This window comes from Mycobacterium sp. SMC-2, assembly GCF_025263485.1.
Taxonomy (GTDB): Bacteria; Actinomycetota; Actinomycetes; order Mycobacteriales; family Mycobacteriaceae; genus Mycobacterium.
Genome location: NZ_CP079863.1, coordinates 2,634,229 through 2,742,772, shown reverse-complemented (window position 1 = coordinate 2,742,772; position 108,544 = coordinate 2,634,229). Strand labels below are relative to the sequence as shown.

The following is a 108,544-nucleotide window of genomic DNA, read 5'->3' as shown; positions in this document are numbered from 1 at the left end:
CATCTACCCCAGCGTCGATTCCGCGCTGGCGTCCGCGGCCCGTTGGTGACGGGGCAACACAGGCACTGATCGGCTCTGCCCCGGTTGGATGAGCGACCCTCCCACCTTCGGCGCGGAGGAGGAATTCCTCCTCGTCGACTCGCGAACCGGTGCACCGGCTCCGCGCAACACCAATGTGGCCGCCGAGGCCGAGCGCCGCGGGGTCGAGCTGGAGCTGGAACTGAGCAGCTGCCAGGTGGAAACCACGTCCGGCGTCGTGGCGACCAGTTCGGAGCTCGGTGACGACCTGTCCCGGCTGCGGCGCACCGCGGCGCAGGCGGCTGAGGCCTTAGGGCTGCGGCTGCTCGCGGCCGGGCTTCCGCCCGCCACGCCGCACGAGTTTCCCGTCACCGACACTCCCCGCTATCGGCGGATAGGCGCCGAGTACGGGATGGTCGCGCACGAGCAAGGCATTTGCGGATGTCATGTGCACGTGCAGGTTCCGGACCGCGCGGCCGCCATCCGGGTCAGCAACTGGCTGCGGCCGTGGCTGCCGTCATTGCTTGCGCTGTCGGCGAATTCGGCGGTGTACCGCAGCGCCGACAGCGGCTACGCCAGCTGGCGCAGCATCCTGTGGCGGCGCTGGCCGGTCGCCGGACCGCCACCCTTCTTCCCCTCGCCCGACGAGTACGACCGTACGGTGCGGATGCTCATCGACGCCGAAGTCATCCTGGACCACAAGATGATCTATTGGGACGTGCGACCGTCGGAGAACTTCCCGACGATCGAGGTGCGGGTAGCCGACGTGCCCGCAACCGTTGCGGAAACGGTGCTGCTCGCCACCCTGGTCAGGGCCGCGGTGATGACGGCGCTCGAAGCAGGCGAGGACGAACCCGGGCGGCTTCCGCCGGCGGCGCTGCGCGCGGCGTACTGGAAGGCCGCCCATGACGGGCTCGCCGGGCGCACGCTCGACCTGATCCATGGCCGCGGAGCGGTGCCCGCGCGTGAGCAGCTGGACGCGCTCGTGCAACGCGTCCGGCCCGCGTTGGAGTCGCTCGGCGAATATGACCGCGTCGCAAGCGAACTCGACCGGGTCGCCGCGCAGGGCAACGGGGCGATCCGCCAGCAGCGGGCGTGGCGCAAGCGCGGTGACGTGATGGACGTCATCGAAGAAGCCGCCACCGCCACGCTGAGCTGAACTTGTTGCGGCACAGCCCTTCCGATCATGCCACGGCGACCAGTCGATACAACCCGATCAGACCCACCACCACGATCGTGGCGCGCAGCGCCTTCCCCGACAACCGGCGCCCGTAGCGGGCCCCGACCAGTCCGCCGACCAGCGAGCCCGCCGCGATCAGCCCGGCCGCCGGCCAGCTGATGCGGCCGAACGCCACCAACGTATAGGCCGCCGCGGCAACAACATTGACCACCAGCGTCAGCAGATTCTTGGCCGCGTTCATCCGCTGCACCGACTCCGGCAGCAGCGCACCCATCAGGCCGACCAACAGGATGCCCTGAGCGGCGGTGAAATAGCCGCCGTATACGGCGACGCCGAACGTGCCGAGCACCAGGACCGCCATGCGGGCCGGTGTGATGTGCTCGGGTGAGCGGCCCGCCGCCTCGGCGCGCCTGCCGGTCCACGCCTGGATCCGGGGCCCGATGACCACCAGCACCAGCGCCAGCACCAACAGCACCGGCACCACCTCGGCGAAGACCTTCTCCGGCAGGTGCAGCAGCAGGGAGGCGCCCAGTATCGAGCCGGCCAGCGATGCGGGGAGCTGCCAGCGCAAACGATTCCACTGACCGCGCAGCTCGGCGCGGTAGCCCCAGGTGCTCGACACGCTGCCGGCGACCAGACCGGTCGCGTTCGACATGGTGGCCGTGACCGGGGGGAAGCCGAGTGCGACCAGTGTGGGAAAGGTGATCAGGGTGCCGGACCCGACGAGCGCGTTGATGACGCCGGCGCCGAGCCCGGCCAGGCAGATCAGGAGCATGTGGGAAGGCGACACTGGGAAAAAGCTTAGCGTGCCACCGGTTTCGTTCCGGGCGCCGGCGGGTTCGGCTGCTCGGTCAGGCGGGCGGGGCCTCGGCCCCGCGCTCGACGCCGGCGCGGAGCTTGACCGACGCCGAATATGCGAATGTCCGGAAGTGCAGGACCGGGTCGTCGGAGGGCTCGATGCCGTCGGTCACGCGCATCGGGTCGAACACGACGATGTCGCCGCCGTGCTCGCGCTCGCTCTCCGGCCCGGTGATCTCGAGGGTGCCGACGGTCGCGATCTGATTGCTCCGCCACGGCGCCGACGGGTCGACCGTCGAGTCGGTGGGCCCGGCGATCTGCACGCGGTAGTGGAACCGCACCGGCGCGGCGCCCAGGCGCGCATTCAGCTCGTCAGTGAGAAAGTCCGGACACTTGCCGTGGGCGGCCAGCGCCGACAAGTAATTCTCCGTGGCGGCCGGAACCAGGTGATAGCGAACGAATCTGGCGCTGCCGTCGTCGGCGACCCAGCGGAAGGCGTGCAAGCCGTGGTATTCGATGGTGGCGTAGCTCGCCGGGATCCTGTTGGCGTCGCGCAGCACCGGCAGCGCGCCCAGCAGCCGCGGATGGGTGAGGAAGTGTTTGGCCATGCGCAGCGGCGTGGTCAGGCCGGGCCGCATCGCCTTGAGCAGATCGACGAATCCGTCCGGAGTGCTCGAGAGGAACAGGCGCGCGGTCTGCGTCGACACGTCGGTGGTGGAGCCGTCGGGCAGGGTGAACTTCACCGCCATCCCGCGGATCCCCGGCAGGTTGTCGCGCTGCCGGGGATCCCCGGCGCCGTTGGAGAAGCGAATCAGCGCCGGGACCGTCGAGCCATCGAGATGCTTTGCGCGCGAAAGCATGACCGCGTCGGGCGCTGCCGTGAAGGTGCCGCGGTAGAGGGTGCCTTTGGCGTGCAGCGCGCGACAGCCCGGTTGCGCGCCGCCGGTGCCCCGAATCGCCTCGATCGCCTCGTCGGGAGTGACCATGCGCGAATCCTAAGGCGTTACGAGGGAAAGCCGAAGAGTTTGACGACGCCGTGGTCGCGGCCCGCGGTGTAACCGCCGTCGACCGCGATGGCCTGGCCGCTGACGAATGAGGCGTCGGGCGACAGCAGAAACGCCGCCATGGCCGCGACCTCCTCCGGCCGGCCCAGCCGTTGCAGGGCGTGTTCTTCGGTGATGGATTCCAGCGGGCCCTCCATGCCCGGCAGACCGAAGACGCTTTGGGCCATTGGCGTTTCGATGAATCCGGGGCAGATGGCATTGGCGCGGATGCCGCTCGGTCCGTAGTCGAGCGCGATGTTCTTGGTGAGCAGGACTACGCCGCCCTTGGCCGCGTTGTACGAGCTGCCACCCGCCGTCCCTTCCAGGCCCTCGACGCTGGCGACGGTCACGAGCGAACCCCGTTCGCCGTCGACGCGGGGTTGCTCGATCATCCGGGCCAGCGCCGCCTTGGCGACCAGGAACGTGCCGGTGAGGTTGATTCCGATCACCCGGTCCCATTCGGCCCGGTCGAGCAGATGAACCGGACCGCCCCCGGCGACGCCGGCCGCGTGGAAGACCCCGTCGAGGCGGTCCGGGACGGCGGCCAGCACCTCGGCGATCGCGGCTTCGTCGGTGACGTCGGCGGTCACGAACTGGAACCGGGGCCCCAGGTCGGGCGCGGCGGCCAGGTCGGCGCCGATCACCGTGCCTCCCTCGGCCAGCAGGCGCCTGGCGGTCGCCAGGCCGATTCCGGACGCGGCGCCCGTCACGACGAAGGTGCGCGGGGCGGCGCGGTCAGGGTTCGCCACGTCTGGTCCCCTCGGCTGAAGATCCTGTTAGGCCGCAGACATGTTGACACACCGGGCGGCTCGCGGGAGCAAAATCTTACGACGGGTGCCGCCTATGCTCGTGGGCGAGAGCCATCAGCAAATTGTGGCGCGGTCGTGGACACCGCACCCGCGCGGAGAGATGGTTAGAACCAGCGGGCGAATCTCCTTCGCCCGAGGCCGGATCAGGAGCTACCGCATGTTTTCGCCGACGCCAACGCGTCCCCGGCGGGTCGCCGTCGCCGCAATGGCCGTTGCCACGGCCATGACGGCGGCCATCGTCCTGCTCGCCACCGCCGATCCGATGCCGGTGCGGCTCACCTCGGGCGAGGCCATCGACATCGCCCAGGGCGTCTCGATCGTCCCCGCACCGGGCTGGACGCTCGGGCACCGCGGCCCGAACTGGGTGGCGCTGGGCAACGCCGACGGCAGCGCGCAGCTGCGGGTCACCGTCAAACCGGCCGGCGGAACCGATGTCGTCGCCGTGCTGCAGGCGGACAAAGATCAGTTGGCCGGCGGCGCGTCGGCCATCCTGAGCAACGTGCGCGACCTGAGCGAGCCGCACACCAGGACGCTGCCGGGCCCGAAATTCCACCAGGAGGCCTCCATCGACTACACCGCCGACGTGCTGGCACCCGAGGGCGCGATCCCGGTCATCGGCACCTTCACCGAACTGCTGAACACCTCGGACCAGCGGTCGGCCTTCATCGACTACCGCCAGGAGAACAACGCGACTCCGCAGGCGGTCAGCGACGGCGGCATGATGATCGAGTCCATGTTCTGATCCGGTGGCCACGGCTTTGCGCGTGTATCCAGGGCTCTGAGCGTGTATCCAAGGCTTTGCGTGTGAGTCCACGGCGGGAAAATCGTCCATCTCGCACCCTCAGCGCACACTCAAAGCCCTCGGTGCACACTCAACAGGAACAAACTCACCTACTCGGAGGGGTTTATGCCACCGGCCGACACCACGGCGAACACGACCAAGACGCTCATCGGACTCGTCGACCGGCACGCATCGCAGCGGCCCGACGCCGTCGCGATTCGCTACGGCGAACGGCAGTGGTCCTGGGCTGACTGGGCCGCGCGGATCCGTCGCGCGGCCGGCGCGCTGCGCGCCGCCGGTGTGCGGCGGGGGCAGTGCGTGGCATTCCTGGACAAGAACCACCCCGCCTGCCTCGAGGTGCTTTTCGCCGCCGCGTCGATCGGGGCCGTGACCACCGTCGTCAACTGGCGCGCCATGGGCGACGAACTCGTGCACGTGCTCGACGACTGCGGGGCGCGGCTGCTGTTCGCCGGCGCCGAGCTGCAGGCCGCGGCCGAGGCGGCCGCCGAACGCGTGCCGGGCGTGCAGCGCATCGTCGTGGTGGGCGACGAGTACGAATCCCTGCTCGCCGCGGCCTCCCCCACGGACGGCGACGCCGACGTCGCCGAGAGCGAGACCGCGCTGGTCATTTACAGCTCGGGCACCACCGGTCGCCCGAAGGGCGTGTTGCTGAGCCAGCGCGCGCTGGTCAATCACGCGACGAACCTGGCGCCGGCCTTTCCGTTCGGGAACCAGGACGCGAACCTGGTCGCCATGCCGCTGTTTCACGTCGGCGGAATCGGCTACGCGCTCTTCGGAATTCGGGCCGGGGTGCCGACGATCATGACCCGCGAACCCGACGCCGCCGCCCTGATGGGCGCGGTGCGGGCGGGAGCCACTCACGCGTTCTTCGTGCCGCCGGTGATCGCCCGTTTCCTCGACGCCGGCGAGGCGGCCCACGCCACGATCGCGGGCCTGCGCTACATCGTGTACGGGGCCGCGCCCATGCCGTTACCCCTGCTGCATCGGGCGCTGTCCACCTGGCCCGAGACGCGTTTCGTTCAGGTGTACGGGCAGACGGAACTGTGCGGGGCGGTCACCGCGCTCAGCGACGCCGATCATCGCGATTCCACCCGCCCGCATTTGCAGCTGGCTGCCGGAAAGGCGGTGCTGGGCACCGAGATTCGCGTCGTCGATCCCCAGACGTGCTCCCCGGTGGCCGCCGGGGAGCCGGGCGAGATCTGGGTGCGCAGCAACCAGAACATGAGCGGCTACCTCAACCGGCCGGAGGCGACGGCCGAGACGATCACCGACGGCGACTGGGTGCGCACCGGTGACGTGGGCCGCCTGGACGCCGACGGCTACGTCTACATCGAGGACCGCCTGAAGGACATGATCATCACCGGCGGCGAGAACGTGTACGGCCCCGAGGTGGAAAGCGTGCTCGTCGAGCACCCCGCCATCGCCGACGCCGCGGTGATCGGCGTGCCCGACGACTTTTGGGGCGAATCCGTGAAGGCGATCGTGGTGGCCGCGGGCGAGGTCGAGCCTGGCGACGTCATCGAGTTCTGCCGGCGCCACCTGGCCGGCTACAAGTGCCCGCGCACCGTGGACTTCGTGGCGTCGCTGCCCCGCAATGCGAGCGGGAAGATCCTCAAAACCGAACTGCGCGAGCCGCATTGGCGCGACCGGGTGCGAGGGATATGAGCGCTGCGGTGGACGCGCGGCGGCGCGACTGCGCGATCAGCGTGCTGGGCGGGCCGACCACGGTGATCGACATCGCGGGGCACCGGATCGTTATGGACCCGACGTTCGATCCGCCCGGCGTGCACGCCTACCTGACCAAGCTCGCCGGGCCGGCCGTTGGTGCCGAGGCGCTCGGCTCGGTGGATGCGGTGTTGATCAGCCACGACCAGCACCCCGACAACCTCGACGACGACGGCCGCCGGATGGCCCTGGCCGCGCCGCTGGTGCTCACCCACCCCGGCGGGGCCGCCCGATTGGGGCCACCCGCGGTGGGGGTTGGGCCCTGGCAGACCTACGGGCTGTCGGACTCGCTTGTGGTGCAAGCTGTTCCGGCGGTACATGGTCCGGCGGACGGCCAGCGCGACGAAACCGGCCATGTCAACTGCGAGGTGATCGGCTTCGTGCTGTTCGGGCCCGGTCTGCCCACCGTGTACCTCAGTGGCGACAACGCCTCGATGGTGGCGGTCAAGGACGTGGCCGATCGAGTGGGTGTCATCGACGTCGCCGTGCTGTTCGCGGGGGCGGCGCGCGTGCCGACTAAGGAGCGCGGGCGTCCGCTGACGCTGACCGCGGCGCGTGCGGCCGCCGCGGCCGAGATCCTCGGTGCCGAGGTGGTGATACCGGCCCACGTCGACGGCTGGGCCCACTTCAGCGAGGGCGTCGACGAGTTCGCCGCGGCCTTCGATCAGGCCGGGATCGGCGACCGGCTGCGGGTGGCCGCGCACGGGGAATGGATCGATCTCCGGTAGTCACAGCCGCCCCTCGGCGCGCAGGTCGGGGTGCACCCAGTCGGGCGAGCGGCGCTCCTTGAATGCCCGGAAGCCTTCGCGCGCCTCGACGTCGCTTAGGCTGCTGGTCATGCCGATGCGGTCATACAGGCCCAGGTAGTTGTCGATGCTCGACTTGATGACGCCGCGGGCGCGCGGCGCGGTCCGGCAGCACTGTGCCAGCAGCTCTTTCGCGGTGTCGAGCAGCTTCTCGTGCGGCACCACGCGGGTGACCAGGCCCCAGTCCAGGGCCTCTTCGGCGGTCAGCACCCGTCCGGTGAACATCAGGTCGCGGGTGCGCACCGGCCCGATGACGCGGGCGAGCATCTGGCTGTAGTACGTGTCGGCGTAGCCGCGGAACAGCTCGGGCACCCGGAAGGTCGCCCGCTCGCTGACCACCGACAGGTCGCTGCACAGCGCAATCTGGAACCCGCCGCCCTGGCACAGCCCGTTGACCGCGGAGACGATCGGTTTGGCCGAGGTGCGCACCGTGTCGAACGGCGTGACGTCCATGCCCAGCGCGCCGCCGAAGGTGATCCAGTTATCGGTAGCTCCCCCGCCGCCCATGTCGCCGCCGGGCGCAAAGACGTCCCCGGTCCCGGTGATGAGGAGCCCGGCCAGATCCGGGTCCTCGTTGAGACGGCCCACGGCGTAACGGATTCCGAAGTACATCGCGGGGGTCAGGGCGTTACGCGCTTCCGGCCGGTCGATGGTGCACACCGCGATCGACCCATGACGCTCGAAGGTCAGGTACGGCGTGCCGAGCCAATCCCCCTCCGGCGGGCGTGGGCTGTCCTGCGGGTTCGGGGATACCTGGGCCACGGGGCTCCTCTCATGCCGGCGCCGCCTGGCGCCCTGGCTACTGTAGCTCTTACAGTAGCGCGGCCTACAGGTAGGCCAGCGTGGCCGTCCCGGTCGTCGCGGACGCGTCGGCGATCACCTCGGCCAGTTTCACCTGCAGCGTGGCGGTGGCCTCCCCCACCGGCTTCTCGCAGTATCTGCAGCTCGCCTTGAACTGCGGCTGGTCGTCTTCGTCCGGCCAGAACCGGCGCGGCCCCACCATGGCGCCGGGATCGTATTGGACGGCCTGATGCGGGGCGTCCTTGAGGATCCTGCCCACGGGATGGCCTTGCGGGCATTCCAGTTTCAGCGTGCCGATGCCCTCTTGGTTGCCTACCATCCTCCACCGTCCTTCGTCTCGTCGTGGCCGTTAACCTGATCGCCCCGAAAGAATTCGGATCGCGCGTTCTGACAGCTCGCGGGCTGCAGCGGTGGTCTCGGCGCAGGCCAGCATTTGCACGCCCCGCCCGGCCTCGATCTCGACCGGGCTGAGCAGGATGATGCCCTCCTCCTGCGTTCCCGGCCTGAAGAGTAGACCGTCGAGAAGGCGGATCGCGTCGGCGAAACGCCGCTGCGGTTGGCTCTCTCCGACACGTTGTGCCACTACGAATTTCGTCTCGGCGGGGTCCCGGCTCAATCGGTTCACGATCGTCATTGGAATGGAGACGCCGCCCCAGCGACCGTTGCACTCGATCCAGTGTAAAGCCGCGGAGTCGTAGCTCTGCCCGACCACCAGCGCATCCAAGCTGCACCGGCCAAAATATCCCAGCAGTTGCAGGACGGTGGCCAGGCGCATCGCGTCGTCGGCCAGTTGGTTTCGCCAGCGCTCCGGAAGCTCCGCCGGCACGGACCCGACGAACGCCCCCTCAGTGCCCAGCAACTGCTGCTCGAACAGGCCCTCGATCAGAGGCGGTCCGTCGCCGAGAGCCGGGATCCACAACTGCACCGAAGGACTGCTCAACGCCGGCGCCTCCCACAACCCGACGAGCAGCGGATAGACGTCATACCAGCCGAGCGCATGCAGGGCGGCGAGGATGTAGTCCTTGACGACGGACAGCGCAGCTCCGGCGACGTCGGTTGCGGCGACGCTCAGGTTCCCGGCCCCGCCCGCGCTGTAGGGCACCTTGACCACCACTCGCGCAGCCGATTGAGCGAGCGCACGAATGCGATGGGCGAGCGCGGCCGGACCATACGCGGCCAACGTCGGAGGCAGAGCATTCTCGCCAAGCACCTCGCCGATCAGTCGTGCGAACCAAAGCTTGTCGTTGACAACCCGCGTGAGCCGCGGCGGTGGGCTGGCAACGCGGACATCGAGGTTCGCTGCCTCGGCGACGGCCGCGGCGAGTTGCCACGTGCTGCCCATGCCGATATGAGGGACGATGGTCAGACTGCCCGTTCGCCTCGTCGCGTCCAGGATCCGAGAGAACGCCTCGCCATCAAGCCGACAGCGCGCCGCCAGTGGGAGCAAAGGGCTGCCGGCACCAGAGGGCAAATTCAGGCTGACGACCGGTCCGGTCCCGAGGACATGCGAGCGGTAGTGCTCGAAATCCGAGTGCGGCTCACGGCCGAAAGCAACGAGGTCGTCGCGCCGCGCGAGAAGGGACAGCCGATATTCGTAGGTAGGTGCCTTATCCGGTGTGGAAAGGGCGATTTCGCGCGTATCGCCGATGACCAGCCACAGGCCGCTCGACATACCTGGCCGCACGCGGTCCCCGAACGCATCGGTGGCCGCCAGCGCCGGATCCTCTGCAGCCAGCTTCTGGGCTACCACGTGAAGATGGCGCAGCTGGTGCTCGTCAAGCGTCGCGGAAATCCGGGGGACTACCGGAAGTAGCTGCGTGTCCATCGCCGACCCGGTGCGCTGAATCCATTGTGAGCCAGCAATTTACACTGGCTCACTGTCGAACCTGAAGTCTTCGCTCACCCGGTACACGGAGCGCTCCGGGACCTCGCGCCAATGCTCATGGCTGATCGGTTCGGAGGCGACGACGACTGCACGGTAGAGCCGGTCGGTGTCATGGCGTATGTGGGGGAAGCCGCAGATTTCGCAATCGTGCACCCCTTCGCGCTCGAGATAGTAGAGCGTGCGTCCGATGCGGCTGCCGACCATCTGTTCGCCGTCGGTCAGGATGACATTCAGACCGATGGGTGCGGTCGGCTCGATTTCGCAGCACCACTGCGTGATTTGACGGATTCCGTCCCGTAGCACCTTCAGCAACGGGCGCTCCGGCATGCGCGCTTGCAGGGTGCGCAGATAGTGGAAGACGTGTTCGCTGTCCGTGTCACCGCGGATCGCGTCGCGCCGCTCCTTTGGCATTTGCTCGAGCAACCGCGGGCGCAGCCGGTCGAAGCCGGGAACCGTGCCGTTGTGAATGAAAGCCCACGGGCCATCGACGAAGGGATGGGTGTTTTCGATTCTGGGAGCACCCACGGTTGCGCGGCGCACGTGGGCGAGCACCTGCTCTGAGAAGGTTCGCGCGGCCGCTCGCCGGAAGTGCTCCCCTTGATAGGCCGCCCAGGCCTGCCGTTCGACGTGCGGACAGTGGTCTTCATAGGTCGCAATACCCCAGCCGTGCGCATTCCCCCGGCCGCTGAGGTCCTCGCGGCTCTGCACCATCAGCGCATTTTGCGCGTAAACGAGTGTGCACTCCACCTTCGTGGGCTCGTTGGCGCGAAAACCATAGAGGCGACACATTGTTGGATTGCCTTTCTGAAGCGCAACTATACTGGCGTCAATGTCAATGGCGCCGACGAAATTTGCTCTATGACAAGCGCTTGGCGGTCATCGGACCTGGCCGAAGCGTTCAGGGAAGACCATGCTGTCCTCGGGCGCGGCCTGCATGAGGTCTCCGAACATCTCAGGGCGGGCAACGATCAGGCCGCCAAGGCCCGCGCCGAGCGCGTCGACCGCGAAGCCGGCGCGCACATCGCCTTCGAGGAGCAGTTCTTCTATCCGGCCCTGCGTCGCACGCTCGGCGATGCCGAGGTCGACGGTCTCTACGAAGAGCACGGCGAAGGCCTGTCGGTCATCAAAGCCCTCGCGCAGTTGCCGGAAGGTGCGGAGCTGACCGAAGCCGACCGTCGAACCCTGCTGCAAGCTTCGGAATTGACTGAGTCCCACGTCGCCGAATGCGGTGAATTGTTCGGCGTCATGGGCCGCATCCCGCCAGACGAGCAGCAGGCGCTCTATCGAGAGCTTCTCTCGTTGCGTGAAGAGTCACCGCGGTGGACCGAGTTCGCTGCGAGAACCAAGGAAGGGTGAACGAGGCGTCGCCCTAGCGACGGACGCTCGTCCGACAATCGGCTCGAGAAGTGGAATGCTGGGTGCCAAGGCAAAGAATTGAGGTCGACATGCCAGCCGCGATGGCGGACACCGAACTCATCAAGGACGCGGTGCGATCAGCGTGCCGCGCGCCGTCACTGCATAACAGCCAACCCTGGCAGTGGGTGGCCGGCGGCGGTCAGCTGGAGCTCTTTCTTGATCCAAGCCGTTCGATGGTTTCCGACCGGTCCGGCCGCGAAGCGCTGATCAGCTGTGGCGCTGCACTCGACCACCTTCGAGTGGCGCTCGCCGCTGCGGGGTGGCGAGCCGGAATTTCCCGTTTCCCCGATCCAGAGGATCCGAACCACCTGGCGTCCATCGACTTCACCCCGGTGGAAAACGTCACGGACGTAGAACGGCGTCGCGCCAGCGCGATCTGGACCCGCCGAACCGACCGTTTGCCATTCATAGCGCCGATGAACTGGGAAGCGTTCGAGCCGTCGCTGCGGGACGCCGTCGCCAACGATGCCGTCCATCTTGACGTGATGGCCAACGACATGCGCGAGAGGCTGGCGCGGGCATCGTCGCTGGCCGAATCGCTGCGCCTCTACGACAACGCCTACCATAAGGAACTTCAGTGGTGGACAACGCCTTTCGAGGCGTCCGAGGGCGTTCCGTACGGTGCTCTGCTCTCGCCGGCCGAAAGCCAGCGCGTCGACATCGGGCGGACGTTCCCGACGACGCATCACCGTGACCGGCGCACCGAGATCCCCGCCGACGAGTCGACCATTCTGATGCTGTCCACCGACGACGACACCCGCCTCGCCGCGTTGTTGTCCGGCGAAGCGCTCTCCGCGGTGTTACTGGAATGCACGATGGCGAACCTGGCGACGTGCCCGGTAACCCACGTCACCGAGCTCAAAACCACGCGCGAGATGATTGCGGAGCTCGTGCAGGAAGGCAGGCGGCCCCAGGTCCTGGTCCGGGTGGGTGTGGCGCCCCCCGCGGCCGAACCACCGAGGCCTACGCCGCGACGACCCCTTAGCGAAGTTTTGCGGCTGCAGGGTTAACACGGTCCCCGCCACGGCCGGCGCCCAGCGCGGGACCCCGCTCTGCCTGCATCTCTCCTTGTCGTACCGGCTCGCGTCGGTATCGCTCATCGGGCCGCTGCCGGGGTGAACAGCTCGACCGCATTGCTGGCCGGGTCATCGAACACGATCTGGCGTCCGCCCGGACCGGTGGCGATATCGCTGCGGAAGACGACTCCAGCCGCGCGCACCGCGCCACCTCGACAGCCAGATCCTCTACGAGTAGCGGACGTTGACCCTGTCGTCGTCGATGTCGGTCACGACACTCCTCCTTTCGTGGCTTCGGGGGAAATGCCAGCAACGCCGCGCCCACAGCTAGCCAAAAACTACTCTCGGCCCGGAAATATCAGGTTGAGTCGCGGGTGAGTTGGTACCACCAGAGTTCGAAATGCGCGGCGGCCCGACGAGCAACCGCCGTTTGGGAGTCGGCCGAGGTCGGCTCGGCGCAAACCACCCGCCAGCCGGTCTCGCCGAAGCGTTGGCGAACCTCGTCGAGCGTCATTCCGGCGTGCATGGGGGCCGTTGGGGGCGGCCGCTTGAAGCCCCACAGCAGCAGGGTGGCACCGGGTGCGGCGACACGGGAGATGCTGGTGACGTAGGCGCAACGGCGGTCTTCGGGCAGGGTGTGAAAGCAGCCGAAGTCCAGCAGCAGGGTGTAGCCGCCGCCTATTCCCAGGTCGTGCAGTCGGGTGACATCGCCCTGGACAAAGCGCGGCGCGACTCCCGCGGCTGCGGACTTGCGCCGCGCGGCGGCCAGCGCCTTAGGCACCATGTCGACGGCCGTGACCTGCCAGCCGTGCGTGGCCAGATAGATGGTGTCGGTGCCGGTGCCGCAGCCGATGTCGAGGGCGCGGCCCGGTTCCAGCTTTGCGGAGCCTTCAATCATGCTGACGAGCTCATCCGGCGGACCGCCCCGCTGCCAGATGATCAGGCCTAGGCGATAGGCCAGCCGGTAGACCACCTGATACCAGCGCACGCTTTCCCTCGTGCGCCGACGCAAGAGCATCATCATCGAGACTCCCCGGATTGCTATGTGGTGGTTATAAATTCGCGCATCACGGCTGTGTTCCGATGGTCGCATCGGCATCCTGACCCGCAGCCGTGACCGGCAAAAGCTCGGCGTGGCTGCGCGGCATCCGCAGCGCTGGCTGGTACCGGAAATAGTTGACTAACGCCCACACCAAGCATACGAAGATCGCTGCGAAACAGAAACCGCGCACGTAGACACCCCAAACGGTGAAGGTTTCGAAGGCATCATGCAGGGCGGCGGTATCGGTGTCGCTGAGCTGGCCCACGTGCATCATCACCGGCGCCGCGACGACGGTGGTGACAATCGCGCCAAGCGCGCCCAAGGCGGCCAGATAGATCGGCAGTCCGGCCTGCCCTGGCGCGGACCCATCCAGGCGGCAGGACAATGCCGCGGCGAAAACCAATGCCCAGCAAAGGATCGCGCCTATCGGATAGACAACAAGGCCGGCGCGCAGATCAGCGTGGCGACTGAAGTCGGCCCATGCCCGTACGCCGAGATCGCGCCACGCGGGAGTCGCAACAAGGGCCCGATCGAGGATCGAGCCAAACAAGCCGCTGACCACCGTGGCCACGATGATCAACTTGCCGGTGAGCGAGATACGGGGCGACTGTGGTGTTTTCATGCGGTGCATCTCCTTGCGGTTCTTCTCGCCGGGGCGGCGGTCTTGGGCCTGGGCCCGCCGACCGCGGGGTCCGGCGCGGCGGTCGTCAGCCCGGCCACCAGAAGGGCGATCGCGTCGTCGAGTTCGGCGGCCGGCGCAGCGGTTAGGCACCACATCAGCACGGTGAACAGCAGCGTGCGCGCCGCCGCCCGCACGTTGTGCACACGCAGCTCACCGGCTTCAATGCGGGCCTGCAGATAGCCGGCCAGCAGCGTTAGTGCCTCGTCGGTGAGCGTGTCCATCCGTTTCCGCATGTCGGGATGGGTCTGCGAGGTCGCCATCACCACCCGCACCAGATCGGTCCGTTCGGTGAGCAGGTCATACATTTGTCGCGCGATCCTCGGCAGCACCTCGACGGCCGGTTCCGTCGGCGATACAGCCAACATTCGGCGCAGTTGTGGCAGGAACCCGTGCCGCGCCACCACCGCCGCCAGCAGCGCTTCTTTGCTTTCGAAGTAGTGGTAGATCAGCGCCGGGGCCACCTCTGCGGCCCGGCCAATCTTTTTGATGCTGGCCGCGTCCACCCCTTCCCGGGCGAACACCGTCAATGCGGCATCCACCAACCGGTCCCGACGCGACACCGTCAATGGAGGAGTCATTTAACATTCCTGATTGATCGTTCAATCAATACTGTCACGACGACACGTGAGCAGACAACCCCTAGCCCTACACCGATCGGCTTGGGAATGTTGTCAGTACCGCTCGGTGATCCGCCCGGGTCTTTCCGCCGGCGCTTAAGCGGTGGTGGCTTTGTCGGCGTCTGGCCGATGTGGCCCAACTGGAACGTTGCACGACGGGTTTGGGCCAATGGGTGATGACGAACCGAGGTCTGGACTTCGCAGGAATGCTTACCTGAGCTGTACCGTCTCGAAGTGGTCCCGGCTGGGATCGAACCAGCGACCTTCCGCGTGTGAAGCGGACGCTCTCCCACTGAGCCACGGGACCGGCGCCGACAGACGAACGACGTCGAAGATTAGCACGAGCCTGGACTCGACAATACCGGCCGCCTGCGCGTCATCGGCACGCCGCGATAACCTTGACACGGTCCGTACCAAGAAATTTGTATGTGCCCGCTCACGTCGACTATCGTCGTGCTTCGCACCGGGCGACGATCTCGTCCGTGGCGCGCGGATGTAGCGCAGTTGGTAGCGCATCACCTTGCCAAGGTGAGGGTCGCGGGTTCGAATCCCGTCATCCGCTCGAAGGTGCAAGTGGCATCAATCCAGCGGTGGAGTGGCCGAGTGGTGAGGCAACGGCCTGCAAAGCCGTGCACACGGGTTCGATTCCCGTCTCCACCTCCAGCTTTTTGACCCCCGCGCGATTAGCTCAGCGGGAGAGCGCTTCCCTGACACGGAAGAGGTCACTGGTTCAATCCCAGTATCGCGCACCAGAGTTTTGCCTGCTCAATCCGGGAAAACCGTGCTGGACCGGCAATCGCGCTTCCCCGGTATGAACGATATGACCGGGCCGGCTCAATTCCCGATAGGCGGGATGGGTTTCCCGGTCACCGGAGGGTACGGACCCTCGCCGGCCTCTGGCTCGACCGGCGCACCATCCTCGGTTTTGCGCTTGTCGGCGCTGTCGTCGTCCTCACGCTGATGGGTCATCGCTGTCTCCTTCTTGACGATGCGGAACCCATACCCACCTTTAATGATCGGTACCACCCGCGAAGGCGGATGTCGTGGCGCCCGAGGAGCGCCGGTCGGGAGTACCCACGGCACGGCGCTGCGCCTGATCGGTAGCCGAGCCCTCGCCGTGTTGATGGGCTACCTCCCCGACCGGGCCTGATTCGGCGAGCGCCACATCAACCAGTGATAGACGCGAACGCAACGCCTCCCAACCGGTCTCGGCTGTCTCGACGGTGGCCCCTGCCGCTCGGCGGGCTACTTCGAGGGGGTGCGGCCTTCCTCGTAGCGGGTTGAGGCCACCAAACCCGCGCTGAGCAGAAGCAGCAATGGCACGAACACGAGTGGATAGGCGGCGACCGCGGCTATGGCGATGATTGCGCTTGGCACCGTCAACGCCATCGTGGCGGTCGGATGCCGTTCGCTTAGGGCGACGATCCTTGCCGGCGCCGCAAACGCTTCCGCGGCCTGCGGATACCAATCTGGCCGATGACCATACGAGCGATGGCTTCTCAGGCCGCAACCCATGCAGGCGCGCCCATAGGAGTAGCGGGTTTGGAGCCCGCAACCCATGCAGGTGTGGACGGTCATCCGCTCATGGTCTCATCGCGGCTTACGGCCCTCGCGGCCGACGCGTTCGACCTACCCGCTGCGTTCCCAGTCCTGGGTGACGTTCGCGGGGACGGTTTGCTGCGCGCCGGCGCGGTTGCCCGCCCTCGAGTTGATCGCGCGGCCGTTAAGCGATCTAGCGGTTCGGGACTCCACGGGGGATACTGCCAGGATGCGTTTCATCTATGTCGCTGCGCCGGTCGCCATGGCCATCGCTGTGCTGCCGGGACTGTCGCCGACTCATGCTGACACGGGCGTCAATGGTTACGTTCAGTGCTTAGGAGGCGATGCGCAGCCCCCGCCGCCGGGGGTAAGTGCAGCGAATTGGTTTCCCAGCGTTCACGTGATGACCACTGACATCGATTCTGGTGTGCCCCCTGAGCAAGTAGTTCAAAGATTGGTGGAAATGGGAGTCAAGCCGGAGGACGCCGTCAAACAAGTGCAGTGCTTTATGGCCAACAGGCCAACTTAGCGCAAATCCTCGGCGTTCAGCGCAGGTCCTTTACCTGAAATACATTATTTCCCTACGTTTTTGGTTGGAATTGCGGCCCGAAAAAAGTGCCGCGGTTCACACGCGCTCCGCCTTCATGTCCATGTCGATGGTGCCTTGGCACGCGCCGCTCAAGATGTCGGTGTGCATCACACCATCAAGCGACCCGTCGGGTTGGGGCGTGTAGCGCACCGTGGCCCGGGCCGGATTCCATTGGATCGAGGTGTCGGGCATCATGCAGTCCCATTGAAAATCGCTGGTTTGCGACCAGGACGTTCCATCCCACGTGAACTGAACCGGCTGCGGAACGGTCGGGTTACTCGGTGGAGGGCCGCTGACGATCGTGGCGACGCACTTCCCGTTCGTACATGTCGAGCGGAAACCGTAGATCTCCGTGTGCTGCCCCTCAGGATCGCCGACCGCCATGCTGGTGCCGGCCTTCGGACCAACCATGAACGTGATCGCGTACTGCCCGTTCCACGACGGATTGTCGGCGAAGGCAGTGGCGGGAAGCGACATGGCGATCGGGAGCGAGGCGGCACATAAACTGACGAAGCTTTTCAAGCGGTCCGGGGCCATCGTTTCTCCTCTGAATCCGTGACCATTCCCCCAATAGTCGTCCCCCGAGCCATCGCCGACAAGCTTGTGGCCGATTCGCCTGATCCTTGCGTTACCAACCCCACTCGTCCGGATTCAGGACATCCACGGTGAGATCGTTGTCGGCCGCGGCTTTGGTCCCATAGTAAAAGGTGAGCTCGGTGCGATTGTCGTCGAGGGATTCGGTCGCTACGACGGTGGCATGCCCGATCTTCATGCGGATCTTGTCTCCGGGTTTCAATTCGTCAACGCGTTTCAGGGGCACGCTCAACCCCTCAGCAGCAGCGAAACTGGTGATCCTGCAGACACCGTGGCCATCATCGCCATTTTCCACGGCCTGTGACACATCCACCGGCCTTGGAAGCTTGTTTGCTGAGGCATCAGTTGCGATCGCCTGGGCGCACGGAAAGCTTGTCGGCTAACGGGATTCAAAGCCTCAGTTCTGCGCCAGGTCGGGTATGGGCTCGGCATCCGTCAGCCAGTGGCGTCCGGTCCGGCGGGCCGCCTCCCACTTGGGGATGCTCACCGCATCGTCCTGCCCCAGGTCCTCGGGCGTCGGGCCGATGCGCTGGGCCAGCGCGGCGAGGGCACCCAGATCGAAGTTATATATCTCGGCCGCCGCCAAGCCCAGCATCTGCCGGGTCTCCTCGACCGGGACGTCCCAGAAGGAGCGGTGCAGCCATTCGCGGGTGTGCGGCCACGTCCCCTCCGGATGAGGAAAGTCGTTGCCCCACAACAGGTTGGATACGCCGATCTCGTAGCGCCGCGCCAGCTCCCGGCGCTCCGTGGTGGTGGCCCCGATGAAGCAGTTCCGGTCGAAGTAGGCCGAGGGCGGCATGGTCAGGTCGCCCTCCATCTGATGGCTCATCTTCTTGGCCGAGTGCTCACGCAGGTAGCGCGTATCCATCAGCCAGAGCAGGTCGTTTGCCCAGAAGGCACCGCACTCCGTGACGCCCCATCGCAGCCCGGGGAACCGCTCGAACACCCCCGACCACAGCGCGAACCACATCGGCCGGGCCCCCCACCAGCGCACCTCGGTGACGTAGATGCCCAGGTGCCCGCCGTACTCCTCCTGCGGGGCGGGACCGGAGTGGGTGTGCACCGGCATCTGCAGGTCCTGGCAGGCGGCCCAGACCTTGTCGTAGCGACGGTCGTGATACGGCGGGTAGCCGACCCAGCGCGCCGGGATCAGGATTCCGCCCCGCAGGCCGGACTCCGCCGCGCGAGTGATCTCGGCTACCGCCGCGTCGACGTCCGCCAGTATGGGCACGACCGCAACCCCGGCCCGCCGCTCGGGAGTGTGGCTGCACAGCTCGGCCAACCAGCGGTTGTGGGCCCGCGCCCCGGCCATGGCGCGCCCGGGGTCCAGGTCGCCCGACTGGCCCAGGCCGGCCCCGAACGGGGCCCCGGCGACCCCGGTCACCGCGTCGGCGTCGGGGAAGATGACCTCGCCGACCACGCCGTCGCCGTCGAGCTCCTTGTCCCGCAGGGCCACATCCCAGCCGCCGGCGATGCCCTCTCCGTTCTCGGAGAACCACTCTTGGGCGAACTGCTCGTCGATGAATCCGCCGGCCTGCGCCGCGGCGGTCTTCTCGGCCAGATAGGCCTCGAAGTCCTCCCGGTATTCGGGGTCGACGTATTCGCGGTACCGCTCGGTCGGGAGCTCGGCGTGGGTGTCTGCGGAGATGATGAGGTACGGGTCCTCGCGGTTCACGGTGCGTCCTTTCGCTACCAGGTACGGATGGGGTCGGGCTCGAAGACGGTGCTGCTCGCGTCGGCAGGCACGGCGACCAGGGGCTCGGCAACCTCGGCCACGGTCGGGCCGATTCGCTGGGTCAGCGGCGCGAGCGCCTCGAGGTCGAAGCCGTAGACCGCCGCGGCATTCCCACCGACCATGGCCGCCACCTCCGCGGGCGGGACCCCACTGAACGTGTGGCGCAGCGCTTCCCGGGTGTAGGGGAAGGTGCCCTCGTAGTGCGGGTAGTCGCTCCCCCACATGATGCGGTCGACGCCGATCCGGTGGCGCTCGGCGCACTCGACGGGACGCATGAAACTGGCACCGACGTAGCACTGGCGGGACCAGTACTGGCTGGGCTTGAGACCCAGCGAGCCCGCGGTGGGCCCGGCGAACCGGGCGATCGCCGAGCTCGCCCGCCCGTACCGCGCCGCCGCGACGTCGAGCGAGTCGAGGGTTGCCGGTATCCACCCGGCGCCCTGCTCGGTGAAGACCACGGTGAGGTCCGGATGGCGATCCAGCGCGCCACTGAAGATCAAGTGCCACAATGCCCGGTGCGCCCACCAGTGCGTCTCGTACACCCACACCGCAAACGAGCTGCCCCACCCGTCGGTCGGGCTCGGACCGGCGTTACCGCCGTGGTGGTTGACTACCAAACCCGCCTCCGCGCACGCCACCCAGAGCGGTTCCCAATGCTCGGCGTAGAGCGGGGGAAGCCCAGTGCCGGGGGCGATCCCGGGCAGCAACACACCGCCGCGCAGGCCGAGCTTGGCGATCTGCGCCACCTCCGCGATGGCCTCGTCGAGGTCGCCGAGCAGGATCTGGCCCACCCCGGCGCGCCGCTCGGGCGACAAGGAACAAAAGTCAGACAGCCAGCGGTTGTGCGCACGCAGGCCGGCCCAGCGCAACTCGAGCTCCCGGGCGGTCTCGGGGGGAGGGGCGGCCAGGCTCGCGTGAGGAAAAAACGGTGGCACGGTATTGGGGAAGATGACCTCCCCCGCGATGCCTTCGGCATCCAGCTCCGAGTTACGCCGACCGCTGTTCCAGTTGTGCTCGGCGTCGCGCTCCGTGAGATCGCCGAACGGGTTGACGTATGTCTTTGCCCAGCCGTCGAATTCGTCGCGATAGTGGGGATCGAGGTAGTCGCGGTAGTCGAGCAGATCAGCGCCGGCGTGGCAATCGGCCGAAATGACCGTGTACCGGTCCATGCGCCTACACCCGCGCCGGCTCGGGCCTGGGGGCGGCGAGCAGGGCAACATCGTCGTAGCGCTGGTGCACGTAGGGCAGCAGCCACTCCTGCGGCACGCGCGCCGCGATCCGGCCCACCTGGATGGTGCGCCGGCGACACCACGTGATCGACGTGATCTCGCGAATCACGATGTCGGCCACCGGGTCCAGGGGCGACTCTCCCAACTCGACGGTGCCGTCGATGTTCTCCAGCAGCTCGTAGTGCCGGTGGTACTCGCCGTAGACCAGATGCGGGTCGGTGATGCCGCTGCCGTCGGGGGCGCGCAGGAACTTGAAGTAGAACTCGGTGTTCACCTGGTCGGGCGGCAACTCCGCCGGGCCGGTGACCTGGCCGTCGACCTTGATGAGCTGGTAGCCCAACCGGTCAACAGCGGCGGTGACGCGATCACCGTCGCGTTCCACCTCGATGTGCGCCAATTTCTTTGGCTCGCCGAATGTTTCGCGTCCACCCGTGACCGACTGTTCGGTGGACTGGGGCATGAACAGCGGGTAGTCGCCCTCGAGGCCGCCATGCCGGGCGGTCACCGAAAACACCGCCGACCCGAAGGGCGCCCTGCCCTCTATCCGGACCCGCTGCAGCTGGATTCGCACCAGCGGTTCGGCCGCCGGCTCCAGCGGCTTAGGCAGCACGGCCGCGACAATCTCTGGGTCGGTGAGGTAGGTGACGGTCACCGCCTCGGTGGCGATGGGCGCCTTGGTCGCATCGATCTCGTGGTCGACTTGCGCCTCGGGTTCGCGCGGACCGTAACGAACTTCCTTGGTACTCAACGCTTTTCTCCTTCCGTTTTTGAGCTCTTCTCGGCGCTTCGGCCGAGGACGTCGACGAGGTAGTCGGGCGCGCCGCGAGCCAGGATGGAGGCCGCCTTGCTGCTGACGACCTGATCGGCCGGCGTGGGTGGCCCCATCATCCAGAAGCGGTCGGCCCGGATTCCGTCCACCACAAGGTCGGCGACCGTCTCGAGCGGGGTGAACTCGACATGCGCACCGGTGGCCTCGAAGCGGGCCACCACCTTTGCCAGCGTCTGCTCGGGTGTGCGGCGTTCCTGCGTCGCCGCGTAGCGCTCCGGCCGGTGCCGCCACGACTCCCAGATGCCGGTGTTCAAAAAGCCGCCAGGAAAGAGGGCGTGCGCCCGAACCCCCGTCCCTGTCATCTCCAGGTGCGTGTAGAGGCTTTCCGTCAGACACAGCACCGCGGCCTTGGTCATCGGGTAGACCGCCGTGGCGGGCCCGCCCATGGCCCCGCGGGCGATCGGCGCGAACCCGCCATTGCCGGAGCAGGTGTTGACCACGTGACCTTCGCCCTGTTCGAGCAGGTGGGGCACGAAAGCCTTGATGCCGTGGATGACGCCCAACACGTTGACGTCAATCCCCCAGCGCCAATCGGCCAGATCGTGCTCCCACATGTAGCCCTCGGAGACCCCGCCGGTGCCGGCGTTGTTGCACACCACGTGCACGGCGCCGAAGCGAGAGATTGCCTCCTTGGCGAGCGACTCGACCGAGGAGTAGTCGGTGACATCGGCTACCACGCCGGCCGCCTCGATGCCCTCGTCCGCGAGCGCCCGGGTCGCCTCGTCCAGCGGTTCGGCGAGGACGTCGGCCAGCACCACCTTCATGCCCTCTTGGCCGAAACGCCTGCCCATGGCCCGGCCGATGCCCCCGGCACCACCGGTTATGACCGCCACTTTGCCCGGAAGGTCCTTCATTGTGGCGATCGTCACACAGTCGCTTATGACATCGCAAGCGGTCGCACTATGCGACCATTGCGGCTATGGCTCCGCGGCCCTCCCCACAGACCGAGCGGGTGGTGACCCTGTTCGAGCAGCTGGCGGGTGACGCGAGCCGGGGGTTGACATTGGCCGAGGTGTCGCGCCAATTGAGCGTCCACAAGGCCAGCTGCCACTCGATGCTGTCGGAGTTGCTCCGAGCCGGCTGGCTGCTGCGCGACCCGGTTCGCAAGACCTACCACCTCGGGCCCGCTCTGGTCCGCCTCGGCCGAGAGGCGGCGGGGCGCTATCCGGCCCTGGTGCTGGCCGGGTCCGCGATGGCCGAACTGTCGGCTGCGACGGGCGCCCACTGCGTTGCCTTCTCGGTGAGCGATGACTACTCCACCGTCGTCGATCAGGTCCGAAGCCGGCACGGCGGCGGTCATCCGATGCCGATCGGCACCCAGTTCCCCCACCGCCCGCCGTATGGGGCGTCGACAGTTGCCTGGGCCGGGCCAGAGGCTCGCGAACGCTGGCTGGCCGCCCTGCCCGAGGACGTGCGCGATCGTTACCGCCGGGCCATCGCCGCCGCCCAGCAGCGTGGCTACGCGGTCGGCCTTCACCTCCTGCCCGATCTGCGCCTGCAGGAACTGGCGCTGATCGTGCGCAGCGCCGAGGTCCGTTCGACGCGGCTGAGCCAACTGGCGCAGGCACTGACCGACGAACTGATCCACCAGGAGGAGTGGTTCCCGATCAGCCTGGAGCCGGACCGCAGCTACGAGGTGAGCCACATCGACTCCCCGATCCTCGGGCCAGGTTCCCGCATCGCCCTGATCCTCAGCCTGGTCCCCAGCGCCGAGCCGATGAGCGGTGCCGCGGCCACCCGCATGGGTGCTCAGCTCGCTTCCGCGACCCGCCGGCTGAGCGCCGCCTTGGCCGAAGAGTCCAGTTAGCGTCGTTCTGGAGCCAGCCGCTTGAGCGCCAGCCCCCCTTCGAACGGTCGGTAGCCGAAAGCGGCCGGGGCGCGATAGCCCGTGTCCTCCAATGGGGTATGCACCTCGGCGACCGTGGGCCCGATCTTGGCGGCAACGGGCACCAGCGCATCGAGGTCGAACCGATACAGGCGACCAGCATTGCCGCCCAGGATCTTTCGGCAGGCGTCCTCTGGCCTGTCGTGCAGGGCCCAACGAATAGCCAACTTGGAGTGCGGCGCAAAGCCTTCCTCGTGGGGATAGTCACTGCCCCACATGATGTGGTCGGGACCCATGAAGTCGATCATCGCGCCGTCGAAAGGCATCAGCTCACTGGCCAAATAGCAGTTCCGCTGGACGTACTCGCTCGGGGTCATGCTCAACTGGTCGACCGATGATCCGCCGAACATCCCGTAGGTGCGGTTGTGGGCCTCGGACTTCATGGTGGGCACCATGGCGTCGAGGATGCCGAGTTGCGCGGGCACCCACAGCGTGCCCTGCTCGGTCGGCACGAATCGCAGCGTCGGGTAGCGCTCGAACACCCCGGCCAGGATCAGGTGACCGAGTGTGCGCTGCGCCCAGATCGCCATCTCGGTGATCAACACCGCGTTGGACGCCGGCTGGTCCATCGGCATCTCGGGGCTGCCGGCACCCGCGTGCTGCACCAGCGTCAGGTCCAAGTCGGCGCACAGCGCCCAGATCGGTTCGTAGCGCGTGTGAAAAAGCGGGGCCACCTGGGGGTCGCCGGGTGAGACCGCCGGAATGAGCACGCCACCGAAGCAGTCCTGCTCGGCGCCCCAGCGGATTTCTTCCAGCGCCAGCTCGACGTCGTTGGGAAAGATCTGGATCAACCCGCGGCGCCGGGCGGGGGCCAGTGAACAGAAATCGATCTGCCACCGGTTGTGGGCCTGCACACCGGCCCAACGCTTTTCAAATTCCTCACGTGTGCGGGGCAGGCTGATGGTGATGTTCGGGGAGGTGGGGAAGAACGGCGGAATGGTGTTGGGCAGCAGCACCTCGGCGGCCACCCCGTCGGCGTCCATCTCGGCCATCCGCAGCTCGTGGTCCCAGTTCCGGTTGGCGGTGGCGATGATCAGGTCGTCGAACGGGCTGGCGTAGGCCTCGGCCCAGGCATCGAACTCATCGTGGAGACGCGCCGGCAGATAAGGTTTGTAGTCGTAGAGATCCGCCCCGGCGTGCGTATCCGTCGAAATGACGACATAGCGATCCAACGTGTCCCAGGTTGTAGCCATCGCACCTCCAGCGGTATGTGGAGTATAGGAGAAACGGGTCGGGTCGCGAAGGGCTAATCCCTTGCGCCGCCTTACGGCGCGATCGGCCGCTTGAAGAAGCAGGCGACGGAAAAGGCTCCGCGGTGGTCGGCGTCGAGGCCGACCATTTCCCACCCCTGGCGGCCGAGCTCGTCCGCTCTCAGCCTCATCTCGTCCATCGCGGTGTCCCCCTCCCGGTAATCCCACGTGTATTCCCACTGCTGCGGATACCATTTGCCGTCTGAGGCCAGCCACCATCCGGGGCCCGGCGAAGGATTGTTCATGTGGTCGTAAGTACCACAGGTGGCGGCGGACCGGGCACCGACCGCTACGGCGCGTACGCCCACCCGAGAAAGATGTTTTGCGTGTCGTAGGGGCTCGGTCTTATTTCCCGGATGTGCGGCGGGGTGAAGTAATTTGCCGTCAGGTATTGGCCGTTGCCCTCGCTGAGCATGACGTGTCCGGTGCCATGGTCGAATCCCGGGTTGCTGGTAAAGACGAGCGCGCCTTCCGGGATGTTGTCGGGGCTGGTGTGGATCAGCCCTTTGCGGTTGAAGTCGTTGAAAGCGTCCATCGCCGAGGGGTATCGGAACGCGTGGTTGTAGGCCTGCTCGACAAACGCCTCGCATTGCACCGTGTTGTTGGGGTCCGCCGCCATTTGGTCACGCGCCCAGGCGAGCGCGTGCGCCGCCTTATCCTCGCCGGTATTGGAAGCGGGCGCTGCTGCGCCGCCACCGCCGCAATCGGGACCAAGCGCGTCGAGAGTGCGGGTGTCGATGTCGACGTCGGCCACGTAATGACCGTCAGTTGTCTTGTACCAGAGGCTGTCCCAGCCTCCGTTGGCGATCTGGTAGCTGAAGAAGCCCTTCACCGGCTCGCCCGCGGTATGACAAACGAGAGTCAGGACCTGCCCGGCGTTGTAGACGCCCTCTTGGGCTGACTTCGAGTTGGGGCCGGTCATGCGGTTGGTGGTCGGCGCTTTGACGGTGGCGGTCGTTTCGGCGTGTGCGGGCGCGGCACTGGGCAGAGCCACGGCAAAAACGGCTGCCGTCGCGGCCGCGATTGCTGCTTTCATTGCTCGGTCTTTCTGCCACGTCCCTATGAAATTGATCGGAGACGCTACACCAGCAGCAAAGGTTGTGTCTTTGAAATGCTCAATGACGCAAAAGGTAACCCCGGCCGATTGTGCTCCCATGACCACACAGCGAGGCCGTCTCCCGCGGCGAACCGAAACGCTTATTCTGGCCAGCGCCACTTCGGGCGGCGTCCTAAAGAATTCTTGCGAATGCCCCTACATTGATGGGTCGGCTTAATTACCATGCGCTTGGAAACGACCCGGTTTGAAGAGGTAAACCATGCCGAAAACCGTTCAAGAGAAATTGATCTATCAGCCCCCCGCGCAAAGGGTGGCAACGATCTTGGGCGGCTCGGCAATCGCGCTGATTGCGGTGCCATACACCTCAGTGCCGCGTCTCTCGAGGTACATCTATGGCGATCGAGCAGGGGTGCCCGGCGTCGTCGATCGGCTGCCGGCAGCGCTCTTGGCCGACCTGGGCGTCATCGCTGGCTACTTCCTGGTGCTCGGCGCGTTCGCGTGCTACTTCCGCGCTTGGGCCGTCTCCGCCACTGGTCGGCTGGTGGCGGGGTATGTCATTGCGGGCGTATGCATTACGGCTGTGGCCGACCTCGTCGAAGATATATTTCTTTACCTGACGCTGCACTTCCAAAAGTCCGACATATTGATCAATGCAACCTCTGCGGCCGCGACCGTTAAATGGAGCGCCTTGGTGGCGGCGCTCTGCGGGATACCCGCCGCGGTGGGGATTGTGTTTCGCAAGGCGGCTGCGTGGTCACGGAAACGACGAGCTGCATCCTCGAAAGGCACCAGCCCCGATTGGTGGAATCACGTGCTCATCCCCACGGAGCAAACGCGAGTGCGGGCACCGGGCTCGGCCGGGCCCACGATCACCGAAGACGAATGGAGCTGGGTCGAGGCGTACAACGTCCCCGGCGCCAACGAGGTGCTCGAAAGGCGGGGCAAAGGAGAAAAGGCGCAGTCCATTTGCCTGTCCGGCGGCGGGGTGCGGTCGGCCTGCGTAGCGATGGGCGCATTGCAGGAATTCTCCAAGGAGCCCCCGATCAAGACGTGTCCAGATCAGGAGGAGCGGTTCGGCAAGGATGTAGAACCCAAGCTGATCGATTGCGTCGACTACGTGATCTCCGTATCCGGCGGCGGCTATACCGCTGGTGCGCGGTTGCTGGCCGTCCGGCCGCTCAAGGATGACGCGGACGATTCCAACAACGTCCTGGTGTCAGAGCGATTCGAGAAAGGATCGGTCGAGTTCGATCATTTCCGAAGAGGCTCAAGCTATATCGCCGACTCCCCGGCAGACCTTGTCCGCGCGTTGGCTCAGGTGCTGAAGAACTTACTGGCCTCGATGACGATCCTGTTCACGGTTCCGGTGTTCATCGGATACGTGTTCGGGTACCTGCTGGCGCGGCCGCAGTTCTCATTCGCAGCCATTGTCCCCGTGCCAAACCCAATTGTGGATGAGGGGTTCAAGCAAGGCCACCGGGACTATTCATTGTGTCTCACGAGCCACCTCGCGTCGTGGTTTGCAGTGGCGTTCTTTGCGGTTTTGGCCGTGTCCTTGACCACCTGGGCGATTGTCGTTGAATTGTTCGGCTGGGAAGAGCGCAGCGAGGCCAAGAAGATGAAGCTCCAACGTCTCGCGGTAGGCAGTGCCGTATTCGGGTTGTTGGTGCTTGCCGTCGCCGTCGGTTTGCCTGCGCTGATGCGGCTGTGTTCGACGTTGAGTCTGCACGCCTCCGACCATCCGGGCGCGGCGGCAGCCACCTTCTCTGGCGTGATCGGCCTGAATTACCTGGCGGCGGTCGCGGCGATGGCCTGGAAGAAGCGCTCCGCCGTATCCGAAGAGGCAGCGAAACTGTCGTCGTGGAAACGGCTGCTGCCCCCCGGCGTTGTCCCGCTGGTCTTGGTGGCGCTGACCCTCGCCGTCTTGCTGGTCGCGTGGCTGGCCACCTTGGGCATCTTTGCTGCCGCCGTGTTCCGAAACGTAACGCTCGACGGGTTGGAGGGAACCTCGCGTTGGGTGCCCAATCTCTGGTTTGTGGGGGTATTGGCCGCCACCATCGTCTGGATCGGCTTTGTGGACGTCACATCGGTGAGCCTGCATCCCTTCTACCGGCAACGGTTGGCGCGCACATTCGCTGTCCGGCGCACCCGGGCACCTGGGGGTGGCTGGCAGGCGAAACGGTATGAGGAGATCGAATGGACGTGGCTGCCGCGCTACGGCCGCGTTCCGAACGGCAGAGGCCCCAGGTTCATTTTCGCCGCCGCGGCAACCATTACGGGACAAGGAAAGCCAGCACCCGGACTGAACGCCGTGTCCTATGTGTTGAGCGGCGAGTACATCGGTGGGCCGGAGCTGGGATGGTTCGACACTCAGAAACTATTCGAGGAAGCGCCGCCACGCATCAAGCGCGACCTCACCGTGGTCGCCGCGGTCGCGGTGAGTGGCGCGGCATTCGCCTCCGCGATGGGCCGTTACCAGAAGGGATTCGAGAAGCTGTTGGCCGTCTCGGGTGCCCGATTGGGCACCTGGTTACCGAACCCGAACTTCGTCGCCAAACTCAGGGACGCAGAGACCGGTGGCGACGAGGAGAACCGGAGGCCCTGGCCCCAGTCACTCCCTACCATTCGCGGAGCCGGGTACTTCTACCGCGAACTGTTCGGCTTCAACTACAACGATGCGCGATTGGTCCAGATCACCGATGGCGGACATTACGAAAATCTCGGGCTGGTTGAGGCACTGCGCCGACGCTGCCGGCTGATCTTCTGCTTCGATGGTGGTGGCGATGCTCCCCCTCTGCTCAGCGGCCTGGCTGACGCGATGCGGTTGGCCGAATACGAGTTGGGCGTGACGATCACGTTCGACTCAGCGGATTACCCGTTGAACCACCTCGCGCCCGGCTCGGGAAAGCTCCCGGATGGGCACGCGTTAAAGAGCTTGCAGAGCCGAGTCACCAAGAAAACGGTGGCGGTGGGCACCATCAAGTACCCGCCCGCCTCCGGCCTACCGGAGGATGACCGAGAAGGTGTGCTGATCTTCGCGAAAGCCGTGCTCTGGCAAGAATGTCCAGAGTGGCTGTTGACATACGCCGCATCGAATGACGCGTTTCCCCACGACCCGACGTCCGATCAATGGTTCAACGAAGGACAGTTCGCCGCCTACACGGCACTCGGGCGGATCGTCGGACGACATGCCTACGAGTGCGCGAAAGCACTTCGGGGAAAATCGATCTGAAGCCATCCCGCTCTCCGTCGACCGGACCATTCAGCAGTGCGCGGCCCAGTACCGCTGAAGCGGGCAATAGGTCGAATGCGCGAGGGTCACCATGGACTGGGCGTCTCCGAACGTAACGGCCCTGGGGTCCAACTCCGCGTGGATGTCTTGAGCGATCTGGTCGTATGTCCACCCCCACCCGAGATCGTCACAGATGAGGCGCGCCATGGCCGTCTGGGCGGCGTCGTGGCCGGGTGGCCAAAATTTCCGGCTTTGCGGGCGACTATTCTCGGGGAGCCGGATTCCGACCGTCCGTCACGGGCCGGGAGGCGGCGGTGGCGGCGGAGTCCACCGGCGGCCGTCCGTCGTCCACCCACACGGCAGCCAGTTCACCTGTGCGCCGTCGAAGGTGAGGCATTTCGGCGTGCCGGGCGGTGGCGTGGGGCCCGGCGACGGTGGGTCGGCGTGAGCGGTAGCCCCGCCGAGCATCAAAGCCCCAACGGCCACAAATATCGCTGCCGACTTCCTCATCGCGACTCCGGTGAATCGGAACTCACCAAAGCGATGGTCGCTAGCCTTCGGCCCCCGCGTTCACGGTGAAAATTTTAGTCGCCCTGGCCTCTTTAAGACCTTCGGAATTCCTGCCAATAGGCGGTACGCGCGCGCCTTCGGCGACAGATGCGGCTACCCCCAACCCGCGCCCAGGGTGAACCGTGCGAAACGGCGTCGAATAGTAAAGTTCACGGCCATGGGTGGCCGCGACGCCGCGAAACAGCGAGCGGTGCGATGCAGCTCCGGTACATAAGCGTCCCGGCGCTGATCGCCGAAGCCGGCGGTGACCCCTGGGCGATCAACCAGAGCCTGCAGGCCGGTAGCCCGTTTCAGATTTCCAGTCTGGCTGAGGCTTTCCACCAAGCGGGCCGCTGCACCCAGGAGGCGAACGAGAGTTTCGAACAAGCCCGCAAGCGCTTCGACGCCGCCTGGAATCACCAGAACGGCGATCACCCGATCAACGACTCCGCCGAGGTCCGGCGCGTCACCAGAGCCCTCGGCGCCCAGTCCCTCCAGCTGCCCAGGATCGGCGCCAACCTGGAAAACATCGCCGCCGCCCTGGCCGAGGCGCAAAAGGCCGGAGCCGGCGAGATCAGCACGCTGGAAACGCAGCTGCAACAACTCGACGCCTTGATCGGCCAGGCCGTCGAAATGGAGAAAGACACCCACCTCAGCGCGGCCGACAGGGACGCGCTCGACGCCCTCATTCACGCTTGCGAAGACGACGCCATCAGCGACACCAAGGCCGCGCTGGGCCAGCTGCGGTCGCTGCGCAACGGCTACTCGGCCACGTTGCAGAAATCGCTGGGCGATCTGCGTGCCGAGGGTTATGACCCGGAGTCGCTGCGGCAAGTCGATGCCGACACCCAGATCCCGCCGCCGGGCAGCAACGCCGAGGATGTACACCGCTGGTGGACGTCACTGACGCCCGAGCAGCGGCAGCGCTTCATCGCCGAAAACCCGGACCAGATCGGCAATCTCAACGGCGTGCCGGTCCTCGCGCGCAGTGAGGCCAACATCGCCGTCATGACGCGAGACCTCGACCGGGTGCGTGACATCGCGGGCCGCAACGGCGTATCCGTGGACGACGTGATGCGCGATCCGGCCAAATACGGCCTGTCGGCCACCGACGTCACCCGCTACCAGAACGCCAACGAGACCAAGCAAGGCCTCGACCACGACGCGGGTAACGATCCCCTACATCCCAATCCGACCTATCTGTTCGCCTATGACCCATTGGCGTTCGGGGGCAAGGGGCGCGCGGCGATCGCCATCGGCAACCCGGACACCGCGAGGAACACCGCGGTGATCGTGCCCGGCACCAGTAGCAGCGTGAAGGGCGGCTGGCTGCACGACGGCCACAACGACGCCATCAACCTCTTCGGTCAGGCCAACGCCGCCGACCCCAGCAACCCCACGGCCGTCATCGCGTGGATGGGCTACGACGCCCCCAACGACTTCTCCGACGTCCAGCGCATCTCCACGCCGGAACTCGCGCGGACCGGCAGTGCGGCGCTGGCGCAGGACGTCAACGGGTTGTGGGCGACTCACCTCGGCGGCGGCCAGCACGTCACCGTGCTGGGTCACTCATACGGTTCGACGACGGTCGCCGACGCCTTCGCCATGCACGGCATGCACGCCAACGACGCTGTGCTGCTTGGTTGTCCGGGCACCGACGCCGCCAAGAGCGCTGCGGACTTCCACCTCGACGGCGGCCACGTTTTCGTCGGGGACGCCTCGACCGACCCGGTCGGGATGCTCGGGCAGCTAAATGGCCTGAGCAAACACTTCTTCGGCGGCGATATCGTCGGGCAGGTGATGGGCACCGACCCCGGTCTCGGGGCCGACCCCGCCGTGGACGGCTTCGGATCGGTACGCTTCCACGCCGAGGTGCCCGGCTCGGACGGCATCGATCCCCAAGACCATTCGCATTACTACTATCCGGGAAGCGAGGCGCTGCACAGTATGGCGGACATCGTGTCGGGCCACGGCGACGCATTGGAAGCCGATGGCCTGACGGCCGGACACCGCTACCAGATTGGTGGCGTCCAAATCAGGATCCCCGGCCTGCCTCCGGTCACCGTGGGCCCGCACACTCCGTCGGTCTTCGACCCGGAGTGGAACCGGCCACCAGATTCTGTCACCGACAATCACTTCTTCGATGGCCAGCACCATCATTGAGCGCCGGTGGCGGCGGTCGTGGCAAGCAACGCTTGTCGCCCTGGCGGCCGTTGTCACGCTGTTGATAGGAGGATGCGGTCTCGTGTCGCCCAAACCAGATTCCACCGGTTCGTCTCATCCGGTCGATGATTCCGCGCACCCCCTGACCGACGACCAGGCCATGGCTCAGGTCGTCGATCCGGCCAAACAGATTGCCGCCGTGGCCAATTTGCAAGGGGTCAGCGGGGGCTTCTCGTTCGCCTCCTGCAACGACCAAGGAGATCCGCCCTACATGGGCACCGTCACGATGAGCTTCCTCTTGCAGGGCGACCCCGAGGCGTACTTTCAGCACGTGCGCGCCGCGATGGTGGCTCACGGATGGAACGACGGGCCCCCGCCGGGACAGCACTACTTCGGCACCACGCTGAACAAGGATGGGGTGACGGCGAATATGGGCTACGCGCCATCCGACCACAGCTACGGGCAGATCATGCTGTACGGGCAATGCCGCAACACGACCGACCACCACCACGACGGCAAGACCAACTCCACCAACATCACCAGCCAGCTGAACGCGCGATGACGTAACCCACCGGCGAAATTCGCCAAGTCTTACAAGTTATTTTGCACCGCAATGATTTTCGTCAAGGGAGTAGAGTCGCGGGCATGAACTTGGTCGAGTGGCTGCGAACCCCGCACTATCTGCGGACGCGTTTGATGATGGAACGGCAACCGATAAGAAACCTCGAGATCGAGACCGTGTTTCTCGAAATCTCCCACCGCGAGGCGCTGCTGCGGTTCCCGGTGATGTTCATGCTGCTGCCGAGGCGTTCTCGCTCGTCACGTGAAGTCACCCCGCCCCGGGATCAGGACGGCGGACAGCCGAACGTCGACTAGCTGTGATGTCCAGGGAGGTTGGTCAGTCGTGTCACGGGTGGCTGGCCTCCGATGGCGGAGTGGGCTCGGTGATGATTGTAGAAATGCAGCCAGCCGGGCAGTGCGGTGTCGCGCTGTTCGGTTGACTCGTAGAGCTGGGCGTAGGCCCAGCCGTCGGCGAGGGTGCGGTGGAATCGCTCAATCTTGCCGTTGGTCTGAGGTCGGTAGGGACGGGTCCGCTTAGGGGTGATGCGCAGTTCGGCGCAAGCGTCGCGCCATGCGCTGGACCTGTAGGCAGACCCGTTGTCGGACAGCACTCGTTCAACGGTCACGCCGCGCTCGGCGAACCAGGCCACCGCGCGCTGCAGCACGCCGATCGCGGTGGCAGCTTTCTCATTGGTGCAAATCTCGGCGTAGGCCATGCGGGAGTGGTCGTCAATGACGGTGTGTACGAATGCCGTTCCGATCCTGGGACGCCAATTCTTGGCGGAGTCGCCGCGATTACCGGTGCGGTGGGCCGTCTGTATCGCGTTGTGCTTACTTTGTTGTCGGCTCACGAACTTGTGGCCGCCGCCGTCGGGAATGTTGCCGAACTTGGTGACATCGACGTGAATCAGCGCGCCGGGATGAGCGTGCTCGTAGCGGCGCAGTGGCTCACCGGTAGCGCGATCGATGGCCGACAGGCGGTTGATCCGACAACGGGTCAGCACTGCGTGCACAGTCGATGCCGGCATGCCCAAGCGTCCGGCGATCTGCACGGGCCCGAGCCGGTGACGCCACCGCACGCCGACTATCTGTCGCACGAGCTCAGGCGCAGTGCGGGTGGGGCTGATCCGCGGCCGGGAGCTGCGGTCAATCATCCCGAGCGCACCTTCGGCGCGGAAGCGGTCGGCCCACTTCTTGGCAGTTCGCGGTGCGACCATGAACATCTTGGCGGCCTCGGCGTAGGTCCAGCCACCCTCGACGATCAGCTCAGCGAGCCTCAACCGAGCACGCGGGGTCAAAGCAGCATTAGCGTGGGACACGAAGGCCTCCTGGTTTGTGAAGCGGTTCCTAGACAGCTCCACTTCACAACGGGAGGCCTTCACCTGTCACACAGGCTCACCGATACCAAACAGGACAACGTCCCTGGACATCACAACTAGCCCGTGGCTTTGCTGAGGTATTGCGGGCAGTAAGACTGCGTCGCCGCGCCGATGAAGTAGCCGGAATTGTTGTCAGTTAATCCGAGCGCACCTTTTACGTCGGACAAGGTCTGCGGCAGGGTCGCGCCATTGGCCCAGTCTTGGCAAACGCCGTGCCCGGCATTGACGACGGTCTGGTTCGACAGGTTGGCAAAGGTGATTCCCTGCTGTCCGAGCGCCTGCAGGAAAACGTCGTCCGTCGAGTCGGCGTTCGCGATCGGGGCGGCGCCGACGGCGATGCCCGCCAAAACGGCAGCCAGCCGGCCGGTTAACCGTGCCGAGTTCTTCATGGTGACTCCTCAGTGGGATTAAGTCGCTACAAAACCGAATGGTGAGTGTGTTTCGCCGCGCCGATGAGTTAATGCTTCGGCCACTCGATACTTTTGCACACGCGCCACTTCGACGCTCAGCAATCGGCAAACTCGAAATCAATCGGAGGACGCGCGAAACTCCGACCTAATTAACGGGTGCGCCAGTTACGCCGCAGCTATTGTCCGCGCGCAGCAATAGGTGTATAGAACGACGGATCGGCGTTGGGATCGGTAGCCGTCGGCGCGTGTGGACTTACCGCGACGACGCCACCGGTGGCGGCGCCGCAAGGAAGGAGGGACGCGATGAACACGACCCGCGGCCCGAAGCGCATGCTTGCCGGCGCGCTGCTGTGCGGCGCCATCGCGATCACCGGATCGAGCCTGCCCGCAAGCACCGCCCAGGCGGACACGGACCACTGTTCGACACGAACGGGGTGCTACCACGGCCCCGGGATGCGCTGGTGCCCGGGCGATTATGTGTGGCCGGGCTTGGCGGCCACCGGGTGGGACTTGAGCGTCTGTCACGTCTACCACCTGGCCATCTTGGACAATCCGAACGCTGACCCGAACGCGGTTGCCGACGGGCCCGGTCCCCCGCCGCTACCCATTCCGACCGAGCCGCGGCAGTGCCCGCCCATCGCTTTCATGTGTCCGTAGCCAGGTGGGGTACCGGCGCCCCATCGGGCATGCTTGCCGTATGCACCTCGTGAACGGCGTCCGTGACCCGGCGGCAAGTTTCCCCCTCGACACCCTCACCGACGATGCGGCCGAGCGTCGGCAGGCCAACCGGGCCGTCGCCGTCAGCGCCATCGGACTGGCGCTGACCGGGCTCGTCGGATTAGCCATCGCGCTGCTGTCCGGTTCGGTGGCGTTGCTCGGCGACGCGTTGCACAACCTGTCGGACGTCTCCACCAGCGTCCTGGTCTTCGTCGGGTTTAGGGCGTCGCGCAAAGTCCCCACCGAGCGCTATCCCTACGGCTACGAACGCACCGAAGACCTCGCGGGAATCGGTGTGGCGCTGGTGATTTGGGGCAGCGCTGCCGTCGCCGCCTTCGAAAGCGTCGACAAGCTGCTGCGGCACGGTGGCACCGGATACGTGGGCTGGGGCATCGGCGCGGCGCTGGTGGGAATCGCCGGCAACCAGCTGGTGGCGCGCTACAAGCTGGTGGTGGGCAGGCGGATTCGCTCGGCGACCATGGTGGCCGACGCGAAACATTCCTGGCTGGACGCGTTGTCGTCCGCGGGGGCGATGCTCGGGCTGATCGGTGTGGCGCTCGGCTGGAGTTGGGCCGACGCGGTCGCCGGGATCGTCGTCACCGGATTCATCTGCCACGTCGGCTGGGAGGTGAGCGCGGACATCGCTCACCACCTACTCGACGGCGTCGACCCCGAGATCGTCACGACCGCCGAGGCCGTCGCCGGCACGGTGCCGGGCGTCACGCACGCGCACGCCCGCGCGCGGTGGACCGGCCGGACGTTGCGGGTCGAGGTGGAAGGCTTTCTCGATCCCGGCACTCCCCTGGCGGAGGCCGATCGAATCGGCCGCCTGGTTTCCGCCGCGCTGGCGCCGCGGGTCCCCGAGATGCACAACTTCACCTGGACGGCGCGGGCCGCCTAGGCCCGCGCGGTCCAGGAATGGCTCAGTTGCCGGCCGTGCCCTCGGGCTTCGGGCCGCGGTCCTCGCCGGTGACGTACTTCGGGCAGTAGTGGGCCGCCGAGAGGTACGTGAACTTGGCCGCGCTGGCCCCCTGGAATGCCGGGTTCTGGTTGCGCAGTTGCGTCACGATCTCCGCGGACGACTGTCCGTCGTCGAGCAGGTCGCACACCGACTTGGCGATGGTGATCGCGTTGCCGCCATCCTGGTAGGTGATGCCGGCGTCGCGCAGGTCGGTGAGGAAGTCCTGATCGTTGTTGACGTCGGCGTGCGCGGGCGCGGCCAGGCCGATCGCGGCGGCGACGCTCGTCAGCACCAGTAGAAATCGCATAACGCAGCGATTGTCGCAGACCTGTCGGCGAATAGCATCTCGCCGGGCAGACTATGCCGCCGGCGCCTGGGAGGAGCGCAGCGCGGGGCGGCGCAGCATCAGCGACTCGGGCAGCGCGCCGACCTGCCTGCGCTCGGCGCGTTCCCAGACGTCGCCGTCGAGGACACCGGGGAGGCCGGCCTCGCTCGCGACGAAAACCGGCGCCCTGCCTTGGACGAACTGCCGGTGGTAGTCGTGGAGCGCCGCGAACGCCCACTTGCCCAGCAGGCAGATGGTGAGCAGGTTCGCGATGGCCATCACCGCCATCGTCAAATCGGCGAGCGCCCACACCAGCGTCAGCTTGGCCAGGGCCCCGAACACGATCGACAGCAGCGTCACCACCTTGAGCACATTGGCCGCCAGGCGCCGGCCGCCCAGGTAGAACAGATTGGCCTCGGCCACCACGTAATTGCTCAGAACCGAGGCGAACGCGAAGATGAACACCACCGCGGTCATCAACACCGTGGTCCACGACCCGAGGTCGGCCGCGATCGCCGACTCCGTCAGGCTGGCCCCGGCAAGCGCTCCCAAGCGAGCCGGGTTGTAGGTTTCCGGACCCGAGAGCAGCACGATGAACGCCGTCGCCGTGCATATCACCATCGTGTCGACGAACACGGCGAGCGACTGAATCAGGCCCTGCTCCACCGGATGTGCCACCGTCGCGGCGCCCGCGATGTTGGGCGAACTGCCCATCCCGGCCTCGCAAGCGAACAGGCCCCGCTTGACACCGGTGAACATCGCGGCGAGCGCCCCGCCCGCGAAACCCCCTGCCATTTGCCGGATTCCGAACGCACCGCCGATGATCTCCCTGATCACCACGGGCAGCTCGGTGATGTTGACGGCCACAATGCCCAGCGCGACCAACGTGTACACCAGCGCCACCACCGGAAGCACCGACCCGGCGAACTGGGCGACCCGTCGCACGCCACCGAAGAGCACGGGCGCCGCCAACACCGCCAAAACGACTGTCGTCCAACCGACCCCGATGCCGTGTGATGACTTCAAGACCCCGCTGATGGCGTTGGTCTCCACCATGTTGAACGCGGTGGAGAAGGTGAACACCAGCAGCATGGCGAAGACGACGCCGCCTGCCCGCGACCGCAGCCCGCGTTGAATGTAAAACGCCGGGCCGCCGCGGAAGGCGCCGTCGTCGGAGCGGACTTTGAAGATCTGGGCCAGGGTGGCCTCGATCACCGCGGTGGCCATGCCGACCGCGGCGACCACCCACATCCAGAAGACGGCGCCGGGCCCCCCGACCGTCAGCGCGATCGCGACACCGGCGATGTTTCCGGTGCCCACGCGCGACGCCAGACCCACACAGAACGCCTGAAAGGAGGAGATCCCACCGTCGCCGCGACGGGCCCTACGGAGCTGGCCAATCATGCGCCCGAAGTAGCGGATCTGGATGAATCGGGTGCGCACCGTGAAATATATACCGCCACCGATCAGCAAATAGATCAGGACGTGTGTATTGAGGATGTTGCAAAGGGGCTCGATTAGCTGCTGCTGAAGGAAGTCCAAGCCCCTGCTTCCTTTCGACTGCGCCCGCTGTCCGTCGCCGAAATGGTATGGGGGAATTGTTGATTACAAGTTTCGTTCACCCGCCGTTAGTGGGCGGCTATGTAAAAAGCGCGTCACATTCGCCCAGCGCGGCCCACCCTAGGAGGCGGCGTTGGGCGTCGAGAGCGCTTGGGGGCAATACGAGTTGGTGGCGATTGCCGCGAATCGGGTGGGGTCGTCGGTGATATCGGCGTGCGCGGGCACGGCCAGGCCGATTCCGGCGCCAAGGCCGAGCAGAGCCAGAAAAAGCCTCGCGGCTCACCGATCGTTCCGGAGGTGCCGCTGCCCCGCATTTCCTGAAGTGAATCGGCGGGTTAGGAAGTGGCGCCCGCCGTGGTGGTCGACGCGATCGCGTCCGGGCAGTACGCGCTGGCCGCGATCGCGGTGAACTTCTCCGCCTTCTCCTCGGTCAGTGCGGCCGCCTTGGACGTCATCGCCTTCGCGATATCCGCCATCGCCGTGCCGCCCCCGGCCGCTGAGCACACGTAGTGGGCGGCCTGGATAACCTGCCCCGGATCGTTATAGGTGAAGCCCGCCGAATCCAGCGAGTTCAGGAAGGCGTCGTCGGTGTCGTCGGCGTGCGCGGGCACGGCCAGACCAATTGCGGCAGCAACGCTGCAAACTGTCAGAACAAGCTTCATAAATTGAAAATCGTCCCAGAAGCGGGACCAGACCGCAGCGCGCGCAAAGCAATCTTAACGAACGTCAACCCCTGGTTGACACGACCGAAGCGTCAACCTATCGTTGACGACATGGCCGACCCGACCCGCATCGCCTACCCCGTCCGCCTCGACGAACTGATCAACGCCATCAAATCGGTGCATACCGACGCGCTGGATCAACTGGCGGATGCCGTGCTGGCCGCCGAGCACTTGGGCGAGGTCGCCGACCACCTGATCGGGCACTTCGTGGACCAGGCGCGCCGATCCGGGGCGTCGTGGACCGACATCGGCAAGAGCATGGGCGTCACCAAACAAGCGGCCCAGAAGCGCTTCGTGCCGCGCGCCGAACCCGCCACCCTGGACCCCGAACAGGGCTTCGGCCGCTTCACCCCGCGGGCTCGGAGCGCGGTGGTGGCGGCCCAGAACGCCGCGCACCAGGCGGCAAACAACGAGATCACCCCGGATCACCTGCTGCTCGGTGTGCTCAGCGATCCGGCCGCCCTGGCGACGGTGTTGCTGCGCCTGCAAAAGGTCGACACCGAGGCGCTGCGCGCCGCCGTGGAGTTGCCCCCGCCGGGCACCGCGACGCCCGAACTCATCCCATTCAGCGGACCGGCGCGCAAAGCCCTCGAGCTGACCTTCAGGGAAGCACTTCGCCTGGGCCACAACTACATTGGGACCGAGCACCTGCTGCTGGCACTGCTCGAGCTGGAGGACGCCTCGCCCGACGAAGGACCGTTGCGGCGATGCGGCGTGGACAAGGGCCGTGTCGAGGCCGATCTGATCAAGGCGCTGCAATCGCTCGGCGGCGAGACCACCGTTCGCCCGGACGCCTGATCGGCCGTGGTCCACCCCTCCCCGCCACATCACCGCGTGTGCAATCATTCGAAGGTCCCCTTCCAGGGTGCCTAGGAGGCGAAGACATGGCGAAGACGCAGCGCTGGCTGGTCGTTTTGTCCGCGTTGTTCGTCGCCGCGGCGAGCGTCACCTCCGTCGCCGCGCTTCCCGCCCCGCGCGCCTGGGCCGGCGATGCCCCGATCGGCCACATCGGGGACACGCTGCGGGTCGACACCGGCACCTACGTCGCGGACGTGACCGTCACCGGGGTGTCGCCCTGCGACCCGCCTCCAGGGTTCGGCTACACGCGCGAAGGCACCTATAAGGGCTTTCCGGGCAGCACGGTCGAGCGTGCCGACGTGGTGGTGCGCGCCGTCCGGGTGCCCAATCCGTTCATCATGGCGACCACCTTCAGCTTCGACGGGGTGACCCCGTTCGCCGACGCCTACAAGCCGCGGGCCTCGGACGCGCCCGACGCGCTGGACAACGTGCTCACCAACGCGCCGAACGGGGCGGTCGTGCGCGGCGAAGTCTATTGGGACGCCTATCGCGATCCCGTCTCCACCGTGGTCCTGCTGGACAAGAAGACGGGCTACCACCTCGCGCAGTGGAACCTCTGACCCGAACCGTCCGCGTCGTCACGACGGATTCCGTTGAAGTTCAACAGCTTGCCGATGTTGCCGCGCGCACGTTCCCGTTGGCCTGCCCGGCCTCGGTGGCGCCCGAGAACATCGCCGCGTTCGTCGACGCCAACCTGAGTGCCGCCCGCTTCGCCGAATACCTGGCCGACCCGCAACGCGCGATCCTCACGGCGGAGCATGACGACCGAATCATCGGTTACGCCATGCTGATTCGCGAGGACGACACCGCCGAGCTGTCCAAGATCTACGTCGCGCGCGAGCACCACGGCACCGGGGTCGCGACCGCCCTGATGGACCTCGCGCTGGCCACCGCCGGCGCATGGGGCGTGGGCCGCGTGTGGCTGGGTGTCAACCAGGCGAACGAACGTGCACAACGCTTCTACGCCAAGAACGGCTTCACGGTCAGCGGCACCAGGACCTTTCAGGTGGGCGCCGGCCGCGAGAACGACTTCGTCATGAGTCGCGGGCTTCGTTAGCGCCGGCGGTCAGCGCCAGGAGCCGAGACATGGCCCGCAGGTACTTCTTTCGGTAGCCACCGGCCAGCATCTCGTCGCTGAAGATGGTGTCCAACTTCGCGCCCGAGGCGCGCCGCGCGCGCCGCCACCTCCTCGTCCGGCAGGGGCTGCGGCGCCGGCGGCAGGCCGCGGTGCCGGTAGTCGGCCCCCTCGATCCGCACGGTTGTGAAAATGCTTGCCAGCGTGTGGATCTCGCGCAGAAAATTCTGGGCGGCGAACCGGCCCTCGCCGAGCTGCTCGGGCAGCGTGTTGGACGTGGCGACCACCGACACCCCCCGCTCGACCAGCGACGAGAGGAGCCGCGAGATCAGCGTGGTGTTGCCGGGATCGTCCAGCTCGAACTCGTCGATGCAGACCGTCGTGTAGTCGGCCAGCAGATCGACGCATTGGGCGAAGCCGAACACCCCCGCCAACTGCGTAAGCTCCCCAAAGGTCGCGAACGCCTTGGGAGTTGACGACTCGGGACCGTCCCCGGGTAGCTCATAGTAGGCCGACGTCAGCAGGTGGGTCTTGCCGACGCCGAACCCGCCGTCCAGATACAACCCGACGCCGCGCAGCACCGCCCGTCGGCCCAACATCTTTCGCCGGCCCGTGCGGCGTTGCACCGCCTGGCGGCAGAAGTCTCGGCACGCCCCGACCGCGGCCTCCTGCGTCGGCTCGGCCGGATCGGGCTGATACGTCGCGAAGCTCACGTCGGCGAACGTTGGGGGCGGCCGCAATTGAGCGATCAACCGCTCGGGCGACACGGTCGGATGCCGATCTACCAGATGTGCCACTGCCCCGAAGGTGGACCCGTCCATGCCCGAACTGTAGCGACGTGCTGCAATCAACCTCATGCCCGTTCCCGAGACGCCGCTGTCGCTGCTGGGATCGGTGCGCGAACTCGGCGACGCCGAACTCCCCCGGCTCTACGCCTATCCCGACGGGACATGGGTGCGGGCCAACTTCATCACCAGCGTCGACGGCGGGGCCACCGCCGGCGGGAGCAGCGGAACGATGGGAGGCCCCGGCGACCGGCTCGTGTTCAACCTGCTGCGGGAGCTCGCCGACGTCATCGTGGTGGGCGCGGGCACCGTGCGGGTCGAGGGCTATTCCGGCGCCCAGGTGAGCGTCGCCCAGCGCCAGCGGCGGCAGACCCGTGGGCAAAGCGAAGTCCCGCAGCTGGCGATCGTGACCAAGTCGGGCCGGCTGGACCGCGACATGGGGATCTTCACCCGGACCGAGGTGCCGCCGCTGGTGCTCACCTGCTCGGCGGCGGTGGCCCCCGCCCGCCAGCTGCTCGGCGACCTGTGCGAGGTGGTCGACTGCTCCGGCGGCGACCCCGCCCAGCTCGATGAGGCCGTCATGCTGGCGATCCTCGGGGATCGCGGCATGCGCCGCATCCTGACCGAGGGCGGGCCGATGCTGCTCGATTCGCTGATCCGGCGCGACATGCTCGACGAGCTCTGCCTGACCATCGCGCCCTACATCGTCGGCGGCCTGGCCCGGCGCATCGCGACGGGCCCCAGCCAGCTGCTGACCCGGATGCGCTGTGCCCACGTTTTGACCGACGACGCCGGTTACCTGTACACCCGCTACGTCAAGGCCTAGCTACTGTGGTCGACATGAGTCGGCAGATCACGCTCGCCACGATCTTGATTGCGGCGACCACCGTGGTCGCCGGCTGCGTCCCGGGCCTGGGCGCCGACCCGCGCTTCGCCACCGACTCCGGTGCCCGGCCCCAAGGGGCGACCACCACCAAGCCACCGGCCAGCGGCCCGCCGCCGGTCGCGGCCCCCAAAAACGACCTGCCGTGGCACGACTGCACGTCGCGGGTGTTCGGCGACGCCGCGATCCCGCCCGCCGCCGGGGTCCAGCTCGATTGCGCGACCTACGACGCGGACCTGGACCCGGTCAACGGTGGGACCAGCACCGTCAGCGTCGGCGTGGTCCGCGCCCGCTCCAGCCAGACCCCCCGCGACGCCGGCCCGCTCGTCTTCACCACCGGCTCGGACCTGCCGTCCTCCGCGCAGCTGCCGGTCTGGCTGTCGCGGGGCGGCGCCGACGTGCTGCAAACCCACCCCATCGTCGCCATCGACCGTCGCGGCATGGGCATGTCGAACCCGATCGACTGCCGGGACACCGCCGACCGGCAGATCATGCGCGACCAGGCGCAGTTCGAGAGCGGCGATGACCCCGTCGCCAACCTCTCCGACGTCGCAAACACCGCCACCACCAACTGCACCGACGCCATCGCGCCGGGCGCCTCCGCCTACGACAACGCCCACGCCGCCTCGGACATCGAGCGCCTGCGCAGCCTGTGGGACGTGCCCGCGGTGGCGCTGGTCGGGATCGGCAACGGCGCCCAGGTGGCGCTGGCCTACGCCGCGGCGCGCCCCGACAAGGTCGCCCGGCTGATCCTCGACTCGCCAATTGCCTTGGGCGTCAACGCCGAAGCCGCCGCCGAGCAGCAGGTCAAGGGCCAGCAGGCCGCGCTCGACGCGTTCGCCGCCCAGTGCGTCGCGGTGAACTGCGCGCTGGGTCCCGACCCGAAGGGCGCCGTCAGCGCGTTGCTGGCCGACGCTCGCGCCGGCAAGGGGCCCGCCGGCGCGTCGGTGGCCCAGGTGGCGAACGCCATCACCGTCGCGCTGGGCTTTCCCTCCGGCGGCCGCGTCAACGCCACCACCAACCTGGCCAACGCCCTGGCGGCCGCCCGCTCGGGTGACGCCAACCAGCTGACCAGCCTCATCAACCACGCCGACGCCACCGAGGACTCCGACGGCCAGTTCGTCAACGCGTGCAGCGACGCCGTCAACCGCCCCACCCCGGACCGGGTCCGCGAACTGGTGGTGGCGTGGGCCAAGCTGTACCCCCAGTTCGGCACCGTCGCGGCGCTCAGCTTGGTCAAATGCCTGCACTGGCCCACCAGCTCGCCGCCGGCTCCGCCGAAATCGCTGAAGGTCGACGTCCTGTTGCTGGGCGTGCAGAACGACCCGATCGTCGGCACCGAAGGGGTCGCGGCGATGGCGGCCACCATCATCAACGCCAACGCCGCCAGCAAGCGGGTGATGTGGCAGGGCATCGGCCACGGCGCCAGCATCTACTCGGGCTGCGCGGTTTCCCCGCTGATCGGCTACGTCAACAGCGGCAAACTGCCCGGAACCGATACCTACTGTCCTGCCTGATTTTCCGGCACCAGCCCCGATTGCCCGCCCCCACCTCAGCCGCTATGCGGCCGCATCGTCGGCGGGCGGCCGGTGTACGGTGCGCTGGTGACGGCAGCTGAATCGACCCGAACCGGCCTGCGTGATTCGCTCCTGGCCGCCTTTCGTCCCCTTAGCGGCCCGCCCAGCACCGCGACAATCGTGCGGTCGGCGCTGTGGCCGATCGCGATCTTCTCGGTGCTGCATCGCAGCATCGTGGTCACCACCAACGGCAACATCACCGACGACTTCAAACCGGTCTACCGCGCGGTGCTCAACTTCCGGCACGGCTGGGACATCTACAACGAGCACTTCGACTACGTCGACCCGCACTACCTGTACCCGCCCGGCGGCACGCTCCTGATGGCGCCGTTCGGATACCTGCCATTCGCGCCGTCGCGGTATCTGTTCATCCTGATCAACACGGTGGCCATCCTGATCGCCTGGTACCTGTTGCTGCGGTTGTTCAACTACGCGCTGTCCTCGGTGGCCGCCCCCGCCCTGCTGCTGGCCATGTTCTGCACCGAGACCGTGACCAACACGCTGGTGTTCACCAACATCAACGGCTGCGTGCTGCTGGCGGAGGTGCTGTTTTTGCGCTGGCTGCTGGACGGCAAACGGGGCCATCAGTGGTGGGCGGGTGTGGCCATCGGGCTGACGTTGACGCTCAAACCGTTGCTCGGGCCGCTGCTGTTGCTGCCGCTGCTGAACCGCCAGTGGCGAGCGCTGGTACCCGCGTTCGTCGTCCCGGTCGTCATCAACGCGGCCGCGTGGCCGTTGGTCAGCGATCCCAAAGATTTCGTCACCCGCACGCTGCCCTACATCGGCGGCGTCCGCGACTACTTCAACAGCTCGATCGAGGGCAACGGCGTGTACTTCGGGCTGCCCACCTGGCTGATCGTATTCCTGCGAATCCTGTTCACGCTCATCGCGATCGGCGCGCTGTGGCTGCTGTACCGCTACTACCGCACCCGCGACCCGCGGTTCTGGTTCACCAACTCGGCGGGCGTGCTGCTGCTGTGGTCGTGGCTGGTGTTGCCGCTGGCCCAGGGCTACTACTCGATGATGCTGTTCCCATTCCTGATGACGGTCGTGCTGCCCAACTCGCTGATCCGCAACTGGCCGGCGTGGCTGGGCATCTACGGCTTCATGACCCTGGACCGCTGGCTGCTTTTCAACTGGATGCGCTACGGCCGCGCCCTGGAATACCTGAAGATCACCTACGGCTGGTCGCTGCTGCTGATCGTGACGTTCACCGTGCTGTACTTCCGGTATCTGGACGCCAAGGCCGAGGACCGGCTGGACGAGGGCATCGATCCCGCGTGGCTGACGGCGGGGCGTGGTGGCGCTAGCGTGGAGGCATGACTAGCCCGAAGCTGCAGCTGACCGACGACGAGTGGCGGCAAAAGCTCACGCCCGAAGAGTTCCACGTGCTGCGCCAGGCCGGCACCGAGCGGCCCTTCACCGGTGAGTACACCGATACCAAGACCGTGGGCATCTATCAGTGCCGGGCGTGCGGTGCCGAATTGTTCCGCAGCACAGAGAAATTCGAGTCGCATTGCGGCTGGCCGTCGTTCTTCGACCCGGCCAGCTCCGACGCGGTGATCCTGCGGCCCGACCACTCGATGGGCGCGACGCGCACCGAGGTCCTGTGTGCGAACTGCCACAGCCACCTGGGCCACGTGTTCAGCGGCGAGGGGTATCCGACGCCGACGGATCAGCGGTACTGCATCAACTCGATCTCGCTGCGGCTGGTGCCGGCGGGGGCATAGCCCGCTCCGGGCCCGTCCCCGGCGTCGCCTTTCGCGACACATAACCAGGCGCGGCGACTCGCCGCTGAGCGGCGCAACCGCTTATATCTCGCGGCAGCCACGGCGGACGAGCGCGCCGCGGACGCGCCGCACGACATCCTGAGGCTTGTCCTCGGCGATCACCCGGATGACGATCCAGCCGAGTTCGTCGAGCTTGCGTGAACGCCACTGGTCGCGGGCGTACTGCCGGCGGTCGGTGCGGTGGTGGTCGCCGTCGTACTCGACGGCCACCTTGTACCGCTCCCATCCCATGTCGAGCACACCCACCAAACGCCAGCCCTCGCTCACCGGGATCTGGCTCTCGGGAACCGGCATCCCGGCGTCGATCAACAGCAGACGCAGCCACGTCTCCTTGGGCGAGGCGGCTCCGGGGTCGACGAGTGGAAGCGCCGCACGCAGCCGCCGCAGCCCTCGCGCGCGGGGGTTCCGGCTGGCCAGCAGCAACACCGCCTCGACGGAATACGGCCGCGCCCGCATCAGCGCGTCGAGCCGCGCCACCGCTTGGTCCCTGGGGAGGTGCCTGGCCAGGTCGTACGCCGTCCTCGCTGCCGTGGTCACCGGCAACCCCGCCACCTTGGTGACCTCGTCCGGCTCGACCCGCCAATTCCGGGTGATCACCCCGCGGGGGGCGTGCTGATTGCGCCAGACCAGTTCGACGGGTTCGTCGTCGTCGATCCACGTCGAGCCGTGGAGGGCGGCCGCTGCAAGCCCGGCCACCACGCCGCGCCGGCCCGACCACAGCCACGCCGCGACGGTACGGGTTCTCAGCGACGGGATGGCCCCGTCACCCAGATACACGTCGGGATGAATCACCCGGAAACCGGCCCGCAGCTGATACGAGGTCAGTCGCCCCCGCCGCACGGCGTCGCTGCCTATGAAGACGTCGTCCACACAGGCAAAGACGCCGTCCGCCACGACGCGGATCCACCAGATATCAACCAGTGCGGCCCTTTTCGGCGTGTCGTCGCAGCCAGTTATGTGTCGCGGGGAAGGCCACGGGGCGAGCGGGCGCCGGGCTCAGTCCACCCGGGTGGCGTGCACTTCCCAGAACGGGGCATGCACCCGACCGCCCCGCAGCCACGGCTCCATCGCCCGGAATCGCTCCAGCAATGCCTGCGCCTGATCGGCCATGTCGGGATTGCGCGCCGCCATCATCTCGATCTGCTCGACGCTCAGGTTGATCAGGTAGGTCGTCGGCCCCAGATACGTGATCTCCCAGCCGCCGTGCGGCAGCACGTTACGAAAGTCGTTCTCGGACAAGGACCGCATCATCTTGAAGCCGTTGACGTCGTGCTCGCCGAACTCGAACATGTACAGCCGTGCCCCCGGCTTGGTGGCCCGGTGCAGCGCCCGCACGTAGGACCCCTGCAGCTCGGGATCGGTGCTGAAGGTGTGGTAGAAGGCGCAGTCGACGACGGTGTCGAACCGGCCTTCGAAACCGTCCAGCTTGGTGGCGTCGGCCAGCTCGAAGTTGACCGAAACCCCGGCCCTCCGCGCGTTCTCCCGGGCCCGCTCTAGCGCGCCCGCCGACCCGTCGATGCCGGTGGCCGCGTAACCCTTGGCGGCGTAGTAGATCGCGTGATGGCCCGGTCCGGTGCCCGGATCGAGCACCTCGCCCTTGATCGCGCCCAGCGCGACCAGCCGCTGCACCACCGGCTGCGGGCCCCCGATGTCCCATGGCGTGGCGGCGGGCAACCCGTGCGCAACCCGGTCGTCGCGGTACATCTCCTCGAAACGGGCCGGATCGGTGACGTCCGGATGACTCACGGCAGCGAATTCACCAACTGCTCGACCGGCACGCGCGGTCCGGTGAAGAACGGGGTCTCCTTGCGGGTGTGCCGGCGGGCATCGGTGGCCCGCAGGTCGCGCATCAGGTCCACGATGCGGTGCAGCTCGGGAGCCTCGAAGGCCAGGATCCATTCGTAGTCGCCGAGCGCGAACGCCGGCACCGTGTTGGCGCGGACGTCCTTGTACCCGCGGGCGGCCATGCCGTGTTCGGAGAGCATGCGGCGCCGTTCCTCGTCGGGCAGCAGGTACCACTCGTAGGACCGCACGAACGGATACACGCAGATGTAGTTGCCGGGTTCCTCGCCGGCCAAGAATGCCGGGATGTGGCTCTTGTTGAACTCGGCCGGGCGATGCAGCGCCACGCTGCTCCACACCGGCGAGCAGGCCCGCCCCAGGGTGGTGGTGCGCCGGAAGTCGGCGTAGGTGGCCTGGAGCGCTTCGATGGTTTCGGCGTGGGTCCAGATCATGAAGTCGGCGTCGGCGCGCAGGCCCGCCACGTCATAGAGGCCGCGCACCACGACGCCGCGCTCCTCCTGTTGCTTGAGGAACCGCGATGTGTCATCGATCACGGCGTCGCGCTGTTCTCCGAGCGCGCCCGGCCGCACGGAGAAGACCGAGAACATCAGGTAGCGGATCGTCGCGTTGAGGGTGTCGTAGTCGAGCTTGGCCATGGAACCTATCTTCCCACCTTCAAGTCGAGGGCCTGAACCGCCCGGCCGGCCGCCCCGACGCATGCCGGCACCCCGATGCCGTCGAGGTAGCTGCCGGCCACGGCGAGTGCCGGGGGCAGGCCCGCGCGGATCTCGGCGACCAGCTCCGCGTGGCCGGGCCCGTACTGCGGCATGGCCTCGATCCAGCGCTGCACGCGAGCGTCCACCGGGTCGACGGCCAGCCCGAACACGTCGACCAGGTCGCTCAACGCCCACCCCAGCAGTTCGTCATCCGGGATGCTGGTCGCCACGTCGTCGTCCCACCGCCCGAACGACAGCCGCAGCAGCTGCGTGTCCCCCCGGGCACCCCACTTGCGCGACGACAGCGTGATTGCCTTGCTGCGCAACCGTTCCCCGGTGGCGACCAGCACGCCGGAGCACTCGGGAAACGGGGTATCGCCCGGCGCGGCCAGTGCCACCACCACCGACGACGCGCTGGTGATGCGGCTGGCGGCGGCGGCGCTGCTCGGCGCGATGTCCGCGACCAGGCCCACCAGCCGCGGCGCCGGGATGGCCAGGATCACCGCGTCGGCGTGCCAGCGGGCGCCGGTGTCGTCCACCAGGGACCAGCCGGCCCCGGCGGGTTCCAGCCGCTGCACCGTGGCCCGAACCCAGCGGGGGCGGGCGCGCTCGACGAGCGCGTCGAGCAGCACCTGGTAGCCGCCGTCCAGCGACCCGAACACGGGCGCGCCGGTCGCCGGCGGCAGCGCCTGCCGGACCGCGTCCGTCAGGCTGGAGGCGCCGCGATCCAGGGCCGCCGCGACGCCGGGGGCCGCCGCGCGCAGGCCGATCGTCGCCGCCGAACCCGCATACACCCCGCTCAGCAGCGGATCGACCGACCGGGCCACAACCTGCTCGCCGAACCGCTCCCCCACCAGTTCGGCCGTCGCGGGATCGCTGCCGGGTTGCCAGTCCAGCGGACGGCCGGGTTCGGCTTCGATGCGCGCGAGCGTCGCGTCGTCGACCAACCCGGCCACCGAGGCGGCCGACGACGGAATGCCGATAACCGTGCCGGCGGGCAGCGGGTGCAGCTTTTGCTGGCTGTAGATCAACGGGCGGGCGCCGGTGGACACGAGTTGGCGCCCCGACAGGCCGAGCTCGGCCAGCAGCGCCGGCATCTCGGGCCGGCGCAGCACGAACGCCTCGGCGCCCAGGTCCATGGTCTGCCCGCCGACCAGCTCGGTGCGCAGGATCCCGCCCAGCCGCTCGCCGGGATGGAACAGCGTGATGGTCGCGTCGTCACCCGCCGCCGCGCGGAGCCGGTACGCCGACGTTAACCCCGAAATCCCGCCCCCGACAACGCAATACGAAGTGGCGGTCATAAGGAGTGGACCAGCGACACCAGGTCGGTCAGCACACCGGGGTCGGTGTCGGGCAGCACGCCATGGCCAAGGTTGAAGACGTGACCGGTTGCGCCCGCGTCGACGGCGTGGCGCCCGTCCTCGACGACGGCCCGGGCGGCGCGTTCCACGGCGGGCCACCCCGCCAGCAGGACCACGGGATCGAGGTTGCCCTGCAGCGCCGTGCCGGGCGCGACGCGCGCCGCCGCATCGGTGAGCGAGGTACGCCAGTCGACCCCCACCACCGTCGCGCCGACCGTCGACATGGCGCCGAGCAGTTCGGCGGTGCCCACCCCGAAGTGCGTCATTGGCACGCCGTGCTCGGCCAGCGCGCCGAAAACCCGGGCGCTGTGCGGTTCCACGTAGGTGCGGTAGTCGGCGAGCGACAGCGCACCCGCCCACGAGTCGAACACCTGAATGGCGTCCACCCCGGCCTCCACCTGCGCCCGCAGGAAGCCCACGGTGATGTCGGTCAGCTTCTCCATCAGCGCGTGCCAGCTGTCCGGTTCGGCCAGCATCATCGCCTTGGTGCGGGCGTGGTGGCGGCTCGGGCCGCCCTCGATCAAGTAGGACGCCAGGGTGAACGGCGCACCCGCGAACCCGATCAGCGGGACGTCGCCGAGCGCGGCCACCAGCAGCGTGACCGCGTCGGACACCGGCTGAATGCGTTGCCGGTCAAGGGGCTTCATGGCGTCGATGTCGCCCGCGGTGCGCACCGGCGACGCGATCACCGGCCCGACGCCGGCGACGATGTCCAGGTCGACCCCCGCGCCGAGCAGCGGCACCACGATGTCGGAGAACAATATCGCCGCGTCGACGCCATGCCGGCGCACCGGCTGCAGGGTGATCTCGCAGACCAGTTCGGCGTCGAAGCAGGCCGACAGCATGTCGGTCTGGGCGCGCAGCGCACGGTACTCGGGCAGCGAACGGCCGGCCTGCCGCATGAACCACACCGGGAGCCGGCCGGGTTTTCCGCCGGTGACGGCGGCCAGATACGGCGACTCGGGGAGGTCGCGACGGGTACTCATTGTCCTCAATGCTGCCACGACGCCGGGTCCGTCCCCGCGCTGCGTACTATCACGACCGTGCCAGTCAGCCATCCCCCTGTGAACTACGACGAGTTTCCCAGCCTGCGCTGCGAAGTGGGCGATAACGGCATCCTGACGCTGGTTCTTGATGCCCCCGGCCTCAATTCGGTCGGGCCGCAGATGCACCGCGACCTCGCGGACATCTGGCCGGCGATCGCCCGCGACCCCGCCGTGCGCGTCGTGCTGGTCCGCGGCGAAGGCAAGGCGTTCTCCTCCGGCGGCAGCTTCGACCTGATCGCCGAAACCATCGGCGACTACGAGGGCCGGATCCGCATCATGCGGGAGGCCCGCGACCTGGTGCTCAACATGGTCAACTTCGACAAGCCCGTCGTCTCGGCGATCCGGGGACCGGCCGTCGGGGCGGGCCTGGTGGTGGCCCTGCTCGCCGACGTCTCGGTGGCGGGCCGCACCGCGAAACTCATCGACGGGCACACCAAGCTTGGCGTGGCCGCCGGCGACCACGCCGCGATCTGCTGGCCGCTGCTGGTCGGCATGGCCAAGGCCAAGTACTACCTGCTCACCTGCGAGACCCTGCTGGGCGAAGAAGCCGAGCGCATCGGCCTGGTGTCCACCTGTGTCGACGACGATGACGTGCTGTCCACGGCCACGGGGATCGCCGAGGATCTGGCGCGCGGTGCGCAGAACGCCATCCGCTGGACCAAGCACAGCCTCAATCACTGGTATCGCATGTTCGCGCCAGCCTTCGACACCTCGCTCGGCCTGGAATTCCTCAGCTTCAGCGGCCCCGACGTGCAGGAAGGCCTGGCCGCGCACCGCGAGAAGCGGCCGGCCCGATTTACCGGCGAAAATGCCTCCTGAGCAGGCGCGATAGGCTCCCATGAGGCCTGGTAACGGCTTGGTCGCGGTCGGCGCGCCTGATTCCGCGTGTCGGCCGATGGGTCTACCGTCGGACCCTGTGACCCGTGCCGCGACGACGAAGGGCGGCCGGGATGAACAGGAGCGGCGCCAAGTGACCTCACCTGAACCGGAGCCATTCCGCGAGGCGGTAGCGGCGATGAACTCCACCACCGTGCGCCCGGAGATCGAGCTGGGCCCGATTCGTCCGCCGCAGCGCCTGGCCCCGTTCAGCTACGCGCTGGGGGCCGAGGTCAAGCATCCCGACCGTGAGATTGTTCCCGAGCGATCCGACGGCGACGCCTTCGGCCGGCTGATCCTGCTGTACGACCCGGAAGGCGCCGACGCGTGGGACGGCACCATCCGCCTGGTCGCCTACATCCAGGCCGACCTGGACCCCAGCGAGGCCGTCGACCCCCTGCTCCCAGAGGTGGCATGGAGCTGGCTGGTCGACGCCCTGGAGTCCCGGCTGGAGCACGTGACCGCCCTGGGCGGCACCGTGACCGCCACCACGTCGGTGCGCTACGGCGACATCTCCGGGCCGCCGCGCGCCCACCAGTTGGAGTTGCGGGCGTCGTGGACGGCGACCACGCCGCAGGTCGGCGTCCACGTCGAGGCCTTCTGTGAGGTACTGGAACACGCGGCGGGGTTACCGCCGACGGGCGTCACCGATCTGAGCTCGCGGTCACGCGCCTGACATGTCCCAACCGGAGGCCCACGGGCCCGCCGCGCCCGACAGCACCGAACCCGAACCCACGCCGCTGCTGCATCCGGCCGAGGGGATTCCGGACCTGTCGGTCACCGTCCGCCAGATCCGGGATGCCGCGGAGCTGCTGGGCCGTGGGCGGGGACCCTTTGCGGTGGACGCCGAGCGGGCGTCGGGATTCCGGTACTCCAACCGGGCCTACCTGATTCAGATCCGGCGGGCCGGCGCCGGCACCGTGCTCATCGACCCGGTCAGCCACGGTGCCGACCCGCTGGACGCGCTGCGGCCCGTCGCCGAGGTGCTGAGCGAAGACGAATGGATCCTGCACTCCGCCGACCAGGACCTGCCCTGCCTGGCGGAGGTGGGGTTGCAGCCGCCGGCGCTGTACGACACCGAGCTCGCCGGGCGGCTGGCCGGGTTCGAGCGGGTGAACCTGGCGACCATGGTGGAGCGGCTGCTGGGATCCGGGCTGGTCAAGGGCCACGGTGCGGCCGACTGGTCCAAACGCCCGCTGCCCGCGGAATGGCTCAATTACGCGGCGCTGGATGTGGAACTGCTAATCGAGCTGCGCGCCGCGATCGCCGACGTCCTTGCCGAGCAGGGTAAAACCGGTTGGGCCGCAGAGGAATTCGACTATCTGCGACAGGTGGGATCACGGGATCTCGGCGCGGCGATGCGACGCGACCGGTGGCGACGCACGTCCGGGATCCATCGGGTGCGCGACCAACGCGGCCTGGCCGCGGTCCGCGAACTGTGGTTGACGCGCGACCGCATCGCCCAGCGCCGCGACATCGCACCGCGACGCATCCTGCCGGACTCAGCCATCATCGAGGCCGCCATCGCCAACCCGAAGACGGTCGAGGACCTCACCGCGTTGCCGGTGTTCGGTGGGCGCAATCAACGTCGCAGCGCCGCCACCTGGTTGGGCGCGCTCGAAGCGGCGCGGCAAACCAAGAATCCGCCCGCCGATGCCGAACCGCCGAACGGCCCGCCACCGCTGGCGCGGTGGAGCCGGCGCAAACCCGAGGCCGCCGCACGGCTGGAGGCGGCGCGCGCGGCGCTGTCGGAGGTGTCCGAGCGGGTCAACGTGCCCACCGAGAACCTGGTCTCACCCGACTTGGTACGACGGCTGTGCTGGGACTGGGAGGCCACGCCCGATCCTCTCGATGCCGTCGAGACGTTCCTGCGCGCCGGGCAAGCCCGGGCTTGGCAGCGGGAATTGGTGGATCCCGCTCTGGCCCGGGCGCTGCAACCGCCCGCCGAGCCGGAGGACGAGAACGCCGAAATCGACGGCAGCGCACAAAAATTCGAGTAAGGGTCGCGCTAACGTCGATTTCGCGGCGCGACGACTAGTTGTGATGTCCAGGGAGGTTGGTCAGTCGTGTCACGGGTGGCTGGCCTCCGATGGCGGAGTGGGCTCGGTGATGATTGTAGAAATGCAGCCAGCCGGGCAGTGCGGTGTCGCGCTGTTCGGTTGACTCGTAGAGCTGGGCGTAGGCCCAGCCGTCGGCGAGGGTGCGGTGGAATCGCTCAATCTTGCCGTTGGTCTGAGGTCGGTAGGGACGGGTCCGCTTAGGGGTGATGCGCAGTTCGGCGCAAGCGTCGCGCCATGCGCTGGACCTGTAGGCAGACCCGTTGTCGGACAGCACTCGTTCAACGGTCACGCCGCGCTCGGCGAACCAGGCCACCGCGCGCTGCAGCACGCCGATCGCGGTGGCAGCTTTCTCATTGGTGCAAATCTCGGCGTAGGCCATGCGGGAGTGGTCGTCAATGACGGTGTGTACGAATGCCGTTCCGATCCTGGGACGCCAATTCTTGGCGGAGTCGCCGCGATTACCGGTGCGGTGGGCCGTCTGTATCGCGTTGTGCTTACTTTGTTGTCGGCTCACGAACTTGTGGCCGCCGCCGTCGGGAATGTTGCCGAACTTGGTGACATCGACGTGAATCAGCGCGCCGGGATGAGCGTGCTCGTAGCGGCGCAGTGGCTCACCGGTAGCGCGATCGATGGCCGACAGGCGGTTGATCCGACAACGGGTCAGCACTGCGTGCACAGTCGATGCCGGCATGCCCAAGCGTCCGGCGATCTGCACGGGCCCGAGCCGGTGACGCCACCGCACGCCGACTATCTGTCGCACGAGCTCAGGCGCAGTGCGGGTGGGGCTGATCCGCGGCCGGGAGCTGCGGTCAATCATCCCGAGCGCACCTTCGGCGCGGAAGCGGTCGGCCCACTTCTTGGCAGTTCGCGGTGCGACCATGAACATCTTGGCGGCCTCGGCGTAGGTCCAGCCACCCTCGACGATCAGCTCAGCGAGCCTCAACCGAGCACGCGGGGTCAAAGCAGCATTAGCGTGGGACACGAAGGCCTCCTGGTTTGTGAAGCGGTTCCTAGACAGCTCCACTTCACAACGGGAGGCCTTCACCTGTCACACAGGCTCACCGATACCAAACAGGACAACGTCCCTGGACATCACAACTAGTCGAGGTGCTCGCGGATCTCAGCTTCGGTGACAGAACTGCCCAGCGCGGCGACCCAGCCGGTGATGCGGCGCGCCACATCCTGATCCGTCAGGCCCAGGTCGGCGAGCAGCTCGCCCCGCGAGGCGTGCTCGTAGAACCGCTGCGGCAGGCCGACGTCGCGGCACGGGATGTCGATGTCGGCGCGCCGCAACGCCGCGGACACCGCCGACCCCACCCCGCCGTTGACCCCGTTGTCCTCGCACGTGACAACGAGTTTGTGCTGGGTGGCGAGCTCGAGCACCCCCTCGGACACCGGTAACACCCAGCGCGGGTCGATCACCGTCACGCCGATGCCCTGGTTGTGCAGCCGCTTGGCCACCTCCAACGCCATCGGGACGAACGCGCCGACGCCCACCAGCAGCACGTCGTGGTTCAGTCCGGCGGCCGGCGTGGCGAGCACGTCGATGGCCGAGATGCCCGCCCCGCGACGTTCGATCACCGGGATGTCTTCGCCCACATCACCTTTGGGGAAACGGAGCGCCGTCGGGCCGTCGTTGACGTCGAGGGCCTCACCGAGTTCCTCGCGCACCCGGGTTGCGTCGCGGGGCGCGGCCACCCGCATGCCGGGCACGATGCCCAGCATCGACAGGTCCCACATGCCGTTGTGGCTGGCGCCGTCAGACCCGGTGATCCCGGCCCGGTCGAGCACCATGGTGACGGGCAGCTTGTGCAGCGCGACGTCCATCATGATCTGGTCGAAGGCCCGGTTGAGGAACGTCGAATAGATGGCCACCACCGGGTGCATGCCGCCCATCGCCAGGCCGGCCGCCGACGTCATCGCGTGCTGCTCGGCGATGCCGACGTCGAACAGCCGATCCGGGAATTGTTGGCCAAAGGCCGTCAGCCCGGTCGGGCCGGGCATCGCGGCGGTGATGGCCACGATGTCGCGGCGCTTCCTGGCGTAGCCGATGAGCGCGTCCGAGAAGGTGGCGGTCCACCCGGGGCCGGCGACCTTGGTGGCCTCCCCCGTGACCGGGTCGATCACGCCGCAGGAATGCATCTGCTCGGCCTCGTCGTCCTCCGCCGGCCCAAAACCCATGCCCTTGCGGGTGACGACGTGCACGATCACCGGCCGGCCGAAGCCGCGCGCGTGGCGCAGCGCGGCCTCCACCGCGCGTTCGTCGTGGCCGTCGACCGGTCCCACGTACTTCAGCCCGAGATCGGTGAACAGCAGCTGCGGGGACAGCGAGTCCTTGATGCCGGCCTTGACGCTGTGCATGAACCGGTAGGCGAGCTCGCCGAAGAACGGCAGCGAGCGCACCGCGTCGCGGCCCTTCTCCAGGGCCTGCTCGTAGGCCGGTTGCAGCCGCAGCGTGGCCAGGCGGTCGGCGACGCCGCCGATCGTCGGCGCATAGCTGCGGCCGTTGTCGTTCACCACGATGATCACCGGGCGGCGCGACGCGGCGATGTTGTTCAGCGCCTCCCAGCACATCCCGCCGGTGAGCGCGCCGTCGCCGACCACGGCGACCACGTGCCGGTTGCGGTGGCCGGTCAGCTCGAACGCCTTGGCCAGCCCGTCCGCGTACGACAGCGCGGCGCTGGCGTGGCTGGACTCCACCCAGTCGTGTTCGCTCTCCGCGCGCGACGGATAGCCCGACAGCCCGCCCTTCTTGCGCAGGCTCTCGAAGTCCTGCGCGCGACCGGTCAGCATCTTGTGCACGTAGGCCTGATGACCGGTGTCGAAGATGATCGGGTCGTGCGGGGAGTCGAACACCCGGTGCAGCGCCAGCGTCAGTTCGACCACGCCGAGGTTGGGCCCCAGGTGCCCCCCGGTGGCAGCGACCTTGTGAATCAGGAACTGGCGAATCTCGGCGGCCAGATCGCGCAGCTGCTGCCCCGACAGGTGTTGCAGATCAGCGGGCCCGCGGATCTGTTCCAGCATCCCGATAGTCTACGCAGCGATCGCCGGGTGTCGCCGGTGCCAGCAAGCCTACGAGGATCCGAAAATCTCGGCCAAGGTGTCATGGAGGTCGGGATCCGCCAGGACGACGACCTCGTCGCCCGCCCGAAGTTCGGTGTCGCCCCGGACCGGCACCAGGCCGGTGGCGCGGACCACGATGCTCACCCAGATGTCGCCGACACGGTCACCGAGCCCCTCGACCGTGCATCCCTCGGCGGTCGACCCACGGGCAACGCTGAAGCGATGGGCCCCCTGCGGTTCGTCCGCGAGCCGGACACCTATCTCCCACGGCCGGGTCTCCACGGTGCGCATGGGCAGCTGCAACAGATTCGCGACACCGGGCACCGAGCTGCCCTGCACCAGCACTGAGAATATGACGACGACCACCACGATGCCGTATAGGCGTTCGGCGTCGGCGACGTGGGCGGCCCTGAGGAACTCGCCCAGCAGGATCGGGACCGCGCCCTTGAGCCCGGCGAACAAGATGAAGACGCGTTCGTTGCGCTGTAGTCGGACTGGAACCAGGCAGGAGCCCACCGCCAACGGACGAATCACCAGAGTCAGGGCCACACCGAGTGCGAGCCCGGGAATCCAGACATCGGGATGGGTAAGCACGTTGAGGTCGACGGTTAAACCCAGAACGGCGAACGCGACGATCTCGGCGAGGCCGGCCAGGGCGGCGTGGAATCGCTTGATCTCCGGCTTGTAGGGCGCGCGGGCGTCGCCGATCACGATGCCGGCGACGAACACCGCCAGAAACCCCGAGCCGTGCGCGAGCGTGGCGATGCCGTACAACATCAGGCTGGACGCCAGCGTTCGCAGCGGGTAGAGGCCTTCGCTCGGTAGTGCAACGCGGCGCATGAAGACCAGCAGGGCACGGCCGCCGATCACCCCGACGGCCAGGCCGATCGCCATCTGCAGCACGAATTGGGTTCCCACGCTGGCGAATCCGGCTGCGCTGAGGCCACCGGCGGCAATCAGGCTGGACATCAAGGAGATGCCGACCGGATCATTGGCGCCGGACTCGCCCTCCAGGATGGTGCCGCTGCGACCCCTGATCTCGCGTTTGCCCAGGACGGAAAAAACCACGGCCGGATCGGTGGGGGCGACGGCTGTGGCCACGAGCACCGCCGGGAACCAGTCGATTCCGCACGCGTAGTGCACCATCAGCGCCGCCCCCGCGGCGGTGAGTGCGGTGCCCACGACTCCCACCGACAGGATGGAAACAGCCGCCGCGCGGAACCGCCACGGCCCGATGTGCATGCCGCCGTCGAACAACACCAACACCAACGCGATGGTGATCACCCGTTCCACGGTCCGCTCGGACGGCGACTGCACCACGGGCACCGCATGCACCGCCACGGCGGCTCCGACGAGCACGAGCAGGGGCACCGGGATCTTGACCCGCTCGGTAAGACGGTTCGCCAACACTGCGGCCAAACCGACTGCGCTGCAGAACAAAACGACCAGCGCGTACCCAAGAGATTCGTTCACGATGGCCGCAATCGCATGAAGCTGCATACGCCGACGGGTTCTTGTGTGGTAGGCACCCGAGCCTTTCGGTTGGTCAACAACGGCACCGCCGACCAGACTTCCCGGCACACCGCGACGGAGTCTAGCCGCTGCAACGTTGGTTCCTCTAGTTCCTAGCGGGTCAACAGCGCGACGGATTCGGTGTGGTGGGTGAGCGGGAACGCGTCGAACACCTTGATCTTCTCGACGGCATAGCCACGGCCGAGGTAGAGCCCGATGTCTCGTGCGAAAGATGCCGCCTCGCAACCGATGTGCACCACCCGCGGAACTTCGGCGGCGGCCAGAAGGTCGATGATTTCGCGCCCGGCGCCCGCTCGCGGCGGATCCAGCACCGCCACGTCGGCGCTCGATCGTTGCGCGCCCAGCGCCCGCCGCACCGAGTCGGTGACGACCTGCACCTGCGGCAGGTCGTCCAGCGCGGCCCGGGCGGCCCGCGTCGCCGCCCGGGAGGTGTCCACGCTCAACACCCGCCCGGACTCCCCGACCGCGGCGCCGAGCGCCGCGGCGAAAACGCCCGCGCCGCCATAGAGGTCCCAGGCGGTCGCGCCGGGCCTCGCCTGCGCCCAGTCGGCCACCAGCCGGCTGTATACCGGGGCCGCGCCGCGGTGCGCCTGCCAGAAGGCGGTCACCGGGATCCGCCAGCTGCGCGCGCCCACTCGCTGCACCGCCTCGTAGCCGCCCTGGACCACCTGGGTCGCGGTCCGTCTGCCCTGCCGCAGCGTGCGCACTACGTGCCGCGCGTCGTCGTCGTCCACGACGACGTGCAGTTGCGCCGTCGGCGGCCATTGGGATTCGGCGAGCCCGTCGAGCATGCCGGCCGGCAACTGCGCGCAGCGCAGGTCGGTCACCAGCTCGTCGCTGTGATACCGGTGAAAGCCTGGCCGACGGTCCGGGCCCACATCGAGCCGGACGCGGGTACGCCAACCCGTCGGCCCGGCATCCGAGAGCGGATCGGCCTCGCCCTCCCAGTGGTGTCCGCCCAGTCGCTGCAGCTGGTTGGCCACCACTTGCGCCTTCAGCGCGCGCGCCGCCTCCGGCGCGACGAACGCCAAGTCGCAACACCCGGCACCGTCAACGCCGGCAATGGGGCACAGCGACTCGATGCGGTCATCCGCCGGCTCCAGCACCTCGACAACCTCGGCGTGACAATAAGATCCGCGGTCGGCGGTGACCCGCACCCGCACTCGCTCACCGGGCAACGCGTAGCGGACGAACACCACGCGTCCTTCGTGGTGTGCCACGCAACTGCCGCCGTTGGCCGGGGCGCCGGTGACCAACGTCAGCTCCTCGCACGGGGGCAGCGCCGCGCTGGGCGCGCGGGGTGATCCGCGGGTCAATCGAAGATTCCCCGACGAGTGTCACCGGGGGCCACGTGATGCTGCAGCGTCTTGAGCCGCTCCGACGAAGTCAGTTGCCACGGAACGGAAGTCACCATCACGTTGGGCATGAACAACAACCTGCCCTTGAGCCGCAGCGCGCTTTGGTTGTGCAGGAGCTGCTCCCACCAATGGCCTACCACGTACTCGGGAATGAACACGGTGACGACGGTGCGCGGCGACTCTTTGCTGATCCGCTTGACGTAATCCAGTATCGGTCGGGTGATTTCGCGATACGGCGAGGCGATCACCTTCAGCGGCACGCTGATGTCGCTTTCTTCCCACTGGTGCACCAACTCGCGGGTTTCCCCGTCGTCGACGCTGACGGTGAGCGCCTCGAGCACATCGGGACGCGTCGCACGGGCGTAGGCCAACGCACGCAAGGTCGGCAGGTGCAGCTTGGACACCAGCACCACGGCGTGATTGCGGCTGGGCAACACCACGTCGTGCTGGGCGGCGGCCTGCTCCTCCAGTTCGCGGGTGACGGTGCCGTAGTGCCGGTGGATCATCTTCATCAGTCCGAACAGCAAACCCATCGCGAACAGCGCGATCCACGCGCCGGCGACGAACTTGGTCACCAGGACGACCAACAGAACCGCACCGGTGGAGAGCAATCCGACCGTGTTGACCACCCGGGAGCGCATCATCTTGCGCCGCGCCCCCGGGTCGGTCTCGGTGCGCAGCAATCGGGTCCAGTGCCGCACCATGCCGATCTGGCTCAGCGTGAAGGAAATGAAAACGCCAACGATATACAGCTGGATCAGGGCGGTGACCTGCGCGCGGAACGCGATGATCGCCAGCAGCGCCGCGCCGGACAGAAACAGGATTCCGTTGGAGAACGCCAACCGGTCCCCCCGGGTGTGCAGCTGGCGCGGCAGGTAGCTGTGCTGCGCCAGGACCGAGCCGAGCACCGGGAAACCGTTGAACGCGGTGTTGGCCGCCAGCACCAGGATGAGCGCGGTCACCGTGGCGATGAGCAGGAAGCCGATGTGGAAACTGCCGAACACCGTTTCCGCCAGCTGGGTGACCAGCGTCTTCTGGTAGTAGCCCGGCGGCGCGCCGGTCAGTTGCGTCGCGGGATCCTCGACCAGCTGCACCCGGATCTGCTGGGCCAACACGATGATGCCCATCAGCAGGGCCACCGCGATCCCACCCAGCATCAGCAGCGTCGTCGCCGCGTTGCGCGACTTGGGCTTCTCAAAAGCCGGGACGCCGTTGCTGATCGCCTCCACGCCGGTCAGCGCCGCGCAGCCCGAGGAGAACGATCGCGCCACTAGGAACGCCAGCGCAAAGCCGACGACCTGGCCGTGCTCGGCGTGCATCTGGAAGCCGGCCGATTCCGCCCGCAGCGGATTGCCCAGCACGAAGATCCGGATCAGGCCCCAGCCGATCATGATGAAGACGCCGAAGATGAACGCATAGGTCGGAATCGCGAACGCCACCCCGGACTCACGGATCCCGCGCAGGTTCAACGACATCACCAGCAGGATCGCGCCCACGCAGAACCACACCTTGTGCTGGGCCACGACCGGGATGGCCGAGCCGATGTTCGACATCGCCGACGCCGTCGAAACGGCAACGGTGAGAACGTAATCCACCATCAGCGCGCTGGCGACCACCAGGCCGGCCGTATCGCCGAGGTTGGTGGTGACCACCTCGAAGTCGCCACCGCCCGACGGGTAGGCGTGCACGTTCTGCCGATAGCTGGCCACCACCACCAGCATCACCGCGGCCACGGCGAGACCGATCCAGGGCGTCCACGCGTACGCGGTCACGCCGGCGACCGAGAGCATCAGGAACACCTCTTCGGGCGCATACGCCACCGAGGACAACGCGTCGGAGGCGAACACCGGCAAGGCGATCCGCTTGGGCAGCAGGGTGTGACTGAGCCGGTCGCTGCGAAACGGCCGACCAATTAGCAACCGACGCGTTGCGGTTGAAAGTTTGGACACGAGAGCCAAGAGTAAGCCCACATGGGTTTGGCGGTAACTTCGTAGGCGAGAATGTTTGCCGACCCGAAATCGGCTGGCCGACGTGGGTTGCCGATTGGGGCGCAGAACGCAGCCGAGAGGATCGGAAAGTGCGAGTAGTGGTGATGGGCTGCGGCCGCGTCGGTTCCTCGGTGGCCGACGGGTTGTCGCGGATCGGCCACGACGTCGCGGTCATCGACCGTGACAGCACCGCCTTCAACCGGCTCAGCCCGGAGTACGCCGGGGAGCGGGTGTTGGGGCAAGGATTTGACCGGGACGTCCTGCTGAGGGCCGGCATCGAGGAGGCCGACGCGTTCGCCGCCGTGTCATCCGGGGACAACTCGAACATCATCTCGGCGCGGCTGGCCCGCGAGACCTTCGGGGTCAAGCGCGTCGTGGCCCGGATTTACGACGCCAAACGGGCCGAGGTCTACGAACGCCTCGGCATCCCGACGATCGCGACCGTGCCCTGGACCACCGATCGGCTGCTCAACGCGCTGCTGCGGGAAACCGAAACCGCCAAATGGCGGGATCCGACCGGCACGGTGGCCGTCGCCGAGGTCGTCCTGCACGAAGAGTGGATCGGGCACCGGGTCACCGATCTCGAGGAGGCCACCGGCGCCCGGGTCGCATTCCTGATCCGGTTCGGTGCCGGCGTCTTGCCGGAACCGAAAACCGTCCTGCAGGCCGGCGACCAGGTCTACGTCGCCGCGATCTCGGGCCGCGCGGCCGAGGCTGTGGCCATCGCGGCCATGCCACCGAGTGAAGACCTCTCATGAATGTGAGCTTTGAGGAGCGGCGAAAATGAAGACCGCCGACGACGAAGAAGCCGGCGCAGCCGGGTTTGAGGAGCGGCGAAAATGAAGGTAGCTGTCGCCGGGGCCGGCGCGGTCGGCCGCTCAGTCAGTCGCGAACTCATCGGCAACGGCCACGAGGTGACGCTCATCGAGCGCAACCCCGATCACGTGGACGTCGACGCCATCCCCGCCGCGCATTGGCGGCTCGGCGATGCCTGCGAGCTGAGCCTGCTGGAATCGGTGCACCTGCAGGAGTTCGACGTGGTGGTCGCCGCCACCGGCGACGACAAGGCCAACGTCGTGCTCAGCCTGCTGGCCAAGACGGAATTCGCGGTGCCCCGCGTGGTGGCCCGGGTCAACGACCCGCGCAACGAATGGTTGTTCACCGACGCCTGGGGCGTGGACGTGGCGGTGTCCACACCGCGCATGCTGGCGTCGCTGATCGAAGAGGCCGTCGCCGTCGGTGATCTGGTGCGGCTCATGGAATTCCGCCGAGGGCAGGCCAACCTCGTCGAGATCACCCTGCCCGACGACACGCCGTGGGGCGGCAAGCCGGTCCGCCGCCTGCAGTTGCCCCGGGACGCCGCGCTGGTGACGATCCTGCGCGGCCCGCGGGTGATCGTGCCCGAGGCGGACGAGCCGCTGGAAGGCGGCGACGAACTGTTGTTCGTCGCGGTCGCCGAGGCCGAGGAGGATCTACGCAAGCTCCTGCTGCCGGACGGCCCGGCGCTGGACGACTAGTCGCGGACGGGACCGACCCCGCCGGCCGACATGGCGCGCTGCGCCGATTTGATGGCCACGTACGTCGCCAGCGCGGCCGCCACGGTCAGCGGCCACCCCATCGCGATCCGCGCGACCGCAAGCCAACCGGTCTGGTCGGCGTCGTAGAGCATTCCCTGGACCACGAACCGGGCGGCGAAGACCAGCGCCCAGCAGACCGAGGCGATGTCGAACGCGTAGACGGCCCGGGGCACGGCGCGCCAGTCCCGACCCCGCCCGCTCGCCCAGCCCCACGCGTAGCCGACCAGCGGCCGCCGGATCACGACCGACAGGGCGACGACGACTGCCCACAGCAACGACATCCAGATGCCCAGCAGGAAATAGCCCTTGGACTCCCCTACCACGTAGGCCACGAGCGCGCAGATGGCGACGCCGAAGAACCCGGAGAAGGCCGGCTGCGGGGATTCCCGTCGAACGAGCCGCCAGAGCAAAACCAGTGCGGCCACGGCCAGCGCGGACGCGATCGCCACGAACAAGCCCGACACGCTCGAAGCAATGACGAAGATCACAACGGGCAGCGACGAATAGATGGCGCCGCTGACCCCGCCCACCTGTTCCAGTAGGCGTTCCGGCGTGATGCGGCTGGCGGTCGAGCGTTCGGGCACGCCCGACTCGTGGGGTTCCGGACTTGACCCCGAGTCGGCGGGTCGCGTCACCGCTGAATTTCGTAGTGCGGGTTGTAGATGGCCTTGGCCCCGTTCTCCAGCTCGCCCAGCCGGCCGCGCACCCGCAGCTTGCGGCCCGAGTCGATGCCGGGTATCCGGCGCTGGCCCAACCAGACCAAAGTGACGGTGTCGCTGCCGTCGAACAGCTCGGCGCGGACACCGCCCGCACAGGTCTTGCCGTTACATTCCACGCTGCGCAGCGTGCCGACCATGGTGACCTCTTGGCCACGCTCGCAATCGATAATCCGTTGCGCGCCGGTACTTGCGACCTCGTCGGACAACTCTTCAGAGTCGCGTTGCTCCGGAGCCTCCGTCAAGCGACGGGTGAGCCGGCGCAGATATCCTTGGGCCCCCATGGCCACTCCTGACAATGCTCATAAGCCTCGGCGCTTCCATTTATGCCAACGGACACCGTAGACCTGTTGGTTCCCACGCGCCAACCGACTCAAACACCCCTGTTGGGGCGCAGTTGAACACCGGGCACTATCGGAGGGTGGCTGTCGATCTGCGGGGTGTCACCGCCGTGTTGTTGCCCGGCACGGGCTCCGATGACGACTACGTTGACCGGGCGTTTTCGGGTCCGTTGCGCGCGGTCGGCGCCGTGCTGCTGGCCCCGCCGCCCCGCCCCGATGGGCTGATCGCCGGGTACCTTGCTGCCCTGGACGCCGCCGCGCGCACCGGCCCGATCGCCGTCGGGGGCGTGTCGATCGGCGCGGCGGTGGCGGCCGCCTGGGCACTGGCCCACGCCGACAGGGCGGTGGCCGTTTTGGCGGCGCTGCCCGCCTGGGCCGGCGCTCCAGAGTCGGCGCCCGCGGCCCTCGCCGCGCGGCATACGGCGTCGCAGCTGCGCGCCGACGGACTGGATGCGACGACCAGTCAGATGCGGGCATCCAGCCCGCCGTGGCTGGCCGACGAGCTGGCCCGTTCGTGGCGGGCCCAGTGGCCACACCTGCCCGACGCGATGGACGAGGCCGCCGGCTACGTGGCGCCGAGCCGCGACGAGCTGGCCCGCCTGAGCGTGCCACTGGGCGTGGCGGCCGCCGTCGACGATCCCGTCCATCCGCTGCAGGTGGCCGTGGAGTGGGTCGACGCCGCCCCGCGCGCGGCGCTGCGGACGGTGACGCTCGATCAGATCGGCTCGGACCCCGCCGCACTGGGCGCGGCGTGCCTGGCCGCTCTCGACGACGTGAGCTGAAGGTTGGGGTCAGCCGCCGGTGGTGGTGCGCAGCTGCTGCATGGCCGAGCCGTCCGCGCTGCGGCGCGCCGCCGGCTCGTTGGACCCCGACTCCGCCGCGGCCTGCTGCGCCTCGGCTTGTTGGGCGGCCGCGGCTTCCCGCAATTGTTGCGCCATCGGCTCGGGCAGCTGGACGGTCAACGGTGTGCGCACCGGAAGCGGTGTGTCACCACGGCGAACCACGGTGTCGGCCAACGCCGCTCGCGCCTCCTGCTCGAGGGCTTCCATGGTCTCGTGGGGGCCGTTGATGACGCAGCGGATCATCCAGCGGTAGCCGTCGACCCCGATGAAGCGCACCGCACCGGAAGCGGAGCCGACCACCTCGCGGCCCCACGGGCCGTCCTTGATGCTGACTTTGGCCGAGTCCTTGCGCAGCGATTCGGCGAGCTCACTGGCCACCTCGCGCCACAGGCCGCCCGTCTTCGGTGCGGCGTAGGCGGCGATGGTGAAGCGGCCGTTGGATGTGACGACCCACACGGCGCTCGGGACCCCGGTCTCGGTCAGCTCGACCTGCAGCTGCCCCGCTTCCGGCATGGGAATGAGCACCGAGCCCAGGTCCAGACGCGCCAGCTCGGCGACCGACGGGTCGTCGAAATCGTCGATGTCGAAGGGGCCCTCGAGTTCTTCGATCTCGTCGGAAGTCTCGTCGCCGGGGGGCGTCACGATATCGCCGCCCGCGCCGACCGGATTTTCTTCGCTGTCGTCATTGCGTGCGCGTTTACCGAATGCCGCCATCACAAACTCGCATGTCCTCCGGAGGAACCGTGGCCACCATCGCCACGGGATGTTTCGGCCAGGCCGGCCTCGTCGAACGAGGCCACCTCGACCAGCTCGACCAACTCGACCCGCTGCACGAGCAGCTGGGCGATCCGGTCGCCACGATGCACCACGATGGGCTCGGCCGGATCGAGGTTGATCAGCGCGACCTTGATCTCGCCGCGATAGCCCGCGTCGATGGTGCCGGGACTGTTGACGATCGAAAGTCCCACGCGCGACGCCAATCCCGAACGCGGGTGGACCAATCCGACCATCCCGAACGGAATCGCGACCGCCACGCCGGTGCGTACCAGGGCGCGTCGCCCGGGTTCCAGCTTGAGGTCCTCCGCGCTGTAGAGATCCACCCCGGCGTCGCCCTCGTGGGCGCGCGTGGGCAGTGGAAGCTCGGGATCAAGGCGGATGATGGCCAGACTGGTCGACACGGGGCCACAGATTACCCTTGACTGCGTGTCCGGTACGCGCGTCGCGCCGCACAGCGTGCGATATCGCGAACGACTGTGGGTGCCATGGTGGTGGTGGCCGTTGGCCTTCGGGCTGGCGGGGCTGATCGCCTTCGAAGTGAACATGGGTGTCGCGCCGCGACCTTCCTGGCTGCCGTACGCAACGCTCTTCGCGGTGGCGGCCGGAACCTTGTTGTGGCTGGGCCGCGTCGAGATCCGGGTCACCGCTGATCCGAACGTCCCGGGCGGGGTGGAACTGTGGGCCGGCGAGGCGCACCTGCCGGTCACCGTGATCGCCCGGTCCGCGTCGGTCGCGCCGTCGGCCAAGTCCGCGGCGCTGGGCCGCCAACTCGACCCGGCCGCCTTTGTGCTCCATCGGGCATGGATCGGACCGATGATCCTGGTCGTCCTCGACGACCCGGACGACCCGACGCCGTACTGGCTGGTGAGTTGCCGCCGCCCCGAGCGGGTGCTGTCGGCATTGCGCAGCTGACCCCGAAACCCGTCAGGCCGCGCAGTCGGTACAGATCATCACGCCGTTCTTCTCGCTGGCCAGCCGGCTGCGGTGTTGCACCAGGAAGCAGCTCGAGCAGGTGAACTCGTCAGCCTGCTTCGGGATGACGCGAACCGACAGTTCCTCCCCGGACAAGTCGGCGCCAGGCAGCTCAAAAGATTCAGCGGTCTCGGATTCGTCGACGTCGACGACGGCCGAAGCCGCCTCGTTGCGTCGTGCTTTGAGCTCCTCCAGCGAGTCCTCCGAGACATCGTCGGTCTCGGTGCGCCGCGGAGCGTCGTAGTCGGTAGGCATTGCCCTATCCCCTCACATGCCCTCGTTGGTCAAGCATCGCTTTGTACCAGCGTCGAACGCATCCACCAAATGATTCGTGCCCGTGCAGCCGTCCGTTCAGGTGTGATTTGCGTCACACGTCCATTCTGGCCCTTGCGTTCGCCTTTGAACAGTGCGTTTAGAGTGCACCTGTGGTCGCACAAATCACCGAGGGTACTGCCTTCGACAAGCACGGTCGGCCCTTCCGGCGACGCAATCCCCGGCCCGCCATCGTCGTGGTGGTCTTCCTGGTCGTGGTGACCGCCGTGGCGTGGACTATCGCGCTGACCCGACCGGCGAAGGTGCACCAGGTCGCCGTGTGCAACCCCCCGCCGCAGGCGGCCAATTCGGCGCCGGCTCAGCTCGGCGAGCAGGTGTCGCGCAGCGCGATGATGGACGTCATGCCCGCCAAACTCGGCGACACCAAGGTCCACGTGCTCAACGCCAGCGGCCGGGGCGGGCAGGCCGGTGACGTCGCCGGCGCGCTGAAAGACCTTGGGTTCGCCCAGCCGACCGCCGCCAACGATCCGCTCTATGCCGGCACCCGGCTCACCTGCCAGGGCCAGATCCGGTTCGGCACCGCCGGGCAAGCCACCGCGGCCACCGTTTGGCTGGTGGCGCCGTGCACGGAGTTGTTCAACGACAACCGCGCCGACGACTCCGTCGACCTGGCGCTGGGGACGGACTTCACCGCGCTGGCCCACAACGACGACATCGACGCCGTCCTGGCCACCCTGCGCCCCGGTGCCACCGAACCGGCAGATCCCGCGCTGCTCAACAAGATTCACACCAGCAGCTGCTGACGAAGCGTCAGTCGAGAATCGGGTCCAGCCCGTCGACTTCGTTCAGCGCGGCCAGCAGCTCGTCGGCGATTCCCGGCGCGGCGGCCAGCACTAGGCCAGCCCCGTCGATGTCGGGTGGCGGCAAGGAAACCCGCGCCCCGGCCTCGGCCGCGATCAGCGCACCAGCGGCACAGTCCCACGGCTGCAGGCCGTGCTCGTAGAACGCGTCGAGCCGGCCCGCCGCGACCATGCACAAATCCAGCGCCGCCGAGCCGATCCGGCGAACGTCGCGCACCACCGGCAGCAGCCGCGCCAACAACGCCGCCTGCGCCGCCCGGCGCTGCCGTGAGTAACCGAAACCGGTGCCCAGCAACGCCATCGACAGATCGTCGACCGCGGCGCACCGCAACGGTCTTACGCCTTGCTCGTCGACGACATGCGCGCCGAGACCGATCGCGGCCGAGTAAACCCGGCCGCCGACGACGTCGGCGACCGCGCCCGCCACCGACACGCCGTCGACCTGTACACCGATCGACACCGCGTACGCCGGAATGCCGTAGACGAAGTTCACCGTGCCGTCGATGGGATCGATCACCCATGTGACCGCGCCGGCGGGGGCGCCCGCCGGATCGGCCGGGCCGCCACCTTCCTCGCCGAGAATCGGGTCACCGGGCCGCAATTCGGCCAACCGGTCCCGCAGCAGGCGCTCCGTTTCCGTGTCGACGACGGTCACCGGGTCGGTGGGGGTGCTCTTCGACCGCACCGCGGCGCCGCCTGAGGATTTCGAGCCTGCCGCGGCCGCACCGAACACTTCGTCGCGGCGGCGCCGCACGAACGCGGCGGCTTCCGCGGCCAACGACTCGGCCACCGTGCGCAACCGGGCGGGCTCGTCATCTCCTCGGGTCACCCGTCTATCGCATCACAGGCGCCACGGCTCCGCAGATACTCCGTAGCCGCATCGGCGCCGGGCTAAGGTGGGCGGACAGCCAAGTCACGTCGAGGAGCTTCGATGACCAGCACCGACTCGACCACGGATACGCCCGGCGCCGGCACCGCCGTCGGCACCCCCCAGCGTCGGGGATTCGGCATCGACGTCGGTGGCAGCGGCATCAAGGGCGGCATCGTCGACATGGACACCGGGCAGTTGATCGGCGAACGGATCAAGCTGTTGACCCCGCAGCCGGCGACGCCCGCGGCGGTCGCCAAGACCATCGCCGAAGTTGTCCACGCGTTCGGCTGGACCGGTCCGCTCGGGGTGACCTACCCCGGGGTGGTCACCCGCGGCGTCGTGCAGACGGCGGCCAACGTCGACAAATCGTGGATCGGCACGAACGCGCGCGACATCATCAGCGCCGAGCTGGACGGCCAGGACGTCACGGTGCTCAACGACGCCGACGCCGCCGGGCTGGCCGAGGAGCACTACGGGGCGGGCAGAAACCAGTCCGGCCTGGTCGTGTTGCTGACGTTCGGCACGGGAATCGGCTCCGCGGTGATCCACAACGGCACGCTGATACCCAACACCGAGTTCGGGCACCTCGAGGTCGGCGGCAAAGAAGCCGAACAGCGGGCGGCGTCGTCGGTCAAAGAGAAGAACGGTTGGAGCTTCGAAAGGTGGGCCAAGCAGGTCACCCGCGTGCTGGTGGCCATCGAGAACGCGGTGTGGCCGGACCTGTTCATCGCCGGGGGCGGCATCAGCCGCAAGGCCGACAAGTGGCTACCGCTGCTCGAAAACCGCACTCCGGTGGTGGCTGCGGCCCTGCTCAACACTGCCGGGATAGTCGGCGCGGCCATGGCCGCCACCTCCGACGTGACCCACTGATTTTCCGCGGCGCGGCCGTTCGCCCGCTGACTGTCGTTACAATGGTCATCGGCGGCCGCCCGAACGATAGCGTGCAACCACCGACGCTGATCCAACGCCGACATCGACATAGCAGACACTTTTCGGTTCACCATGCCCAATACCCACCGAAGGTGAGCCCAAACGAAGGGGTGTAAGTGGCAGCGACCAAGGCAAGCCCGGCAACCGACGCGCCGGTGAAACGGACCGCCACGAAGTCTTCGTCCTCCCCCGCTAAGCGACCCGCGGCCAAGGCCGCTCACGGCTCGGCCGCCCCCGCGAAGCGCGCCGCCAAGGCGCCGGCGCGGGCCGCCAAGGCGCCGGCACGGGCCGCCAAGGCCGAGGCCGAGGCCCCTGCCAACGCCAAGAAGACCCGCGCGGCCAAGGCAACATCGGGCCGCGGAACGAAAGCGGCCAAGGCCGCCCCGGCGGACCCCGAGATCGACCTGGAGGTCGTCGAGGATCTCGATGACACGGAGCTCGACGCCGAGCCCGGCGAAGACCTCGAGATCGACGCCGCCGACCTGAGCCTCGACGACCTGGAGGACGAGGTCGCGACCGACGGCGAGGACGTCGACGTCGACCCGGTCGACGCCGACGACAGCGAGGAAGAGGCAGCCGCCCCCGCCGCCGCGGCCGGCCCGGCTGCTGCGGATGAGGACGACGAAATCGCCGAGCCCTCCGAAAAGGACAAGGCCTCTGGCGATTTCGTCTGGGACGAAGACGAGTCTGAGGCGCTGCGCCAGGCTCGCAAGGACGCCGAACTCACCGCCTCCGCGGACTCGGTCCGCGCCTACCTCAAGCAGATCGGCAAGGTCGCGCTGCTCAACGCCGAGGAAGAGGTCGAGCTGGCCAAGCGGATCGAAGCCGGCCTGTACGCCACGCAGCTGATGGCCGAGATGGCCGAGCGGGGCGACAAGCTGCCCGCCGCTCAGCGCCGCGACATGATGTGGATCTGCCGGGACGGCGATCGCGCGAAAAACCATCTCCTGGAAGCCAACCTGCGCCTCGTGGTGTCGCTGGCCAAGCGCTACACCGGCCGCGGCATGGCGTTCCTCGACCTGATCCAGGAAGGGAACCTGGGCCTGATCCGCGCGGTCGAGAAGTTCGACTACACCAAGGGCTACAAGTTCTCCACCTACGCGACGTGGTGGATCCGCCAGGCCATCACCCGGGCCATGGCCGACCAGGCCCGCACCATCCGCATCCCGGTGCACATGGTCGAGGTGATCAACAAGCTGGGCCGCATCCAGCGCGAGCTGCTGCAGGACCTGGGCCGCGAGCCCACGCCCGAAGAGCTGGCCAAGGAAATGGACATCACGCCCGAAAAGGTGCTGGAGATCCAGCAATACGCGCGCGAGCCGATCTCGCTGGACCAGACCATCGGCGACGAGGGCGACAGCCAGCTGGGTGATTTCATCGAGGACAGCGAGGCCGTGGTGGCCGTCGACGCGGTGTCGTTCACCCTGCTGCAGGACCAGCTGCAGTCGGTGCTGGAAACCCTCTCCGAGCGCGAGGCCGGCGTGGTACGGCTGCGGTTCGGCCTCACCGACGGCCAGCCCCGCACCCTCGACGAGATCGGCCAGGTTTACGGCGTCACCCGCGAGCGCATCCGTCAGATCGAGTCCAAGACGATGTCAAAGCTGCGCCACCCCAGTCGTTCCCAGGTCCTGCGCGACTACCTCGACTAAAGAAACCACCGTCCGCGCGGAACCTACTGCCGCGCAAGAACACTCAATCTCAACCGGAAAACCCGTCGCAGAAGCGGCGCCGCAGTCGTACGGTGAGCGCATGTCAGCCAACCGCACAATGATCTCGTCGGACTCCGAGTTCGAGACGGCCGTCGGCTATTCGCGCGCGGTCCGGGCGGGCCCGCACGTGTCGGTGGCCGGAACGACCGGCGCCGGGCCGGCCGGGGACATCGCGGCGCAGACCCGAGACACCTTGCAGCGCATCGAGATTGCGCTCGGCCAGGCGGGTGCAGCACTCACCGACGTGGTCCGCACCCGCATCTACGTCACCGACATCTCGCGCTGGCGCGAGGTCGCGGCAGTGCACGCCGACGTGTTCGGCGCCATCCGTCCCGCGGCGACCATGGTGGAGGTGTCCGCACTGATCGCACCCGAGTTGCTGGTGGAGATCGAAGCCGACGCCTACGTGGACCCGCCCAACGGCGGAAATGCACCGTCGGGGCCCGGTCGGTAGTCGGTGACCCGTATCACGGCATCTATCGGCAGCGGACCGTATAGGTGCGGGAACAGCATCGACTCAGGATCCGTTGCTACGCCTGGCTCCCAACGAACTTCAGAGTCCAGCCGCGCCGGGTCGATGTGCAGCAGCACCAGATCAGGGCGACCCCGGTAAAGCCGGTTGGCGGGCAGATGGACCTGCCCGGGCGCCGAAAGATGGATGAACTGTCCGCCGCCGGACGCGTCGGGGCGAATCTCACCGGTGGCGCGGGCGCGGGACCACTCGTCGCGCCCGCACAGATGTACCAGCAGGTCAGGAGCGAAAGCCACGGATGATCACTGTAGAGAGCCAGTTGAAACGAAACGTTTACACCTCGTGAGAAACGACACACCCGATAACGATCGGGGAACAACGCGAAAACCCCATACGTCTGAGAGAGTGAATGAAAGCAAGAACGGAGAAGCCATGAATGCAACTCTGACCAGTCCCGAGCTCACCCGGGCGGACCGCTGCGACCGCTGCGGTGCCGCTGCTCGAGTCCGTGCCACGCTGCCTTCAGGAGCTGAGCTTCTCTTCTGCCAGCACCACGCCAACGAGCACGAGGCGAAGCTGACCGAGCTTTCCGCCGTCCTGGAGGTCAGCGGAAGCTAGTCCCGTCGAACTCACCCCTCGCCAATGTGGGCGAGCCGGGCGGTCTTCGGTAATGCTGGACGGGTATGAGCGATCAAGTCGCAAAACCGTCCCGCCATCACGTCTGGCGACTCACTGTGAGGACCCTCTCGAAAAGCTGGGATGATTCCATCTTTTCCGAGTCGGCCCAGGCGGGTTTCTGGTCGGCGCTGTCGCTACCGCCACTGCTGCTGGGAATGCTGGGCAGCCTGGCCTACGTGGCGCCGCTGTTCGGCTCGGACACGTTGACGGCGGTCGAGAAGAGCATCATCTCCGCGATCCGCAGCTTCTTCTCGCCCAGCGTCGTCAACGAGATCATCGAGCCGACCATTCGTGACGTCACCGCCAACGCGCGTGGCGAAGTGGTGTCGGTGGGCTTCCTGATCTCGATGTGGGCAGGATCGTCGGCGATCTCGGCCTACGTGGACGCGGTGGTGGAGGCGCATGACCAGACGCCGCTGCGGCATCCCGTGCGCCAGCGGCTGTTTGCGCTGTTCCTTTACCTGGTGATGCTGGTGTTCGTGGTGATTGCCGCGCCGGTGTTGGTGGTGGGCCCACGCAAGGTGAGCGAACACATCCCGTACAGCCTGGCCAACGTGCTGCGCTACGGCTACTACCCGGCGCTGATCCTCGGCCTGCTGGTCGGGGTGGTCATCCTGTACCGGGTGGCACTGCCCCAACCCCTCCCGACGCACCGGCTGATCTTCGGGGCGGTACTCGCCACGGCGGTCTTCCTGATCGCCACGCTGGGCCTGCGGGTCTACCTGCGGTGGATCACCAGCACCGGCTACACCTACGGGGCGCTGTCCACGCCGATCGCGTTCCTGCTGTTCGCGTTCTTCGGCGGTTTTGCCGTCATGCTGGGCGCCGAACTCAACGCCGCGATCCAGGAGGAGTTCCCGGCGCCCAAGACGCACGCGCACCGGCTGCGCAAGTGGCTGGAAGCCCGGATGACTCCGTCGAAGCGGACGACGGGCTACGCGCATGCCACGCCGGCGCCCGACGATGCGACTGTGACGGCTGAGCCGTCGCCGAGAAGCTAGTCCTTCTTCATCCGGTCGAAGATCCGCTTGCATTCCGGGCAGACCGGCGAGCCCGGCTTGGCCGCCTTGGTGACGGGGAACACCTCCCCGCACAACGCCACCACGTGGTTGCCCATGACCGCGCTCTCGGCGATCTTGTCCTTCTTGACATAGTGGAAGAACTTGGGCGTATCGCTGCCGGTCCCGTCGTCGACGCGTTCGTCGGTCTCGGTGCGCTCGATCGTCTGGGTCTGCATGCCTGACATTGTGCCCCGTAACTCGCTTCTACCGGAATCGGTCCGGTGTGGGAGAGTGGAGAAATGAAGCGCGGCTCCGAGTTGGGGTTCGACGATGATGGCAGGCCAATCCTCATCACCGCCGCCGAACCCTCCTACGAAGAGCAACACCGCGCGCGGGTGCGGAAGTACCTGACGCTGATGGCGTTCCGGGTCCCGGCGCTGATCCTGGCCGCCATCGCGTATGGCGCCTGGCACAACGGTCTTATCTCGCTGGCGATCGTCGCCGTGTCGATCCCGCTGCCGTGGATGGCGGTGCTGATCGCGAACGACCGGCCGCCGCGCCGCTCCGACGAGCCCCGGCGGTTCGATGATGACCATCGGCGCACCCCGCTGTTTCCGACGGCGGAGCGCCCGGCGCTCGAGCAGCGCCACCCGCAGGGCTGGGATTAGCCGGCACTTCTCAGGACATTCTCAGGTCGACGGCACATCTGTGCACGTCAAGACGTGTGAGATGGCCAAGGGCTGGGAACTCTCAGGGCTGATCTGTCGTTGTACTCGATGACAGTACAAAGCCGAACGGGAGGTCGCTATGGCGAACGTGAGCACGAGCAGATTTGACGGCGATCTGGATGCTCAGAGCCCCGCAGCGGACCTCGTGCGCGTATATCTCAATGGCATCGGTAAGACGGCGCTGCTGAACGCGGCGGGCGAAGTTGAACTGGCCAAGCGTATCGAGGCCGGACTCTACGCCGAGCATCTGCTCGAAACTCGTAAGCGCATGGGCGAGAACCGCCGGCGCGACCTCGAGGCCGTGGTGCGTGATGGCCAGGCCGCGCGCCGTCACCTGCTGGAAGCGAACCTGAGGCTGGTGGTGTCACTGGCCAAGCGCTACACGGGTCGCGGGATGCCGCTGCTGGACCTCATCCAGGAGGGCAACCTGGGGCTGATCCGCGCGATGGAAAAATTCGACTACACAAAGGGTTTCAAGTTCTCCACCTACGCCACGTGGTGGATTCGTCAGGCCATCACCCGCGGCATGGCCGACCAGAGCCGCACCATCCGCCTGCCCGTCCACCTCGTTGAGCAGGTCAACAAGCTGGCCCGGATCAAGCGGGAGATGCACCAGAATCTGGGCCGCGAGGCCACCGACGAGGAACTCGCCGCCGAGTCGGGCATCCCGGTCGAGAAGATCAACGACCTGCTCGAGCACAGCCGCGACCCGGTAAGCCTGGACATGCCGGTCGGCTCGGAAGAAGAGGCCCCGCTGGGCGACTTCATCGAGGACGCCGAGGCGATGTCCGCCGAGAACGCGGTGATCGCCGAGTTGCTGCACACCGACATCCGCAGTGTGCTTGCCACCCTCGACGAGCGCGAGCACCAGGTGATCCGGCTGCGCTTCGGCCTGGACGACGGCCAGCCGCGCACCCTGGACCAGATCGGCAAGCTGTTCGGCCTGTCGCGCGAGCGGGTCCGGCAGATCGAGCGGGATGTAATGTCCAAACTCCGCCACGGCGAGCGGGCCGACCGGCTACGGTCGTACGCAAGCTAAGCCCCCCAGCCAGGTAGCAAGAGGTATGCCCGCCGCGGACGCGGCGGGCATACTGCTGGTCGGGGAAGCGTTACACCAATTCATGCAGCTGGCCAAGTAGACTCGGCGTCGATGGAAGGTGCTGAATGAACGACCTGGTTGACACCACCGAGATGTACCTGCGGACCATCTACGACCTCGAAGAAGAGGGCGTGACGCCGCTTCGCGCCCGGATCGCCGAGCGCCTCGACCAGAGCGGGCCGACTGTCAGCCAAACCGTATCCCGGATGGAGCGCGACGGGCTGGTCCACGTCGCCGGCGACCGCCACCTCGAGCTCACCGACAAGGGCCGCGCGCTGGCCATCGCCGTCATGCGCAAGCACCGGCTCGCCGAGCGATTGCTGGTCGACGTCATCGGCGTGCCCTGGGAGGAAGTGCACGCGGAGGCATGCCGGTGGGAGCACGTGATGAGCGAGGACGTCGAACGGCGGCTGGTGAAGGTGCTCAACCACCCGACCACCTCCCCCTTCGGCAACCCGATCCCGGGGCTGTTGGACCTGGGCGTGGGCCCCGAGTCGGGTTCCGAGGACGCCAACCTCGTCCGGCTGACCGAGTTGCCGCCCGGATCGCCGGTGGCAGTGGTGGTCCGCCAACTGACCGAACATGTGCAGGGTGACATCGACCTGATCACCCGCCTGAAAGACGCAGGCGTCGTCCCCAACGCCCGGGTGACCGTCGAGACCGGCCCCGCCGGGGTCACCATCGTCATCCCTGGCCACGAGAACGTCACCCTGCCGCACGAGATGGCGCACGCCGTCAAGGTCGAGAAGGTCTGACCACCAGCACCACCTAGCACGCCCGGCGGCCGAACGGCCGTCGTGGCGGTAACCGCACCCCGAGCTGTTTGGCCAGCCGGTAGCCGGTGAGCGCCAGTTCGCGGATGTCCTCCGGACGTAGCCCCGATTGCAGCGCCGTGTCCAGCATGCCCGCCATCCGGTGCTCGGGCTCGCAGCGCAGCGCGGCCTCCAGCGATACCCCGGCCAGCGGCCCGTCGCCGCGGGCGTATGCGCTGAAGGCGAGCAGGACCAGCGCCTCGACCCGCCAGGGCGGGGGCAGGGTACGCGCCAGCAGCGCCCACAATGACTCCGCCTCGCCCGCATTCTCGCCGACCGCCAGGGCGTAGAAGATGTCGCGCACCTGCGCGTCGCTCAGCGCGCAGCCCAGCTTCGCAAGTTGGGCCGCAGACAGCGCCTGACCCGAGGAGACACGGGACGCGGCCGCCACGGCGTGTTTCACGTCGCCGCGCGCACAGCGAGCCGGGTCCGCGCGAATGGCCGCCCGGCGCCGGGTCGCCTGCCGATCGATGACGGCGGTCAATCCCGCGCTGCGCGCCGCGTCCTCGACCGCGATGACCGCCTGCAGGTCGGCGCGGCGCGCGTAGAGCCGCCTGCCGTCGAGCACCGCCGCGGCCGCCAGCGGCGACGCCGACGGATCGTCGACCGCGCCGCTCGCGCCGCAGCCGTCCACACAGTGCCAGCGCCCGCCGAGCGCGACCCGGTCGACCACATGGGCGGCCCAAAGCTCTATATCGTGCTCCGCCAGCGCCTTTGCGAGCGCGTCGCACAGCTGCCGGTACTCCTCGTTGCAGCAAGGGCAGTGCGCTCCCTCCGCGTCGACGACCACAGCGATCGCGGCATCCGGCCTGGCCGTGGCGGCGACCTCCGCCAGGTGTGCGACCCGGGTGGCGAGCTCCTCGGAGAGGTCGACCCGCATCACCGCGCCCAGGTCGCCACCGTCCAAAGACACCAATACCAATGATTTTTCGGGAACGAAGCCGAGAACGGCCGGCAGTGCGGCGATGAGGGCGCCGGGTCGGTTCAGTTTGAAGTCAGGTCGATGCGTTGTCATGGGCTCCACGCTCGCGGCCCGCACCGTCAGCCGGAGTTCGCGGGAATAGGTGGACTCCCGGGCCTGTGCATGAACCCAGCACTGTGAGTTCTGCTGATCTACTGTTACCCCCATGAGTTCGGCGCAAGAGTACGACATGGTGGTCATCGGCTCGGGGCCCGGCGGGCAGAAGGCCGCCATCGCCTCGGCCAAGCTCGGCAAGTCGGTCGCGGTCGTCGAACGCGGTCAGATGCTCGGCGGCGTGTGCGTCCAGACCGGCACCATCCCCTCAAAGACCTTGCGCGAGGCCGTCCTTTACCTCACCGGGATGAATCAGCGCGAACTGTACGGCGCAAGCTACCGCGTCAAAGAGAAGATCACCCCGGCCGACCTGCTGGCCCGCACCCAGCATGTGATCGGCAAGGAGGTTGACGTGGTGCGCAACCAGTTGATGCGCAACCGCATCGACTTGCTGCTGGGCCACGGGCGGTTCGTCGACCCGCACACCATCGAGGTGGAAGACCCCTCCCGTCGCGAAAAGCTAACCGTCTCCGGCAAATACATCGTCATCGCCACCGGCACGCGGCCGGCGCGGCCGGCCGGCGTCGAGTTCGACGAGGACCGGGTGCTGGACTCCGACGGGATCCTCGACCTCAAATCGTTGCCGACCTCGATGGTGGTGGTCGGCGCCGGTGTGATCGGCATCGAGTACGCGTCGATGTTCGCCGCGCTGGGGACCAAGGTCACCGTCGTGGAGAAGCGGAGCGAGATGCTGGAGTTCTGTGACCCCGAGGTGGTGGAGGCCCTGAAATTCCACCTACGCGACCTGGCGGTGACGTTCCGGTTCGGCGAGGAGGTGACCGCGGTCGACGTCGGCTCGGCGGGCACCGTCACCACGTTGGCCAGTGGCAAGCAGATCCCCGCCGAGACGGTGATGTATTCGGCCGGGCGGCAAGGCCAGACCGACCACCTCGACCTGCAGAACGCCGAGCTCGAGGCCGACAACCGCGGGCGGATCTTCGTCGACGACTTCTTCCAGACCAAGGTCCCGCACATCTACGCCGTCGGCGACGTGATCGGCTTCCCCGCGCTGGCCGCGACCTCCATGGAACAGGGCCGGCTGGCCGCCTATCACGCCTTCGGAGAGCCCACCGACGTCATCACCGAAGTGCAGCCGATCGGCATCTACTCCATCCCGGAGATCTCCTACGTCGGGGCCACCGAGGTGGAGCTGACCAAGAACGCGATCCCCTACGAGGTCGGGGTGGCCAGGTACCGGGAACTCGCCCGCGGACAGATAGCCGGCGACTCCTACGGCATGCTCAAGCTGCTGGTGTCCACCGAGGATCGCAAGCTGCTCGGGGTGCACATCTTCGGCACCAGCGCCACCGAGATGGTGCACATCGGTCAGGCCGTGATGGGCTGCGGCGGCACCGTCGACTACCTGGTCGACGCGGTGTTCAACTATCCGACCTTCTCGGAGGCCTACAAGGTCGCCGCTCTGGATGTGACGAACAAGATGCGCGCGCTCAGCCAGTTCCGCCGCTAACAGCTGTCGTCGAGTTCGCCGGAAACCGCGTCGCCGGGTCCGCCCGCGTCGGCGCGGGCCAGCAACTGCGCGGTCTGCGCGTCGAACGGCGCGGAATACGACACGTCCGTGGCGCACCCGCCGCGTTCGAAACCGCCGATCACCCCGGTGAGCGTGGTGCCGCTGACCCAGGGTGCGCCGCTGGTGCCGTCCACCAGGCCCTCGCACGGAAACGAGGGGAACCCGCCCTCGGTCAACGACGTGCTGGCCTGGCACCCGATGGGCGCGCCGCCGACGCCGGCGGGATATCCCATCACAGTGACGTGACTACCGGGCGGGGGAGCCGTGCCCAGCGTCAGCGCCAGGCCGACGTGGGACTCGACCGTACCCCCGGCGTCGTTACTCAGCCGTGCGATCGCATAGTCGGCGTTGGGATCCTTGCTGGCGGTCCAGCGGGGGTCGAGGTAGACGGCGTCGGCCTTCCACACGTCGGCCGGGGCGGGCGGGGCGTCACCGGCGAAACCCGGCACAAAGGTGATCTTGGTGGCCCCGGCCAGGCAGTGCGCCGCGGTCATCATGAGGTTCCCACCCACCGAATGCACCACCGAACCCGTGCACACGTGCAGGGGCCCACCGTCGATGAAGATGGCGCCGACGCGCTTGTCCGGGTCCATCGGCCCCGCCACCGCGCTTGGCTGAGGCTGACCGAGCCGCTGGACCGGCGCGCTGCTCCGCGGAGGGGGCGCCGGCGGGGCCGACGCATGATCACCGGGCGGCCGTTTGCACGACGTCACCGACGTCGCCACGGCGACCACTAGGCACAGCATCAGGGTCGGCGCGCGCATCGGTTTCATCATGCCTGACACCTGGGCGGCAAGCAGATTGCGACGCGTCGCGCGCCTCCCGAGGCGTTCGCTTGCAGATTAAAACCCGAACTTCACACCGCTGTTTGATATTGGTGCCCCCTGATTCGGGGGACACTGGTAGGGCACCCTGGATGGACCCCTCGAGAGGAGGCGATCCCGATGGCTAGTCAGGACCCGCAGGAGCAGTACCACCAGCCGGGACAGGCCGGCATGTACGAGCTCGAGCGACCGGCGCCGCAGTTGTCGACGTCGGATGGCCGCGGCCCCGTGCTGGTGCACGCGTTGGAGGGCTTCTCGGATGCCGGCCACGCGATCCGGCTGGCCTCGTCGCATCTGAAGGCTGCTCTGGACACCGAGCTGGTCGCGTCCTTCGCCATCGACGAATTGCTGGACTACCGGTCGCGGCGGCCGCTCATGACCTTCAAAACCGATCACTTCACCAACTATGACGACCCGGAACTGAGCCTGTATGCGTTGCGCGACACCGTCGGCACCCCCTTCCTGCTGCTCGCCGGCATGGAACCGGATCTGAAGTGGGAGCGGTTCATCACCGCGGTACGCCTGCTGGCCGAGCGGCTGAACGTGCGCCAGACCATCGGCCTGGGCACCGTCCCGATGGCGGTTCCGCACACGCGGCCCATCACGATGACCGCGCACTCCAACAACCCCGAGTTGATCGCCGAGTTCACGCCGTGGATTTCCGAGATCCAGGTTCCCGGCAGCGCGTCGAATTTGTTGGAATACCGGATGGCCCAGCACGGCCACGAGGTCGTCGGTTACACCGTGCACGTGCCGCACTACCTGACGCAGACCGACTACCCGGCCGCCGCCGAGGCGTTGCTCGCGCAAGTGGCCAAGACCGCGTCGCTCGAGCTGCCGCTGACGGCGTTGACCGAAGCGGCGGCGATTATCCGCACCAAGATCGACGAGCAGGTCGAGGCGAGCGCGGAGGTTGCTCAAGTGGTGACCGCGCTCGAGCGCCAGTACGATGCCTTCATCGACGCTCAGGAGAACAGGTCGTTACTGACTCGCGACGAGGACCTGCCTAGCGGCGACGAGCTTGGCGCCGAGTTTGAACGATTCCTCGCCCAAGAGGCGGAGAAGAAGCGCGACGACGGCGACCAGGTCTGACCTTTCCGCCCGGCCTCGGCCCGGCCCGACACCGAGGTGCGAGATGACCGAGCGGAAGCGCAAGAGCACTCTCCGCCCGGTGCGCGAGGTGGCCGCACCCCGCCTGGAGTTCCGCACCATCCACGGCTACCGCCGGGCCTACCGAATCGCCGGTGACGGGCCGGCGATCCTGCTGGTCCACGGGATCGGCGACAACTCCACCACCTGGAATACCGTGCAGGCCAAGCTCGCTCAGCGGTTCACGGTCATCGCCCCGGACCTGCTGGGCCACGGCCGATCCGACAAACCGCGCGCCGACTACTCGGTCGCCGCCTACGCGAACGGGATGCGCGACCTGCTCAGCGTGCTCGACATCGAGCGGGTGACGGTGGTCGGTCATTCCCTGGGCGGCGGCGTGGCCATGCAATTCGCCTACCAGTTCCCGCATTTGGTCGAGCGGCTGATCCTGGTCGCGGCCGGCGGCGTCACCAAGGACGTCAACGTCGCGCTCCGGCTGGCCTCGTTGCCGATGGGCAGCGAGGCCCTGGCCTTGCTGCGGCTCCCCCTCGTACTGCCGGCGGTTCAGCTGGCGGGACGGATAGCGGGCCTGGCGATCGGATCGACCGGCCTGGGCCGCGACCTGCCCAACGTCTTGCGGATCCTTGATGACCTGCCGGAGCCGACGGCCTCGGCGGCTTTCAGCCGGACCCTGCGGGCGGTGGTGGACTGGCGCGGGCAGATCGTCACCATGCTCGATCGGTGCTATCTGACCCAAGCCATCCCGGTACAGATCGTCTGGGGCACCAAGGATGTGGTCGTCCCGGTCCGCCACGCGTGGATGGCGCACGCCGCGATGCCCGGGTCCCGCCTCGAAATCTTCGAAGGCTCCGGCCACTTCCCCTTCCACGACGACCCAGTCCGCTTCATCGACGTCGTCGAACGCTTCATCGATACCACCGCGCCCGCCGAACACGATCAGGCCGCCCTGCGCGCGCTGCTGCGCAGCGGCGGCGGCGAAAAGGCCGTCAGCGGCCCCGCGCCCACCCGCGTCGCCGTGCTGAACGCCATGGGCTCCGACGAACGCAGCGCTACCTGACCAAAATTCATTCGCTGCCGGTCCGTGCGGCGTCGTACAGTCGGGCCATGGGTATAGACGTGGCGGTGTTGCGGGTGTTCACCGACCAGAACGGCAATTTCGGTAACTTGCTCGGTGTGGTCGACGCCAGCCGGGTGGAACCCGCGCGCCGCCAACGGCTGGCAGCCCAACTAGGTTACAGCGAAACGGTATTCGTCGAGCTTCCCGCCGCCGGCGGGTCCACCGCGCGCGCCACCATCTACACACCGCAAACCCAGCTTCCCTTCGCCGGGCATCCGACCGTCGGCGCATCGTGGTGGTTGCGCGAGAACGGTACGCCGATCAAGACGCTGCAGGTGCCGGCCGGCCTCGTGCAGGTGAGCTACACCGGCGACCGCACCCGCATCAGCGCTCGCTGCGAATGGGCGCCCGAGGTAGCCCTGCACGAATTCGGTTCAGCCGTTGACCTTCTCGCGGCCGACCCGGGCGATTTTCCCGACGACACGGCGCACTACCTGTGGGCCTGGACCGACCGGTCCGGCGGATCGCTGCGCGCCCGCATGTTCGCCGCCAACCTCGGTGTGCCGGAAGACGAAGCGACCGGCTCGGCCGCGATGCGAATCACCGACTACCTCAGCCGCGACCTGCACATCACCCAGGGCAAGGGATCGATCATCGAGACGACGTGGAACGCCGAGGGCTGGGTGGGGGTGTCCGGCCGCGTCGTCAATGACGGTGTGACGCACCTGGACTGAACCCCGGCGCCGGCTCAGCGCTGTCGACGCAGCACCGCGGCGAGGTGGTGTTGCAAGGGCTGCCCGACCGCGCCCATCCGCACCGAATACGACAGCTCGTCACCGTCGATGCGGAAGGAACGGCCAAGGGCGTTCACCTCTTTGGCGGTCGGGGTCAGCCCAACCTCCGTGGTGGACATTTCGATCTCGATCACATCGCCGTTGACCGTGTACGTGCCCACCTCGATTTCGGTGATGCCGCTCGGGTGGGCCAGAACCAGTTCGACGTGGCCGGGCTGCGGCACCCGGAGGTATCCGGTCTCGGCGTGCAACGGTTTGCCGTCGGCCGGCGCCTTGGTCTTTTGCGAGTACGCCAGGAACGGCTTGCCGACGTGGGAGAAGACCACTTCTTCGAGATAGTCGAAGGGCTGGATCGTCGGGTATTCACCCGCGCCCTGGCCGACCCACGTGCCGAGAAGTGGTGCCAGGGCGTCGAGATCGGGATGCAAGTCGGTGGGCATGAAACGAGACTAGCCCCGGCGAGGTGCGGCGAGCCGGGCCGTCAGCTCGGTGTGGTGACCTGGCGGTGTTCGCGCAGCGCCTGGATCTCGCGCTCGAAATCCTCCGCGGATTCGAAGGATCGGTACACCGACGCGAACCGCAGGTACGCCACTTCGTCGAGGTCGCGCAGCGGGCCGAGGATGGCGAGGCCGACCTCATGACTGGCGACCTCTGGCGAACCCGCGGCACGCACGGCGTCCTCGACCTGCTGGGCCAGCAGGTTCAGCGCATCGTCGTCCACCTGGCGGCCCTGACAGGCCCGGCGCACACCGCTGATGACCTTTTCCCTGCTGAACGGTTCGGTGACGCCGCTGCGTTTGACCACGGCCAGCACGGCGGTCTCCACCGTGGTGAACCGCCGTCCGCACTCGGGGCACGACCGGCGGCGCCGAATGGCCTGCCCTTCATCGGTTTCCCTCGAGTCGATCACCCGGGAATCGGGATGGCGACAGAACGGGCAATGCATGACCGCTCCTTCGCCGTGCCAACAACCAGGTACCGCAGCACTTCGAGCGTACCCGCGCGCCCACCCGCCCGGGTAATGCGGACGCGAAGCGTCGGAGCCCGCCAAGCTGAGGTCCAGGGCTGTTAGCGGCGCGGTCGTCAGCCGACCGGGGCGATCAGCGTCTGGCCCGCCACCAGGGCCGGCGAGTTGATGTCGTTGAGTTCGCGGATGCGGTCGGCGACCTGGCGGGCCGGCGCGTCGGGGGCCACCCGGTGCGCGACGTCTTGCAGTGACTCCCCCGCCTCTACGCGCACGACGGCCAATTTGTCGGGCACATGAGCGGCCGAACTCCCGGAGTCGCCGTTGAGCACCTGACCGACGTTGCCGACGAGGCCCAGCCACAGGGTGATCGCGCCGGCGGCCAGCGCGAGCCAGATGGTGGTCGCCACCGTGACGGGGCGCCTGCGGTGAGGCGCGCCGGACATCGCGACGCCGGTGCCGTGGTAGCGCGTGGGCGCTCCAGCCGGCCGCGGCGGACCGGGCCGGCGGGAACAGGCCAGCCCGTCCCGGCCGTAACGAATCCCCTGGACCGGCCCGTTGACCGGGCGCCGAAGGCTGCCGGTGCGCGGCGCCAACATGTGGATGGTTGTCATCTGCGTTCCTCCGGTCAACTCGATTCGCTCAGCTGTTCGACTGTATCGCTCGTGTGTTCGAAATCCGAACATGTGAGCGAAGCGTGTCGCACGAGTCGAACGCTAGACCACGCCACCGACAAGTTCGTGGTCGCCAGGGTTGACATGCGGCTGAAATACCCGATCCGCCGAAGAGTTACACCTTTGTGATTAACGGGGTCGGCGTGCGGTTTCGCGGATAGCGCGGCAACACGACACGCTAGTCGAACACATGTTTGATTCTTGGGCCCGGTGGGGTTACATTCAGTGCCATGAGCGACAGCAAGGACACCTCATCGGCCGGCGCGGACGGTCGGCTGCACGCCGTGGATTCATCGCTGACCGAACGGCAGCGCACCATTCTGAACGTCATTCGCGCGTCTGTTACCAGCCGCGGCTACCCGCCGAGCATCCGGGAGATCGGTGACGCCGTCGGTCTGACGTCGACATCGTCGGTGGCTCATCAGCTGCGCACCCTCGAGCGCAAGGGATACCTGCGTCGCGACCCGAACCGCCCCCGGGCGGTTGATGTCCGCGGCGCCGATGACGGGGTGGCCGCACCGGCCACCGAAGTCGCCGGCTCGGACGCCCTGCCGGAGCCGACGTTCGTACCCGTCCTCGGGCGCATCGCGGCCGGTGGACCCATCCTGGCCGAGGAGGCCGTCGAGGACGTGTTTCCGCTGCCGCGCGAATTGGTCGGCGAGGGCACGCTGTTCCTGCTCAAGGTCGTCGGTGACTCCATGATCGAGGCGGCGATCTGCGACGGCGACTGGGTGGTGGTGCGACAGCAGAACGTCGCCGACAACGGCGACATCGTCGCGGCCATGCTCGACGGCGAAGCCACCGTGAAGACGTTCAAGCGCGCGGGCGGTCAGGTGTGGCTGATGCCGCACAACCCGGCGTTCGATCCCATTCCCGGCAATGAGGCGACCGTGCTCGGCAAGGTCGTCACGGTGATCCGCAAGGTCTAGCCCCGACGGGGTCAGTCCGCCTTGACGAAGCCGTTGGCCTGCGCCACTTCTTCGCTGGACAGCCAGATTTCGGCGAGCGTGTCGTGGTAGAGCTCGCTGCCCGGCGTGTAGTACAGCCCGAAGCGGGCGTTCGCCTTGATCGGGTATCCGTCGGGCACCTGGTAGGGGTCGTCGAGCGGCAGGTGGATGGTCGGGCGCCCGGGCGGGCCGGCCCCCGCGCCGTTGGCCTCGTCATCCGCGGCCGCGTGCCGCCCGCCGCGCTGCTGGGTTGCGGCGGCCGCCTCGGGCGCGATCACTTCCGGCGCGGGGGCCTCGGCCTCGGCAACGTCCGCGGAGACGTGCGGTGCGGCAACATCCGGATGTTCGGGCTCGGGGCCGCCGTCGCCGGACTCGGCTTCCGGAGGCATGTGCGGCACCGCGACGTCGAGGTATTCGGCCTCCACGTAGTCGTCCTCCGCGCGCTCTGCTTCGCGGGCGGCGTCGTGCGTCTCATCGGCATACTCGACTTCGGCATATTCGGCTTCGGCGTATTCGGCTTCGGCGTATTCCGGTTCGGCGTATTCGGCTTCCGCGTACTCCGGTTCGGCGTATTCGGCTTCGGGGTAGCCCGCCTCCGACATGTCCGCCGGCGAGACCACGGAGAAGGAGTCGGTGTCCACCGCGTCGGGGTTCTCGTCGACCCCGAGTTGGCCCTCGTCCGCGCCGCCCCGGCTCCAGCTGACCCGACCGGGGGCGTGGGCGTCGGCCGCTTCCGGCTGACGGCCGAACTGCTCGGTGGTGACGTCGTCGTGTCCCCAGTGCTGGTCACCCGCGGCGGCGTAACCGACATCGAGGTCGCCGTACGGCTCGTAGGCGCTGCCTGCGCGCGCGGCGCGACGCCGGCGCCAACCGAAGGCCACCAACCCCGCCAAGACGAGCAGCACCAGCACAGGAACGCCGGCCAGCAACCACCACCACTGCCACGTGAAGTTCTTGGGATGTTCGGGCATTGCCGAGCTGCTCGGCTGGTTCTGCCCCGACACCTGCAGGCCGGACAGCAGCGGCGCCAGATTGGCCGGGTCCGTGCTGAACGTGTTCTTCGCCCGGTTCCACGAGATCTTGCCGCCGGCGAACTGCTGGGAGACCACGTCGCCGTCCATGGCCTGGTCCCCGACGGGCGCGCCCAGCTTGCCGGCCGGGCCGCGGAGCTTGTCCCACGCCGCCTTCATGGCCCCGCGCACCACGAACGCGCCGCGCTCGGAAGTCCAGAAGATCACCGGCTTATCGGCGCCCGAGAAGGTGACGACGCGGCTGGACGGGATGCCGCCGTCGGACTCGTTTGAAGTGGGGAAACCCAGGTCGCCGGCCGGTCCGCCCAGTGACTCGTACTTGGCCAGGATGTTGTTCTCGATCGCGTTCGCACCGGTGGCCGGGCTGAAATACACCTTGCCGTTGGCGAAGTCCTGGACGATGCCGTCGCCGACGGGATGTTGCGCGCCCTTCTTGACCCCCAACGGGCCGTTCGGACCGCCGGCCGCGCGCCAGGCCATGTTGATCGCCGCAGTGGGATCGATCGCCACCTGCAGCCCCTTCAGCTGGTCGGCCAAAGCCGTTGGCTCGGTGGTGAACTGCTTCGTCTGCCTGTTCCAGGAGACCTGGCCGCCGCTGAACTTCTGGGCCGACACCTCGCCGTTGTACGTTTCGTCGCCGACCGGAACCCCGAGCACGCCGCCGGAACTGCCGAGCTTGTCCCAGGCGGCGTTGATCGCACCGCGCACCACGAACGCGCCGTGGTCGGGCGTCCAGAAGATCACCGGCTTGTCGCTGGCCGAGAAGGTGGCCACGCGGCTGTCGGGCCCCGCGAGGCCGGGCACCTCATTGATGGCGGGAAAGCCCAAATCACTGCCGGCGGGCCCACCCAGCATCTCGTATTTGTCCAGGATCGGTCCGTAGACGAATTTGGCGCCGGTCGCCGGCGTGAAGAACATCTTGCCGCCGTCGAAGTCCAGCGCGAAGCCGTCGCCGGCGGGGTACACATCGCCCTTGCGGGCGCCCAGGGGCGAACCGTCTCCGCCGGCCGCCTCCCACGCCGCCATCATGGCCGCCTCGGCGTCGCCGATGGGAGACGCCGCCGCCGGGGGCGCCAGCAAGCCGGCGGCTACCGCTGTGGCGGCCAAGCTGACCAGTGCGCTCCCGACCAGCCTGCGCATGTGACCTCTCTGCCCGTTCACCAAGCCTCCCAGCCGGCGGCTATGCCCCCTATCAGCGGCTATGCCCGTACCCGTGCAGCCGGTGAGCGGGCCGTAGTCCGACCGCGGGGAAACAACACCGTCCCGATCCCGATTATCGCCGGGCTCGCACAACTTTCCCCCAGCCAACAAAGAATACGAAGTCAAATCACGAAAAGTGCAAAAACGGATACCACGTCGATGTCGAAATGATGCCGAGCCACGCTCAAATCGCGACCACCCGCCACGTCGCTCGCGCGTAATGGCGCCCGAACCCGGCGCCCGCCTGCGCAATAGGGCGCGAGTGCCGTCGCGCGTAATGATTCCGCGCCCGCAGGTGTAGCCGAACTTGCCCGGCTGTTCAGCGGCGTCGCGCTTTTCGGCTTGACCGTGCGCCATTGCGCGGTCGACGTACCCAAAACACATGCGCCGACCGTACGTGACGCCATTAACGGTTCAGCGATCTACCCGAAAAAAACGGCCGCATGTCGGGCATTGATCCCGTTTTGCGTCACCGCGCGATTGGCCGCCCAGATCGACCAACGGCGTTGGGGGCTAGACGCCCAGGCTGCGGCCGATGATTTCCTTCATGATCTCGGTCGTGCCGCCGTAAATGGTCTGCACCCGCGCGTCGAGATAGGCGCGGGCAACGGGGTATTCGCGCATGTACCCGTAGCCGCCGTGCAGTTGCAGGCAACGGTCGATCAGATGGACCTGCTTTTCGGTGGAGTACCACTTGGCCATCGCCGCTTGCTCGGCCGTCAGCTTCTTGTCCAGGTGCAGCCGGATGAATTCGTCGACCATCATGCGCACCACGGTGGCCTCGGTCGCCAGCTCGGCGAGCACGAAGCGGCTGTTCTGGAAGCTGCCGATCGGCTTGTTAAATGCCTTGCGCTCCTTGGTGTATTGCAGCGTCTGCTCCAACACCTGCTCCATCGCCGCGGCCGCCATGATGGCGATCGAAATCCGTTCCTGCGGCAGGTTCTGCATCAGATAGATGAACCCCATGCCCTCCTGCCCCAGCAGGTTTTCGGCGGGAACCTTGACGTCGGTGAACGACAACTCGGCGGTGTCCTGCGCGTCCAGCCCGATCTTGTCCAGGTGGCGACCGCGTTCGAAGCCCTCCATGCCGCGTTCGACGGCGAGCAACGAAAAGCCCTGCGCGCCTTTGTCCGGATCGGTCTGCGCCACCACGATCACCAAGTCGGAGTTGATTCCGTTGGTGATGAACGTCTTTGCGCCGTTGAGCACGTAGTGGTCGCCGTGGGCGACCGCGCGGGTCTTGATGCCTTGCAAGTCGCTGCCGGTTCCCGGCTCGGTCATTGCGATCGCCGTGATGAGCTCGCCGGTGCAGAACTTGGGCAGCCAGCGCTGCTTCTGCTCTTCGGTGGCCAGGGCCAGCAGGTAGGGTGCCACGATGTCGTTGTGCAGCCCGAAGCCGATCCCGCTGTAGCGACCGGCGGTGGTCTCCTCGGTGATGATGGTGTTGTACCGGAAGTCGGGGTTGCCCCCACCGCCGTATTCCTCGGGCACCGCCATGCCGAGGAAGCCCTGCTTGCCGGCCTCGAGCCACACGCCGCGGTCGACGATCTTCGCTTTCTCCCACTCGTCGTGGTAGGGCGCGACATGGCGATCGAGGAAGGCGCGGTAGGACTCACGGAACAGGTCGTGCTCCGGTTCGAAAAGAGTGCGCTGATACTTGACGGCACTGCCCATGGGATGACCTCCGGCGGCTGGAAACTCTGTCGCCCAACATATACCAACCAGACGGTTGGTCGGCAGCGGCCGGGGTCGCCCGGGAGATCAGTCGGCGGAGAACTCTTGCAGGCGCCCGGCCAGCGCCGCCGGAACCCGGGCCTTGATCCGGGTGCCGTCGGGCTTGTGCTCCTGGTGCTGCACGCGCCCGTCGGCGTGCAGCCGGGCCACCAGGTCGCCGCGGTGGTACGGAATCACCACGTCCACGGCCGCATCGGCGGCAACGGCCAGCTCGCCCATCCGGCAACGCAGGGCGTCGATACCTTCGCCCGTTCTCGCCGAGACGAACACCGCCCCGGGCAGCGCGTGCCGAAGCTTCGCCAGCGTCAGCGCGCTCGCGGCGTCCACCTTGTTCACCACCACCAGCTCGCGCGGCGGGTCACCATGATGGTCGGCGACGACGTCGGTGATCACCTCGCGCACCGCATTGATCTGGGCGAGTGGGTTGGCGTCGGAGCCGTCGACCACGTGCAGCAACAGGTCGGCGTCGACGACCTCCTCCAGCGTGGAGCGGAACGCCTCGACCAGTTGGGTGGGCAGGTGCCGGACGAACCCGACCGTGTCGGTGAGCACCAGCGGGCGACCATCGGTGAACTCGGCGCGGCGGGTGGTGGGCTCCAGCGTCGCGAACAACGCATCCTGCACCAGCACCCCCGCCCCGGTCAGCGCGTTGAGCAGGCTCGACTTGCCGGCGTTGGTGTAGCCGACGATGGCGACCGACGGCACGTCGCTCTGCCGGCGGCGGCTGCGCTGGGTGTCGCGGACCTGCTTCATGTCCTTGATCTCGCGCCGCAGCTTGGCCATGCGTTCACGGATGCGGCGGCGGTCGGTCTCGATCTTGGTTTCACCCGGACCGCGCAGGCCCACGCCTCCCCCGCTGCCGCCGGCACGGCCACCGGCCTGCCGGGACATCGACTCACCCCAGCCGCGCAGCCGCGGCAGCATGTACTCCATCTGGGCCAGCGATACCTGCGCCTTGCCCTCCCGGCTGGTCGCGTGCTGGGCGAAGATGTCCAGAATCAGCGCGGTGCGGTCGATGACCTTCACCTTCACTGCCTTTTCCAGGGCGGTCAGCTGCGCCGGGGACAGTTCACCGTCGCAGATCACGGTGTCGGCGCCGGTCGCCAGCACCACTTCGCGCAGCTCCTGGGCCTTGCCCGAGCCGATGTAGGTGGACGGGTCGGGCTTGTCGCGGCGCTGGATGAGCGCTTCGAGCACCTGGGAGCCGGCGGTCTCGGCCAGGGCGGCCAGCTCGGCCATGCTGGCCTCGCTGTCGGCGGCGGTGCCGTCGGTCCACACGCCGACCAGGACGACGCGTTCCAGCCGCAGCTGGCGGTACTCGACCTCGGATACGTCGGCGAGCTCGGTGGACAGCCCGGCGACGCGGCGCAGCGCCGACCGGTCTTCCAGGGCGAGTTCGCCGGTGCTCGGTTCCGGCACAGCGTGATTAGAGAATTCGGGATGTGTCATAGGCAATCAAAGATGATGCACGGCGAATCGGCGTCGTGCATTCGAATTAACGCTGCTGCGCGTCCCACCATTCCCCGCTGACCTCCCCGTGCGCCACCAATACCGACGGTCCCCTCAAGTAGCTGGTGGCGTCGGTGATGGTGACGACGACGTCGCCGCCCGGCACCCGCACCACGAGCGTTCCGGTGTCCGCACCGGCGCCGGCCAGCGCGGCCACCGTCGCCGCGACCGTGCCGGTGCCGCACGAGCGGGTCTCGCCCACGCCCCGCTCGTGCACCCGCATCCGCACCGCGCCGTCGGCCGGCGCTGTGAGCACTTCGACGTTGACGCCCTCCGGGAACTGGGCGGGGTCGAAGCTCACCGGCGCCGCCACGTCCAGCGCGGCCAGCTCCTCGGCGGTCAGCGCGGGATCCACGCAGGCCAAGTGGGGATTGCCCACGTCGACCGCCAGGCCGGAAAACCGCCGGCCGCCGATGACGGCGCTCCCCGGGCCGAGCGTGTTGGCCTTCCCCATGTCGACGCTGATGTCGGCGTGCGTCGCGTCGGCGCGGTGCACGGTGATCGGCCGGGGGCCGGCCGGCGACCCGATCACGAATTCGTCGCGTGCCTCCAGGCCGCTGGCCCGCAGGTAATGCGCGAACACCCGGGCGCCGTTGCCGCACATCTGGGCGACGGAACCGTCGGCGTTGCGGTAGTCCATGTACCAATCGGCTGAGGCCACGCCGTCGGGCAGGCGGTCGAGCACGCCGGCCGACAGGGCGGCACCGGCGGTGGTGACCCGCAGCACCCCGTCGGCGCCCAATCCGCGCCGCCGGTCGCACAGGGCCGCCACCCGGGCGGCGGTGAGGTCGAGCGTGGCCTGCGCGTCCGGCAGCACCACGAAGTCGTTCTCCGTGCCGTGGCCCTTCGCGAAAATCACCTGCTCAGGATACGTGGCCCCAGGCTCGCAGCGCGTCGTCGACGAGCCGGGTGCCATCGGCCGCGTCCAGCCAGTGGATCCGGTGGTCGCGGCGGAACCAGGACCGCTGCCGTCGCACGTAGCGTCGGGTGCCCACGTACGTCTGTTCCCGCGCGTCGCGCAGTCGATCCGCGCCGCCTCCGGCGTCGAGCGCCTCGATCACCTGGGCGTAGCCCAGGGCGCGCGACGCGGTGACCCCGTCGCGCAGGCCCGCGCCCAGGAGCGCGTTCACCTCGTCGACCAGGCCCTGGTCGAACATGGCGTCGGTGCGCCGGGCCAGTCGCTCGTCGAGAACCGTTGTCTCGCAATCCAATCCAACGATGCCGGTGTCCCACCTCGGGGGGCCGATGCGTGGCGCGGACGCCGCGAACGGCTGCCCGGTCAACTCGACCACTTCGAGCGCCCGCACGGTGCGCCGCGCGTCGGTGGGCAGGATGGCCGCCGCGGCGGCGGGGTCGCGACGGGCCAGCTCGGCGTGCAGGACGCCCACCCCGACCTCGGCCAGCCGCCGTTCCCAGCGCGCCCGCACGGCGGGATCGGTCGCGGGGAACGACCAGTCGTCGAGCAGGGATTGGATGTAGAGCATCGAGCCGCCGACGATGATGGGCACGGCGCCTCGGGCCGCGATCGCTTCGATGTCCGCGGTCGCGGCGCGCTGATAGCGGGCGACCGTCGCGGTCTCGGTGACGTCCAGGACGTCGAGCTGGCGATGCGGGATGCCGCGGCGTTGATCGACGGGAAGTTTGGCGGTGCCGATGTCCATTCCGCGGTAGAGCTGCATCGCGTCGGCGTTGACGATCTCCGCAGCGGTGTCGAGCCGTTCGGCGACGTCGAGCGCCAGCTGCGACTTGCCCGTTCCCGTCGGGCCGATGATGGCCAGTGGTCGCACGGCCGCCTCAGAGCTGCCAGGCGCCGGCGAAGTAGCCCACGCCATAGGGCGCACCCCGGTACAACTCCTTGGCCGACCGCGGTCCCGGTTCGGCCAGGCCGGCCAGCACCTGGAAGGCGACCCGTCCCAGGATCTGCCGCGGCAGCCCGGTCAGGGCGGCGACGTCGCCGGTGGCCAGCGCGTCGTCGAGGGCCTGCTGCGCTTCGGCGTTGCATGGGTCGTATCCGCCGGGTGCGGCCGGTGTCAGGGTGTTCGCGCCGTCGGCCACCACCAGCACCCCGACCGGCTCCGGTGACCGGTCGAGCTCGGCGCGCAAGCGGCGGCCGCGGGCCACCGCGGTCCCGGCGTCATGGTCGGTTGAGTAGGTGCGGGCCTGCGCGGTCGCTTCGGGCCGGACCTGGCCCCGGACCCAGGCGGCCAGCAACGCGCACACGGGCAGGTCGGCAGGCGGCCCGCAGTCAGCCCCCGGCGAAAGCCGAACCCGGACGTCCGCGCCGAAACCCGCGAATGTGCCGGAGGCGTCCGGGCCGAACACGTCGTCGCGTCCCGCCGGCCCGATGGCGATCCAGCGGGTGGGCAGCATGGCGGCCGCCGCCAGCACCGCGGCCACCAGGTCGGTCACCTCCGCGGTGGCCGCCCCGGCGAGCTCGGGCACCAGCAGCGGCGCCGAGGGAACGATCGCAATGCCGCTGAGCACGCCACCAAACTAACGGCTCGGCGGCAACCAGGTCCTCGAAGGCCTCATCCCCACGCGCGCGACGCGCTCAGGCCGCTGTCGGTGATCGGGTCGCTCACAGGGTCGGCTTCACCGTCTTCGGACGGCCACCTCTCTGGCGTGCTGCGTGGGTCGTCTCGTCCGGTCTCCGCGACCATGGTGGCCGCCTCGCCGCGGGCCAGCGCGGCCGTTGCCACGATCACCACCGCCACCGCCGCGATCAGCAGGACGGCCTTGGGTCCGTTCGCGTTCAGCGTTTCGCCGAGGACGAAGATGCCGAGCAGACCGGCCACCACGGGCTTCGCGACCGTCATCGTCGGCATCGAGGCCGTGAGCGCGCCGGCGCGGAACGCCGACTGCTGGAAAATCATCCCGGTCAACGCCAGCAGCAGCCAGGGGACGAATTCGGGCGCGGTCAGCACGGCCAGCGGACCGTCCTCGCCGACTTCGACGATGCCCTTCGTGAGCACCGCGAACAACGCCAGAGCCGAACCCGCCACCACCGCGAGCAGCGCGGCGGCAAACGGGCTGCCCGACCAGATCCGCGCGGCTACCACGCATGCCACCAGCAGCGGCACCATCACCGCGGCCACGACGGCCCACGTCTGGACCGATGCGCGCTGATGGCCGGAGGCCGGGTCGCCCACCACGATGACCACCGCCAGGGCGCCGGCGAGCACCACCGCCCACACCCACTCCCAACTGGTCACCCGGCGCCTCGTCAGCCGCGCGTAGATCGGCAGGGCGAACAGCAAAGCGGTCACCTGCAGTGCGGTCACCAACACCACCGAGCCCCAGGCCAGGGCGGCGGCCTGCAGGCTGTAGTTCAGTACCGCCGCCGAGCCTCCCAACCACCACCGGGTGTCCTTCAACGACATGCGGAACAGCTCGAGGTGGCCGACCTGCTTGTCCGTGATCTCCTGCGCCGAGCGCTGGCGGATCACATCGCCGACCGCGGATGCCAACGCCGCGCACAGCGCGATCAACGCCGCGACATCAACTTTCGACATGAGCGACCCCTCACCTCACGAATGCCCCGACCAAGCTTTCCCTGGGGCTCGGGCAAATACACCAAAAATTTGCGATCAGTTCAGCAACAACTGTATGACGTGCCCCACGCGCTGCTGGTTCGGTGCAGCACCCCCTGTTCTTACGGCACTAACCTATGGAAGGGCTGTGCGAGAGGCTGCGATTCGGTTAAGCGCGCCAGCGGTGGTGTCGCCCCACGCGCCTGCGCCGACGGATCCGGACCGGGAAGATCAGGATGGCGGCGTACGGTCAGCCAAGCTGCTTGAATACTGTTAAGCAGCTGTTGGGAGAGCCGTGATGGCCGGCCCACAGGGAGCAGACGGTGCCGCTACGCGCGGCAGGTGCGCGGGATACCGACCGCGCGAAGGGTAGGTGACGAGCGCATGACGGTTGACGAACCCCACGGCGGAGCCCCGACCGCACCTGAGCCGCGGCCGGTTTCGGCCCCGGTGCCACGCCCGGGACCCCGTCCGGGGCCCCGGCCGCTGAGCTCGGCGCCACGGCCCACCGTCCACCCGGTGCCGGCGCCCCCACGTAGCGATCCGCATCAGTTCGGGCGCGTCGACGACGACGGCACGGTCTGGCTGATCACCGCCGCCGGCGAGCGCATCGTCGGCTCCTGGCAGGCCGGTGACCGCGAAGCCGCCTTCGCCCACTTCGGCCGCCGCTTCGACGACCTGAGCACCGAGGTCACGCTCATGGAGGAGCGGCTCGCGGCGGGAACCGGTGACGCGCGCAAGATCAAGGCCCATGCGTCCGAGCTGGCGGAAACGTTGCCGACGGCGGCCGTGCTGGGCGACATCGACGCGCTCGCGAGCCGCTTGACCAGCCTCCTCGAACAGGTCGAGGCCACGGTCGCCGAGGAGCGCTCCCGCCGCGACGAGCATCGCGCCACCCAGACCGCGCGCAAGGAGGCGCTGGCCGCCGAGGCCGAGGAGTTGGCCGCCAACTCGACGCAGTGGAAGGCCGCAGGCGACCGGCTGCGGGCCATCCTCGACGAGTGGAAGACCATCAACGGCCTGGACCGGAAGGTCGATGACGCGCTGTGGAAGCGCTATTCGGCCGCCCGGGAGGCCTTCAACCGGCGGCGGGGCTCCCATTTCGCCGAACTGGACCGGGAACGCCTGGGTGTTCGCCAGGCGAAGGAACGACTCTGCGAACGGGCCGAGGCCCTGTCCGATTCGACGGACTGGACCGCCACCAGCGCGGAATTCCGCAAGCTGCTCACGGAGTGGAAGGCGGCGGGCCGAGCGGCCAGGGATGTCGACGACGCCCTGTGGCGGCGGTTCAAGGCGGCCCAGGACGTCTTCTTCTCGGCGCGCAACGCGGCGACGGCCGAGAAGGACGCGGAGCTGCGGGCCAACGCCACCGCCAAAGAGGCGCTGCTGGCCGAGGCCGACAAGATCGACACCAGCAACCAGGACGCGGCCCGGGCGGCGTTGCGTTCGATCGCCGACAAGTGGGACGCGATCGGGAAGGTGCCGCGGGAACGATCCGCCGAACTGGAGCGCCGGCTGCGCGCAATCGAGAAGAAGGTGCGCGATGCGGGCGAGGCCGATTGGTCGGATCCGCAGGCGCAGGCCCGCGCGGAGCAGTTCCGGGTTCGCGCCGAACAGTACGAGCAGCAGGCCCAGAAAGCCGCGGCGGCGGGCCGTACCAAAGAGGCCGAGGAGGCCAAGGCCAACGCCGAACAGTGGCGGCAGTGGGCGCAAGCGGCCGCCGAGGCGCTGACGCGTAAGTCCTAGGCTTCCGGATCCCGGGGCGCACGCTCCGCCGGTGCCCCGTCGTCCAGGCTGTCGAGCAGCGTCATCGACTGCTGCTGCGCCGCGACCCGGCGCCGCTGCTCCTCGGCCGCGAGTTGAACGATGGTGCGCGACCACACCACCCGCGTCCATTGGTAGGTCAGCGCGAGTACGAGGATCCAGGCCACGATCAGCCCCACCCCCGGGCCCGGGTGCCCCACCGCGACCGTCTGACGCGACCAGATGGCCAACAGCCCCGCCGCACCGGCGAGCGCCGAGCCCGCGAGCGCGATCCAGGCCAGCGCCCAGCGCCGCGTCACCAGCGCCAGCATGGAGAACCCGACGCCGAACACCAGGGTCAGCCAGGCGAACACCTGCGACGGCAACGCCACCGCGGCCGCGCCGGCCCCGTGGCTGCCGAACAACACATCCCAGCCCCGCACCGCGCCGGTGTGCGGCAGGATGAACGATCCCAGCAGGAAGAAGACCAGTATCGCCACCACGAAACCCCTTGGGCCCGGGTCGAATCCGCGCGCCACCCGGCGCTCGGCGGCCTCGATTTCGGTGCGCAGGGCGGCGACGTGGGGGTGTTCTTGCTTCATCGGGCACATCCAAGGGGTTCTGTGGCTTGCGTGGGGTCGGTGGGTGGTCTGACTGCGGGCATGCCGAGACCGATGCCGCCCGGGCGTTGCCCCGCGGCGTGCGCGTCTCCCGCGCGGGTACGGCGATGGCTGAGGATGCCGGCGTCGGCGATGAGGTGGTGCGGTGCGGCCTGGGTGACGACCGTGGTGACGAGGTCTCCGGGGCGCACCCGGTCCTCGGCGCTGAAGTGCACCAGGCGGCCGTCGCGGGCGCGCCCGGTCATCCGCGCGGTGCGGGTGTCCTTGCGTCCCTCGCCGGCGGCGACCAGCACTTCCACGGTCTGCCCGACCAGCGCGCGATTACCCTCCAGCGAAATCTGCTCCTGCAGCTCGACGAGCCGCTCATAGCGTTCCTGCACAACGGCTTTGGGGAGCTGCCCGTCGAGCTGGGCGGCCGGGGTGCCGGGCCGCTTGGAGTATTGGAAGGTGAACGCGGCCGCGAACCGGGCCTGCCGCACCACGTCGAGGGTGGCGGCGAAGTCCTCTTCGGTTTCACCGGGAAACCCGACGATCAGATCGGTGGTGATGGCGGCGTGCGGCATGGCCGCGCGGACGCGGTCGATGATGCCGAGGTAGCGCTCGGCGCGGTAGGAGCGCCGCATCGCGCGCAGCACCCGGTCGGAGCCCGACTGCAGGGGCATGTGCAGGGCCGGGCACACGTTGGGGGTCTGCGCCATGGCCGCGATGACGTCGTCGGTGAATTCGGCCGGGTGCGGTGAGGTGAACCGCACCCGTTCCAGCCCATCGATGTCCCCGCAGGCCCGCAGCAGCCGTGCGAAGGCGCCGCGATCGCGGGGCAGCGCCGGGTCGGCGAACGACACCCCGTAGGCGTTGACGTTCTGGCCCAGAAGCGTGACTTCCAGGACGCCGTCGTCCACCAGCGCCCTCACCTCGGCCAGGATGTCGGCCGGGCTGCGGTCGACCTCTTTGCCGCGCAGCGAGGGGACAATGCAGAAGCTGCAGCTGTTGTTGCACCCGACCGAGACGGAAACCCAAGCGGCGTAAGCCGATTCGCGCGCGCTGGGCAGCGACGACGGGAACTCCCGCAGCGACTCGGCGATCTCCACCTGGGCGACCTTGTTGTGCCGGGCCCGTTCGAGCAGCGTGGGCAGCGATCCGATGTTGTGCGTGCCGAAGACGACGTCGACCCAAGGCGCCTTGCGCAGCAACGCTTCCCGGTCTTTTTGGGCCAGGCAGCCCCCGACCGCAATCTGCATCTCCGGATTGCCGCGCTTGCGCGGAGCCAGGTGGCTGAGGTTGCCGTAGAGCTTGTTGTCGGCGTTCTCGCGGACGGCGCAGGTGTTGAAGACGACCACGTCGGCGTCGGCACCCTCGACCGCCCGCTGGTAGCCGGCCGCTTCCAGCAGACCCGCCAGCCGCTCGGAGTCGTGGACATTCATCTGGCAGCCATAGGTGCGGACCTGGTAGGTCCGCGGGGCTGCCAGCGTCGAAGTCACGGGGCCATGGTACGGGGATACGGCGTGGCAGCGAGAATTGGACGGTGACGGCATCCAACGGGCCGGACCCGCCGGCGACGGGCCGGCGCGCGACCTACGACGGGAAGTGGAATCGTCGCCACCGAGATCTCCTGCAGCGAGACTCGGTGGATGGCGGTTTCCGCATCGTGGTGGCCGGCGAGGCCGGTTATTCCGATGGTTCTTCACCAGCCGTCCGGGCAGAATAGGCAGCCGTGACAGCCGCGGCCTTCCAAGACCAGATACTGGACAACTACTGCTGGGGGTGCGGCGCCGACAATCCGACCGGTTTACACCTGAAGAGCTACTGGGACGGGGAACTCGCGGTCGCCGAATGGACTCCGCGAGCGGAGTTCGCCGCGGGGCCTCGACACGTCCTCAACGGCGGGATCATCGCCACCCTGCTGGACTGTCATGGCGTGTGCACCGCCATCGCCCACGCCTATCGCCGAGAGCAGCGCGAGATCGGCAGCGACCCTGAGATCTGGCACGCGACCGTGTCGCTGTCTGTCGATTATCTGCGTCCGACGCCGATCGGTGAGACGCTCCGGCTGAGCGCGCGGGTGGTCGATGCCGACGACCGTAAAACATCCGTGGAGTGTGTCCTTTCCGCGAGCGGCAAGGACCGCGCCCGGGCGTTGGTCGGCTCGACCCGGGTCCCTGACGAGTGGCGTCATGGCTCGCCGCAGCCCTCGGGGCGGCCCAGTTAGACCCGGCGGCGCTCCCGTTCGGCGGCCAGCTCGGCGAGGACGACCTCGCACGCCAGGTTCTGACTGTAGCCTCGGCGCGCCAACATTCCGACCAGCCGACGGGTCACTCGCGCGTCATCGCCGTCCAGCGTCTCCCGGCGCAGCTTGGCCCGCACCAACTCCTCTGCCCGGTCCCGTTCGGCAGCGGCATCGATCCCGGACAGCGCCGTGGCGATCACGTCCTTGTCGACACCCTTGGTGTGCAATTCGGCGGCCAGCGCCCGCTTGCTCTTGCCGGCCTTTGCCCGACGCGACCGCACCCACTGTTCGGCGAAATCGGTGTCATCGATCAGGCCGACGGCGGTGAGCCGGTCGAGCACGGAGGCGCTGACCTCCTCGGGGTAGCCGCGTTTGGTCAGCTGGCCGTGCAGCTCGGCCCGGGTGCGCGCCCTCGCGGTGAGCAGGCGCAGGCACAGCGTCCTGGCCTGCTCCTCGCGAGCGGGCTCAGAAATCGACGGGGGCGGGCAGGACGCTGTCATCGGACAAGTCATCGGTCACGACCGCGCCAATGCCGAGCTTTTCCTTGATCTTCTTCTCGATCTCGTTGGCCACGTCGGCGTTCTCCACCAGGAAGGTGCGGGCATTCTCCTTGCCCTGGCCGAGCTGCTCGCCCTCGTAGGTGAACCAGGAACCCGACTTGCGGATGAAGCCCTGCTCCACACCCATGTCGATCAGCGAGCCTTCCCGGCTGATCCCCCTGCCGTAGAGGATGTCGAACTCGGCCTGCTTGAACGGCGGCGACACTTTGTTCTTGACGACCTTGACCCGGGTGCGGTTACCGACCGCGTTGGTGCCGTCCTTGAGCGTCTCGATCCGCCGCACGTCCATGCGCACCGACGCGTAGAACTTCAAAGCCTTTCCACCCGTGGTGGTTTCGGGGCTGCCGAACATCACCCCGATCTTCTCGCGCAGCTGGTTGATGAAGATCGCGGTGGTGCCCGAATTGTTCAGCGCACCAGTCATTTTCCGCAGCGCCTGGCTCATCAGGCGGGCCTGCAGGCCGACGTGGCTGTCACCCATCTCGCCTTCGAGTTCCGCGCGCGGCACCAGCGCGGCCACCGAGTCGATGACCAGGATGTCGAGCGCGCCGGAGCGAATCAGCATGTCGGCGATCTCGAGGGCCTGCTCCCCCGTGTCGGGCTGGCTGACCAGCAGGGAGTCGGTGTCCACGCCGAGCTTCTTGGCGTAGTCCGGATCCAGGGCGTGCTCGGCGTCGATGAAGGCCGCGACGCCGCCGGCGGCCTGGGCGTTGGCCACCGCGTGCAGGGCGACGGTGGTCTTACCCGAGGATTCCGGGCCGTAGATCTCCACGACCCGGCCGCGGGGCAGGCCGCCGATGCCCAGGGCCACGTCCAGTGCGATGGATCCGGTCGGGATGACCGAGATCGGCTGACGCATCTCGTCGCCGAGACGCATCACCGAGCCTTTGCCGTAGCTCTTTTCGATCTGGGCCATCGCCAGTTCGAGAGCCTTCTCGCGGTCGGGGGCTTGCGTCATGGTGCCTCTCCTATGGTTCGGTGTGTTCGGTGACCGGTATCGGTCGGTTGGCCGTGACACTAGGGAAGGCCACCGACAAGTTGACTCACCGAACGTTCCCCACAGTAGCCGAACACCTGTTCGATTCAAGTGGACACGCCGGACCCCGCCAGCCTGTGTGGCAACATCTGCTACCGACAGGCGCCGACGGGGCCTGTTAGCGATGGGGACGCCTCACCCGAGAGCCAGACACTCACCGTCGGCGCTTCCTCACCACAACTGGGGCGGATTTCCCCTTGAGAGATACATGGACATCTCCGCTGAGCTAGCCGAAACCTCTTCCTACAACGGGTTTTTCGCGTTGACCGTGGGCGGCGACGCGACCGGCTGGCACCCGGTCGGCCGGTCCTACGCCGACGGCTTCACCGACTTGGTCGACGCCACCGCCCGGCGCTACCGCACGACGGACCTGCGGATCGCCGCCTCGCTGGTTCATCTCGGCCACGCCACCCGCCTGTGGTCGCCCGTGCTCGCATGCGCGCTGGGTCATGGCGTCGTCCCCGACCTCGACGACCTGCAGCGGGCCGACGACGGGGCCCGACTGCGGTTACCCGCGCCCGTCGGACAAGCGGTCGACCAGCCGCCGGCGAAGTTGCTCTACCGCATCGTCATCGAACAGCACATGGAGCCGCTCGCCGCCGGCCTGCGGGTCAAGCTGGCGCCCGCCTTGCTGGCGGGCAATGTCGCCTCCGCGCTCATCGGGGCGTCCCGGGCGCTCCTCTCGGCGCGGCCCGACCTGCGCGGCCCGATCGTCGGCATCACGAACTCGCTGCTGGGCACCGGCATGCTGGCCGGATCCGGCATCGTGACCGGCCCGCATCTCGACTTCAGGCGTAGCAGCTGCTGCCTGTTCTATCGCCTGCCTGGGCGGTCCGTGTGTGGCGACTGCGTCCTTCCCCGCTCCACAGGCGGATAGGCCTCACCACTGCTCGCGCGGCACGTCGAAGTCCACGCACAGGGCCCGCCACACGTCGCGGGGATCGACCCCGTCGTCGATCGCCTGCGCGGCGGTGCGGCCGTTGAAACCGGTCAGCACGTGGTCCGCCAACACCGAAGATCCATACGCCGCGCCGAATCGCAGGACGACCCGCTCGTTGAATTCCGTTAGCCGCACGCCAGCAAGATACCCACCGGGCAGCGATCGGACACCGGCCGCATCAGCGCCAGCTGGCCGGCAGGTCGATCAGGTGATTGGGGCAGTAGTCCTGGACGGCCTCGGACATGATGGTCCGCGCGCGCTCGGCCGACATTCTCGAGCGCAACTGCATGAAGGCGTATTCGGCCGGCGCGAATCCCTGTTGAGCGCCCACCGGGTCGTCCATCAACTGGCATGCCTGCTGCTCGTCACCGCTGTCGGCGTGGGCGACGCCCGAGCCGTACACCAGGGCGACAAGCAGGCCGCCGGCCGCGATCGTCTTCATTGCCGTTGCCCTCCTGTCGCGAACAAGGCGATCATCTTGCCAGCGCTTCGTGGCACACCCGGACCGGATCCGCCACGCCGGTGATGCTAGCGGCGGCGCGTTGGGCGGCCTCGCGGTAACGGGGTGATGACAACACCTCGTTCACCGCGGCGACCAGCGCCTCGGCGGTCAGCGGCCGGATCAGCCGCCCGCTGCCCTGCCGGACCACCCGGTTGGCCATCTCCCACTGATCCCCGCCGCCGGGCACCGCCACCAGCGGCACCCCGGCCAACAGCGTCTTGGCCACCATGCCGTGCCCGCCGCCGCAGATCACCAGGTCGGCGTGCCTCAACAATTCGGCCTGGCTGCCCAGCCCGACCACCGCCCAGGGCGGCGCCTGCAGGTCCGCGCCCGCCAGCCGCGAGACCACCAGCCGTGATCCGGCCGGCAGCGTCTCCCCCGGCCGCAGGTGGGCCAGCGCCACCTCCGCCAGCCCCTCGGTCCCGGTCAATGCGGTCGACGGCGCCACCACCACCACGGGCCCGGTGCCCGCCGGGATGTCCAGCACCCGATCGGTCGGTTCGAAGTGCAGCGGGCCCACCACGACGGCCTCCGCCGGCCAGTCCGGCCGCGGCACCTCGAGGGCGGGCAGGGTGGCGATCAGCCGCCGCAGCGGCCCGGGGTCGCGGGCCGGTAGTCCGATCTCGACCCGTACGGCCGCGCGCTGCCGCAGGCCCGCGCGCCAGGACCGCGCGGTGAGCGCCCGCATCGTGGCATCGCGGAGCCGTCCGCGGATGCCGGTGCCCGGCGCCAGTCCACTGCCGATCGGCGGCAATCCCTTCGAGGGCAGGTACAGCGGATGCGGGTTGAGCTCGATCCAGGGGATGTCCAGCAGTTCGGCGGCCATGCCGCCGCCGGCGGTGATGACGTCGGACACCACCAGGTCGGGCGCCAGCTCGCGCAGCGCCGGCACGTTGAGCACGGCCATTCGCGCCGCGCGCCGATGGATCCGGGCCCCGGCATCGACGTCCTCGTCGGTGGCCACCAGCCCTTCCAGCGGGACGGCGCCGACGCCGGCGGCGCGTGCGATGTCGAGCCACTCCTCACCGGTGAACAGCGTGGGCTCGTCGCCGGCTTCGGCGAAGCGTTGGCACAGCGCAATCGCGGGAAACGAGTGCCCGGGATCCGGCCCGGCGACCACGGCGACGCGCATCGGCCCTACCCTGCCACAGGGGGCGACGGCAGCACTCGCCTACGCTGGCCATCATGACCGAGGTGACCGGGACGACCGTTGCGAACATCCGCACGGTCGAGAGCTTTCTGAACGCCCTGCAGGACGCGGATTACGACGCCGCAGACGCGGCACTGGACGACAACCTCGTCTACGAAAACGTCGGGCTGCCGACGATCCACGGCCGCGTCAGGGCCATGAAGCTGTTTCGCCAGATGGACGGCCGCGCCGCCTTCGAGGTGAAGATCCACCGCATCGCTGCCGACGGCGGGGCGGTGCTGACCGAGCGCAGCGACGCCCTGATCTTCGGCCCGCTGCGGCTTCAGTTCTGGGTGTGCGGCGTGTTCGAGGTCCACAACGGGCGAATCACGTTGTGGCGCGACTACTTCGACTTCTTCGACATGTTCAAGGCCACCCTTCGTGGCCTGGCGGCGGTGGTGCTGCCGTCGCTGAGGGCGACGTTCTAGGCCGCGACTAGCTGGCGCCGCGCAAACCGCCGAGTTCGTCGAACGCCTGCGCCCAACCGACCAGCCGGTCGGTGGCCCCGGCCAGCTCGGCGCGGTAGCGCTGCGAGGCGGCCAGCTGATCGCCGTTGGCCGAGGACACCAACTGTGCTGCGGCGGTGACCATTTCGTTGTACTGGCGAACGCCGGCACTCAACTGCGCGGTGAACGCGTTGATGGTAGGCACCAGGTACGCCCGCGATGATTCGCTGGACTGAGCCGCCCGCTCCATCGACACCACCTCCGCGGCGGTGGCCGCCATGGCCGCCGAGGTCTTGTTGGCCGCCGCGGTCAGGTCGCTGATTTCGGCGGTGGGCAACATCGAGCCCCGCTCGATCACGTTCAGCAGGGAGAGGAAGCCCCGCTCGGAGGCGCCCAGCGCGTACATCGCGGGCCGCGCCGCCGAGCCGGGCGGCGGCAGCCGACGCACGTTGGCCGGCCGGGGAGCCGGCAGCGGCTCGGACCGCAGCCACCTGTAGCGCAGCAACAGCAGCGTGGCCGGGACGGCCATGATGACCGCGACGGCGCCGGTGATCTCCAGCAGCAGCGCGAACCATCCCCAGGCCGCCAGCAGCATCGTCACCACCGCCCAGAACACGCAGCCGGCGGCGAATATCAGGCCCCACCGCAGCGCGCGTCGGCGTCGCCGCAGCAGCCGCGCCCGCGGATCCGCGGCAGCGCTGAGCTTCTGGGCCACCAGGCCGGAAATGTCGGCGGCGGTGGCCAACCCGCGCCCCAGCAACGTGCGCCAGAGCCCGCGCCGCGTCTCGCTCACCGCCACGACACCGGGCTACTGGCCAAAGGGCTTCTCGGTGACGGCGCCCCCGGCGGTCTCGGCGGGCGCGGGGGTCGCCTCCGGAGTGGCCCCGGCGGCGGGGGTCCCACCGGTCGGTAACGCTTCGCCGCGCATCGACGCGCGGATCTGCTCCAGCCTGGAGTGACCGGCCATCTGTACGCCCGCCTGCTCGACCTCGAGCATGCGGCCTTGCACCGAACCCTGCGCGAGCTCGGCCGATCCGATCGCGTTGGCGTAGCGGCGTTCGATCTTGTCGCGCACCTCGTCGAGGCTGGGCACGTTGCCGGGCGCCGCGATTTCGCTCATCGACCGCAGCGAGGCGCTCACCTGTTCCTGCATCTTCGCCTGCTCGAGCTGGCTGAGCAGCTTGGTGCGCTCGGCGATCTTCTGCTGCAGCACCATCGCGTTCTGCTCGACCGCCTTCTTGGCCTGGGCGGCCGCGCTCAGGGCCTGATCGTGCAGCGTCTTGAGGTCCTCGACGCTCTGCTCGGCGGTCACCAGCTGGGCCGCGAACGCCTCGGCGGCGTTGTTGTACTCGGTCGCCTTGGCGGCATCGCCGGCGGCGGTGGCCTGATCGGCCAGCGTCAGGGCCTGACGCACGTTGACCTGCAGCTTTTCGATGTCAGCGAGTTGCCGGTTGAGCCGCATCTCGAGTTGGCGCTGGTTGCCGATCACCTGGGCGGCCTGCTGGGTCAGCGCCTGGTGCGTGCGTTGCGCTTCCTCGATGGCCTGCTGAATCTGCACTTTGGGGTCGGCGTGCTCGTCGATCTTCGCGTTGAACAGCGCCATGAGGTACTTCCACGCTTTGACGAACGGATTGGCCATGAGTGAGCTCCACCTTCGCTTCTTGGGGGCCGGATGGCCCCTGGATGGGCCGTCTCTTGTCGCTCAATTTAGTGGGTCGGCGCCGATCGCCCTACCCCTGGCGCTGGATCGTTGCGCCGGGCACGCTCAGGCGATCGCCAGAGAAGCCACCGGCGGGATGACGACCTTGGTGTCGGCGTCGATGCTGGGACCGCGCAGAGCGTCGGCGGGGGTACCGTGGGCCGCCCTTTCGTGAGCCCTTTCGACGCCGGCCATCCGCTCGCCGGCGTCGGTGAGCACCGACGAGATCGGGACCGCTAGCGCGTCGCAGATCGCGTTGAGCAGCTCGCTGGACGGCTCCTTGCGCCCGCGCTCCACCTCGGACAGATATCCGAGACTCACCCGCGCCGAATCGGACACCTCGCGCAGCGTCCGGCCCTGTGTCGTCCGGGCCTCGCGCAGCACGTCGCCGATGACCTCGCGCACCAATGGCGGCATGTCTGCCCCTCCTTCGTCCAGTCAGCCCGCGCGGGGCGGAATCGACCCGTCCGGCAGGCGCTCACTACGTGAAACGCGGGCGCGGGGGTCTTGGTTCCCGTTCAGCGAGAAGAGAATCAGTGGGTCGTCCGGCGCACTTCACGCACGGTCGACACCACATAGTCGATGCCGGTGACGATCGTCAGCACCATGGCCGCACCCATCACCACCGCCGCCACCACCCGGAACGGCCCGGGCGTTCCTGCCCAAGGCAGGACAAACAAGCCGATCGCCACCGCCTGTACCACCGTCTTGACTTTGCCGCCCCAGCTGGCCGGGATGACCCCGCGGCGGATCACGGCCAGCCGCAGCACGGTCACCCCGAACTCGCGCGCCAGGATCACCACCGTGACCCACCACGGCAGGTCACCGAGCATCGACAGCCCGATCAGCGCCGATCCGACCAGCGTCTTGTCCGCGATGGGATCGACGAACGCCCCGAATTCGGTTGCCATGCCGTAATTGCGGGCCAGCAGGCCGTCCAGCCGATCGGTGATGCAGGCGCACGTGAAGATCACGAAAGCCACGACCCGGAAGGCGATATCGTGACCGTCCTTGGCGAACAGCGCGAGTAGGAAGATGGGAACCATCACCAGCCGCAGCAACGTCAGGGTGTTGGCGAGGTTTGCGATATGGACGCGGCCTGCCATCGGACCCGTTTGCGGCTGCCCCGACACCGCAACAGAATAACTGGTACCAGCGCACCCGTCTTCGATGCCGATACAGTTAGCCGTGACCGAAAGTTCGCATGACTATCAACCGGTGGTGCGACGCGCGCGAACGTCCGATGTCCCCGCGATCAAGCAACTCGTCGACACGTACGCGGGCAAGATCCTGCTCGAGAAGAATCTGGTGACGCTGTACGAGGCCGTCCAGGAGTTCTGGGTGGCCGAACGCGACGGTGACGTGGTCGGTTGCGGCGCACTGCATGTGATGTGGTCCGACCTGGGCGAGATCCGTACCGTCGCCGTAGCCCCGTCGATGACCGGCCACGGCATCGGCCACGCGATCGTCGACCGGTTGCTCGAGGTCGCGCGCGAGTTGCAGCTCAAGCGGCTTTTCGTGCTCACCTTCGAGACCGAGTTCTTCGGCAAGCACGGCTTCACCGAGATCGAGGGCACGCCGGTGACCGCCGAGGTGTTCGAGGAGATGTGCCGCTCCTACGACATCGGTGTCGCGGAGTTCCTGGATCTGAGCTACGTCAAGCCCAACATCCTCGGCAACTCCCGGATGTTGCTGGTGCTGTGATGCGCCGAGCGTGAAGCGGTTGCGAAAAATCGGTCGAAAAGTCGCAATGGTTTCACGCTCGGCGTTATTCGGGCTCGTCCTCGCTGTCTTGGCCCAGGCCCCGGATCAAGGCCAGCGTTCCGGCCAGCTCGTCGGGCTTGACCAGCACCTCACGCGCCTTGGATCCCTCGGACGGCCCGACGATGCCGCGGGTCTCCATCAGGTCCATCAGCCGGCCGGCCTTGGCGAAGCCGACCCGCAGCTTGCGCTGCAGCATCGACGTGGAGCCGAACTGGCTGGACACCACCAACTCGACGGCCTGCAGGAACACGTCCATGTCGTCGCCGATGTCCGGGTCGACGTCGGCGCGCTCGCCGGTCGGCTTGGCCGTGGTGACGCCCTCGGTGTATTCGGGCTCGGCCTGGTCCTTACAGGCGTTGACGACGGCGTGGATCTCATCGTCGGTGATGTAGGCGCCCTGCAGGCGCAGCGGCTTGCTCGCTCCCATCGGCAGGAATAGGCCGTCGCCCATGCCGATCAGCTTCTCGGCGCCGGCCTGGTCGAGGATCACCCGGCTGTCGGTGAGCGACGACGTGGCGAACGCCAGCCGTGACGGCACGTTGGTCTTGATCAGGCCGGTGACCACGTCGACCGACGGGCGCTGGGTGGCTAGCACCAGGTGGATGCCGGCCGCGCGGGCCTTCTGCGTGATCCGCACGATCGCGTCCTCGACGTCGCGGGGAGCCGTCATCATCAGGTCGGCCAGCTCGTCGACGATCGCCACCACGTACGGATAGGGCCGGTATTCGCGCTGGCTGCCCAGCGGCGCGGTGATGGCGCCCGACCGCACCTTCTCGTTGAAGTCGTCGATGTGGCGCACCCGCGAGGCCTGCATGTCCTGGTAGCGCTGCTCCATCTCCTCGACCAGCCAGGCCAGCGCGGCGGCGGCCTTCTTCGGCTGGGTGATGATCGGGGTGATCAGGTGCGGGATGCCTTCATAGGGCGTCAGTTCCACCATCTTCGGGTCGATCAGGATCATCCTGACCTCCTCCGGGGTGGCCCTCGTCAGCAGCGACACCAGCATGGAGTTGACGAAGCTGGACTTGCCCGATCCGGTGGAGCCCGCGACCAGCAGGTGCGGCATCTTGGCCAGGTTCGCCGAGATGAAGTCGCCTTCGATGTCCTTGCCCAGCCCGATCACCAGCGGGTGGTGGTCGCGGCGGGTCGAGGGTGCGGTGAGCACGTCGGCCAGCCGCACCATTTCCCGGTCGGTGTTGGGGACCTCGATGCCCACGGCGGACTTGCCGGGGATCGGGGCCAGCATGCGCACGCTCTCGGTGGCCACCGCGTAGGCGATGTTCTTCTGCAGCGCGGTGATCTTCTCCACCTTCACGCCCGGGCCCAGCTCGACCTCGTAACGGGTGACGGTCGGGCCGCGGGTGCAGCCGGTGACGGCGGCGTCGACCTTGAACTGGGTGAGCACCTCGCTGATGGCGTCGGCCATGACGGTGTTGGCGGCGCTGCGCTTCTTCGGCGGGTCCCCCGCCACCAGCAGGCTCAGTGACGGCAGGGTGTAGGGGCCCTCGACGACCCGGTCCAGCACCTCGGTCTTCTTCTTGTCGCGACGGCGGCTTTTCCCGATGGCCGGCTCCGGCGTGGTGGGAATGTCGTCCTCGTTGTCGCGCAGCGCCGGGGCCGGGTCAGCCGTCGGCCAGGACGGCGGCTCGTCGTCGGGACCGAGCCCGCTCTCGTCGTAGTAGTCGTCGGAAAAGTCTTCGGCCGCAAGGGAATCCGCGTAGTCATCGTAGTCGTACCCGTCGTCGCCAAGCCTGGCGCCGACCATGGCGCGGACCGCGTCGGGCACCTCCCGGATGGTCGTTCCGGTCAGCAACAGCAGACCGAACATGAAGCCGATGAACAGCAACGGCGCGGCGATCCAGGCCGTCAGCCCATCCGACAGGGGGCCGCCGATGGCGAAGCCGATGAACCCCGCCGCGCGGCGGCGCGCTTCGGGGTCTTCGGGCGAGCCGGACCACAGGTGGCGCAGGCCGAGGACGGACAGGGCGATCAGGGTGGCGCCCAGGATCAGCCTGGGCCGCGCGTCCGGATTGGGTTGGGTGCGCATCAGCGCCACCGCCACCGCGGCGGTGACCACCGGCAGCGCCAGGACGCCCGCGCCGACGAAGGTGCGCAGCAGCGTGTCGACCCACGCGCCGACCGGCCGGGCGGCGTTGAACCACGAGCTCGCGGCGACCACGACGGAAAGGCCCAGCAGCATCAGGGCGATGCCGTCGCGGCGGTGTCCCGGGTCGATGTCGCGGGCCCGCCCGATCGACCGTGCCGCGCCGCCGGTGCTGCGCGCCGCCATCAGCCAGGCGGCGCGCAGGGCGCGGCCGCCGGTCAGCCCGGCGGCCACCAGCAGCGAATGGTTGCGCCGCTTGGCGGGCCTGCTCGGCCGCTTACGGGGCGCCGCCGGCCGTGCGCGACCCGACCCACGTCGCGAGGTGGCCTTTGACCTGCTCGTTCGAGCCTTGGAGCGGGCGGCGGTCTTGTTAGCCATGTCGGCAAGGGTAGTCGCATCGACATCATC

Annotated in this window: 118 protein-coding genes, 4 tRNA genes and 1 pseudogene (1 of these 123 cut by a window edge); 51 read left to right on the top strand and 72 right to left on the bottom strand. The window is 68.0% G+C overall.

Going from position 1 to position 108,544, the window contains the following annotated elements; all coding sequences use genetic code 11:
- Positions 1–49: the 3' portion of an anti-sigma factor antagonist gene (locus KXD96_RS13130; RefSeq protein WP_260744953.1), read on the top strand. 389 nt of this gene lie to the left of the window's left edge; only the last 49 of its 438 coding nucleotides appear in the window; its start codon lies beyond the left edge, outside the window; it ends in the stop codon at positions 47–49.
- A gap of 39 nt (positions 50–88) precedes the next feature.
- Complete coding sequence (locus KXD96_RS13125; protein WP_260744952.1) at positions 89–1,177, top strand: glutamate--cysteine ligase; 1,089 nt, start codon at positions 89–91, stop codon at positions 1,175–1,177.
- 25 nt (positions 1,178–1,202) lie between these two features.
- Here the strand turns inward: KXD96_RS13125 and KXD96_RS13120 are convergent, their stop codons facing one another.
- The 3 genes from KXD96_RS13120 to KXD96_RS13110 all read right to left on the bottom strand — a co-directional run bounded on the left by KXD96_RS13120 (position 1,203) and on the right by KXD96_RS13110 (position 3,788).
- Positions 1,203–1,988 (bottom strand): sulfite exporter TauE/SafE family protein, encoded by a 786-nt coding sequence (locus tag KXD96_RS13120; protein WP_260744951.1) that lies wholly within the window; start codon positions 1,986–1,988, stop codon positions 1,203–1,205.
- Between the two features lie 61 nt (positions 1,989–2,049).
- Positions 2,050–2,982: a catalase family peroxidase gene (locus KXD96_RS13115; RefSeq protein ID WP_260744950.1), complete on the bottom strand. Its 933-nt coding sequence runs from the start codon at positions 2,980–2,982 to the stop codon at positions 2,050–2,052.
- A 17-nt stretch (positions 2,983–2,999) separates the two neighbouring features.
- Positions 3,000–3,788, bottom strand: coding sequence for an SDR family NAD(P)-dependent oxidoreductase (locus KXD96_RS13110; protein ID WP_260744949.1), 789 nt, complete (start codon positions 3,786–3,788; stop codon positions 3,000–3,002).
- A gap of 328 nt (positions 3,789–4,116) precedes the next feature.
- On the opposite strand from KXD96_RS13110, the gene KXD96_RS13105 reads away from it, so the two are divergent.
- The 3 genes from KXD96_RS13105 (at position 4,117) to KXD96_RS13095 (ending at position 7,103) form a co-directional block, all read left to right on the top strand.
- Positions 4,117–4,590: a hypothetical protein gene (locus tag KXD96_RS13105; RefSeq protein ID WP_260745357.1), complete on the top strand. Its 474-nt coding sequence runs from the start codon at positions 4,117–4,119 to the stop codon at positions 4,588–4,590.
- Positions 4,591–4,755: 165 nt separating this feature from the next.
- The gene (locus KXD96_RS13100; RefSeq protein ID WP_260744948.1) at positions 4,756–6,315 is read left to right on the top strand and encodes a long-chain-fatty-acid--CoA ligase; all 1,560 of its coding nucleotides are present in this window, start codon (positions 4,756–4,758) and stop codon (positions 6,313–6,315) included.
- A gap of 8 nt (positions 6,316–6,323) precedes the next feature.
- A complete protein-coding gene (locus KXD96_RS13095; RefSeq protein ID WP_260745356.1) occupies positions 6,324–7,103 on the top strand; it encodes an MBL fold metallo-hydrolase in 780 nt (259 codons plus the stop codon).
- Here the strand turns inward: KXD96_RS13095 and KXD96_RS13090 are convergent, their stop codons facing one another.
- The 4 genes from KXD96_RS13090 to KXD96_RS13075 all read right to left on the bottom strand — a co-directional run bounded on the left by KXD96_RS13090 (position 7,104) and on the right by KXD96_RS13075 (position 10,656).
- A complete protein-coding gene (locus KXD96_RS13090) occupies positions 7,104–7,943 on the bottom strand; it encodes an enoyl-CoA hydratase/isomerase family protein (protein ID WP_260744947.1) in 840 nt (279 codons plus the stop codon).
- Positions 7,944–8,007: 64 nt separating this feature from the next.
- Complete coding sequence (locus KXD96_RS13085; RefSeq protein ID WP_260744946.1) at positions 8,008–8,301, bottom strand: hypothetical protein; 294 nt, start codon at positions 8,299–8,301, stop codon at positions 8,008–8,010.
- A 30-nt stretch (positions 8,302–8,331) separates the two neighbouring features.
- On the bottom strand, positions 8,332–9,807 hold the full coding sequence (locus KXD96_RS13080; RefSeq protein ID WP_260744945.1) for a hypothetical protein: 1,476 nt from the start codon (positions 9,805–9,807) through the stop codon (positions 8,332–8,334).
- A 39-nt stretch (positions 9,808–9,846) separates the two neighbouring features.
- Entirely contained in the window at positions 9,847–10,656 is an 810-nt protein-coding gene (locus KXD96_RS13075; protein WP_260744944.1) for a class II glutamine amidotransferase, read from the bottom strand.
- Between the two features lie 69 nt (positions 10,657–10,725).
- Here KXD96_RS13075 and KXD96_RS13070 point away from each other — a divergent pair, with 69 nt between their 5' ends.
- Together KXD96_RS13070 and KXD96_RS13065 are read left to right on the top strand one after the other, a co-directional pair.
- Positions 10,726–11,223, top strand: a complete 498-nt coding sequence (locus tag KXD96_RS13070; RefSeq protein ID WP_260744943.1) for a hemerythrin domain-containing protein — start codon at positions 10,726–10,728, stop codon at positions 11,221–11,223.
- A gap of 89 nt (positions 11,224–11,312) precedes the next feature.
- Positions 11,313–12,293, top strand: a complete 981-nt coding sequence (locus tag KXD96_RS13065) for an Acg family FMN-binding oxidoreductase (protein ID WP_260744942.1) — start codon at positions 11,313–11,315, stop codon at positions 12,291–12,293.
- Between the two features lie 86 nt (positions 12,294–12,379).
- Here the strand turns inward: KXD96_RS13065 and KXD96_RS13060 are convergent, their stop codons facing one another.
- The 5 genes from KXD96_RS13060 to KXD96_RS13040 all read right to left on the bottom strand — a co-directional run bounded on the left by KXD96_RS13060 (position 12,380) and on the right by KXD96_RS13040 (position 14,947).
- On the bottom strand, positions 12,380–12,502 hold the full coding sequence (locus KXD96_RS13060; protein WP_260744941.1) for a hypothetical protein: 123 nt from the start codon (positions 12,500–12,502) through the stop codon (positions 12,380–12,382).
- A 155-nt stretch (positions 12,503–12,657) separates the two neighbouring features.
- Entirely contained in the window at positions 12,658–13,323 is a 666-nt protein-coding gene (locus tag KXD96_RS13055; RefSeq protein ID WP_260744940.1) for a class I SAM-dependent methyltransferase, read from the bottom strand.
- A gap of 43 nt (positions 13,324–13,366) precedes the next feature.
- On the bottom strand, positions 13,367–13,963 hold the full coding sequence (locus KXD96_RS13050) for a hypothetical protein (RefSeq protein WP_260744939.1): 597 nt from the start codon (positions 13,961–13,963) through the stop codon (positions 13,367–13,369).
- Positions 13,960–14,601 carry a TetR/AcrR family transcriptional regulator gene (locus tag KXD96_RS13045; protein WP_260744938.1) on the bottom strand — a complete coding sequence of 214 codons (642 nt, stop codon included), beginning with the start codon at positions 14,599–14,601 and terminating at the stop codon, positions 13,960–13,962. Before KXD96_RS13045 ends, KXD96_RS13050 begins: the two co-directional genes overlap by 4 nt.
- Positions 14,602–14,875: 274 nt before the next feature.
- A tRNA-Val gene (locus KXD96_RS13040) sits at positions 14,876–14,947 on the bottom strand.
- Positions 14,948–15,129: 182 nt separating this feature from the next.
- Between KXD96_RS13040 and KXD96_RS13035 the strand changes: the two genes are divergently transcribed.
- From KXD96_RS13035 to KXD96_RS13025, 3 genes are all read left to right on the top strand, one after another.
- Positions 15,130–15,202 (top strand) — tRNA-Gly (locus KXD96_RS13035).
- 27 nt (positions 15,203–15,229) lie between these two features.
- A tRNA-Cys gene (locus tag KXD96_RS13030) sits at positions 15,230–15,303 on the top strand.
- Between the two features lie 14 nt (positions 15,304–15,317).
- Positions 15,318–15,392 (top strand) — tRNA-Val (locus KXD96_RS13025).
- A gap of 82 nt (positions 15,393–15,474) precedes the next feature.
- Here the strand turns inward: KXD96_RS13025 and KXD96_RS13020 are convergent.
- Entirely contained in the window at positions 15,475–15,609 is a 135-nt protein-coding gene (locus tag KXD96_RS13020) for a hypothetical protein (RefSeq protein ID WP_260744937.1), read from the bottom strand.
- Positions 15,610–15,885: 276 nt separating this feature from the next.
- Positions 15,886–16,218: a hypothetical protein gene (locus KXD96_RS13015; RefSeq protein ID WP_260744936.1), complete on the bottom strand. Its 333-nt coding sequence runs from the start codon at positions 16,216–16,218 to the stop codon at positions 15,886–15,888.
- Between the two features lie 190 nt (positions 16,219–16,408).
- On the opposite strand from KXD96_RS13015, the gene KXD96_RS13010 reads away from it, so the two are divergent.
- Entirely contained in the window at positions 16,409–16,708 is a 300-nt protein-coding gene (locus tag KXD96_RS13010) for a hypothetical protein (protein WP_260744935.1), read from the top strand.
- A 96-nt stretch (positions 16,709–16,804) separates the two neighbouring features.
- Here the strand turns inward: KXD96_RS13010 and KXD96_RS13005 are convergent, their stop codons facing one another.
- The 6 genes from KXD96_RS13005 to KXD96_RS12980 form a co-directional block, all read right to left on the bottom strand.
- Positions 16,805–17,305, bottom strand: a complete 501-nt coding sequence (locus KXD96_RS13005; protein WP_260744934.1) for a hypothetical protein — start codon at positions 17,303–17,305, stop codon at positions 16,805–16,807.
- Positions 17,306–17,396: 91 nt separating this feature from the next.
- On the bottom strand, positions 17,397–17,669 hold the full coding sequence (locus KXD96_RS13000; protein ID WP_260744933.1) for a hypothetical protein: 273 nt from the start codon (positions 17,667–17,669) through the stop codon (positions 17,397–17,399).
- Between the two features lie 90 nt (positions 17,670–17,759).
- Positions 17,760–19,037 (bottom strand): amidohydrolase family protein, encoded by a 1,278-nt coding sequence (locus KXD96_RS12995; RefSeq protein WP_260744932.1) that lies wholly within the window; start codon positions 19,035–19,037, stop codon positions 17,760–17,762.
- 14 nt (positions 19,038–19,051) lie between these two features.
- Entirely contained in the window at positions 19,052–20,266 is a 1,215-nt protein-coding gene (locus tag KXD96_RS12990) for an amidohydrolase family protein (protein WP_260744931.1), read from the bottom strand.
- A 4-nt stretch (positions 20,267–20,270) separates the two neighbouring features.
- Positions 20,271–21,074 (bottom strand): acetoacetate decarboxylase family protein, encoded by an 804-nt coding sequence (locus KXD96_RS12985; protein ID WP_260744930.1) that lies wholly within the window; start codon positions 21,072–21,074, stop codon positions 20,271–20,273.
- Positions 21,071–22,009 carry an SDR family NAD(P)-dependent oxidoreductase gene (locus KXD96_RS12980; RefSeq protein WP_260744929.1) on the bottom strand — a complete coding sequence of 313 codons (939 nt, stop codon included), beginning with the start codon at positions 22,007–22,009 and terminating at the stop codon, positions 21,071–21,073. Before KXD96_RS12980 ends, KXD96_RS12985 begins: the two co-directional genes overlap by 4 nt.
- A gap of 65 nt (positions 22,010–22,074) precedes the next feature.
- On the opposite strand from KXD96_RS12980, the gene KXD96_RS12975 reads away from it, so the two are divergent.
- Positions 22,075–22,962, top strand: a complete 888-nt coding sequence (locus tag KXD96_RS12975) for an IclR family transcriptional regulator (protein ID WP_260744928.1) — start codon at positions 22,075–22,077, stop codon at positions 22,960–22,962.
- Here the strand turns inward: KXD96_RS12975 and KXD96_RS12970 are convergent.
- From KXD96_RS12970 to KXD96_RS12960, 3 genes are all read right to left on the bottom strand, one after another.
- Positions 22,959–24,233 carry an amidohydrolase family protein gene (locus KXD96_RS12970; RefSeq protein ID WP_260744927.1) on the bottom strand — a complete coding sequence of 425 codons (1,275 nt, stop codon included), beginning with the start codon at positions 24,231–24,233 and terminating at the stop codon, positions 22,959–22,961. The genes KXD96_RS12975 and KXD96_RS12970 overlap by 4 nt on opposite strands.
- 71 nt (positions 24,234–24,304) lie before the next feature.
- Positions 24,305–24,535: a hypothetical protein gene (locus KXD96_RS12965; protein WP_260744926.1), complete on the bottom strand. Its 231-nt coding sequence runs from the start codon at positions 24,533–24,535 to the stop codon at positions 24,305–24,307.
- Positions 24,536–24,579: 44 nt separating this feature from the next.
- The gene (locus KXD96_RS12960) at positions 24,580–25,446 is read right to left on the bottom strand and encodes a hypothetical protein (RefSeq protein WP_260744925.1); all 867 of its coding nucleotides are present in this window, start codon (positions 25,444–25,446) and stop codon (positions 24,580–24,582) included.
- A gap of 160 nt (positions 25,447–25,606) precedes the next feature.
- Between KXD96_RS12960 and KXD96_RS12955 the strand changes: the two genes are divergently transcribed.
- Complete coding sequence (locus KXD96_RS12955) at positions 25,607–28,579, top strand: patatin-like phospholipase family protein (protein WP_260744924.1); 2,973 nt, start codon at positions 25,607–25,609, stop codon at positions 28,577–28,579.
- Positions 28,580–28,609: 30 nt separating this feature from the next.
- Here KXD96_RS12955 and KXD96_RS12950 read toward each other — a convergent pair whose 3' ends face one another.
- Entirely contained in the window at positions 28,610–28,786 is a 177-nt protein-coding gene (locus KXD96_RS12950; RefSeq protein WP_260744923.1) for a DUF732 domain-containing protein, read from the bottom strand.
- Positions 28,787–29,344: 558 nt separating this feature from the next.
- Here KXD96_RS12950 and KXD96_RS12945 point away from each other — a divergent pair.
- From KXD96_RS12945 to KXD96_RS12935, 3 genes are all read left to right on the top strand, one after another.
- Positions 29,345–31,291, top strand: coding sequence for an alpha/beta hydrolase family protein (locus KXD96_RS12945; RefSeq protein ID WP_260745355.1), 1,947 nt, complete (start codon positions 29,345–29,347; stop codon positions 31,289–31,291).
- Entirely contained in the window at positions 31,272–31,853 is a 582-nt protein-coding gene (locus KXD96_RS12940; RefSeq protein ID WP_260744922.1) for a hypothetical protein, read from the top strand. Before KXD96_RS12945 ends, KXD96_RS12940 begins: the two co-directional genes overlap by 20 nt.
- Before the next feature lie 83 nt (positions 31,854–31,936).
- Positions 31,937–32,167 carry a hypothetical protein gene (locus KXD96_RS12935; RefSeq protein ID WP_260744921.1) on the top strand — a complete coding sequence of 77 codons (231 nt, stop codon included), beginning with the start codon at positions 31,937–31,939 and terminating at the stop codon, positions 32,165–32,167.
- Here the strand turns inward: KXD96_RS12935 and KXD96_RS12930 are convergent.
- Positions 32,164–33,171 (bottom strand): IS481 family transposase, encoded by a 1,008-nt coding sequence (locus KXD96_RS12930; protein WP_260743936.1) that lies wholly within the window; start codon positions 33,169–33,171, stop codon positions 32,164–32,166. The genes KXD96_RS12935 and KXD96_RS12930 overlap by 4 nt on opposite strands.
- 116 nt (positions 33,172–33,287) lie before the next feature.
- Positions 33,288–33,620, bottom strand: coding sequence for a DUF732 domain-containing protein (locus tag KXD96_RS12925; RefSeq protein WP_260744919.1), 333 nt, complete (start codon positions 33,618–33,620; stop codon positions 33,288–33,290).
- 324 nt (positions 33,621–33,944) lie between these two features.
- Here KXD96_RS12925 and KXD96_RS12920 point away from each other — a divergent pair, with 324 nt between their 5' ends.
- Both KXD96_RS12920 and KXD96_RS12915 read left to right on the top strand, forming a co-directional pair.
- Positions 33,945–34,298 carry a hypothetical protein gene (locus KXD96_RS12920; protein WP_260744918.1) on the top strand — a complete coding sequence of 118 codons (354 nt, stop codon included), beginning with the start codon at positions 33,945–33,947 and terminating at the stop codon, positions 34,296–34,298.
- A 40-nt stretch (positions 34,299–34,338) separates the two neighbouring features.
- Positions 34,339–35,259: a cation diffusion facilitator family transporter gene (locus KXD96_RS12915; protein WP_260744917.1), complete on the top strand. Its 921-nt coding sequence runs from the start codon at positions 34,339–34,341 to the stop codon at positions 35,257–35,259.
- 22 nt (positions 35,260–35,281) lie between these two features.
- Here the strand turns inward: KXD96_RS12915 and KXD96_RS12910 are convergent, their stop codons facing one another.
- The 3 genes from KXD96_RS12910 to KXD96_RS12900 all read right to left on the bottom strand — a co-directional run bounded on the left by KXD96_RS12910 (position 35,282) and on the right by KXD96_RS12900 (position 37,866).
- Entirely contained in the window at positions 35,282–35,626 is a 345-nt protein-coding gene (locus tag KXD96_RS12910) for a DUF732 domain-containing protein (RefSeq protein ID WP_260744916.1), read from the bottom strand.
- Between the two features lie 51 nt (positions 35,627–35,677).
- Complete coding sequence (locus tag KXD96_RS12905) at positions 35,678–37,186, bottom strand: sodium:alanine symporter family protein (RefSeq protein ID WP_260744915.1); 1,509 nt, start codon at positions 37,184–37,186, stop codon at positions 35,678–35,680.
- Positions 37,187–37,539: 353 nt separating this feature from the next.
- Positions 37,540–37,866 (bottom strand): DUF732 domain-containing protein, encoded by a 327-nt coding sequence (locus tag KXD96_RS12900; RefSeq protein ID WP_260744914.1) that lies wholly within the window; start codon positions 37,864–37,866, stop codon positions 37,540–37,542.
- A gap of 111 nt (positions 37,867–37,977) precedes the next feature.
- On the opposite strand from KXD96_RS12900, the gene KXD96_RS12895 reads away from it, so the two are divergent.
- From KXD96_RS12895 to KXD96_RS12885, 3 genes are all read left to right on the top strand, one after another.
- Positions 37,978–38,724 carry a Clp protease N-terminal domain-containing protein gene (locus tag KXD96_RS12895; protein ID WP_260744913.1) on the top strand — a complete coding sequence of 249 codons (747 nt, stop codon included), beginning with the start codon at positions 37,978–37,980 and terminating at the stop codon, positions 38,722–38,724.
- Positions 38,725–38,810: 86 nt separating this feature from the next.
- Complete coding sequence (locus KXD96_RS12890) at positions 38,811–39,344, top strand: hypothetical protein (RefSeq protein WP_260744912.1); 534 nt, start codon at positions 38,811–38,813, stop codon at positions 39,342–39,344.
- Positions 39,332–39,841 (top strand): N-acetyltransferase, encoded by a 510-nt coding sequence (locus KXD96_RS12885; protein ID WP_260744911.1) that lies wholly within the window; start codon positions 39,332–39,334, stop codon positions 39,839–39,841. Before KXD96_RS12890 ends, KXD96_RS12885 begins: the two co-directional genes overlap by 13 nt.
- Here KXD96_RS12885 and zapE read toward each other — a convergent pair.
- Positions 39,819–40,716, bottom strand: a pseudogene (zapE, locus tag KXD96_RS12880) (cell division protein ZapE). The gene KXD96_RS12885 and the pseudogene zapE sit on opposite strands and share 23 nt — an antisense overlap.
- On the opposite strand from zapE, the gene KXD96_RS12875 reads away from it, so the two are divergent.
- The 4 genes from KXD96_RS12875 (at position 40,715) to msrB (ending at position 44,834) form a co-directional block, all read left to right on the top strand.
- Entirely contained in the window at positions 40,715–41,470 is a 756-nt protein-coding gene (locus KXD96_RS12875; RefSeq protein ID WP_260744910.1) for a pyrimidine reductase family protein, read from the top strand. The pseudogene zapE and the gene KXD96_RS12875 sit on opposite strands and share 2 nt — an antisense overlap.
- A 14-nt stretch (positions 41,471–41,484) precedes the next feature.
- A complete protein-coding gene (locus tag KXD96_RS12870) occupies positions 41,485–43,044 on the top strand; it encodes an alpha/beta hydrolase (protein WP_260744909.1) in 1,560 nt (519 codons plus the stop codon).
- A 72-nt stretch (positions 43,045–43,116) separates the two neighbouring features.
- Positions 43,117–44,427, top strand: coding sequence for an arabinofuranan 3-O-arabinosyltransferase (gene aftC, locus KXD96_RS12865; protein WP_260744908.1), 1,311 nt, complete (start codon positions 43,117–43,119; stop codon positions 44,425–44,427).
- Positions 44,424–44,834 (top strand): peptide-methionine (R)-S-oxide reductase MsrB, encoded by a 411-nt coding sequence (gene msrB / locus KXD96_RS12860; RefSeq protein WP_260744907.1) that lies wholly within the window; start codon positions 44,424–44,426, stop codon positions 44,832–44,834. Before aftC ends, msrB begins: the two co-directional genes overlap by 4 nt.
- 81 nt (positions 44,835–44,915) lie before the next feature.
- Here msrB and KXD96_RS12855 read toward each other — a convergent pair whose 3' ends face one another.
- The 5 genes from KXD96_RS12855 to hemE form a co-directional block, all read right to left on the bottom strand.
- Positions 44,916–45,764: an endonuclease domain-containing protein gene (locus KXD96_RS12855; protein WP_260745354.1), complete on the bottom strand. Its 849-nt coding sequence runs from the start codon at positions 45,762–45,764 to the stop codon at positions 44,916–44,918.
- Positions 45,765–45,890: 126 nt separating this feature from the next.
- Positions 45,891–46,598, bottom strand: coding sequence for a class I SAM-dependent methyltransferase (locus KXD96_RS12850; RefSeq protein ID WP_260745353.1), 708 nt, complete (start codon positions 46,596–46,598; stop codon positions 45,891–45,893).
- Between the two features lie 38 nt (positions 46,599–46,636).
- The gene (gene hemQ / locus KXD96_RS12845) at positions 46,637–47,332 is read right to left on the bottom strand and encodes a hydrogen peroxide-dependent heme synthase (protein WP_260744906.1); all 696 of its coding nucleotides are present in this window, start codon (positions 47,330–47,332) and stop codon (positions 46,637–46,639) included.
- Between the two features lie 5 nt (positions 47,333–47,337).
- Positions 47,338–48,693 (bottom strand): protoporphyrinogen oxidase, encoded by a 1,356-nt coding sequence (locus KXD96_RS12840; protein WP_260744905.1) that lies wholly within the window; start codon positions 48,691–48,693, stop codon positions 47,338–47,340.
- The gene (gene hemE, locus KXD96_RS12835; protein ID WP_260744904.1) at positions 48,690–49,739 is read right to left on the bottom strand and encodes a uroporphyrinogen decarboxylase; all 1,050 of its coding nucleotides are present in this window, start codon (positions 49,737–49,739) and stop codon (positions 48,690–48,692) included. Before hemE ends, KXD96_RS12840 begins: the two co-directional genes overlap by 4 nt.
- A gap of 57 nt (positions 49,740–49,796) precedes the next feature.
- On the opposite strand from hemE, the gene KXD96_RS12830 reads away from it, so the two are divergent.
- From KXD96_RS12830 to KXD96_RS12820, 3 genes are all read left to right on the top strand, one after another.
- Positions 49,797–50,618, top strand: coding sequence for an enoyl-CoA hydratase/isomerase family protein (locus KXD96_RS12830; RefSeq protein WP_260744903.1), 822 nt, complete (start codon positions 49,797–49,799; stop codon positions 50,616–50,618).
- A 196-nt stretch (positions 50,619–50,814) separates the two neighbouring features.
- On the top strand, positions 50,815–51,351 hold the full coding sequence (locus tag KXD96_RS12825) for a DUF3000 domain-containing protein (RefSeq protein WP_396878789.1): 537 nt from the start codon (positions 50,815–50,817) through the stop codon (positions 51,349–51,351).
- A 1-nt stretch (position 51,352) separates the two neighbouring features.
- Entirely contained in the window at positions 51,353–52,675 is a 1,323-nt protein-coding gene (locus KXD96_RS12820; RefSeq protein ID WP_260744901.1) for a ribonuclease D, read from the top strand.
- A 34-nt stretch (positions 52,676–52,709) separates the two neighbouring features.
- Here the strand turns inward: KXD96_RS12820 and KXD96_RS12815 are convergent, their stop codons facing one another.
- The 5 genes from KXD96_RS12815 to KXD96_RS12795 form a co-directional block, all read right to left on the bottom strand.
- Positions 52,710–53,717 carry an IS481 family transposase gene (locus KXD96_RS12815; RefSeq protein WP_260740536.1) on the bottom strand — a complete coding sequence of 336 codons (1,008 nt, stop codon included), beginning with the start codon at positions 53,715–53,717 and terminating at the stop codon, positions 52,710–52,712.
- 116 nt (positions 53,718–53,833) lie between these two features.
- Positions 53,834–55,759: a 1-deoxy-D-xylulose-5-phosphate synthase gene (gene dxs, locus KXD96_RS12810; protein WP_260744900.1), complete on the bottom strand. Its 1,926-nt coding sequence runs from the start codon at positions 55,757–55,759 to the stop codon at positions 53,834–53,836.
- Positions 55,760–55,807: 48 nt separating this feature from the next.
- Positions 55,808–57,271, bottom strand: a complete 1,464-nt coding sequence (locus tag KXD96_RS12805; RefSeq protein WP_260744899.1) for a cation:proton antiporter — start codon at positions 57,269–57,271, stop codon at positions 55,808–55,810.
- A gap of 152 nt (positions 57,272–57,423) precedes the next feature.
- Positions 57,424–58,611, bottom strand: a complete 1,188-nt coding sequence (locus tag KXD96_RS12800) for a class I SAM-dependent RNA methyltransferase (RefSeq protein ID WP_260745352.1) — start codon at positions 58,609–58,611, stop codon at positions 57,424–57,426.
- A gap of 32 nt (positions 58,612–58,643) precedes the next feature.
- A complete protein-coding gene (locus KXD96_RS12795; RefSeq protein WP_260744898.1) occupies positions 58,644–60,638 on the bottom strand; it encodes an APC family permease in 1,995 nt (664 codons plus the stop codon).
- 128 nt (positions 60,639–60,766) lie between these two features.
- On the opposite strand from KXD96_RS12795, the gene KXD96_RS12790 reads away from it, so the two are divergent.
- Entirely contained in the window at positions 60,767–61,435 is a 669-nt protein-coding gene (locus KXD96_RS12790; RefSeq protein ID WP_260744897.1) for a TrkA family potassium uptake protein, read from the top strand.
- An 81-nt stretch (positions 61,436–61,516) separates the two neighbouring features.
- Complete coding sequence (locus tag KXD96_RS12785; RefSeq protein ID WP_260744896.1) at positions 61,517–62,194, top strand: TrkA family potassium uptake protein; 678 nt, start codon at positions 61,517–61,519, stop codon at positions 62,192–62,194.
- Here the strand turns inward: KXD96_RS12785 and KXD96_RS12780 are convergent.
- Both KXD96_RS12780 and KXD96_RS12775 read right to left on the bottom strand, forming a co-directional pair.
- A complete protein-coding gene (locus KXD96_RS12780) occupies positions 62,191–62,838 on the bottom strand; it encodes a DUF3159 domain-containing protein (protein ID WP_260745351.1) in 648 nt (215 codons plus the stop codon). The genes KXD96_RS12785 and KXD96_RS12780 overlap by 4 nt on opposite strands.
- Positions 62,839–62,885: 47 nt before the next feature.
- Positions 62,886–63,254, bottom strand: coding sequence for an OB-fold nucleic acid binding domain-containing protein (locus KXD96_RS12775; RefSeq protein WP_260744895.1), 369 nt, complete (start codon positions 63,252–63,254; stop codon positions 62,886–62,888).
- 137 nt (positions 63,255–63,391) lie between these two features.
- Between KXD96_RS12775 and KXD96_RS12770 the strand changes: the two genes are divergently transcribed.
- Positions 63,392–64,093, top strand: coding sequence for an alpha/beta fold hydrolase (locus KXD96_RS12770; protein ID WP_260744894.1), 702 nt, complete (start codon positions 63,392–63,394; stop codon positions 64,091–64,093).
- Positions 64,094–64,102: 9 nt separating this feature from the next.
- On the opposite strand, the gene KXD96_RS12765 is transcribed toward KXD96_RS12770, so the two are convergent.
- Together KXD96_RS12765 and dut are read right to left on the bottom strand one after the other, a co-directional pair.
- Complete coding sequence (locus KXD96_RS12765) at positions 64,103–64,867, bottom strand: DUF3710 domain-containing protein (RefSeq protein ID WP_260744893.1); 765 nt, start codon at positions 64,865–64,867, stop codon at positions 64,103–64,105.
- Entirely contained in the window at positions 64,867–65,331 is a 465-nt protein-coding gene (gene dut, locus KXD96_RS12760) for a dUTP diphosphatase (RefSeq protein ID WP_260744892.1), read from the bottom strand. Before dut ends, KXD96_RS12765 begins: the two co-directional genes overlap by 1 nt.
- A 25-nt stretch (positions 65,332–65,356) precedes the next feature.
- Between dut and KXD96_RS12755 the strand changes: the two genes are divergently transcribed.
- Entirely contained in the window at positions 65,357–65,842 is a 486-nt protein-coding gene (locus tag KXD96_RS12755; protein ID WP_260744891.1) for a DUF3093 domain-containing protein, read from the top strand.
- Between the two features lie 12 nt (positions 65,843–65,854).
- Here KXD96_RS12755 and KXD96_RS12750 read toward each other — a convergent pair whose 3' ends face one another.
- On the bottom strand, positions 65,855–66,157 hold the full coding sequence (locus KXD96_RS12750) for a DUF4193 domain-containing protein (protein WP_067115263.1): 303 nt from the start codon (positions 66,155–66,157) through the stop codon (positions 65,855–65,857).
- A gap of 170 nt (positions 66,158–66,327) precedes the next feature.
- Here KXD96_RS12750 and cei point away from each other — a divergent pair, with 170 nt between their 5' ends.
- Positions 66,328–66,978 carry an envelope integrity protein Cei gene (gene cei / locus KXD96_RS12745; RefSeq protein ID WP_260744890.1) on the top strand — a complete coding sequence of 217 codons (651 nt, stop codon included), beginning with the start codon at positions 66,328–66,330 and terminating at the stop codon, positions 66,976–66,978.
- A 7-nt stretch (positions 66,979–66,985) separates the two neighbouring features.
- On the opposite strand, the gene KXD96_RS12740 is transcribed toward cei, so the two are convergent.
- Entirely contained in the window at positions 66,986–67,864 is an 879-nt protein-coding gene (locus KXD96_RS12740) for an inositol monophosphatase family protein (protein ID WP_260744889.1), read from the bottom strand.
- 102 nt (positions 67,865–67,966) lie between these two features.
- On the opposite strand from KXD96_RS12740, the gene ppgK reads away from it, so the two are divergent.
- The 3 genes from ppgK to KXD96_RS12725 all read left to right on the top strand — a co-directional run bounded on the left by ppgK (position 67,967) and on the right by KXD96_RS12725 (position 70,999).
- The gene (ppgK, locus tag KXD96_RS12735; protein ID WP_260744888.1) at positions 67,967–68,776 is read left to right on the top strand and encodes a polyphosphate--glucose phosphotransferase; all 810 of its coding nucleotides are present in this window, start codon (positions 67,967–67,969) and stop codon (positions 68,774–68,776) included.
- Between the two features lie 176 nt (positions 68,777–68,952).
- Positions 68,953–70,485: an RNA polymerase sigma factor gene (locus KXD96_RS12730; RefSeq protein ID WP_260744887.1), complete on the top strand. Its 1,533-nt coding sequence runs from the start codon at positions 68,953–68,955 to the stop codon at positions 70,483–70,485.
- A gap of 100 nt (positions 70,486–70,585) precedes the next feature.
- The gene (locus KXD96_RS12725; protein ID WP_260744886.1) at positions 70,586–70,999 is read left to right on the top strand and encodes a RidA family protein; all 414 of its coding nucleotides are present in this window, start codon (positions 70,586–70,588) and stop codon (positions 70,997–70,999) included.
- Here KXD96_RS12725 and KXD96_RS12720 read toward each other — a convergent pair.
- Positions 70,948–71,313, bottom strand: a complete 366-nt coding sequence (locus KXD96_RS12720; protein WP_260744885.1) for a DUF952 domain-containing protein — start codon at positions 71,311–71,313, stop codon at positions 70,948–70,950. The genes KXD96_RS12725 and KXD96_RS12720 overlap by 52 nt on opposite strands.
- Positions 71,314–71,449: 136 nt before the next feature.
- On the opposite strand from KXD96_RS12720, the gene KXD96_RS12715 reads away from it, so the two are divergent.
- Positions 71,450–71,635, top strand: coding sequence for a hypothetical protein (locus KXD96_RS12715; RefSeq protein WP_007171575.1), 186 nt, complete (start codon positions 71,450–71,452; stop codon positions 71,633–71,635).
- Positions 71,636–71,700: 65 nt separating this feature from the next.
- Positions 71,701–72,696, top strand: coding sequence for a YihY/virulence factor BrkB family protein (locus KXD96_RS12710; RefSeq protein WP_313901643.1), 996 nt, complete (start codon positions 71,701–71,703; stop codon positions 72,694–72,696).
- Here KXD96_RS12710 and KXD96_RS12705 read toward each other — a convergent pair.
- The gene (locus tag KXD96_RS12705; RefSeq protein ID WP_260744884.1) at positions 72,693–72,932 is read right to left on the bottom strand and encodes a DUF3039 domain-containing protein; all 240 of its coding nucleotides are present in this window, start codon (positions 72,930–72,932) and stop codon (positions 72,693–72,695) included. The two genes, KXD96_RS12710 and KXD96_RS12705, sit on opposite strands and share 4 nt — an antisense overlap.
- A gap of 45 nt (positions 72,933–72,977) precedes the next feature.
- On the opposite strand from KXD96_RS12705, the gene KXD96_RS12700 reads away from it, so the two are divergent.
- The 3 genes from KXD96_RS12700 (at position 72,978) to KXD96_RS12690 (ending at position 75,278) form a co-directional block, all read left to right on the top strand.
- Positions 72,978–73,364 (top strand): DUF3099 domain-containing protein, encoded by a 387-nt coding sequence (locus tag KXD96_RS12700; protein ID WP_260744883.1) that lies wholly within the window; start codon positions 72,978–72,980, stop codon positions 73,362–73,364.
- 139 nt (positions 73,365–73,503) lie between these two features.
- Entirely contained in the window at positions 73,504–74,463 is a 960-nt protein-coding gene (gene sigB, locus KXD96_RS12695; protein ID WP_260744882.1) for a sigma-70 family RNA polymerase sigma factor SigB, read from the top strand.
- 125 nt (positions 74,464–74,588) lie between these two features.
- Positions 74,589–75,278, top strand: a complete 690-nt coding sequence (locus tag KXD96_RS12690) for a metal-dependent transcriptional regulator (RefSeq protein ID WP_260744881.1) — start codon at positions 74,589–74,591, stop codon at positions 75,276–75,278.
- Between the two features lie 13 nt (positions 75,279–75,291).
- Here the strand turns inward: KXD96_RS12690 and KXD96_RS12685 are convergent, their stop codons facing one another.
- A complete protein-coding gene (locus KXD96_RS12685; RefSeq protein WP_260744880.1) occupies positions 75,292–76,350 on the bottom strand; it encodes a DUF4192 domain-containing protein in 1,059 nt (352 codons plus the stop codon).
- Positions 76,351–76,462: 112 nt separating this feature from the next.
- On the opposite strand from KXD96_RS12685, the gene sthA reads away from it, so the two are divergent.
- Entirely contained in the window at positions 76,463–77,878 is a 1,416-nt protein-coding gene (gene sthA, locus KXD96_RS12680; protein WP_260744879.1) for a Si-specific NAD(P)(+) transhydrogenase, read from the top strand.
- On the opposite strand, the gene KXD96_RS12675 is transcribed toward sthA, so the two are convergent.
- Positions 77,875–78,714, bottom strand: coding sequence for a serine protease (locus KXD96_RS12675; protein WP_260744878.1), 840 nt, complete (start codon positions 78,712–78,714; stop codon positions 77,875–77,877). The genes sthA and KXD96_RS12675 overlap by 4 nt on opposite strands.
- A 168-nt stretch (positions 78,715–78,882) precedes the next feature.
- Here KXD96_RS12675 and KXD96_RS12670 point away from each other — a divergent pair, with 168 nt between their 5' ends.
- From KXD96_RS12670 to KXD96_RS12660, 3 genes are read left to right on the top strand one after another with little or no spacing between them, the layout of a single operon-like run.
- A complete protein-coding gene (locus tag KXD96_RS12670; RefSeq protein ID WP_260744877.1) occupies positions 78,883–79,854 on the top strand; it encodes a proteasome assembly chaperone family protein in 972 nt (323 codons plus the stop codon).
- A 43-nt stretch (positions 79,855–79,897) separates the two neighbouring features.
- The gene (locus tag KXD96_RS12665; RefSeq protein ID WP_260744876.1) at positions 79,898–80,929 is read left to right on the top strand and encodes an alpha/beta fold hydrolase; all 1,032 of its coding nucleotides are present in this window, start codon (positions 79,898–79,900) and stop codon (positions 80,927–80,929) included.
- 47 nt (positions 80,930–80,976) lie between these two features.
- Positions 80,977–81,663: a PhzF family phenazine biosynthesis protein gene (locus KXD96_RS12660; protein ID WP_260744875.1), complete on the top strand. Its 687-nt coding sequence runs from the start codon at positions 80,977–80,979 to the stop codon at positions 81,661–81,663.
- A 14-nt stretch (positions 81,664–81,677) separates the two neighbouring features.
- Here KXD96_RS12660 and KXD96_RS12655 read toward each other — a convergent pair whose 3' ends face one another.
- From KXD96_RS12655 to KXD96_RS12645, 3 genes are all read right to left on the bottom strand, one after another.
- A complete protein-coding gene (locus KXD96_RS12655) occupies positions 81,678–82,163 on the bottom strand; it encodes a peroxynitrite isomerase (RefSeq protein ID WP_260744874.1) in 486 nt (161 codons plus the stop codon).
- A gap of 41 nt (positions 82,164–82,204) precedes the next feature.
- Positions 82,205–82,669 (bottom strand): transcriptional regulator NrdR, encoded by a 465-nt coding sequence (gene nrdR, locus KXD96_RS12650; RefSeq protein ID WP_260744873.1) that lies wholly within the window; start codon positions 82,667–82,669, stop codon positions 82,205–82,207.
- A gap of 137 nt (positions 82,670–82,806) precedes the next feature.
- Positions 82,807–83,301 (bottom strand): LysM peptidoglycan-binding domain-containing protein, encoded by a 495-nt coding sequence (locus KXD96_RS12645; RefSeq protein WP_260744872.1) that lies wholly within the window; start codon positions 83,299–83,301, stop codon positions 82,807–82,809.
- A 290-nt stretch (positions 83,302–83,591) separates the two neighbouring features.
- On the opposite strand from KXD96_RS12645, the gene lexA reads away from it, so the two are divergent.
- Positions 83,592–84,290, top strand: a complete 699-nt coding sequence (lexA, locus tag KXD96_RS12640; protein ID WP_260744871.1) for a transcriptional repressor LexA — start codon at positions 83,592–83,594, stop codon at positions 84,288–84,290.
- An 11-nt stretch (positions 84,291–84,301) separates the two neighbouring features.
- Here the strand turns inward: lexA and KXD96_RS12635 are convergent, their stop codons facing one another.
- The 7 genes from KXD96_RS12635 to KXD96_RS12605 all read right to left on the bottom strand — a co-directional run bounded on the left by KXD96_RS12635 (position 84,302) and on the right by KXD96_RS12605 (position 93,294).
- Positions 84,302–86,479, bottom strand: a complete 2,178-nt coding sequence (locus KXD96_RS12635; protein WP_260744870.1) for an LGFP repeat-containing protein — start codon at positions 86,477–86,479, stop codon at positions 84,302–84,304.
- A 573-nt stretch (positions 86,480–87,052) separates the two neighbouring features.
- On the bottom strand, positions 87,053–88,213 hold the full coding sequence (locus tag KXD96_RS12630) for an acyl-CoA dehydrogenase family protein (protein WP_260744869.1): 1,161 nt from the start codon (positions 88,211–88,213) through the stop codon (positions 87,053–87,055).
- 87 nt (positions 88,214–88,300) lie between these two features.
- Entirely contained in the window at positions 88,301–89,722 is a 1,422-nt protein-coding gene (gene hflX / locus KXD96_RS12625; RefSeq protein WP_260744868.1) for a GTPase HflX, read from the bottom strand.
- Positions 89,723–89,768: 46 nt separating this feature from the next.
- Positions 89,769–90,641 (bottom strand): diaminopimelate epimerase, encoded by an 873-nt coding sequence (gene dapF / locus KXD96_RS12620; RefSeq protein WP_260744867.1) that lies wholly within the window; start codon positions 90,639–90,641, stop codon positions 89,769–89,771.
- A 4-nt stretch (positions 90,642–90,645) separates the two neighbouring features.
- Positions 90,646–91,569 carry a tRNA (adenosine(37)-N6)-dimethylallyltransferase MiaA gene (gene miaA / locus KXD96_RS12615; protein WP_260744866.1) on the bottom strand — a complete coding sequence of 308 codons (924 nt, stop codon included), beginning with the start codon at positions 91,567–91,569 and terminating at the stop codon, positions 90,646–90,648.
- Between the two features lie 7 nt (positions 91,570–91,576).
- A complete protein-coding gene (locus tag KXD96_RS12610) occupies positions 91,577–92,266 on the bottom strand; it encodes a hypothetical protein (RefSeq protein ID WP_260744865.1) in 690 nt (229 codons plus the stop codon).
- A 44-nt stretch (positions 92,267–92,310) separates the two neighbouring features.
- Positions 92,311–93,294 carry a DMT family transporter gene (locus KXD96_RS12605; RefSeq protein ID WP_260744864.1) on the bottom strand — a complete coding sequence of 328 codons (984 nt, stop codon included), beginning with the start codon at positions 93,292–93,294 and terminating at the stop codon, positions 92,311–92,313.
- A 402-nt stretch (positions 93,295–93,696) separates the two neighbouring features.
- Here KXD96_RS12605 and KXD96_RS12600 point away from each other — a divergent pair, with 402 nt between their 5' ends.
- Entirely contained in the window at positions 93,697–95,058 is a 1,362-nt protein-coding gene (locus KXD96_RS12600; RefSeq protein ID WP_260744863.1) for a DUF349 domain-containing protein, read from the top strand.
- Here the strand turns inward: KXD96_RS12600 and KXD96_RS12595 are convergent.
- Positions 95,055–95,666: a hypothetical protein gene (locus tag KXD96_RS12595; protein WP_260744862.1), complete on the bottom strand. Its 612-nt coding sequence runs from the start codon at positions 95,664–95,666 to the stop codon at positions 95,055–95,057. The genes KXD96_RS12600 and KXD96_RS12595 overlap by 4 nt on opposite strands.
- Positions 95,654–97,096 (bottom strand): tRNA (N6-isopentenyl adenosine(37)-C2)-methylthiotransferase MiaB, encoded by a 1,443-nt coding sequence (miaB, locus tag KXD96_RS12590; protein WP_260745350.1) that lies wholly within the window; start codon positions 97,094–97,096, stop codon positions 95,654–95,656. Before miaB ends, KXD96_RS12595 begins: the two co-directional genes overlap by 13 nt.
- Before the next feature lie 290 nt (positions 97,097–97,386).
- On the opposite strand from miaB, the gene KXD96_RS12585 reads away from it, so the two are divergent.
- A complete protein-coding gene (locus KXD96_RS12585; protein ID WP_260744861.1) occupies positions 97,387–97,881 on the top strand; it encodes a PaaI family thioesterase in 495 nt (164 codons plus the stop codon).
- On the opposite strand, the gene recX is transcribed toward KXD96_RS12585, so the two are convergent.
- Both recX and recA read right to left on the bottom strand, forming a co-directional pair.
- Complete coding sequence (gene recX / locus KXD96_RS12580) at positions 97,878–98,399, bottom strand: recombination regulator RecX (RefSeq protein ID WP_260744860.1); 522 nt, start codon at positions 98,397–98,399, stop codon at positions 97,878–97,880. The genes KXD96_RS12585 and recX overlap by 4 nt on opposite strands.
- Entirely contained in the window at positions 98,365–99,417 is a 1,053-nt protein-coding gene (gene recA, locus KXD96_RS12575; protein WP_260744859.1) for a recombinase RecA, read from the bottom strand. Before recA ends, recX begins: the two co-directional genes overlap by 35 nt.
- Positions 99,418–99,703: 286 nt before the next feature.
- Here recA and KXD96_RS12570 point away from each other — a divergent pair, with 286 nt between their 5' ends.
- Positions 99,704–100,372 carry a (2Fe-2S)-binding protein gene (locus KXD96_RS12570; protein WP_260744858.1) on the top strand — a complete coding sequence of 223 codons (669 nt, stop codon included), beginning with the start codon at positions 99,704–99,706 and terminating at the stop codon, positions 100,370–100,372.
- Positions 100,373–100,375: 3 nt separating this feature from the next.
- Here the strand turns inward: KXD96_RS12570 and KXD96_RS12565 are convergent, their stop codons facing one another.
- From KXD96_RS12565 to KXD96_RS12555, 3 genes are read right to left on the bottom strand one after another with little or no spacing between them, the layout of a single operon-like run.
- Positions 100,376–100,594 (bottom strand): DUF3046 domain-containing protein, encoded by a 219-nt coding sequence (locus tag KXD96_RS12565; protein ID WP_260745349.1) that lies wholly within the window; start codon positions 100,592–100,594, stop codon positions 100,376–100,378.
- Positions 100,595–100,613: 19 nt separating this feature from the next.
- On the bottom strand, positions 100,614–100,877 hold the full coding sequence (locus tag KXD96_RS12560) for a hypothetical protein (RefSeq protein ID WP_260744857.1): 264 nt from the start codon (positions 100,875–100,877) through the stop codon (positions 100,614–100,616).
- A gap of 31 nt (positions 100,878–100,908) precedes the next feature.
- The gene (locus tag KXD96_RS12555) at positions 100,909–102,069 is read right to left on the bottom strand and encodes a glycosyltransferase (protein WP_260744856.1); all 1,161 of its coding nucleotides are present in this window, start codon (positions 102,067–102,069) and stop codon (positions 100,909–100,911) included.
- Positions 102,070–102,122: 53 nt separating this feature from the next.
- On the opposite strand from KXD96_RS12555, the gene KXD96_RS12550 reads away from it, so the two are divergent.
- Positions 102,123–102,554, top strand: a complete 432-nt coding sequence (locus KXD96_RS12550; RefSeq protein ID WP_260744855.1) for a limonene-1,2-epoxide hydrolase family protein — start codon at positions 102,123–102,125, stop codon at positions 102,552–102,554.
- Positions 102,555–102,561: 7 nt separating this feature from the next.
- Here KXD96_RS12550 and KXD96_RS12545 read toward each other — a convergent pair whose 3' ends face one another.
- The 4 genes from KXD96_RS12545 to pgsA form a co-directional block, all read right to left on the bottom strand.
- Positions 102,562–103,371, bottom strand: a complete 810-nt coding sequence (locus tag KXD96_RS12545; RefSeq protein ID WP_260744854.1) for a phage shock envelope stress response protein PspM — start codon at positions 103,369–103,371, stop codon at positions 102,562–102,564.
- Between the two features lie 9 nt (positions 103,372–103,380).
- Complete coding sequence (gene pspA, locus KXD96_RS12540) at positions 103,381–104,211, bottom strand: phage shock protein PspA (protein ID WP_260744853.1); 831 nt, start codon at positions 104,209–104,211, stop codon at positions 103,381–103,383.
- Between the two features lie 126 nt (positions 104,212–104,337).
- A complete protein-coding gene (gene clgR / locus KXD96_RS12535) occupies positions 104,338–104,688 on the bottom strand; it encodes a transcriptional regulator ClgR (protein WP_260744852.1) in 351 nt (116 codons plus the stop codon).
- 116 nt (positions 104,689–104,804) lie between these two features.
- A complete protein-coding gene (gene pgsA, locus KXD96_RS12530) occupies positions 104,805–105,377 on the bottom strand; it encodes a CDP-diacylglycerol--glycerol-3-phosphate 3-phosphatidyltransferase (protein ID WP_260744851.1) in 573 nt (190 codons plus the stop codon).
- 64 nt (positions 105,378–105,441) lie between these two features.
- On the opposite strand from pgsA, the gene KXD96_RS12525 reads away from it, so the two are divergent.
- Positions 105,442–105,975 carry an amino-acid N-acetyltransferase gene (locus KXD96_RS12525; RefSeq protein ID WP_396878544.1) on the top strand — a complete coding sequence of 178 codons (534 nt, stop codon included), beginning with the start codon at positions 105,442–105,444 and terminating at the stop codon, positions 105,973–105,975.
- 64 nt (positions 105,976–106,039) lie between these two features.
- On the opposite strand, the gene KXD96_RS12520 is transcribed toward KXD96_RS12525, so the two are convergent.
- The gene (locus KXD96_RS12520) at positions 106,040–108,514 is read right to left on the bottom strand and encodes a DNA translocase FtsK (RefSeq protein WP_260744849.1); all 2,475 of its coding nucleotides are present in this window, start codon (positions 108,512–108,514) and stop codon (positions 106,040–106,042) included.
- Positions 108,515–108,544: the final 30 nt, after the last annotated feature.

Excerpts from the sequence above, each read along its gene's own strand:
- KXD96_RS12665 (WP_260744876.1), top strand. The coding sequence starts at position 79,898 with ATGACCGAGCGGAAGCGCAAGAGCACTCTCCGCCCGGTGCGCGAGGTG.
- KXD96_RS12940 (WP_260744922.1), top strand. The coding sequence starts at position 31,272 with ATGGCCAGCACCATCATTGAGCGCCGGTGGCGGCGGTCGTGGCAAGCA.
- hemQ (WP_260744906.1), bottom strand. The coding sequence starts at position 47,332 with ATGGCCAAGCTCGACTACGACACCCTCAACGCGACGATCCGCTACCTG.
- KXD96_RS12605 (WP_260744864.1), bottom strand. The coding sequence starts at position 93,294 with ATGTCGAAAGTTGATGTCGCGGCGTTGATCGCGCTGTGCGCGGCGTTG.
- KXD96_RS12685 (WP_260744880.1), bottom strand. The coding sequence starts at position 76,350 with ATGACAACGCATCGACCTGACTTCAAACTGAACCGACCCGGCGCCCTC.
- hemE (WP_260744904.1), bottom strand. The coding sequence starts at position 49,739 with ATGAGTACCCGTCGCGACCTCCCCGAGTCGCCGTATCTGGCCGCCGTC.
- KXD96_RS12600 (WP_260744863.1), top strand. The coding sequence starts at position 93,697 with ATGACGGTTGACGAACCCCACGGCGGAGCCCCGACCGCACCTGAGCCG.
- KXD96_RS12550 (WP_260744855.1), top strand. The coding sequence starts at position 102,123 with ATGACCGAGGTGACCGGGACGACCGTTGCGAACATCCGCACGGTCGAG.
- KXD96_RS13075 (WP_260744944.1), bottom strand. The coding sequence starts at position 10,656 with ATGTGTCGCCTCTATGGTTTTCGCGCCAACGAGCCCACGAAGGTGGAG.
- msrB (WP_260744907.1), top strand. The coding sequence starts at position 44,424 with ATGACTAGCCCGAAGCTGCAGCTGACCGACGACGAGTGGCGGCAAAAG.
- pspA (WP_260744853.1), bottom strand. The coding sequence starts at position 104,211 with ATGGCCAATCCGTTCGTCAAAGCGTGGAAGTACCTCATGGCGCTGTTC.
- KXD96_RS12990 (WP_260744931.1), bottom strand. The coding sequence starts at position 20,266 with ATGGACCGGTACACGGTCATTTCGGCCGATTGCCACGCCGGCGCTGAT.
- KXD96_RS12935 (WP_260744921.1), top strand. The coding sequence starts at position 31,937 with ATGAACTTGGTCGAGTGGCTGCGAACCCCGCACTATCTGCGGACGCGT.
- KXD96_RS12750 (WP_067115263.1), bottom strand. The coding sequence starts at position 66,157 with ATGCCTACCGACTACGACGCTCCGCGGCGCACCGAGACCGACGATGTC.
- recX (WP_260744860.1), bottom strand. The coding sequence starts at position 98,399 with ATGACAGCGTCCTGCCCGCCCCCGTCGATTTCTGAGCCCGCTCGCGAG.
- KXD96_RS12915 (WP_260744917.1), top strand. The coding sequence starts at position 34,339 with ATGCACCTCGTGAACGGCGTCCGTGACCCGGCGGCAAGTTTCCCCCTC.
- KXD96_RS13065 (WP_260744942.1), top strand. The coding sequence starts at position 11,313 with ATGCCAGCCGCGATGGCGGACACCGAACTCATCAAGGACGCGGTGCGA.
- KXD96_RS12900 (WP_260744914.1), bottom strand. The coding sequence starts at position 37,866 with ATGAAGCTTGTTCTGACAGTTTGCAGCGTTGCTGCCGCAATTGGTCTG.
- KXD96_RS12645 (WP_260744872.1), bottom strand. The coding sequence starts at position 83,301 with ATGACAACCATCCACATGTTGGCGCCGCGCACCGGCAGCCTTCGGCGC.
- KXD96_RS13005 (WP_260744934.1), bottom strand. The coding sequence starts at position 17,305 with ATGGCCCCGGACCGCTTGAAAAGCTTCGTCAGTTTATGTGCCGCCTCG.
- KXD96_RS12660 (WP_260744875.1), top strand. The coding sequence starts at position 80,977 with ATGGGTATAGACGTGGCGGTGTTGCGGGTGTTCACCGACCAGAACGGC.
- KXD96_RS13085 (WP_260744946.1), bottom strand. The coding sequence starts at position 8,301 with ATGGTAGGCAACCAAGAGGGCATCGGCACGCTGAAACTGGAATGCCCG.
- KXD96_RS12920 (WP_260744918.1), top strand. The coding sequence starts at position 33,945 with ATGAACACGACCCGCGGCCCGAAGCGCATGCTTGCCGGCGCGCTGCTG.
- KXD96_RS12840 (WP_260744905.1), bottom strand. The coding sequence starts at position 48,693 with ATGACCGCCACTTCGTATTGCGTTGTCGGGGGCGGGATTTCGGGGTTA.
- KXD96_RS12715 (WP_007171575.1), top strand. The coding sequence starts at position 71,450 with ATGAATGCAACTCTGACCAGTCCCGAGCTCACCCGGGCGGACCGCTGC.
- hflX (WP_260744868.1), bottom strand. The coding sequence starts at position 89,722 with ATGACACATCCCGAATTCTCTAATCACGCTGTGCCGGAACCGAGCACC.
- KXD96_RS12520 (WP_260744849.1), bottom strand. The coding sequence starts at position 108,514 with ATGGCTAACAAGACCGCCGCCCGCTCCAAGGCTCGAACGAGCAGGTCA.
- KXD96_RS12980 (WP_260744929.1), bottom strand. The coding sequence starts at position 22,009 with ATGAAGGACCTTCCGGGCAAAGTGGCGGTCATAACCGGTGGTGCCGGG.
- KXD96_RS12690 (WP_260744881.1), top strand. The coding sequence starts at position 74,589 with ATGAACGACCTGGTTGACACCACCGAGATGTACCTGCGGACCATCTAC.
- KXD96_RS12570 (WP_260744858.1), top strand. The coding sequence starts at position 99,704 with ATGGACATCTCCGCTGAGCTAGCCGAAACCTCTTCCTACAACGGGTTT.
- KXD96_RS12635 (WP_260744870.1), bottom strand. The coding sequence starts at position 86,479 with ATGCGCAGGCTGGTCGGGAGCGCACTGGTCAGCTTGGCCGCCACAGCG.
- recA (WP_260744859.1), bottom strand. The coding sequence starts at position 99,417 with ATGACGCAAGCCCCCGACCGCGAGAAGGCTCTCGAACTGGCGATGGCC.
- KXD96_RS12895 (WP_260744913.1), top strand. The coding sequence starts at position 37,978 with ATGGCCGACCCGACCCGCATCGCCTACCCCGTCCGCCTCGACGAACTG.
- KXD96_RS12825 (WP_396878789.1), top strand. The coding sequence starts at position 50,815 with ATGAACTCCACCACCGTGCGCCCGGAGATCGAGCTGGGCCCGATTCGT.
- pgsA (WP_260744851.1), bottom strand. The coding sequence starts at position 105,377 with ATGGCAGGCCGCGTCCATATCGCAAACCTCGCCAACACCCTGACGTTG.
- KXD96_RS12875 (WP_260744910.1), top strand. The coding sequence starts at position 40,715 with ATGCCCGTTCCCGAGACGCCGCTGTCGCTGCTGGGATCGGTGCGCGAA.
- KXD96_RS12725 (WP_260744886.1), top strand. The coding sequence starts at position 70,586 with ATGTCAGCCAACCGCACAATGATCTCGTCGGACTCCGAGTTCGAGACG.
- KXD96_RS12910 (WP_260744916.1), bottom strand. The coding sequence starts at position 35,626 with ATGCGATTTCTACTGGTGCTGACGAGCGTCGCCGCCGCGATCGGCCTG.
- nrdR (WP_260744873.1), bottom strand. The coding sequence starts at position 82,669 with ATGCATTGCCCGTTCTGTCGCCATCCCGATTCCCGGGTGATCGACTCG.
- ppgK (WP_260744888.1), top strand. The coding sequence starts at position 67,967 with ATGACCAGCACCGACTCGACCACGGATACGCCCGGCGCCGGCACCGCC.
- KXD96_RS12710 (WP_313901643.1), top strand. The coding sequence starts at position 71,701 with ATGAGCGATCAAGTCGCAAAACCGTCCCGCCATCACGTCTGGCGACTC.
- KXD96_RS12945 (WP_260745355.1), top strand. The coding sequence starts at position 29,345 with ATGCAGCTCCGGTACATAAGCGTCCCGGCGCTGATCGCCGAAGCCGGC.
- KXD96_RS13015 (WP_260744936.1), bottom strand. The coding sequence starts at position 16,218 with ATGACCGTCCACACCTGCATGGGTTGCGGGCTCCAAACCCGCTACTCC.
- KXD96_RS13010 (WP_260744935.1), top strand. The coding sequence starts at position 16,409 with ATGCGTTTCATCTATGTCGCTGCGCCGGTCGCCATGGCCATCGCTGTG.
- KXD96_RS12820 (WP_260744901.1), top strand. The coding sequence starts at position 51,353 with ATGTCCCAACCGGAGGCCCACGGGCCCGCCGCGCCCGACAGCACCGAA.
- KXD96_RS12850 (WP_260745353.1), bottom strand. The coding sequence starts at position 46,598 with ATGTACCGCGACGACCGGGTTGCGCACGGGTTGCCCGCCGCCACGCCA.
- KXD96_RS12950 (WP_260744923.1), bottom strand. The coding sequence starts at position 28,786 with ATGGCGCGCCTCATCTGTGACGATCTCGGGTGGGGGTGGACATACGAC.
- KXD96_RS12955 (WP_260744924.1), top strand. The coding sequence starts at position 25,607 with ATGCCGAAAACCGTTCAAGAGAAATTGATCTATCAGCCCCCCGCGCAA.
- KXD96_RS12965 (WP_260744926.1), bottom strand. The coding sequence starts at position 24,535 with ATGAACAATCCTTCGCCGGGCCCCGGATGGTGGCTGGCCTCAGACGGC.
- KXD96_RS12655 (WP_260744874.1), bottom strand. The coding sequence starts at position 82,163 with ATGCCCACCGACTTGCATCCCGATCTCGACGCCCTGGCACCACTTCTC.
- KXD96_RS12925 (WP_260744919.1), bottom strand. The coding sequence starts at position 33,620 with ATGAAGAACTCGGCACGGTTAACCGGCCGGCTGGCTGCCGTTTTGGCG.
- sigB (WP_260744882.1), top strand. The coding sequence starts at position 73,504 with ATGGCGAACGTGAGCACGAGCAGATTTGACGGCGATCTGGATGCTCAG.
- KXD96_RS13080 (WP_260744945.1), bottom strand. The coding sequence starts at position 9,807 with ATGGACACGCAGCTACTTCCGGTAGTCCCCCGGATTTCCGCGACGCTT.
- KXD96_RS13020 (WP_260744937.1), bottom strand. The coding sequence starts at position 15,609 with ATGACCCATCAGCGTGAGGACGACGACAGCGCCGACAAGCGCAAAACC.
- KXD96_RS12785 (WP_260744896.1), top strand. The coding sequence starts at position 61,517 with ATGAAGGTAGCTGTCGCCGGGGCCGGCGCGGTCGGCCGCTCAGTCAGT.
- KXD96_RS12595 (WP_260744862.1), bottom strand. The coding sequence starts at position 95,666 with ATGTGCCCGATGAAGCAAGAACACCCCCACGTCGCCGCCCTGCGCACC.
- KXD96_RS12970 (WP_260744927.1), bottom strand. The coding sequence starts at position 24,233 with ATGGCTACAACCTGGGACACGTTGGATCGCTATGTCGTCATTTCGACG.
- KXD96_RS12960 (WP_260744925.1), bottom strand. The coding sequence starts at position 25,446 with ATGGGAGCACAATCGGCCGGGGTTACCTTTTGCGTCATTGAGCATTTC.
- KXD96_RS12870 (WP_260744909.1), top strand. The coding sequence starts at position 41,485 with ATGAGTCGGCAGATCACGCTCGCCACGATCTTGATTGCGGCGACCACC.
- KXD96_RS12765 (WP_260744893.1), bottom strand. The coding sequence starts at position 64,867 with ATGGCGGCATTCGGTAAACGCGCACGCAATGACGACAGCGAAGAAAAT.
- KXD96_RS12775 (WP_260744895.1), bottom strand. The coding sequence starts at position 63,254 with ATGGGGGCCCAAGGATATCTGCGCCGGCTCACCCGTCGCTTGACGGAG.
- KXD96_RS12890 (WP_260744912.1), top strand. The coding sequence starts at position 38,811 with ATGGCGAAGACGCAGCGCTGGCTGGTCGTTTTGTCCGCGTTGTTCGTC.
- lexA (WP_260744871.1), top strand. The coding sequence starts at position 83,592 with ATGAGCGACAGCAAGGACACCTCATCGGCCGGCGCGGACGGTCGGCTG.
- KXD96_RS13070 (WP_260744943.1), top strand. The coding sequence starts at position 10,726 with ATGACAAGCGCTTGGCGGTCATCGGACCTGGCCGAAGCGTTCAGGGAA.
- KXD96_RS13115 (WP_260744950.1), bottom strand. The coding sequence starts at position 2,982 with ATGGTCACTCCCGACGAGGCGATCGAGGCGATTCGGGGCACCGGCGGC.
- KXD96_RS13055 (WP_260744940.1), bottom strand. The coding sequence starts at position 13,323 with ATGATGATGCTCTTGCGTCGGCGCACGAGGGAAAGCGTGCGCTGGTAT.
- miaB (WP_260745350.1), bottom strand. The coding sequence starts at position 97,096 with ATGAATGTCCACGACTCCGAGCGGCTGGCGGGTCTGCTGGAAGCGGCC.
- KXD96_RS12630 (WP_260744869.1), bottom strand. The coding sequence starts at position 88,213 with ATGGGCAGTGCCGTCAAGTATCAGCGCACTCTTTTCGAACCGGAGCAC.
- KXD96_RS12675 (WP_260744878.1), bottom strand. The coding sequence starts at position 78,714 with ATGATGAAACCGATGCGCGCGCCGACCCTGATGCTGTGCCTAGTGGTC.
- KXD96_RS12555 (WP_260744856.1), bottom strand. The coding sequence starts at position 102,069 with ATGCGCGTCGCCGTGGTCGCCGGGCCGGATCCCGGGCACTCGTTTCCC.
- KXD96_RS13100 (WP_260744948.1), top strand. The coding sequence starts at position 4,756 with ATGCCACCGGCCGACACCACGGCGAACACGACCAAGACGCTCATCGGA.
- KXD96_RS13125 (WP_260744952.1), top strand. The coding sequence starts at position 89 with ATGAGCGACCCTCCCACCTTCGGCGCGGAGGAGGAATTCCTCCTCGTC.
- sthA (WP_260744879.1), top strand. The coding sequence starts at position 76,463 with ATGAGTTCGGCGCAAGAGTACGACATGGTGGTCATCGGCTCGGGGCCC.
- KXD96_RS13045 (WP_260744938.1), bottom strand. The coding sequence starts at position 14,601 with ATGACTCCTCCATTGACGGTGTCGCGTCGGGACCGGTTGGTGGATGCC.
- KXD96_RS12670 (WP_260744877.1), top strand. The coding sequence starts at position 78,883 with ATGGCTAGTCAGGACCCGCAGGAGCAGTACCACCAGCCGGGACAGGCC.
- KXD96_RS13050 (WP_260744939.1), bottom strand. The coding sequence starts at position 13,963 with ATGAAAACACCACAGTCGCCCCGTATCTCGCTCACCGGCAAGTTGATC.
- KXD96_RS12705 (WP_260744884.1), bottom strand. The coding sequence starts at position 72,932 with ATGCAGACCCAGACGATCGAGCGCACCGAGACCGACGAACGCGTCGAC.
- KXD96_RS12975 (WP_260744928.1), top strand. The coding sequence starts at position 22,075 with ATGGCTCCGCGGCCCTCCCCACAGACCGAGCGGGTGGTGACCCTGTTC.
- clgR (WP_260744852.1), bottom strand. The coding sequence starts at position 104,688 with ATGCCGCCATTGGTGCGCGAGGTCATCGGCGACGTGCTGCGCGAGGCC.
- dxs (WP_260744900.1), bottom strand. The coding sequence starts at position 55,759 with ATGCTGGAACAGATCCGCGGGCCCGCTGATCTGCAACACCTGTCGGGG.
- KXD96_RS12560 (WP_260744857.1), bottom strand. The coding sequence starts at position 100,877 with ATGAAGACGATCGCGGCCGGCGGCCTGCTTGTCGCCCTGGTGTACGGC.
- KXD96_RS12525 (WP_396878544.1), top strand. The coding sequence starts at position 105,442 with ATGCCGATACAGTTAGCCGTGACCGAAAGTTCGCATGACTATCAACCG.